At 63.2% G+C, this 111,048-nt stretch carries 112 protein-coding genes and 5 tRNA genes (2 of these 117 only partly in view); 94 read left to right on the top strand and 23 right to left on the bottom strand.

Features of this window, described 5'->3' with window-relative positions; genetic code table 11:
- A protein-coding gene (locus tag ACQ4WR_RS14950) for a hypothetical protein (protein WP_436488151.1) crosses the window boundary here: on the bottom strand, positions 1–585 show its 5' portion. It extends 177 nt beyond the left edge of the window; 585 of the gene's 762 nt are visible here — the first part of the coding sequence; its start codon is at positions 583–585; the stop codon falls past the left edge of the window.
- Between the two features lie 165 nt (positions 586–750).
- On the opposite strand from ACQ4WR_RS14950, the gene ACQ4WR_RS14945 reads away from it, so the two are divergent.
- Entirely contained in the window at positions 751–1,377 is a 627-nt protein-coding gene (locus tag ACQ4WR_RS14945) for a flavin reductase family protein (RefSeq protein ID WP_436488149.1), read from the top strand.
- 9 nt (positions 1,378–1,386) lie between these two features.
- Here the strand turns inward: ACQ4WR_RS14945 and ACQ4WR_RS14940 are convergent, their stop codons facing one another.
- Positions 1,387–2,199 (bottom strand): FadR/GntR family transcriptional regulator, encoded by an 813-nt coding sequence (locus ACQ4WR_RS14940; protein ID WP_102296654.1) that lies wholly within the window; start codon positions 2,197–2,199, stop codon positions 1,387–1,389.
- 189 nt (positions 2,200–2,388) lie between these two features.
- Between ACQ4WR_RS14940 and ACQ4WR_RS14935 the strand changes: the two genes are divergently transcribed.
- Genes ACQ4WR_RS14935 through denD form a run of 6 tightly spaced genes read left to right on the top strand, consistent with a single transcriptional unit; the run spans position 2,389 to position 8,378 of the window.
- Positions 2,389–3,717: an MFS transporter gene (locus tag ACQ4WR_RS14935; RefSeq protein ID WP_436488147.1), complete on the top strand. Its 1,329-nt coding sequence runs from the start codon at positions 2,389–2,391 to the stop codon at positions 3,715–3,717.
- A gap of 14 nt (positions 3,718–3,731) precedes the next feature.
- On the top strand, positions 3,732–4,655 hold the full coding sequence (gene ltnD / locus ACQ4WR_RS14930; protein ID WP_436488145.1) for an L-threonate dehydrogenase: 924 nt from the start codon (positions 3,732–3,734) through the stop codon (positions 4,653–4,655).
- Positions 4,652–5,953, top strand: coding sequence for a 3-oxo-tetronate kinase (otnK, locus tag ACQ4WR_RS14925; protein WP_436488143.1), 1,302 nt, complete (start codon positions 4,652–4,654; stop codon positions 5,951–5,953). Before ltnD ends, otnK begins: the two co-directional genes overlap by 4 nt.
- Entirely contained in the window at positions 5,950–6,594 is a 645-nt protein-coding gene (otnC, locus tag ACQ4WR_RS14920) for a 3-oxo-tetronate 4-phosphate decarboxylase (protein WP_102296662.1), read from the top strand. Before otnK ends, otnC begins: the two co-directional genes overlap by 4 nt.
- An 18-nt stretch (positions 6,595–6,612) precedes the next feature.
- Positions 6,613–7,404, top strand: a complete 792-nt coding sequence (otnI, locus tag ACQ4WR_RS14915; protein ID WP_436488141.1) for a 2-oxo-tetronate isomerase — start codon at positions 6,613–6,615, stop codon at positions 7,402–7,404.
- A 2-nt stretch (positions 7,405–7,406) separates the two neighbouring features.
- A complete protein-coding gene (denD, locus tag ACQ4WR_RS14910) occupies positions 7,407–8,378 on the top strand; it encodes a D-erythronate dehydrogenase (protein ID WP_436488139.1) in 972 nt (323 codons plus the stop codon).
- Between the two features lie 562 nt (positions 8,379–8,940).
- On the opposite strand, the gene uvrB is transcribed toward denD, so the two are convergent.
- On the bottom strand, positions 8,941–11,028 hold the full coding sequence (gene uvrB, locus ACQ4WR_RS14905; RefSeq protein WP_436488137.1) for an excinuclease ABC subunit UvrB: 2,088 nt from the start codon (positions 11,026–11,028) through the stop codon (positions 8,941–8,943).
- Positions 11,029–11,139: 111 nt separating this feature from the next.
- Here uvrB and ACQ4WR_RS14900 point away from each other — a divergent pair, with 111 nt between their 5' ends.
- The 6 genes from ACQ4WR_RS14900 (at position 11,140) to ACQ4WR_RS14875 (ending at position 13,869) form a co-directional block, all read left to right on the top strand.
- Positions 11,140–12,354, top strand: a complete 1,215-nt coding sequence (locus ACQ4WR_RS14900; protein ID WP_436488135.1) for an amino acid aminotransferase — start codon at positions 11,140–11,142, stop codon at positions 12,352–12,354.
- Positions 12,355–12,485: 131 nt separating this feature from the next.
- Positions 12,486–12,561, top strand: a tRNA-Asn gene (locus ACQ4WR_RS14895).
- Positions 12,562–12,694: 133 nt separating this feature from the next.
- A tRNA-Asn gene (locus ACQ4WR_RS14890) sits at positions 12,695–12,770 on the top strand.
- Between the two features lie 124 nt (positions 12,771–12,894).
- Entirely contained in the window at positions 12,895–13,221 is a 327-nt protein-coding gene (locus ACQ4WR_RS14885) for a Dabb family protein (RefSeq protein WP_436488133.1), read from the top strand.
- A gap of 92 nt (positions 13,222–13,313) precedes the next feature.
- A tRNA-Asn gene (locus tag ACQ4WR_RS14880) sits at positions 13,314–13,389 on the top strand.
- Between the two features lie 153 nt (positions 13,390–13,542).
- Positions 13,543–13,869: a hypothetical protein gene (locus tag ACQ4WR_RS14875; protein WP_436488132.1), complete on the top strand. Its 327-nt coding sequence runs from the start codon at positions 13,543–13,545 to the stop codon at positions 13,867–13,869.
- On the opposite strand, the gene ACQ4WR_RS14870 is transcribed toward ACQ4WR_RS14875, so the two are convergent.
- From ACQ4WR_RS14870 to ACQ4WR_RS14860, 3 genes are read right to left on the bottom strand one after another with little or no spacing between them, the layout of a single operon-like run.
- On the bottom strand, positions 13,866–14,879 hold the full coding sequence (locus tag ACQ4WR_RS14870; protein ID WP_436488130.1) for a hypothetical protein: 1,014 nt from the start codon (positions 14,877–14,879) through the stop codon (positions 13,866–13,868). The genes ACQ4WR_RS14875 and ACQ4WR_RS14870 overlap by 4 nt on opposite strands.
- Positions 14,876–15,595 (bottom strand): aspartyl/asparaginyl beta-hydroxylase domain-containing protein, encoded by a 720-nt coding sequence (locus tag ACQ4WR_RS14865; protein WP_436488332.1) that lies wholly within the window; start codon positions 15,593–15,595, stop codon positions 14,876–14,878. Before ACQ4WR_RS14865 ends, ACQ4WR_RS14870 begins: the two co-directional genes overlap by 4 nt.
- A complete protein-coding gene (locus ACQ4WR_RS14860) occupies positions 15,595–16,101 on the bottom strand; it encodes a GNAT family N-acetyltransferase (protein ID WP_102296681.1) in 507 nt (168 codons plus the stop codon). Before ACQ4WR_RS14860 ends, ACQ4WR_RS14865 begins: the two co-directional genes overlap by 1 nt.
- A gap of 142 nt (positions 16,102–16,243) precedes the next feature.
- Here ACQ4WR_RS14860 and ACQ4WR_RS14855 point away from each other — a divergent pair, with 142 nt between their 5' ends.
- The 6 genes from ACQ4WR_RS14855 (at position 16,244) to ACQ4WR_RS14830 (ending at position 23,107) form a co-directional block, all read left to right on the top strand.
- Positions 16,244–17,221, top strand: coding sequence for an SAM-dependent methyltransferase (locus ACQ4WR_RS14855; protein WP_436488129.1), 978 nt, complete (start codon positions 16,244–16,246; stop codon positions 17,219–17,221).
- Between the two features lie 182 nt (positions 17,222–17,403).
- Positions 17,404–18,069: a sugar dehydrogenase complex small subunit gene (locus ACQ4WR_RS14850; RefSeq protein WP_436488128.1), complete on the top strand. Its 666-nt coding sequence runs from the start codon at positions 17,404–17,406 to the stop codon at positions 18,067–18,069.
- On the top strand, positions 18,066–19,724 hold the full coding sequence (locus ACQ4WR_RS14845) for a GMC family oxidoreductase (RefSeq protein ID WP_436488126.1): 1,659 nt from the start codon (positions 18,066–18,068) through the stop codon (positions 19,722–19,724). The genes ACQ4WR_RS14850 and ACQ4WR_RS14845 overlap by 4 nt, the downstream gene beginning before the upstream one ends.
- Complete coding sequence (locus ACQ4WR_RS14840) at positions 19,721–21,199, top strand: c-type cytochrome (RefSeq protein WP_436488124.1); 1,479 nt, start codon at positions 19,721–19,723, stop codon at positions 21,197–21,199. The genes ACQ4WR_RS14845 and ACQ4WR_RS14840 overlap by 4 nt, the downstream gene beginning before the upstream one ends.
- A 113-nt stretch (positions 21,200–21,312) precedes the next feature.
- Positions 21,313–21,729, top strand: a complete 417-nt coding sequence (locus ACQ4WR_RS14835) for a GtrA family protein (RefSeq protein ID WP_102299073.1) — start codon at positions 21,313–21,315, stop codon at positions 21,727–21,729.
- 79 nt (positions 21,730–21,808) lie between these two features.
- The gene (locus tag ACQ4WR_RS14830) at positions 21,809–23,107 is read left to right on the top strand and encodes an NCS2 family permease (protein ID WP_436488122.1); all 1,299 of its coding nucleotides are present in this window, start codon (positions 21,809–21,811) and stop codon (positions 23,105–23,107) included.
- Positions 23,108–23,199: 92 nt separating this feature from the next.
- Here ACQ4WR_RS14830 and ACQ4WR_RS14825 read toward each other — a convergent pair whose 3' ends face one another.
- Positions 23,200–23,907, bottom strand: a complete 708-nt coding sequence (locus tag ACQ4WR_RS14825; RefSeq protein WP_436488121.1) for a GntR family transcriptional regulator — start codon at positions 23,905–23,907, stop codon at positions 23,200–23,202.
- Between the two features lie 410 nt (positions 23,908–24,317).
- Here ACQ4WR_RS14825 and ACQ4WR_RS14820 point away from each other — a divergent pair.
- Positions 24,318–24,393, top strand: a tRNA-Asn gene (locus ACQ4WR_RS14820).
- A gap of 157 nt (positions 24,394–24,550) precedes the next feature.
- Here the strand turns inward: ACQ4WR_RS14820 and ACQ4WR_RS14815 are convergent.
- Positions 24,551–24,940 (bottom strand): hypothetical protein, encoded by a 390-nt coding sequence (locus ACQ4WR_RS14815; protein WP_258003203.1) that lies wholly within the window; start codon positions 24,938–24,940, stop codon positions 24,551–24,553.
- Between the two features lie 335 nt (positions 24,941–25,275).
- On the opposite strand from ACQ4WR_RS14815, the gene ACQ4WR_RS14810 reads away from it, so the two are divergent.
- Together ACQ4WR_RS14810 and ACQ4WR_RS14805 are read left to right on the top strand one after the other, a co-directional pair.
- Positions 25,276–26,067, top strand: coding sequence for an alpha/beta fold hydrolase (locus ACQ4WR_RS14810; protein ID WP_102299066.1), 792 nt, complete (start codon positions 25,276–25,278; stop codon positions 26,065–26,067).
- Entirely contained in the window at positions 26,064–26,441 is a 378-nt protein-coding gene (locus ACQ4WR_RS14805; protein WP_436488118.1) for a VOC family protein, read from the top strand. The genes ACQ4WR_RS14810 and ACQ4WR_RS14805 overlap by 4 nt, the downstream gene beginning before the upstream one ends.
- Positions 26,442–26,460: 19 nt before the next feature.
- On the opposite strand, the gene ACQ4WR_RS14800 is transcribed toward ACQ4WR_RS14805, so the two are convergent.
- Positions 26,461–27,177: a hypothetical protein gene (locus tag ACQ4WR_RS14800; protein WP_436488117.1), complete on the bottom strand. Its 717-nt coding sequence runs from the start codon at positions 27,175–27,177 to the stop codon at positions 26,461–26,463.
- A 126-nt stretch (positions 27,178–27,303) separates the two neighbouring features.
- Here ACQ4WR_RS14800 and ACQ4WR_RS14795 point away from each other — a divergent pair, with 126 nt between their 5' ends.
- From ACQ4WR_RS14795 to ACQ4WR_RS14780, 4 genes are all read left to right on the top strand, one after another.
- On the top strand, positions 27,304–28,143 hold the full coding sequence (locus ACQ4WR_RS14795; RefSeq protein ID WP_102299617.1) for a M15 family metallopeptidase: 840 nt from the start codon (positions 27,304–27,306) through the stop codon (positions 28,141–28,143).
- A gap of 230 nt (positions 28,144–28,373) precedes the next feature.
- Positions 28,374–32,228 carry a type VI secretion system membrane subunit TssM gene (gene tssM, locus ACQ4WR_RS14790; protein ID WP_436488115.1) on the top strand — a complete coding sequence of 1,285 codons (3,855 nt, stop codon included), beginning with the start codon at positions 28,374–28,376 and terminating at the stop codon, positions 32,226–32,228.
- The gene (gene tagF / locus ACQ4WR_RS14785; protein WP_436488113.1) at positions 32,225–33,205 is read left to right on the top strand and encodes a type VI secretion system-associated protein TagF; all 981 of its coding nucleotides are present in this window, start codon (positions 32,225–32,227) and stop codon (positions 33,203–33,205) included. Before tssM ends, tagF begins: the two co-directional genes overlap by 4 nt.
- 9 nt (positions 33,206–33,214) lie before the next feature.
- Entirely contained in the window at positions 33,215–34,003 is a 789-nt protein-coding gene (locus tag ACQ4WR_RS14780; RefSeq protein ID WP_436488111.1) for an OmpA family protein, read from the top strand.
- 21 nt (positions 34,004–34,024) lie between these two features.
- Here the strand turns inward: ACQ4WR_RS14780 and icmH are convergent, their stop codons facing one another.
- The 3 genes from icmH to tssJ all read right to left on the bottom strand — a co-directional run bounded on the left by icmH (position 34,025) and on the right by tssJ (position 36,851).
- Complete coding sequence (gene icmH, locus ACQ4WR_RS14775; protein ID WP_102299321.1) at positions 34,025–34,813, bottom strand: type IVB secretion system protein IcmH/DotU; 789 nt, start codon at positions 34,811–34,813, stop codon at positions 34,025–34,027.
- A complete protein-coding gene (gene tssK / locus ACQ4WR_RS14770; RefSeq protein ID WP_436488109.1) occupies positions 34,810–36,192 on the bottom strand; it encodes a type VI secretion system baseplate subunit TssK in 1,383 nt (460 codons plus the stop codon). The genes icmH and tssK overlap by 4 nt, the downstream gene beginning before the upstream one ends.
- Positions 36,193–36,263: 71 nt before the next feature.
- The gene (gene tssJ / locus ACQ4WR_RS14765) at positions 36,264–36,851 is read right to left on the bottom strand and encodes a type VI secretion system lipoprotein TssJ (protein ID WP_436488107.1); all 588 of its coding nucleotides are present in this window, start codon (positions 36,849–36,851) and stop codon (positions 36,264–36,266) included.
- 277 nt (positions 36,852–37,128) lie between these two features.
- Here tssJ and ACQ4WR_RS14760 point away from each other — a divergent pair, with 277 nt between their 5' ends.
- The 12 genes from ACQ4WR_RS14760 (at position 37,129) to ACQ4WR_RS14705 (ending at position 49,994) form a co-directional block, all read left to right on the top strand.
- Positions 37,129–37,731: a hypothetical protein gene (locus tag ACQ4WR_RS14760; RefSeq protein ID WP_436488106.1), complete on the top strand. Its 603-nt coding sequence runs from the start codon at positions 37,129–37,131 to the stop codon at positions 37,729–37,731.
- Positions 37,732–37,768: 37 nt separating this feature from the next.
- The gene (gene tssB, locus ACQ4WR_RS14755; protein WP_102292488.1) at positions 37,769–38,278 is read left to right on the top strand and encodes a type VI secretion system contractile sheath small subunit; all 510 of its coding nucleotides are present in this window, start codon (positions 37,769–37,771) and stop codon (positions 38,276–38,278) included.
- Position 38,279: 1 nt separating this feature from the next.
- Complete coding sequence (tssC, locus tag ACQ4WR_RS14750) at positions 38,280–39,767, top strand: type VI secretion system contractile sheath large subunit (protein WP_436488104.1); 1,488 nt, start codon at positions 38,280–38,282, stop codon at positions 39,765–39,767.
- Positions 39,768–39,802: 35 nt separating this feature from the next.
- Entirely contained in the window at positions 39,803–40,294 is a 492-nt protein-coding gene (locus ACQ4WR_RS14745; protein ID WP_102292490.1) for an Hcp family type VI secretion system effector, read from the top strand.
- A gap of 67 nt (positions 40,295–40,361) precedes the next feature.
- Positions 40,362–40,853 carry a type VI secretion system baseplate subunit TssE gene (tssE, locus tag ACQ4WR_RS14740; protein ID WP_102292511.1) on the top strand — a complete coding sequence of 164 codons (492 nt, stop codon included), beginning with the start codon at positions 40,362–40,364 and terminating at the stop codon, positions 40,851–40,853.
- The gene (gene tssH / locus ACQ4WR_RS14735) at positions 40,850–43,507 is read left to right on the top strand and encodes a type VI secretion system ATPase TssH (protein WP_436488102.1); all 2,658 of its coding nucleotides are present in this window, start codon (positions 40,850–40,852) and stop codon (positions 43,505–43,507) included. Before tssE ends, tssH begins: the two co-directional genes overlap by 4 nt.
- Positions 43,508–43,528: 21 nt before the next feature.
- Positions 43,529–44,548, top strand: coding sequence for a type VI secretion system protein TssA (gene tssA, locus ACQ4WR_RS14730; protein ID WP_436488100.1), 1,020 nt, complete (start codon positions 43,529–43,531; stop codon positions 44,546–44,548).
- 33 nt (positions 44,549–44,581) lie between these two features.
- Entirely contained in the window at positions 44,582–45,382 is an 801-nt protein-coding gene (locus ACQ4WR_RS14725; RefSeq protein ID WP_436488098.1) for a substrate-binding periplasmic protein, read from the top strand.
- A 22-nt stretch (positions 45,383–45,404) separates the two neighbouring features.
- Positions 45,405–45,917, top strand: a complete 513-nt coding sequence (locus tag ACQ4WR_RS14720; RefSeq protein ID WP_102292494.1) for a lipocalin family protein — start codon at positions 45,405–45,407, stop codon at positions 45,915–45,917.
- A 262-nt stretch (positions 45,918–46,179) separates the two neighbouring features.
- Positions 46,180–47,943 carry a methyl-accepting chemotaxis protein gene (locus tag ACQ4WR_RS14715; protein ID WP_436488096.1) on the top strand — a complete coding sequence of 588 codons (1,764 nt, stop codon included), beginning with the start codon at positions 46,180–46,182 and terminating at the stop codon, positions 47,941–47,943.
- Between the two features lie 105 nt (positions 47,944–48,048).
- Positions 48,049–48,723, top strand: coding sequence for a tRNA-uridine aminocarboxypropyltransferase (locus ACQ4WR_RS14710; protein ID WP_436488094.1), 675 nt, complete (start codon positions 48,049–48,051; stop codon positions 48,721–48,723).
- A gap of 128 nt (positions 48,724–48,851) precedes the next feature.
- Complete coding sequence (locus ACQ4WR_RS14705; protein WP_436488330.1) at positions 48,852–49,994, top strand: PA0069 family radical SAM protein; 1,143 nt, start codon at positions 48,852–48,854, stop codon at positions 49,992–49,994.
- 188 nt (positions 49,995–50,182) lie between these two features.
- On the opposite strand, the gene ACQ4WR_RS14700 is transcribed toward ACQ4WR_RS14705, so the two are convergent.
- A complete protein-coding gene (locus ACQ4WR_RS14700) occupies positions 50,183–50,797 on the bottom strand; it encodes a gamma-glutamylcyclotransferase (RefSeq protein ID WP_436488092.1) in 615 nt (204 codons plus the stop codon).
- A 29-nt stretch (positions 50,798–50,826) separates the two neighbouring features.
- Positions 50,827–51,783: a LysR family transcriptional regulator gene (locus ACQ4WR_RS14695; RefSeq protein WP_436488090.1), complete on the bottom strand. Its 957-nt coding sequence runs from the start codon at positions 51,781–51,783 to the stop codon at positions 50,827–50,829.
- Between the two features lie 126 nt (positions 51,784–51,909).
- On the opposite strand from ACQ4WR_RS14695, the gene ACQ4WR_RS14690 reads away from it, so the two are divergent.
- The 3 genes from ACQ4WR_RS14690 to maiA are packed head-to-tail and all read left to right on the top strand — an operon-like array spanning position 51,910 to position 54,196.
- Positions 51,910–52,443 (top strand): VOC family protein, encoded by a 534-nt coding sequence (locus tag ACQ4WR_RS14690; protein ID WP_102292498.1) that lies wholly within the window; start codon positions 51,910–51,912, stop codon positions 52,441–52,443.
- Between the two features lie 59 nt (positions 52,444–52,502).
- On the top strand, positions 52,503–53,531 hold the full coding sequence (locus ACQ4WR_RS14685) for a fumarylacetoacetate hydrolase family protein (protein ID WP_436488088.1): 1,029 nt from the start codon (positions 52,503–52,505) through the stop codon (positions 53,529–53,531).
- Between the two features lie 14 nt (positions 53,532–53,545).
- Positions 53,546–54,196, top strand: coding sequence for a maleylacetoacetate isomerase (maiA, locus tag ACQ4WR_RS14680; RefSeq protein WP_436488087.1), 651 nt, complete (start codon positions 53,546–53,548; stop codon positions 54,194–54,196).
- A gap of 28 nt (positions 54,197–54,224) precedes the next feature.
- Here the strand turns inward: maiA and ACQ4WR_RS14675 are convergent, their stop codons facing one another.
- Positions 54,225–55,889: a diguanylate cyclase gene (locus tag ACQ4WR_RS14675; protein ID WP_436488085.1), complete on the bottom strand. Its 1,665-nt coding sequence runs from the start codon at positions 55,887–55,889 to the stop codon at positions 54,225–54,227.
- A gap of 351 nt (positions 55,890–56,240) precedes the next feature.
- Between ACQ4WR_RS14675 and ACQ4WR_RS14670 the strand changes: the two genes are divergently transcribed.
- From ACQ4WR_RS14670 to ACQ4WR_RS14615, 12 genes are all read left to right on the top strand, one after another.
- Entirely contained in the window at positions 56,241–57,044 is an 804-nt protein-coding gene (locus ACQ4WR_RS14670; protein ID WP_436488084.1) for a uracil-DNA glycosylase family protein, read from the top strand.
- Positions 57,045–57,082: 38 nt separating this feature from the next.
- Positions 57,083–57,634 (top strand): riboflavin biosynthesis intermediates N-glycosidase, encoded by a 552-nt coding sequence (ybiA, locus tag ACQ4WR_RS14665; RefSeq protein WP_436488082.1) that lies wholly within the window; start codon positions 57,083–57,085, stop codon positions 57,632–57,634.
- 348 nt (positions 57,635–57,982) lie between these two features.
- Positions 57,983–58,459, top strand: coding sequence for a Fe-S cluster assembly transcriptional regulator IscR (gene iscR, locus ACQ4WR_RS14660; RefSeq protein WP_065310626.1), 477 nt, complete (start codon positions 57,983–57,985; stop codon positions 58,457–58,459).
- A 40-nt stretch (positions 58,460–58,499) separates the two neighbouring features.
- Positions 58,500–59,756, top strand: a complete 1,257-nt coding sequence (locus ACQ4WR_RS14655) for an IscS subfamily cysteine desulfurase (protein WP_436488080.1) — start codon at positions 58,500–58,502, stop codon at positions 59,754–59,756.
- A 55-nt stretch (positions 59,757–59,811) separates the two neighbouring features.
- On the top strand, positions 59,812–60,198 hold the full coding sequence (gene iscU / locus ACQ4WR_RS14650; protein WP_034750082.1) for a Fe-S cluster assembly scaffold IscU: 387 nt from the start codon (positions 59,812–59,814) through the stop codon (positions 60,196–60,198).
- 158 nt (positions 60,199–60,356) lie between these two features.
- Positions 60,357–60,677: an iron-sulfur cluster assembly protein IscA gene (gene iscA / locus ACQ4WR_RS14645; RefSeq protein ID WP_034750079.1), complete on the top strand. Its 321-nt coding sequence runs from the start codon at positions 60,357–60,359 to the stop codon at positions 60,675–60,677.
- A 66-nt stretch (positions 60,678–60,743) separates the two neighbouring features.
- Positions 60,744–61,259 carry a Fe-S protein assembly co-chaperone HscB gene (gene hscB, locus ACQ4WR_RS14640; protein WP_436488078.1) on the top strand — a complete coding sequence of 172 codons (516 nt, stop codon included), beginning with the start codon at positions 60,744–60,746 and terminating at the stop codon, positions 61,257–61,259.
- Between the two features lie 108 nt (positions 61,260–61,367).
- Positions 61,368–63,254, top strand: coding sequence for a Fe-S protein assembly chaperone HscA (hscA, locus tag ACQ4WR_RS14635; protein ID WP_436488076.1), 1,887 nt, complete (start codon positions 61,368–61,370; stop codon positions 63,252–63,254).
- Between the two features lie 61 nt (positions 63,255–63,315).
- Positions 63,316–63,657, top strand: coding sequence for an ISC system 2Fe-2S type ferredoxin (fdx, locus tag ACQ4WR_RS14630; protein WP_034750070.1), 342 nt, complete (start codon positions 63,316–63,318; stop codon positions 63,655–63,657).
- 1 nt (position 63,658) lies between these two features.
- Positions 63,659–63,853, top strand: a complete 195-nt coding sequence (gene iscX / locus ACQ4WR_RS14625; protein ID WP_102292506.1) for a Fe-S cluster assembly protein IscX — start codon at positions 63,659–63,661, stop codon at positions 63,851–63,853.
- Positions 63,840–64,757: a class I SAM-dependent methyltransferase gene (locus tag ACQ4WR_RS14620; RefSeq protein WP_436488074.1), complete on the top strand. Its 918-nt coding sequence runs from the start codon at positions 63,840–63,842 to the stop codon at positions 64,755–64,757. Before iscX ends, ACQ4WR_RS14620 begins: the two co-directional genes overlap by 14 nt.
- A gap of 527 nt (positions 64,758–65,284) precedes the next feature.
- Positions 65,285–66,043 carry an rRNA pseudouridine synthase gene (locus ACQ4WR_RS14615; RefSeq protein ID WP_102292508.1) on the top strand — a complete coding sequence of 253 codons (759 nt, stop codon included), beginning with the start codon at positions 65,285–65,287 and terminating at the stop codon, positions 66,041–66,043.
- On the opposite strand, the gene ACQ4WR_RS14610 is transcribed toward ACQ4WR_RS14615, so the two are convergent.
- From ACQ4WR_RS14610 to ACQ4WR_RS14590, 5 genes are all read right to left on the bottom strand, one after another.
- On the bottom strand, positions 66,040–66,468 hold the full coding sequence (locus ACQ4WR_RS14610) for a group III truncated hemoglobin (protein ID WP_436488073.1): 429 nt from the start codon (positions 66,466–66,468) through the stop codon (positions 66,040–66,042). The genes ACQ4WR_RS14615 and ACQ4WR_RS14610 overlap by 4 nt on opposite strands.
- Before the next feature lie 63 nt (positions 66,469–66,531).
- On the bottom strand, positions 66,532–67,068 hold the full coding sequence (locus ACQ4WR_RS14605; RefSeq protein ID WP_436488071.1) for an RDD family protein: 537 nt from the start codon (positions 67,066–67,068) through the stop codon (positions 66,532–66,534).
- On the bottom strand, positions 67,058–67,834 hold the full coding sequence (locus ACQ4WR_RS14600) for a DUF3106 domain-containing protein (RefSeq protein WP_436488069.1): 777 nt from the start codon (positions 67,832–67,834) through the stop codon (positions 67,058–67,060). The genes ACQ4WR_RS14605 and ACQ4WR_RS14600 overlap by 11 nt, the downstream gene beginning before the upstream one ends.
- A gap of 2 nt (positions 67,835–67,836) precedes the next feature.
- A complete protein-coding gene (locus tag ACQ4WR_RS14595; RefSeq protein WP_102295105.1) occupies positions 67,837–68,241 on the bottom strand; it encodes a DUF3619 family protein in 405 nt (134 codons plus the stop codon).
- Complete coding sequence (locus ACQ4WR_RS14590) at positions 68,238–68,807, bottom strand: RNA polymerase sigma factor (protein WP_092795059.1); 570 nt, start codon at positions 68,805–68,807, stop codon at positions 68,238–68,240. Before ACQ4WR_RS14590 ends, ACQ4WR_RS14595 begins: the two co-directional genes overlap by 4 nt.
- A 496-nt stretch (positions 68,808–69,303) precedes the next feature.
- Here ACQ4WR_RS14590 and ACQ4WR_RS14585 point away from each other — a divergent pair, with 496 nt between their 5' ends.
- The 9 genes from ACQ4WR_RS14585 to ACQ4WR_RS14545 all read left to right on the top strand — a co-directional run bounded on the left by ACQ4WR_RS14585 (position 69,304) and on the right by ACQ4WR_RS14545 (position 79,110).
- Positions 69,304–71,031: an acetolactate synthase 3 catalytic subunit gene (locus ACQ4WR_RS14585; RefSeq protein ID WP_436488067.1), complete on the top strand. Its 1,728-nt coding sequence runs from the start codon at positions 69,304–69,306 to the stop codon at positions 71,029–71,031.
- 2 nt (positions 71,032–71,033) lie between these two features.
- A complete protein-coding gene (gene ilvN, locus ACQ4WR_RS14580) occupies positions 71,034–71,525 on the top strand; it encodes an acetolactate synthase small subunit (RefSeq protein ID WP_010399754.1) in 492 nt (163 codons plus the stop codon).
- 75 nt (positions 71,526–71,600) lie between these two features.
- Positions 71,601–72,617, top strand: a complete 1,017-nt coding sequence (gene ilvC, locus ACQ4WR_RS14575) for a ketol-acid reductoisomerase (protein WP_034750044.1) — start codon at positions 71,601–71,603, stop codon at positions 72,615–72,617.
- Positions 72,618–72,733: 116 nt separating this feature from the next.
- Positions 72,734–73,183: a hypothetical protein gene (locus tag ACQ4WR_RS14570; RefSeq protein WP_436488065.1), complete on the top strand. Its 450-nt coding sequence runs from the start codon at positions 72,734–72,736 to the stop codon at positions 73,181–73,183.
- 192 nt (positions 73,184–73,375) lie between these two features.
- Positions 73,376–74,614 carry an MFS transporter gene (locus tag ACQ4WR_RS14565; protein ID WP_180979432.1) on the top strand — a complete coding sequence of 413 codons (1,239 nt, stop codon included), beginning with the start codon at positions 73,376–73,378 and terminating at the stop codon, positions 74,612–74,614.
- A 211-nt stretch (positions 74,615–74,825) separates the two neighbouring features.
- The gene (locus ACQ4WR_RS14560; RefSeq protein WP_102295114.1) at positions 74,826–75,581 is read left to right on the top strand and encodes an SIMPL domain-containing protein; all 756 of its coding nucleotides are present in this window, start codon (positions 74,826–74,828) and stop codon (positions 75,579–75,581) included.
- Positions 75,582–75,753: 172 nt separating this feature from the next.
- Entirely contained in the window at positions 75,754–76,509 is a 756-nt protein-coding gene (locus tag ACQ4WR_RS14555) for an SIMPL domain-containing protein (protein ID WP_102295115.1), read from the top strand.
- Between the two features lie 157 nt (positions 76,510–76,666).
- The gene (gene pssA / locus ACQ4WR_RS14550; protein ID WP_102295117.1) at positions 76,667–77,518 is read left to right on the top strand and encodes a CDP-diacylglycerol--serine O-phosphatidyltransferase; all 852 of its coding nucleotides are present in this window, start codon (positions 76,667–76,669) and stop codon (positions 77,516–77,518) included.
- 47 nt (positions 77,519–77,565) lie between these two features.
- On the top strand, positions 77,566–79,110 hold the full coding sequence (locus tag ACQ4WR_RS14545) for a 2-isopropylmalate synthase (RefSeq protein ID WP_436488062.1): 1,545 nt from the start codon (positions 77,566–77,568) through the stop codon (positions 79,108–79,110).
- 39 nt (positions 79,111–79,149) lie between these two features.
- Here the strand turns inward: ACQ4WR_RS14545 and ACQ4WR_RS14540 are convergent, their stop codons facing one another.
- Positions 79,150–81,192: an Ig-like domain-containing domain gene (locus ACQ4WR_RS14540; protein ID WP_436488060.1), complete on the bottom strand. Its 2,043-nt coding sequence runs from the start codon at positions 81,190–81,192 to the stop codon at positions 79,150–79,152.
- A 129-nt stretch (positions 81,193–81,321) separates the two neighbouring features.
- Positions 81,322–81,819, bottom strand: a complete 498-nt coding sequence (gene bamE / locus ACQ4WR_RS14535; protein WP_436488058.1) for an outer membrane protein assembly factor BamE domain-containing protein — start codon at positions 81,817–81,819, stop codon at positions 81,322–81,324.
- A gap of 185 nt (positions 81,820–82,004) precedes the next feature.
- Here bamE and rpsO point away from each other — a divergent pair, with 185 nt between their 5' ends.
- The 31 genes from rpsO (at position 82,005) to ispF (ending at position 110,287) form a co-directional block, all read left to right on the top strand.
- Positions 82,005–82,274, top strand: a complete 270-nt coding sequence (rpsO, locus tag ACQ4WR_RS14530; RefSeq protein WP_010399743.1) for a 30S ribosomal protein S15 — start codon at positions 82,005–82,007, stop codon at positions 82,272–82,274.
- Between the two features lie 220 nt (positions 82,275–82,494).
- Complete coding sequence (pnp, locus tag ACQ4WR_RS14525) at positions 82,495–84,612, top strand: polyribonucleotide nucleotidyltransferase (RefSeq protein WP_010399742.1); 2,118 nt, start codon at positions 82,495–82,497, stop codon at positions 84,610–84,612.
- A 220-nt stretch (positions 84,613–84,832) separates the two neighbouring features.
- On the top strand, positions 84,833–85,528 hold the full coding sequence (locus tag ACQ4WR_RS14520) for a hypothetical protein (RefSeq protein WP_436488056.1): 696 nt from the start codon (positions 84,833–84,835) through the stop codon (positions 85,526–85,528).
- Positions 85,529–85,537: 9 nt separating this feature from the next.
- Positions 85,538–85,834: a hypothetical protein gene (locus ACQ4WR_RS14515; RefSeq protein WP_436488055.1), complete on the top strand. Its 297-nt coding sequence runs from the start codon at positions 85,538–85,540 to the stop codon at positions 85,832–85,834.
- Between the two features lie 134 nt (positions 85,835–85,968).
- A complete protein-coding gene (locus ACQ4WR_RS14510; protein ID WP_436488053.1) occupies positions 85,969–87,927 on the top strand; it encodes a methyl-accepting chemotaxis protein in 1,959 nt (652 codons plus the stop codon).
- Between the two features lie 153 nt (positions 87,928–88,080).
- Positions 88,081–88,296: a hypothetical protein gene (locus tag ACQ4WR_RS14505; RefSeq protein ID WP_436488051.1), complete on the top strand. Its 216-nt coding sequence runs from the start codon at positions 88,081–88,083 to the stop codon at positions 88,294–88,296.
- Positions 88,297–88,405: 109 nt separating this feature from the next.
- Positions 88,406–89,167: a GIN domain-containing protein gene (locus ACQ4WR_RS14500; RefSeq protein ID WP_436488049.1), complete on the top strand. Its 762-nt coding sequence runs from the start codon at positions 88,406–88,408 to the stop codon at positions 89,165–89,167.
- A 68-nt stretch (positions 89,168–89,235) separates the two neighbouring features.
- A complete protein-coding gene (locus ACQ4WR_RS14495) occupies positions 89,236–89,844 on the top strand; it encodes a tetratricopeptide repeat protein (protein WP_102295130.1) in 609 nt (202 codons plus the stop codon).
- A gap of 73 nt (positions 89,845–89,917) precedes the next feature.
- Positions 89,918–90,898 carry an NAD(P)H-quinone oxidoreductase gene (locus tag ACQ4WR_RS14490; RefSeq protein WP_102295131.1) on the top strand — a complete coding sequence of 327 codons (981 nt, stop codon included), beginning with the start codon at positions 89,918–89,920 and terminating at the stop codon, positions 90,896–90,898.
- A gap of 72 nt (positions 90,899–90,970) precedes the next feature.
- A complete protein-coding gene (gene tpiA, locus ACQ4WR_RS14485; protein WP_102295133.1) occupies positions 90,971–91,720 on the top strand; it encodes a triose-phosphate isomerase in 750 nt (249 codons plus the stop codon).
- Positions 91,721–91,748: 28 nt separating this feature from the next.
- Positions 91,749–92,159, top strand: a complete 411-nt coding sequence (secG, locus tag ACQ4WR_RS14480) for a preprotein translocase subunit SecG (RefSeq protein ID WP_436488046.1) — start codon at positions 91,749–91,751, stop codon at positions 92,157–92,159.
- A gap of 202 nt (positions 92,160–92,361) precedes the next feature.
- Positions 92,362–92,446, top strand: a tRNA-Leu gene (locus tag ACQ4WR_RS14475).
- Between the two features lie 177 nt (positions 92,447–92,623).
- Positions 92,624–92,983, top strand: a complete 360-nt coding sequence (locus ACQ4WR_RS14470; protein WP_071326314.1) for an NADH-quinone oxidoreductase subunit A — start codon at positions 92,624–92,626, stop codon at positions 92,981–92,983.
- Positions 92,984–92,986: 3 nt separating this feature from the next.
- Positions 92,987–93,463 carry a NuoB/complex I 20 kDa subunit family protein gene (locus tag ACQ4WR_RS14465; protein ID WP_010399733.1) on the top strand — a complete coding sequence of 159 codons (477 nt, stop codon included), beginning with the start codon at positions 92,987–92,989 and terminating at the stop codon, positions 93,461–93,463.
- Between the two features lie 17 nt (positions 93,464–93,480).
- Positions 93,481–94,074 carry an NADH-quinone oxidoreductase subunit C gene (locus ACQ4WR_RS14460; RefSeq protein ID WP_102295135.1) on the top strand — a complete coding sequence of 198 codons (594 nt, stop codon included), beginning with the start codon at positions 93,481–93,483 and terminating at the stop codon, positions 94,072–94,074.
- Positions 94,074–95,327 carry an NADH-quinone oxidoreductase subunit D gene (locus ACQ4WR_RS14455; RefSeq protein WP_034749992.1) on the top strand — a complete coding sequence of 418 codons (1,254 nt, stop codon included), beginning with the start codon at positions 94,074–94,076 and terminating at the stop codon, positions 95,325–95,327. The genes ACQ4WR_RS14460 and ACQ4WR_RS14455 overlap by 1 nt, the downstream gene beginning before the upstream one ends.
- A gap of 12 nt (positions 95,328–95,339) precedes the next feature.
- Entirely contained in the window at positions 95,340–95,819 is a 480-nt protein-coding gene (gene nuoE, locus ACQ4WR_RS14450; protein WP_035820520.1) for an NADH-quinone oxidoreductase subunit NuoE, read from the top strand.
- Positions 95,816–97,111, top strand: coding sequence for an NADH-quinone oxidoreductase subunit NuoF (gene nuoF, locus ACQ4WR_RS14445; protein ID WP_010399729.1), 1,296 nt, complete (start codon positions 95,816–95,818; stop codon positions 97,109–97,111). Before nuoE ends, nuoF begins: the two co-directional genes overlap by 4 nt.
- Before the next feature lie 22 nt (positions 97,112–97,133).
- Positions 97,134–99,467, top strand: a complete 2,334-nt coding sequence (gene nuoG, locus ACQ4WR_RS14440) for an NADH-quinone oxidoreductase subunit NuoG (RefSeq protein WP_436488043.1) — start codon at positions 97,134–97,136, stop codon at positions 99,465–99,467.
- Positions 99,467–100,549: an NADH-quinone oxidoreductase subunit NuoH gene (gene nuoH, locus ACQ4WR_RS14435; protein ID WP_436488041.1), complete on the top strand. Its 1,083-nt coding sequence runs from the start codon at positions 99,467–99,469 to the stop codon at positions 100,547–100,549. The genes nuoG and nuoH overlap by 1 nt, the downstream gene beginning before the upstream one ends.
- Before the next feature lie 14 nt (positions 100,550–100,563).
- Complete coding sequence (nuoI, locus tag ACQ4WR_RS14430) at positions 100,564–101,052, top strand: NADH-quinone oxidoreductase subunit NuoI (RefSeq protein WP_010399726.1); 489 nt, start codon at positions 100,564–100,566, stop codon at positions 101,050–101,052.
- Between the two features lie 66 nt (positions 101,053–101,118).
- Entirely contained in the window at positions 101,119–101,751 is a 633-nt protein-coding gene (locus ACQ4WR_RS14425; protein ID WP_102295138.1) for an NADH-quinone oxidoreductase subunit J, read from the top strand.
- Positions 101,748–102,056, top strand: coding sequence for an NADH-quinone oxidoreductase subunit NuoK (gene nuoK / locus ACQ4WR_RS14420; protein ID WP_010399724.1), 309 nt, complete (start codon positions 101,748–101,750; stop codon positions 102,054–102,056). Before ACQ4WR_RS14425 ends, nuoK begins: the two co-directional genes overlap by 4 nt.
- Positions 102,057–102,102: 46 nt before the next feature.
- Positions 102,103–104,196, top strand: coding sequence for an NADH-quinone oxidoreductase subunit L (gene nuoL, locus ACQ4WR_RS14415; protein ID WP_102295139.1), 2,094 nt, complete (start codon positions 102,103–102,105; stop codon positions 104,194–104,196).
- Between the two features lie 29 nt (positions 104,197–104,225).
- Positions 104,226–105,725: an NADH-quinone oxidoreductase subunit M gene (locus ACQ4WR_RS14410; protein ID WP_092795020.1), complete on the top strand. Its 1,500-nt coding sequence runs from the start codon at positions 104,226–104,228 to the stop codon at positions 105,723–105,725.
- A gap of 16 nt (positions 105,726–105,741) precedes the next feature.
- A complete protein-coding gene (gene nuoN, locus ACQ4WR_RS14405) occupies positions 105,742–107,244 on the top strand; it encodes an NADH-quinone oxidoreductase subunit NuoN (RefSeq protein ID WP_436488038.1) in 1,503 nt (500 codons plus the stop codon).
- Between the two features lie 3 nt (positions 107,245–107,247).
- Positions 107,248–107,571 carry a DUF2818 family protein gene (locus ACQ4WR_RS14400; RefSeq protein WP_102295145.1) on the top strand — a complete coding sequence of 108 codons (324 nt, stop codon included), beginning with the start codon at positions 107,248–107,250 and terminating at the stop codon, positions 107,569–107,571.
- A gap of 174 nt (positions 107,572–107,745) precedes the next feature.
- Complete coding sequence (locus ACQ4WR_RS14395; RefSeq protein ID WP_102295147.1) at positions 107,746–108,318, top strand: NUDIX domain-containing protein; 573 nt, start codon at positions 107,746–107,748, stop codon at positions 108,316–108,318.
- Positions 108,319–108,326: 8 nt separating this feature from the next.
- Complete coding sequence (locus ACQ4WR_RS14390; protein ID WP_436488035.1) at positions 108,327–109,022, top strand: hypothetical protein; 696 nt, start codon at positions 108,327–108,329, stop codon at positions 109,020–109,022.
- 12 nt (positions 109,023–109,034) lie between these two features.
- Positions 109,035–109,763 carry a 2-C-methyl-D-erythritol 4-phosphate cytidylyltransferase gene (gene ispD, locus ACQ4WR_RS14385; protein WP_436488033.1) on the top strand — a complete coding sequence of 243 codons (729 nt, stop codon included), beginning with the start codon at positions 109,035–109,037 and terminating at the stop codon, positions 109,761–109,763.
- A gap of 20 nt (positions 109,764–109,783) precedes the next feature.
- Complete coding sequence (ispF, locus tag ACQ4WR_RS14380) at positions 109,784–110,287, top strand: 2-C-methyl-D-erythritol 2,4-cyclodiphosphate synthase (RefSeq protein WP_436488031.1); 504 nt, start codon at positions 109,784–109,786, stop codon at positions 110,285–110,287.
- Positions 110,288–110,419: 132 nt separating this feature from the next.
- Here the strand turns inward: ispF and ACQ4WR_RS14375 are convergent, their stop codons facing one another.
- Positions 110,420–110,581: a hypothetical protein gene (locus ACQ4WR_RS14375; RefSeq protein ID WP_436488029.1), complete on the bottom strand. Its 162-nt coding sequence runs from the start codon at positions 110,579–110,581 to the stop codon at positions 110,420–110,422.
- 445 nt (positions 110,582–111,026) lie between these two features.
- Here ACQ4WR_RS14375 and ACQ4WR_RS14370 point away from each other — a divergent pair, with 445 nt between their 5' ends.
- Positions 111,027–111,048: the 5' end (the start) of a PKD domain-containing protein gene (locus ACQ4WR_RS14370; RefSeq protein ID WP_436488027.1), read on the top strand. The gene runs 1,898 nt beyond the window's last position; only the first 22 of its 1,920 coding nucleotides appear in the window; the start codon lies at positions 111,027–111,029; its stop codon lies off the right edge, out of view.

The raw sequence follows: 111,048 nt of genomic DNA, 5'->3' as shown, positions 1-111,048 counted from the left end.
GCGGGCCGCTTCGAACCACTTCGGCTTGACCGCCGCATGCGCTTGCGCGAAGCCTTTCGCCAGGCGCGTCTGCGCCGTATCGGGCGGCGCCACGAACTCCTGCGGATGCTCGGCGCGCAACTGGCGGTCGATGGCGCCGGCGGCCAGCAAGGCCTGCTGCGCCAGCGACCCGGAGGGTGTCTTTGGCGCGGCAGGCGCCGCTTCGGCCAGCCAGTCAACGTCTGGTGGCTTGGTTTGCGTCGATGCTTGCGCCGATGCCGGCGGCGCGGGGGGCACCGCATCCTTTGGGGGCGACACGTTCGGCGCACTGGCGGGGCGGGCCGGCAGGCGGTGCATGGTGACAGGCGGCGGCGCGCGCCTGATGGGAGGAATGTATTTGCTTGCCGGCGGCAATGCCGGTATCAATTGCAGCCAGACCCGGTCGTCGTGCTCCAGTCCCCTGTGTACCGGCCGCGTTGCGGCCCAGAACAGTGCCAGGTGCAGCACGACAATCGCGGCAATGGTGCGGCCCTGTGGCCGCCGGCCGAGAGAAAAAGCATGCTTTTGTAGTGCAAGGTCGCTGCGCATCTGTTCCACGCTTGCCATGATGAAGGGATCCCAGTATGCAAATTTACAACAGCGCTGTAAACAGCTTTCGGCCAGAGCGCGGATGACGCCACCCTGGGTACCGGAAAGCGCGCCCGTGCGGTGATTTTGGTAAGCTGTCATTCCAGGCGCCCATCCCCGGCGCCGTTTACTTCAGGAATCCGCGTGGCCGAGCCTATCCATTTTTACGAACCTGCGCGGGGCCATGGCTTGCCGCACGATCCCTTCAACGCCATCGTCGGGCCGCGGCCCATCGGCTGGATCGCCACCCGCAGCGGCGGGGGCGTGCTCAACCTGGCGCCGTACAGCTTTTTCAACGCCTTCAATTACACGCCGCCGCTGATCGGTTTTTCCAGCATCGGCCGCAAGGACACCTTGCGCAATATCGAAGAAACAGGCGAATTCGTGTGGAACCTGGCCACGCGTCCGCTGGCCGACGCCATGAACGCCAGTTGCGCGCCGGCGCCGCCCGAGGTCGATGAATTCGCGCTGGCCGGCCTGACGCCGGCCGCTTCGCGCATCGTCAAGGTGCCGAGGGTGGCGGAAAGCCCCGTGTCGTTCGAATGCCGGCGCACGCAGATCATCGAACTGCAGGGCGCGAACGGCGACGGCGTCGGCAGCTGGCTGGTGCTCGGTGAAGTGGTGGGCGTGCATATCGCGCGCCATCTGCTGGTCGAGGGCGTGTATGACACGGCGGCCGCCGCGCCGATATTGCGTGGCGGCGGGCCGGCCGATTATTTCGAGATCGGCCCGGACAGCCTGTTCCACATGCGCCGGCCCGGCTATCCCTGAACCCGCGCGTTATTTCTGCATGATGGGATCGCGTCCCAGGGTGCGCGCCAGCGCGCCGCCGTCGCCGCGCCAGAATTCGCGGTCGGCCAGGCGCACCCGCTCGGCCGCGTGCTGCATGTGTTCCATGGCCGCCTGGCGCGCCAGCTGCGGGTCGCCGGCGGCGATGGCTTGCACGATCTTTTCATGTTCGCGCCGCACCTCGATGGAAAAGTCCGTGCGCCGCGCTTCGTTCGCGCGCGTCACCTTGACGGCCGAGCGGATCGGGTCGGCGAACATGGCGACGAATTTCGGCCAGTAGGGATTGCCCGTCGCTTCGGCGATGCACAGATGCAGGCGCACGTCTTCTTCCACGCCGTCGACGCCCGCCGCCACCGCTTCCTCGATGCGCCGCAGCGCGTGCTCAATGTCGGCCAGCTGGCCCGGCGTGCGGCGCACTGCCGCCAGCGCGGCGATTTCCGCTTCCAGTCCCTGGCGCACTTCGATCAGGTTCAGCAGCGATTGCACCGATTGCTCCGTCAGCGCGTCGCCCCGTTCGCCGGCCTTCGCGCCATCCTGCGCGCAGACGAAGGTGCCGCTGCCCTTGCGCGTGACGAGGATGCCTTCGGCCTGCAGCAGGGCGATGGCTTCGCGCAGCACCGTGCGGCTCACGCCGAAATGTTCGGCCATCGCCTGTTCCGATGGCAGGCGCGTGCCGGCGGCCAGGCCATCGTGCTGGAGCTGCTGGCGCAAGCGGGCCGCTACCCGCGCACCCAGGGTGCCGGTGGTGAAGCTGCCTGCAGCGGGCTCCGGCGCGGGGAGGGTGAAGCTGAACGTGCGGTCCATCGGGTGCATCCTTGCGCTAACGGTTTTCAAATGGCATTACCTGCTTGCCATTATATGGAATATACAGCTTGACACACATAAAACACACACATAATATACATCCATACAAATTTTAGACAAGTTGCCAGCCACCTCCCGTGGACCATAAAAACCCGGCACGGTCGATCCCCCAGCGATCAGGAGACAAGCATGGACGTATCACAAGCATTGCCCGGGCAGCCGGCAGGCGCCGCCGCCAGCCAGAAAATCATCGATGACGCCGTCTACCGCAAGGTGACCTGGCGCATCATCCCCTTCCTCATGCTGTGCTACATCGTCGCTTACCTCGACCGTGTGAACGTGGGCTTCGCCAAGCTGCAGATGCTGGCCGACCTGCAGTTTTCCGAAACTGTGTATGGCCTGGGCGCCGGCGTGTTCTTCCTCGGTTACTTCCTGTTCGAAGTACCCAGCAATGTGATGCTGCATAAAATCGGCGCACGCGTGTGGATCGCCCGCATCATGATCACCTGGGCCATCATCTCGGGCGCCTTCATGTTCGTCACCACGCCGACCATGTTCTACATCATGCGCTTCCTGCTCGGCGTGGCCGAAGCGGGCTTCTTCCCCGGCATCATCCTGTACCTGACCTACTGGTATCCGTCCGAGCGCCGCGCACGCATGGTCTGCACCTTCATGGCGGCCATTCCCGTGGCGGGCCTGATCGGCGGCCCGCTGTCGGGCTGGATCATGGAAACCTTCGCCGGCGTGCATGGCTATGCGGGCTGGCAGTGGATGTTCGTGCTCGAAGCCATCCCCGCCGTGATCATGGGTGTGGCCGTGCTGCTCTACCTCGATAACAGCATCCGCGCCGCCAAGTGGCTGACGGAAGAAGAAAAAGTCATCCTCGAGCAGCGCATCGCCACGGAAGCGAAGGGCAAGGTGTCGCACCCGTCGATCCGCGCCATGTTCGCCGATCCGCGCATCTGGGTCATGGCCCTGATTTATTTCTGCTGCGTGATGGGCCAGTATTCGCTGACGTTCTGGCTGCCCAGCCTGATCAAGGCGGCCGGCGTGACGGGCGTGCTCAATATCGGTTTGTTTACCGCGATTCCCTATTCGTTTGCCGTGGCCACGATGATTTTGCTGGGCCGCAGTTCGGATAAATACCGCGAACGCCGCTGGCACATGGCCATCCCGCTGGTCATCGGCGCCGCCGCCATCGTCTGCAGCGCGCTGGCCGGCGCCCATAACACGGGCTGGGCCATCTTCTTCCTGACGATCGCCGCCGGCGGCATCCTGGCTGCCTCGCCCATGTTCTGGAGCTTGCCGACGGCCTTCCTCGGTGGCGTCTCTGCCGCCGCCGGTATCGCCGCCATCAATTCGGTGGGCAACCTGGCAGGTTTCGCGGCGCCTTACATGATCGGCTCGATCAAGGATTTGACGCAGTCGACCGACATCGCCATCTACCTGCTGGCGGCCATCCTGGTGATCGGCGCCATCATCATCATGCGCGTGCCGGCCAAGCTGGTGAACAAATAAAACTGGAGTAGCAGATGAACGTAGCAATCAAAAAAGTAGGTGTGATCGGCCTGGGTGCCATGGGCATGGGCATCGCCCAATCCCTGCTGCGCAGCGGCTTCGAGGTGCATGCCTGCGACGTGCGTCACGAGACCGTGCAAGCGCTGGCAGACAAGGGCGCCCATGCGGCGCAGTCGCCGGCCGCGCTGGCGGCGCAGGTGCAAGCCTTGCTGATCGTCGTCGTCAACGCACAGCAGACGGAAGCCGTGCTGTTTGGCGAGCAGGGTGCGGCCAGCGCCCTGGCGCCGGGCAGCGTGGTGATTGCCTGCGCCACCGTGGCGCCGGAGTTTGCCGAGGCGCTCGGCACGCGCCTGGCAGGCATGGGGCTGCGCTTCATCGATGCGCCCATTTCCGGCGGCGCGGCCAAGGCGCAAGCCGGCGAGATGTCCGTGATGGCAGCCGGCGCGCCCGAGGCATTCGATGCCTGCGCCGGCATCTTCGACGCCATCTGCGCGAAGTTGTACCGCCTGGGCGAACAGCCGGGGCAGGGCTCGAAAGTCAAGATGATCAACCAGCTGCTGGCCGGGGTGCACATCGCCGCCGCCGCCGAAGCGATGGCGCTGGGCTTGCGCGCCGGCTGCGACCCGGAGGCGCTGTACGAAGTGATTTCAAACAGCGCCGGCAGTTCCTGGATGTTCCAGAACCGGGTGCCGCATATTTTGAAGGGCGACTACACGCCGCTGTCGGCCGTGAATATTTTTGTGAAAGATCTCGGCATCGTGCTCGATTACGCGAAAAAAAGCGTGTTCCCGTTGCCGCTGTCGGCCACGGCGCACCAGATGTTCATGCAGGCGTCGGCAGCAGGTTTTGGCGGCGAGGACGACTCGGCCGTCATCAAGACTTTCCCGGGCATCGACCTGCCGGTGCAAGCATCACTGAATCAAGAGGAACCATCATGACCGTACTACTGGGATGTATCGCCGACGATTTCACGGGTGGCACCGACCTGGCCGGCATGCTGGTCAAGGCCGGCATGCGCACGGTGCAGCTGATCGGCGTGCCGCAAGGTCCGCCGCCGGCCGACGTCGACGCAGTCATCATCGCGCTCAAGTCGCGCACGAATGCACCCGAGGACGCCGTGGCCGAATCGCTGGCGGCCTTGCGCTGGCTGCAGCAGGCCGGATGCAAGCAGTTCTACTTCAAATACTGCTCCACCTTCGACTCCACGCCACGCGGCAATATCGGTCCCGTGGCCGAGGCGCTGATACAGGCGCTGGACACGGATTTCACCATCGCCTGCCCGGCATTCCCCGCCAACGGCCGCACCATTTACAAGGGCAACCTGTTTGTCGGCGACGTGCCACTGGCCGAATCAGGCATGCGCGAGCATCCGCTGACGCCGATGACGGATTCAAACCTGGTGCGCGTGCTGCAGCAGCAGGTGCAAGGCAAGGTGGGCCTGGCCGACTACGGCGTGGTGGAGAAGGGCGCCGCCGCCATCGCCCAGCGCTTCACGGACTTGCGCGGCCAGGGCTGCCATTTCGCCGTCGTCGATGCTGTCTCGAACCGCGACCTGGAAGCCATCGGCGCCGCCTGCGCGGACTTGAAGCTGATCACGGGCGGCTCCGGCATTGCGCTGGGACTGCCGCAGAATTTCCGCCAGCGGGGGCAATTGGCGCCATCGCCCGCCAGCCAGGCGGGACGCCTGCCGCCGCCGACAGGCCTGCGCGCCGTGATCTCGGGCAGCTGCTCGGTGGCCACGCAGCAGCAGGTGGCGCATTTGCGTGAACTGGTCCCTTCGTTCCACGTCGACCCTCTGCAGCTGGCGGCCGGCGGCGAGGTGGTCGACGCCGTGGTGGAGCAGGCGTTGGCCTGGGCTGGCGCACAACTGGCGCAAGGTCCTGTGCTGATCTATGCCACGGCCACGCCGGATGCCGTGCGCGCCGTGCAGGCGCAGCTGGGCGTGGAGCGGGCCGGCGCGCTCGTCGAGGAAACCCTGGCCGCCATCGCGCAAGGCCTGGTGCGCCTGGGCGTGGGACAGTTGATCGTCGCCGGCGGCGAAACCTCGGGTGCGGTGGTGAAAGCGCTGGGCGTGGCGGGCTTGCGCATCGGCCCCGAAATCGACCCTGGCGTGCCGTGGACGCAAGCCTTGCCTGCATTGGGTGACGATGGCGCGGCGCCGCTGGCGCTGGCGCTCAAGTCCGGCAATTTCGGCACGGTCGATTTCTTCAGCAAAGCGTGGCAGGTGCTGGCATGAGCAGCAGCGAATCGCGCCAGCGCGAGCAGATCGTCGACTTCGGCAAGTCGCTGTACGAGCGTGGCCTGACGGCGGGCAGCAGCGGCAACCTGAGCGTGCGCCTGGATGACGGCTGGCTGCTCACGCCGACGAATGCCAGCCTGGGACGGCTCGATCCAGCGCAATTGTCCAAGCTCGATTGGGACGGCAAGCTGATCAGCGGGGCGCCGCCATCAAAAGAGGCGTTCCTGCACCGCGCCATGTACGCGGAGCGGCGCGGCGCGGGCGCCATCGTGCACTTGCACTCGACGCACTCGGCTGCCGTGTCGTGCATGTGCGGCTTGAACCATGACGACTGCATCCCGCCCCTCACGCCCTACTTTGTGATGAAGGTGGGGCGCCTGCCTCTGGTGCCGTATCACCGTCCGGGCGACCCGGCGCTGGCCGGCGCCATCAGCGCCATGGCGCGCAAGCATTCGGCCGTGCTGCTGGCCAATCACGGTCCCGTCGTCTCGGGCAGCAGCCTGGAAGCGGCAGTGTATGCGGCCGAGGAACTGGAAGAGACGGCCAAGCTGTTCCTGCTGCTGCGCGACGTGCCCACGCGCCCGCTCGACGCGGCGCAGATCGCCGACCTGAAACACACATTCAAACTCGACATATAAGAGATCCAGGAGACCCGCATGCCCCGCTTTGCCGCCAATCTGACCATGATGTTCAACGAAGTGCCGTTCCCGCAGCGCTTTGCCGCCGCCGCGCAAGCGGGTTTTAAAGGCGTCGAATTCCTTTTTCCGTATGACCACGCGCCGCAGGAAGTGGCCGGCTGGCTGCGCCAGCACGGTTTGACAAATGTGCTGTTCAACCTGCCGCCGGGCGACTGGGCGGCAGGCGAGCGGGGCATCGCCTCGCTGCCCGGCCGCGAAGAAGAATTTCGGCTTGGGGTGTCGCGCGCCATCGACTATGCGCTGGCGCTGGGCACCCCGCGCGTGCACATGATGGCGGGACTGCTGCCCGTCGGTGCCGACGTCAACCTGCACCGCGCCACCTACCTGGCCAACCTGCAGTACGCAGCCAGGGCCGTGGGCCAGCATGGCATCGAACTCTTGATCGAGCCGATCAACGGCCGCGACATGCCTGGCTACTTCCTTGTCACGCAGGCGCAGGGCCACGCGCTGCGCCTGGAGTCGGGCCAGCCCAACGTCAAGGTGCAGATGGATTTTTATCACGCGCAGATCGTCGAGGGCGATATCGCCATGACGTTCAGGAACAACTTCGATGGCATCGGCCATGTGCAGATCGCCAGCGTCCCGGCGCGCAATGAACCGGACGATGGCGAAGTCAATTACCCATATCTGTACACCCTGCTGGATGAACTGGGCTACGAGGGCTGGATCGGCTGCGAATACCGTCCGCGCGGGCGCACCGAGGATGGCCTGGGCTGGCTGGCCGCATACCACAACAAACAAGGAGCATGAAAATGAAAGTACTGATTACCGGCGGCGCCGGTTTCCTGGGCCAGCGCCTGGCGCGCCAGTTGCTGGCGCAAGGCCAGCTGACGGACAGCCACGGCCAGGTGCAAACGATACGCGAGCTGGTACTGGTCGACGTGGTGGCCGCGCATGACTTCAACGACGCGCGCGTGACAGTCGTCACGGGCGACATCGCCGACGGCGCCTTGATGCGCGCCACCATCGACGCGCAGACCACATCGATCTTCCACCTGGCCGCCATCGTCAGCGGCCAGGCGGAAGCCGATTTCGAGCTGGGCATGCGCATCAACCTGGACGCGTCGCGGCTGCTGCTCGACATCTGCCGTGAACTGGGGCACAAGCCGAAAGTGGTGTTTACCAGTTCCGTGGCCGTCTACGGCGGCAAGCTGCCGGATGTGGTGCAGGATACGACGGCCTTGAACCCGCAGTCGTCGTACGGCGCGCAAAAAGCCATCGGCGAATTGCTGCTCAACGATTACAGCCGGCGCGGCTTTGTCGATGGCCGCGTGCTGCGCCTGCCGACCATCAGCGTGCGCCCGGGCAAACCGAACAAGGCGGCATCTTCGTTCGCCAGCGGCATCATCCGCGAACCGCTGAATGGCGAGGCGGCCGTGTGCCCCGTGTCCACCGATCTGCGTCTGTGGCTGCTGTCGCCGCGCGGCGCCATCGCCTCGCTGATCGCCGGCCACGAACTGGCGGGCGAGGCGTTCGGCGCCAGCCGCACGGTGAACTTGCCGGGCTTGAGCGTGAGCGTGGGCAAGATGATCGCCGCGCTGGAAGCAGTGGCCGGCAGCGAAGTAACAAAGCGCATCAGCTACGCGCCAGACGCCGCCATCGAGCGCATCGTCAAGAGCTGGCCCGGCGCCTGGGATACCAGCCGCGCCGAAGCACTGGGCTTGACGGCCGATGCGGATTTCGCCGCCATCATTCGCGCTTACATGGATGACGTGAAGGCATGAAGCCGCGTAATCCGACACCACCAGCGCCAACAATGTTGTCGGATTACGCTGGCCTGGTGGCCAGCTAATCCGACCTACGCATGGTTTATTTGCCCAGTATCGATGCGACATTGTCGGTGCCGGGTGCACCGAACAGTTGCTGCTTGAGGATGTGCAGCTGGTCGCGCACCTGCGCCGCCCCACGCGGACGACGTGAAGGCATGCAGCCGCGTAGGTCGGATTAGCGGCGGTACGCCGCGTAATCCGACACCATCGCCAGCGCCAACAATGTTGTCGGATTACGCTGGCCTGGTGGCCAGCTAATCCGACCAACGCATGGCGTGGTATTCATTTTCCAAGGATGGACGCCACATTGTCGGTGCCGGGTGCGCCGAACAGCTGCTGCTTGAGGATCTGCAGCTGGTCGCGCACCTGCGCCGCCCCATGCGGATGACGTGAAGGCATGCAGCCACGTAGGTCGGATTAGCGGCAAGGCCGCGTAATCCGACACCATCACCAGCGCCAACAATGTTGTCGGATTACGGCCCGCAGGGCCTAATCCGACCTACGCATGGCGTGGTATTCATTTTCCAAGGATAGACGCCACATTGTCGGTGCCGGGGGCGCCGAACAGCTGCTGCTTGAGGATGTGCAGCTGGTCGCGCACCTGCGCCGCTTTTTCGAACTCCAGGTTCTTGGCGTGGTCGACCATCAGTTTTTCCAGGCGCTTGATTTCCTTGCTGACCTGTTTCTCGCTCATCGATTCGAACTTCGCCGCTTCCTGCGCCACTTGCAGGGTTTCCCGCGCTTCCTGCGGGCTGTAGACGCCGTCGATCATTTCGCGGATCGATTTTTTGACGCCGATCGGGATGATGTTGTTCTCCGTATTGAAGGCGATCTGCTTGGCGCGGCGGCGTTCCGTCTCGTCGATGGCGCGGCGCATGGAGTCCGTGATGCGGTCGCCGTACAAGATCGCCGTGCCGTTCAGGTTACGCGCGGCGCGGCCGATGGTCTGGATCAGGCTGCGCTCGGAACGCAAAAAGCCTTCCTTGTCCGCGTCGAGGATGGCCACCAGCGACACTTCCGGCAAGTCCAGGCCTTCGCGCAGCAAGTTGATCCCCACCAGCACGTCGAAGGTGCCCAGGCGCAGGTCGCGCAGGATTTCCACGCGCTCCACCGTCTCGATATCGCTGTGCAGGTAGCGTACCTTGATGCCGTGGTCGCCCAGGTATTCCGTCAATTGCTCGGACATGCGTTTGGTGAGGGTCGTCACCAGCACGCGCTCGTCCTTCTTGATGCGCTCGACGATTTCCGACATCAGGTCGTCCACCTGGCTGCTGGCCGGGCGCACGATGATCTGCGGGTCGACCAGGCCGGTGGGCCGCACCACCTGCTCGACCACCTGGTCGGAATGCGTCTTTTCGTATTCGGCCGGGGTGGCCGAGACGAACACGGTCTGGCGCATCTTCTGTTCGAATTCCTCGAATTTCAAGGGCCGGTTGTCGAGCGCCGACGGCAGGCGGAAGCCGTAATCGACCAGGTTCGTCTTGCGCGAACGGTCGCCGTTGTACATGGCGCTCAGCTGGCCCGTCAGCACGTGTGACTCGTCGAGGAACATCAGGGCGTCGGGCGGCAGATAGTCGACCAGGGTCGGCGGCGGTTCGCCCGGCAAGGCGCCGGACAGGTGGCGCGAGTAGTTCTCGATGCCTTTCGTAAAACCGATTTCCGCCATCATTTCCAGGTCGAAGCGCGTGCGCTGTTCCAGCCGCTGTTCCTCGATCAGTTTATTTTCCTTGCGGAAAAACTCCAGGCGCTCGCGCAGCTCGTCCTTGATGGTTTCCACGGCGCGCAGCACGGTGGAGCGGGGCGTTACATAGTGCGAACCCGGATACACGGTGAAGCGGGGGATCTTTTGCCGTACGCGGCCCGTCAGCGGGTCGAACAGCTGGATCGATTCGATCTCGTCGTCGAACATTTCCAGGCGCACGGCCAGCTCCGCATGCTCGGCGGGGAAGATGTCGATGGTATCGCCGCGCACGCGGAAGGTGCCGCGGCCGAAATCGACTTCGTTGCGCGTGTACTGCATCTGGATCAGGCGCGCGATGACGTCGCGCTGGGCGACCCTGTCTTTTACACGCAACGTCAAAATCATCTGGTGATATTCGTTCGGGTTACCGATACCGTAGATGGCCGAGACGGTGGCCACGATGATGACGTCGCGCCGTTCCATCAGCGACTTGGTGCACGACAGGCGCATCTGTTCGATATGCTCGTTGATCGACGAGTCCTTTTCGATGAACAGGTCGCGCTGCGGCACGTAGGCTTCCGGCTGGTAGTAGTCGTAGTAGCTGACGAAGTATTCGACCGCATTCTGCGGGAAAAAGTCGCGGAACTCGCTGTACAGCTGCGCCGCCAGGGTCTTGTTCGGGGCGAAAACGATGGCCGGACGGCCCATGCGCGCGATGACGTTGGCCATGGTGTAGGTCTTGCCCGAACCGGTCACGCCCAGCAGGGTCTGGAAGGCCAGGCCATCGGAAATCCCCTCGGATAATTGGGCGATCGCCGTCGGCTGGTCACCGGCCGGAGGGAAGGGCTGGTGCAGCTTGAAGGGGGAGTCCGGGAAAGAGATAATTGCGCTTTCCGCCTCGCTGGCGGTAGATAATTCGGGCATGTGAATCAGACCTTTGTTAGAATAGTGCTCTGCTGGCGGCCCTGGCGTTGTATTTGGGGCGCTGTCTACAACTCCGCTGTGAACCTGCTTCCAATCGAATCCAATCTTATCATGACGAACCCAACTGTTTCTGCCAGTCTGTTTAGCGCCATCGAGATGGCCCCACGCGACCCGATCCTGGGCATCACCGAAGCATTTAACGCGGACCAGAATCCCGCCAAAATCAATCTGGGCGTTGGCGTCTATTATGACGACAACGGCAAGGTGCCTCTGTTAGCTTGCGTACGCAAGGCGGAAGCCATCCTGATCGAACAGGCAGCCCCACGCACCTACTTGCCTATCGAAGGCCTTGCCGCCTACGACAAGGCTGTGCAAGAACTCGTATTTGGCGCCGATAGCGCCGTAATTCAAGAGCGCCGCGCCGTCACCGTGCAAGCCATCGGCGGCACGGGCGCACTGAAGATCGGTGCCGACTTCCTGCAGCGCTTCGCGCCGGGCGCGCAAGTCTACATCAGCGACCCAAGCTGGGAAAACCACCGCGCGCTGTTTGAAAACGCCGGTTTCGTCGTGAATAACTACAGCTACTACGATGCCGCCACCCACGGCGTGAACTTCGACGGCATGCTGGCCAGCCTGAACGCCATGCCAGCCGGCTCAATCGTCGTGCTGCACGCCTGCTGCCACAACCCGACAGGCGCCGACCTGAGCGTGGCCCAGTGGGATCAGATCATCAGCGTGGTGACCTCGCGCGGCCTGGTGCCGTTCCTGGACATGGCGTATCAAGGCTTCGCCAACGGCATCGCCGAAGACGGCGCCGTGGTGCGCCGCTTCGCCGACGCGGGCGGCCCGCTGCTGGTGTCGAACTCGTTCTCGAAATCGTTCTCGCTGTACGGCGAGCGCGTGGGCGCCCTGAGCGTTGTCGCCGCCAGCGCCGACGAAGCGGCCCGTTTGCTGTCGCAATTGAAACGTGTCGTGCGCACCAACTACTCGAACCCGCCAGTACACGGCGGCAAGGTCGTCGCCACCGTGCTGGCCACGCCGGAACTGCGCCAGCTGTGGGAAGAGGAACTGGCCGGCATGCGCGTGCGCATCCGCGAAATGCGCAATGCCTTCGTGGAAAAACTGAAAGCCAAGGCGCCAGGCCACGATTTCGAATTCGTGCGCCAGCAGATCGGCATGTTCTCGTACTCCGGTCTGACCAAGGAGCAGGTGGCGTCGCTGCGCGAGCAATCGATCTACGCCGTCGACACGGGCCGCATCTGCGTGGCAGCATTGAATTCGCGCAATATCGACATCGTGATTGACGCGATCGCCAAAGTGCTTTAAGATCTTGCTTCTTCGGCGCTGCATGCAAGTGCGGCGCTGATGGCGGTAGAAAGTCGGCGATGGCCGTGTTTGGCATGATGGTGTATCAGTCTTGCACATACGGAATAAACGACATATAATATTGCCTCTTTTCCCTGATAGCTCAGTTGGTAGAGCGACGGACTGTTAATCCGCAGGTCCCTGGTTCGAGTCCAGGTCGGGGAGCCAGAATTCGAAAGGCCATGTTGAAAAACGTGGCCTTTTTTGTTTCCTGCCAGCGGTATCGGTGGGAGGCAAGATAAGATTTTCCCTATGGAAATCTAGACAAGTGCAAGTTCGCCCTATATAATACGGCCTCTTTTCCCTGATAGCTCAGTTGGTAGAGCGACGGACTGTTAATCCGCAGGTCCCTGGTTCGAGTCCAGGTCGGGGAGCCAGAATTCGGAAGGCCATGTTGAAAAACATGGCCTTTTTTGTTTTCCACCCCGGCAACAGTGGCCCGCCGGTGTGTTTCGGTGTTTTGCGTTATCCTGAACGCATCCCGATAGGAGAACTCCCGCCATGACCTGTGCCACCGCCTTGCGCCATATCGTCCTGTGTGACTTTCTTGATGAGCTGACTCCTGCCAGGCATGCCGAGCTGGTCTATGAATTTTCGCAGCTGAAACACCGCATTCCCGGCGTGCTGCAATTTGAGTGGGGGCCGAATGTCAGCCCGGAAGGCCTCGACGACGGTTTTACGGATTGCTTTACACTTACCTTCGATGGCGCTGCCGCGCGCGATATCTACCTGACGCATCCGGCGCACCTGGCTTTTGTCGAGCTGCTCAAGCCTTGGCTGGGCAGGGTGCTGGTGTTTGATTATCACCCGCAGGAAACTCCTGGCTGAGCGACGGCGGCATTCATGAGGGAAAAATAATCCACATTTTGCAGGGAAGATCTGGACAGTTGAAAAATTGCCCTATAAAATGCGGCCTCTTTTCCCTGATAGCTCAGTTGGTAGAGCGACGGACTGTTAATCCGCAGGTCCCTGGTTCGAGTCCAGGTCGGGGAGCCAGAACACGCAGTAGCAGAAAGCCCAGCCCTTATCCGGCTGGGCTTTTTGCATTGGCGGCCATGCTGCCCGTGACATTGCGCGCAAATTTGTTCAAAAGCATCTGTCATACTCGCAGGCACGCCCAGTGTCCCTTGCTTGAGTAAGAATTCCCCCATGAAAAATCTCTGCGCCCTGGCGCTGTTGCTGATGGCTGGCACCGCCTACGCGCCACTTGCCGGTGGTCAGGGGCGCCAACCGCCATCGGAAGCGAAAATCCGCCAGCTGATGATCGCCGAGTCGATTGCCGCCTATCCGGGCCGCTGCCCATGCCCCTACAATGCCGCCAGGAATGGCAGCGCCTGCGGCGCGCGCAGTGCGTGGAGCCGGAAGGGCGGTTATGCACCCCTGTGCTATGACCGCGACGTCAGCAATGACATGGTGCGCAAGTGGCGGCAGGATAATGCAGGCGCCGCTGCCGCCGAAGGCGCTGCCGCGCGCTAGCTTGATGCCAGGCGCAAGTCTTCCAGCGCCTGATACCCCGCCTGCAGTTGCGCCGCGATGCCGGGCAAGCCGCTTGCCGTGCGGGGTGGCGTGTCGCCGTGGAATGCCGTGCCGTATTTCGCGTGCACGCCGCCCCGTTCGCGCATCGCTTGCAGCTGCCCGGCTGTCACTGTGATGCGGAGGCGCGGCAGCAGCTGGTCCCATGCCATGTCCGGCAATTGATTGTAGTTAATTAACTGCAGCTGTCCTGCGGCGGCGTGCGGCCGGGCAGCCGCCAACAGGCTGGACAGCACCACGCCCGCATAGCCGTCATGGTCGCCCGGGGCCAGCTGGTGGACGGGCAGCGGCAGCAGGGCAGGGTGCAGCATGCCTGGGATCATCTGCGGTCCCCGCTGGCGCTGGTGCGAGGCGAGCACGGCTTGTGGTTCGCGGTACAGGAACAGGCAGGGCGTGTCGGGAAACGCCTGGCGCAGCAAGGCCAGGTTGTGGATGTGCCAGCAATCGAACTTGATGAAGCAATGCGTCTCCCCGCCCGTGCGGCGCTGGCCCAATGCCAGCATGGCCTGGCGCAGCAGGGCGATGCTGTCGCCGGCGGGCATGTCATCGTGATGCAGGCGCAGCAGCGAGTCGATCACGGGCGGCTCGGACAGCACCACGCACTGCGGCAAGGTTGCCAGCAATTGCGTCAGCAGGGTCGAGCCGCAGCGCGAGACGTGGAAGATGAAGGCGTCGGGCGACAGGCCATCGTCGAAGGTGGCGAGGGCTGCCAGCGGCGTGTGGCAGACGCGGCGCTCCTCGTGGGGCTGGCGCGCCAGGGTGTTGACGAAGAACGGCTCGCTGAACGGCAACTGGCCCAGGTCGCGCCAGCACACGGACACCTCGCCCGTCCGCGCGTCGCGCTGTGCAAAGAGCGGATACCAGCCGCGCATGTCCATGCCCGCCTGCCAGGGTACGACGGCGCCCCTGGCCAGCAAGCCTTCCTGCTGGGTCAGGCCGTGGCCGGCGCTCATGCCGCGCTGCCGGCCAGCGCCGCCAGTTCGCTGGCCAGGGCCTGGCTGGCAGGCAGGGGGGACAGGCGCAGCTGGGCGATGACGGCCTGCACATTGCCATCGTGGATGCCGGGGTCGCCATACTTGTGCGCCGGCTTCGGCACGAAGCCGGCACGCGCGAACAGCGCTGCCAGCCAGCCATTGGTGACGCAGTCGAGCACCAGGTGGATGCGCGGCGCGGCGCTGCGATTGTGCACGGCATGCAGGCAGCTGGCATCCATGTACCAGGCGTGTCCTGCCGTGAAATGCACGGCCTCGCCATCAATGCTGAACAGCACCTGGGGCGAGGTGTGGATGGGGATGTGCAGGCGCGTCAGGCCATCCGTCAGTGACGTGCCCGCATCGCGGTGCGCGTGGATGACGGCGCCCGGTGCCAGGGCCATCAGGCGCGCGGCGCGCGTCTCGCATGCAAAGCTGGCGATCACTTCGCGCAGGTAGGGGCTGCGCGCCAGGTGCGGCGTGGCGGCATAGGCGGCGCCATCGATGGGCATGATGTGGCGCGCATCGCCGCCGGGGGCGCGCAGCGGCAGGCAGCTCCAGCCGTTTTCATAGGCATCGGTATTGAAATGGCTGATCCAGTCGGCGCCGGCGAACTGGCCGCTTTCTTCCTGCAGGCGCGCCACGTCGAAGGACAGGGGCAGCCGCAGCCAGGTGCTGGGCGCGGCGGGCGCCGGCATCAAGGCGCACTCCAGACCAGCTGTTCCTGCACCTCGTCTTGCGCCTGCACGCGAAATCCCAGCTGCAGATACAGCTTGCGCGCGCCCGGATTGTTGCGGTTGACGCCCAGGTGGATCTGCAGCTGTTCCGCATCGGCCAGCGCCTGCAGGCCGCGCAGCACGGCGCCGCCCGCGCCCTGGCCCCGCGCCGCCGGCACGATGGCGATATCGACCAGGCGCAGCAATGCATCCCGGCGCTCGATGACGAGCCTGCCGATGGGCGTGTCGCCATGCTGCAGCACCAGATAGGCGGCGTGTGGAAACGCCTGGCGGTAGCCGTGCGACTGCATGCGCCGCTGCATGGCGATCAGCTGTTCGATCATGGCGGGCGGGGCCGGCATCTGGCGCAAGTCGTCGCGCGTGGAGCTGTACAGTGCGGCGGCAAAGGCCTCGTCGTCGTCGCGCTGCAGCCGCAATGCATACGGGGCGGGCAGGGCGGTGAGGAAGGGAAACGGCAAGGTAGACATTGATGCTCCGGTTGTGCGTGCTTGGTGGATACATGCGGGTGCGCTTGTTTGCTATGCTGCCAATTTTCAAGCGCACTTGCAATCATTTCAAGGAGACAAGCATGAATCGTGTGTCCACGCCAGCGAACCTGCGGAGCCGCGCATGACGCCGGCACAAGCGGAACTGGCCAGCATCGCGCAAGCCTTGAGCGATCCGCGGCGTTCGCTGGAGAGTCTGGTCGGCGAGACGGTGCGCTTGCGCCACCTGGTCGAGCAGCATTCCCGCTTGCCGATGGACCGCCAGGACGGTTTGCGCGATGGCGAAAGTTTCCTGCCCAGCGGCTGGGCCATTTCCCCCGTGCAGGCGGGTTTGTGCGCGCGCGAGCCTTACCGCAGCGCCGCCTTCATCCAGGGGCTGGCGCAGGCCGTACGGCAGCGCCTGCACGCGGCGCGGCCCGTGCGCGTGCTGTATGCGGGCTGCGGTCCGTTCGCCCTGCTGGCCTTGCCGGTGATGGCCGTGCTGGGCGCCCGTCAGGTGCAGTTCGCCATCCTCGACGTGCATGCCGAAACCCTGGCGTATGCGCGCGACCTGATCGGGCAGCTGGGGCTGGACGGCCATGTCAGCGCTGGCATTTGCGCCGACGCGGCCAGCTACCACATCCCCTCGGACGCCTTGCCGGACGTGATCATCAGCGAAACCATGAACACGGCACTGGGCAAGGAGCCGCAGGTGGCCATCCTGCGCAACCTGCACGCGCAGGCGCCTGCGGCGGCGCTGCTGCCGGCGGAAGTGACGGTGCACCTGGGCCTGGAGCGGCGCCAGCCGGGCGAGCCGTGCGCCGACTGGGGCCGCCTGTTCACCCTGGACGCGGACGCGCTGCGTGCCTGGCAGGACGACACGGGCGACAGCCTGCCTGCCGCCCGCATCCGCTTGCCTGACGTGCTGGACGGGGCGCCGCGCCTGTTGACGCGCATCCGCGTGCATGGCGACATCGTGCTGGGCGATTACGACTGCAGCTTGAATCTGCCCCTGGCCCTGCCGGGCAAGCCGCTGCTGGCGGGCGGCAGCGTGCTGGACTTCCGCTACCGCCTGGGCGGCTCGCCAGGCCTGGCGTTCCAGCTGGCCGGCGCGCCGGGCTAAGACGGCATCACAGCGCAACGCTGCGGCCTGCGCTGCGGGCCATACTGTCACGGTAGTAATACTACATTGGCAAACAATTTATTTATGTAGGATAATGACGAGACGAATTGCATTTGTTCAAATGCGATTTAACGCAACCATCCAAGTCAACAAAACAATAAGTCTTGCGGGAGTCTCGTCTCATGAATCATCCAGGCAACGCACCATCTGCAGCATCCGCTTCACCTTCCTCGCTTCCCAGCCTCGGCCGTCGCCACGTCCTGATCGGTCTGGCCGCCTTGCTGGCCCAGGCCGGCTTCTGGAGCAATCCCCTGTCGGCCGCCATGCCGGCGCCGGCCAGTGCACCGGCCAGCGGGCTGGCGCCCGCCACCATGCTGTTCTACACCTTGTCGCAGACGATCACGGGCCACCGCGATCTGTCCGCCGGCACGGCGGCGCGCATTGAGCAAGCCATGCGCAGCAACGTCCCCGGCTTCGCCGAACAGTTGCCACGGCTGGGCGCGCTACTCGTCACGGGCCAGGAAGCCAAGGCCTTGCTGGCGGCCGCCACCGCCGCTGATGCGGGCCTGCGCGAACTGGCGCTGGCCATCGTGGCCGCCTGGTACACGGGCACCGTCACCGGCCATGCGGCGCAAGGCAGCAAATCCATCGTCGTCGCCTATGCGGAAGCGCTGATGTACCGCACGGTGGCTGATGGCCAGGTCGTGCCCACGTACTGCAACTACGGCCCCCTGTGGTGGCTCAAGGCGCCGCCGGCCGTGGGCGTGTCCGCGCCCGTGGCGCCCAAACCCGTGCCCGCACCGGCCACCACCGGCACTCCCGAAACCAAAGGCAAGCAAGCAAAATGAAATCACCCCAATTCAAGAGTAATGGCGACGTCGTCGCCGATGTCGTCATCGTCGGTTCCGGCGTGGTCGGCGCCATGATGGCCGATCAATTGGCCGCGCAAGGCCATTCCGTGATCATGCTGGAAGCGGGCTTGCGCATCGAACGGGGGCAGGCCGTGGAGAACTGGCGCAACATGCCATTCGAGAACCGTGTCGGTTCCGACTTCCAGGGCCTGTATCCGCAGGCGGAAAACGCCCCCGCGCCCCTGTATTTCCCGAAGAATAACTACGTGGAACTGTCCGGCCCCAGCGGCAGCAGTTTCCAGCAGGGCTATCTGCGCACGGTGGGCGGCACCACCTGGCACTGGGCCGCGTCGTGCTGGCGCCATTTGCCGTCCGACATGCGCATGAAAAGCGATTACGGCGTCGGGCGCGACTGGGCCATTTCCTACGCCGAGCTGGAACCCTACTATTGCCGCGCCGAGCAGGAAATGGGCGTGGCCGGCCCCAACGATCCGGCCTTGCAGTCGCCAAGCGAGCGCAGCGCGCCTTACCCGATGGACATGGTGCCCTGGGGCTATGGCGACAAGCGCTTTGCCGAAGTGGTCAACCCGCACGGCTACCGTTCCGTGCCGATTCCGCAAGGCCGCTCGACGCGTCCGTGGCAGGGCCGTCCCACCTGCTGCGGCAACAACAACTGCCAGCCGATCTGCCCCATCGGCGCCATGTACAACGGCATCCACCATGTGGAACGGGCCGAGCTGAAGGGCGCGGGCGTGCTGGCCGAGGCTGTTGTCTACCGCATCGACACGGACCACAACAACCGCGTGACGGCCGTGCACTGGTATGACGCCAGGAAACAGTCGCACATGGCTACCGGCAAGGCGTTCGTGATTGCCTGCAACGGCATCGAGACGCCGCGCCTTTTACTCCTGGCGGCCAACCGGAACAACCCGAACGGCATCGCCAACAGTTCCGACCAGGTGGGCCGCAACATGATGGACCACTCCGGTTTCCACTGTACCTTCCTCGCCAATGAACCGATCTGGACGGGCCGTGGTCCCGCGCAGAGCAGTTGCCTGGTGGGCCCGCGCGACGGCGCCTTCCGCAGCCAGTATTCGGCCAACAAGATGATCCTGAATAACATCACCAGGGTCGGACCGGCCACGCAGCAGTCGCTGAAGCTGGGCCTGGTGGGCAAGGACCTCGACGACGAGATCCGCCGCCGCGCCGCCTTTGGCGTGGACCTGTCGATCAGCCTGGAGCCGCTGCCGGAAGCGCACAACCGCCTGACCCTGAGCAAGACGCGCAAGGACCCGCTGGGCCTGGCCTGCCCGGACATTTATTACGATGTGGGCGACTATGTGCGCAATGGCGCAAAGGCCGCGCATGCCCAGCTCGAGCACATCGGCAAGCTGTTCGGCGCCGTGGAATTCCATATCACCGACAGCCTGAACGCCAACAACCACATCATGGGCGGCGTCATCATGGGCAGCAACCGCGCCGATTCCGTGGTCGACGGCAATTGCCGCGCCCACGACCACGCCAATCTGTGGCTGCCCGGCGGCGGCGCCATGCCCTCGGCCAGCGTGGTCAACACCACCCTCAGCATGGCCGCGCTGGGCCTGCGCGCGGCCGACGACATCGCCCGCACCCTGGCAAGGGAGGCTGCATGATGCGCCATTTGTTACTGAGCCTGACCCTGGCGGCCGGCATGCCGCTGGCCGCGCACGCTGCCGCAGCGGTGCCGCCCGTCACCCTGACGCCGGACCGCCCGGCCGTGCCCGCCGCCGCCAAGCCCGATGCGCGCCTGGAGCGGGGCCGCTACCTGGCCATCGCCGCCGATTGCATGGCCTGCCATACGGCAGCCGGCGGCAAGCCGTATGCAGGCGGCTATGCCATCGATTCGCCGCTGGGCACGATTTACGCGACGAATATCACGCCGTCGAAAAAAGGCGGTATCGGCCACTACAGCGAAGCCGACTTTGCGCGCGCCTTGCGCGAAGGCGTGCGCGCCGATGGCAGCCATCTGTACCCGGCCATGCCCTACACCAGCTATGCGATGCTGACGGACGCGGACGTGGGCGACCTGTATTACTACTTCATGCAGGCCGTCAAACCGGTCGATGAGGCGGCGCGCCAGACGGCCCTGCCATTCCCGTTCAATGTGCGGTTGTCGATGCTGGGCTGGAATACCTTGTTCCTCGACAATAAACGCTTCGTGCCGGATCCGGCGAAGAGCGCGCAGATCAACCGTGGCGCCTACTTGGCCGAAGGCCTCGCGCACTGCAGCGCCTGCCACACGCCGCGCAATATGCTGATGGCGGAAATCGGCAGCCAGACCCTGGCCGGCGCTTCGCTCGGTTCCTGGCATGCACCGAACATCACGTCCGACAAGGTCAGCGGCATTGGCGGGTGGACGGATGCGGAAATCGCCGCTTACCTGAAGACGGGCCACGTGGAAGGCAAGGGGCAGGCGGCGGGCGGCATGGCCGAAGCCATCCAGAACAGCCTGCAGTTTTTGCGCGACGACGACGTGGCCGCCATCGTGGCGTACTTGCGCACGGTGCCGCCCGTGCGCGCGCCGGGGCAGACGAAAGCGGCGTTCAGCCATGGCAGCGCGGCCAGCGAAGAATCGGCATTGCGCGGCATGGCCGGTTCTACCGAGCATCACTCGCTCAACAGCGGCGCCGTGCTGTTTTCCGGCTACTGCGCCAGCTGCCATTCGGCCAGCGGCGCCGGCAGCACGGGGCAGGGCTATCCGGCCCTGTTCCACAATACGGCGACGGGCGGCAATACGCCGGCCAACCTGGTCTCGGCCATTTTGTTCGGCGTCGAGCGCAAGATCGAAGGCGAGGAGCATGAAGCCTTCATGCCGCGTTTCGACCAGCGCTCCTACGTGCAGCCGCTGACGGACGAGCAGATCGCCTCCATCGCCAACTATGTGCTCAAGCAATATGGCAACCCGGACGTGTCCGTCACACCCGCGTACGTGGCGCAGGCGCGCAGCGGCGGCGAAAAGCCCGTGCTGGCCCGTCTGCAGCCGTTCATGCTGCCCGCCGGCGGCGTAGGCATCCTGCTGCTGATCGTGCTGTTTGTGTGGCTGCGCCGGCGTCGCCAGCATCGGGCGCAAGCGGCCCGGCGGACGTGAATCTGAACCCTGGGCGCAACTTGCAGTAAAATGCAGGCTGAAAAATGGTTACGAGCAATCGTAGCCATTTTTTATTCTTGCCTGGCCCGCCATCGCCCATTTGAAAATTGACCATGTCTTCCTCGACCACCTCGCATGCCCTGCATCACCAGTTTCTGCGCTTTGCCGCCGTCGGCGCTTCCGGCACGGCCGTGCAATACAGCGTGCTGTGGAGCGGCGTCGAATGGGCCGGCATCAGCGCCGCCGCTGCTTCCGGCATCGGCTATATCCTCGGTTCCGTCGTCAACTACCTGCTCAATTACTTTTTCACCTTTAAAAGCGACAAGGGCCACGGCGAGGCGGCCGGCAAGTATTTCACCTTGCTGGCCATCGGCTGGTGCATCAACACGGGCCTGATGTGGCTGCTGGTACACCAGCTGGGCTGGTACTACTGGCTGGCGCAGGTGCTGGCGACCGGCATCGGCCTGCTGTGGAATTTCGCCGGCAGCCGCTGGTGGGCGTTCAAGCCGGCCGGCGCCGCGGGCAAATAGCCGCATGGGCAGCAAGCAATAAAAAGAGGCGCACTGGCCACACGCAGGCGCCCGGTTCTACCAAATCAAGGGGTTAATCATGCAGTTCCTGGAACGCTATTTCAAATTGAAGGACAACGGGACCAATGTGCGCACGGAGCTGCTGGCCGGCCTGACCACATTCCTGACGATGGCCTACATCATCTTCGTCAACCCGTCCATCCTGGGCGACGCCGGCATGCCGAAAGACTCCGTCTTTGTCGCCACCTGCCTGGCGGCCGCCATCGGCACCCTGATCATGGGCCTGTACGCGAATTATCCGATCGCGCTGGCGCCGGGCATGGGCCTGAATGCGTATTTCTCGTACACGGTGGTCAAGGGTATGGGCATGAGCTGGGAAGTGGCGCTGGGCGCCGTCTTCATTTCCGGCTGCCTGTTCATCCTGGTGAGCCTGTTCAAGGTGCGCGAGATGATCATCAACAGCATCCCGCCCGCGCTGCGCACGGCCATCACGGTCGGTATCGGCCTGTTCCTGGCGATCATTTCCCTGAAAAGCGCTGGCGTGGTGGTGTCGAATCCCGCCACCATCATCGCCCTGGGCGACCTGCACCAGGCCGCGCCCATCCTCGCCATTTTCGGTTTCTTCATCATCGTCGCGCTGGACCGCCTGAAAGTGCCGGGCGCCATCCTGATCGGCATTCTGGCCATCACCATCGCCAGCTTCTTCTTCGGCGGCAACCAGTTCAACGGCATCGTCTCGGCGCCGCCGGCCATCGAGCCGACCCTGTTCAAGCTCGACATCATGGGCGCGCTGTCGATCGGCATCGTCAACGTGGTGCTGGTGTTCTTTCTGGTCGAACTGTTCGATGCGACGGGCACCCTGATGGGCGTGGCCAACCGCGCCGGCTTGCTGAAAGACGGCAAGATGGAACGCATGAACAAGGCCTTGCTGGCCGACAGCACGGCGATTGCCGCCGGCGCCTGCCTGGGCACGTCCAGCACTACCGCCTTCGTCGAGAGCGCGGCCGGCGTGCAGGCCGGTGGCCGCACGGGCTTGACGGCCGTGGCCGTTGCACTGCTGTTCCTGGGCAGCCTGTTCTTCGCCCCGCTGGCGCACACCGTGCCGCCATATGCGACGGCGCCCGCGCTGCTGTACGTGGCGTGCCTGATGCTGCGCGAGCTGACCTATATCGACTGGGATGACAGCACGGAAAGCATTCCCGCCGCCATCACGGCGCTGATGATGCCATTTACGTACTCGGTGGCCAGCGGCGTGGCCTTCGGCTTCATCACCTATGCCGTATTGAAACTGCTGACGGGCAAGGGCAAGCAGGTGTCCGTGGTGGCCTACATCATCGCCGCCATCTTCCTGTTCAAGTTTATCTACTTGGGTGAGTAGCGTGGGCGAATAGCCGGCTCGCCGGCAAGTGAATTGCTTGAGAAAAAGGCCTCCCGTGCGTCAGCAGGGGAGGCCTTTTTGGCTGGCGCCGTCTACATCAGCAGCGCCGCCACCAGGTCTTTCCTGTCGTCGCCGGCTTTGCCGTCGAAGCGCAAGGCCGCTTCCACGTGCGCCAGGTGTTCCACCATCAAACGTGCCGCCAGGTCGGCGTCGCCGCTGCGCGCCGCGTCGAGAAAGCGGCCGTGTTCGTCGCACGAGCAGGCCGCATCGTGGCCGGACTGGTACAGCATGGTGATCAGCGAGCTGCGCCCCACCAGTTCGCGCACGATGTCGCGCAGCACGGCATTGCCGGCGATGTCGGCCAGCAGCACGTGAAAGTCGCCCAGCAGTTGCGAACGCAGCGGCGTGGCGTGGTTCAGCGCCTGGCGTTCCGCCCTCAGGTGCCGCTCCAGCATCCGGTAGTCGGCCGCCTTGGCCCGCGCGACGAACTCGCGCGCCAGGGCCGCCTCGATGACGCGGCGGGCGGCAAAGATGTCGCGCGCTTCCGCCTCCGTGGGCTGGCTGACGAAGGCGCCCTTGTCGGGCACCATGCGTATCAATTTATCTTTCGACAGGATCAGCAGGGCGGCGCGGATCTTGGTGCGGCTGACGCCATACAGGCGGCACAGGGCTTCCTCGCGCAGCCGGGTGCCGGGCGGCAGCTGGCGCGCCACGATGGCCGCCGCCATATGCTCGGCAATCCCGGCCGAGCTGTCGCCGCTATTGGGCTTTTCCACCGCTGGTGCGCTTGATTCGGTCATGTCAGGTGAGAGCAGTAAGCCAGGAGCGAGGATGGACCTCGCAAGCGCATGCGGGCGGGGCAGGGTGCAGTATGCCCGCGCCGCCAGCATGCCGTTCAGCCTTCCATGCTGCGAAGGCCAGGTTATTCTACTATCTTGCGCCACGCCGCGCAGACGGGCGCTGCCGTTCGATGCGTGCTTGCTCCGTATGGCGTAATGAACGGTTACGTCGGGTTACGCTGCTTGCGCTGCCCCAGGCCTGGGCAGGCGTGGTTCACGCTGCCGGGCACGCTGCCGCAAACCGGATGCGCCGCGCCAAGGCGAGGCAACCCCCGGGTGCCCGGCGCATCGCCGCCGCCAGCCGGTCTGCGGCCGCCCTGCGGATTGCAACTGGACAGGAGAAATGTTGACGTATATAATTCGGCCTCCTTTCCCTGATAGCTCAGTTGGTAGAGCGACGGACTGTTAATCCGCAGGTCCCTGGTTCGAGTCCAGGTCGGGGAGCCAGAACAAGCAGCAGCAAAGGGCCACGTGGCAACACGTGGCCCTTTTTGTTTTCCACACGCGCTTTCCGCACTGTACTTCCTGCCGTCACCGATGACCGATGGCGCTCACCGCGGCGCTGATGGCGTCAGGCCGCAGGCAGGGTGCGGATTGCCCCGCATCAGGGATCGACAAACACGTCGAAGCGCACCTTGAGCGGGCTGCCCCACGAGATATCCACCCACGCCCGGAAGCCGCCGTTGTAGGGGGCGATGTTGTACACGGCCATGCGCGCGGAGCCGATGAAACGGTCCTGCGGAGTCGCGGCATATTCGCTGATGTTGAGCAGCACGCGCGAATTGGCTTTCACGTTGGCATTCGCGAAGTTGACCGAAGGATGCACGCCGTTGGCCGTCCACGTGTAATACGTGGTGAAGGCGGCGGCGCTCAGGTTCAGGTCCTGGGCGGCGGCGCCTTGGGCGCTTTGGCCTTCCTGTTCCATTGGCGCATCGGTTTCTTCCAGTGCCAGGTTGCTGCCGGTTTGGTGTTGTTGTCCCACTTTCATTTCCATGATGTACTCCATATCGATAGTTTGGACGCCGCGCCTGTCGTCGTGCGGCAAGACGCCCTATCTGTTGCGTGACGCCGGTGTCACGTCATGGCTGATAAGGTAGCCGTCGTTTCCATGTGGTTGGAGTGACCCATTCTAGGCGCGCTCCAGGGCCTAAAGTACGGATGGACGCCGGAAATGCACTGCAATCTTGTGCTGGCGCAAACAGCGGACGGGCAGGTCGCAAGGTCGTTTCCAACAAGCTATTTTTCAGGGGCGGCGCGCGTGCCGGGCAGGACAATGGCACAATGGATCCCGCTATCCTGCCCATGCGGAAATCCTTGCGAGCCTGGCCTATGCCGATACTGAACCTGAGCGCCGAAACCGATATCTATTACGAGCTGATCGAGGGTGATCCCGCCAGGCCCTGCCTGGTCTTCCTGCACGAGGGATTGGGCTGCTGCGCGATGTGGAAGGATTTTCCCGCGCAGCTCTGCCAGGCCACCGGCTGCCGTGGCCTGGTGTATGACCGCCTTGGCTATGGCCAGTCGTCGCCGCTGGCGGCGCGGCGCCGGATCCATTACCTGCACGACTATGCGCTGGGCGAGCTGCCGCAGGTGCTGGCCGCGCTGATCCCCGGCCAGGACCATTTTCTTGTCGGCCATTCCGACGGTGGCAGCATCGCTCTCATCTATGCGGCGCAGCAGCCGCCGCGCTTGCGCGGCATCATCACCGAAGCGGCGCATGTGTTCGTGGAAAACGTCACCCTGGACGGCATCCGTACGGCGGACGCGGCCTTCGGTGAGGGCAAGCTGCGCGCGCTGGCGAAATACCATGGCGACAAGACGGCAAGCATCTTCAAGGCCTGGTCCGACACTTGGCTCAGCTATGGCTTCCAGTTCTGGAACATCGAATACCTGCTGCCGTCCATCGAATGCCCGGCCCTGGTGGTGCAGGGTACAGAGGACCAGTACGGCAGCGCGGCTCAAGTCGATAGCATCGTGGCGCGGGCGCTGAACGCCATGCCGGCCATGGTCGAGCAGTGCGGCCACACGCCGCACCAGGAACAGCCGCAAGCGCTGCTGGCGCTGATGGATGGATTTTTAAGGGGGCGCATGGACGCGCCTGTTCAACCGAGGACAACATGATTGATCGCCTGGACCACCTGGTGCTGACGACCCGCGACAAGGCCGCCTGCATCGATTTTTATACGCGCGTGCTGGGCGTGCGGCTGGAAACCTTCGGTGCCGGGCGCCACGCCTTCAGGTTCGGCGCACAAAAAATCAACCTGCACGAGCATGGCAAGGAATTCCTGCCCAAGGCCGCGCTGCCGACGCCCGGTTCGCTCGATCTGTGCTTCATCGCCGCCGTGCCGCTCGATGCCTTTATCGCCCGCCTGGCCAGCCTGGGCGTGGCCATCGAAGAGGGGCCGGTGGCCCGCACGGGCGCCAACTGGCCCATCCGTTCCATCTACCTGCGCGACCCGGACCACAACCTGATCGAAGTGTCCGAGCGCGCCTGAGCGCCAGCGCCGAAGAGCGTCAGTGGCAGGCGGGATCGCTGTCCCAGCGGCCTGAACAGATACGCGAGCGGCACAGCATGGCTTCGATCACGCCCAGCTGCTTGCAGCGCTGCAGCAGGCTGGCCGTTTCCTCTTCTTCCCGGCGCAGCACCACGTCGCGCACGGGCGCCGCTGTGCCGTCCTGGCGCTGCGCGTGCGCCACCATGGCTGTCAGCAAGGCAACGTCGCTGTCGCCTGGCGCCGCTGTCACAGGACGCGATGCCGGCACGCGCGTGGCCGCCTGGCGCGCGGGCGGCGCCTTGCGCGGCGTGGGCGCGGCCGTGGCTGGCGGCGTTGTCGCTACCGGCACGGGCGGGCCCGCGTCGTTGACGATGGTGGCGGCGTGCGGCCTGGCATCTGCCGGCTGGCGGGACGCGGCCGGGGCCGTCGGCAGCGCCGGCGTGGCCGCCGTCTGGCGCGCCACGGCAGGGATGGGCACAGGCGCAGGCTCTGGCGCGCTGGCCGGATCGTAGCCAAAAACGGCCACGCCCAGCGCCGCCAGGCAGGCGCCACCAGCTGCCCAGCGCCACCAGCCAGGGCGCCAGCGCGCCGCCGATATGGCGGGCGCGGCAGCGCCATGTTCAAGCTGTGACAGGATGCGGTTGCCTTCGGCCGGGGCCGTCGCCGTGGCTGGGGCGGCGCTGGCCAGCAGGTTTGGTCCGCGCGGCTGGCCATCGCCGGTGTTTAGTAAAGACAAAATATCACCTCCGAACTGAGTCGAACTTGATGTAAACCGCGCTCATGCGATGCGCGGGCGCCTACGATGGGCGGTACCGCCGTGCAAGCTTTCCGGCCCCCGCCCATTCCCGTCACGGAGCGCCCCATGTTCGTCGCCCTGGTCCTGATGTATTTCCTGCTTGCCTGTTTCGCCTGCTGGCTGCTGCTGTTTCCCGGCGGCCGCGCCATCTTGCTGCACACCATGGTCAACCTGGGCTGGCGTTTGCAGCGGCGGGCGCAGCGCCTGAACCAGGGCGGCGGCGCGCAATGGCAGCGCCTGCAGCGGCACACGGGTTCCGGCCTGGCGCGCGGCTGGCAGTTGCTGCTGCGCCACCGCTGGCTGTCGCTGGCCGGCATGCTGCTGGTCACCGTGCCGCCCGTGCTGGCCTGGCTCTCCAGCGACCGCATCGCCTTGCGCGGCTATGCGGACCGGCAACATGCCATCAACGATCAGGTCAGCGATTTGCTCAAGGGCGAGCAGCTGGTGCCGCCGCCCACCTTGCCGCCACTGCTGTTCTCCACGGCGGAAGTGACGCAGCTGCGTCCGCTGCTGGGCGGCGCCAGCCGCAACTGGCAATTGCTCGACCACGACTACGCGCAACGCTTGCTGCTGGTATTTAAGATCATGAAAGACGTGCATGGCTACGACATGGTCTTGCTGGAAGGCTACCGCAGCCCGGAGCGCCAGAACCAGCTGGCGGCGGCCGGCCCGAACGTGACGAATGCCCGGGCGTTTCAAAGTTATCACCAGTACGGCCTGGCAGCCGATTGTGCATTCATGCTGGACGGAAAACTCATCATTTCTGAAAAAAACGCTTGGGCCATGCGCGGCTACCGTTTATATGGCGTGACGGCCGAATCGGTGGGCCTGCGCTGGGGCGGGCGCTGGACCATGATGGATTTCGGCCACACGGAATTGCCCCAGCGCCATGTGCTGGGAAAGTAAGCGCAGGCAGGGAACACGCGAGCCATTCTAGCGCCGCCGGCGCGCGCTTTTTTCACTGGCAAGCTCATGCTTGCGCCGCATCAACGGCGTGCCGTTCCCCGCCATGCGCCGCCGTTTGATACTTGTCCAATGTCAACAAAGTCCCCCGTCAATGCTGTCACGATGGGCCGCATCCGCGCACCCTGGCGGCGCCGCCATTCCTGCTTTGCCGACCTCACCCTGGGCTCATCATGCTGCGACGAATCTGGCATTTCATTACCGACAGCCGCCATCTGACCATCCTCGGCTTCGTCGCGCTGGCCGTCTTCCTGTACCTGGGTGCCGAGGTGCTGGAAGTGGCGCTGGTGTGGGCCCTGGGCTTGCTGCTGCTGGCCCTGCTGACCTGGCTGGGCATATGGCTGTGGCGCCGGCGCCGCGCGCGCCGCGATGCGCAGGCGCTGGGCCAGGCCATCCTCAACCAGGCCGAGATCGCCGCTTCCGAAGCCGCCTCGGCCGCCCAGCCCCAGCACGGCGAACTCGACGCCGTGCGCACGGGCATGCTGGACGCCATCGACACCATCAAGACGTCCAAGCTGGGCCTCAAATCGGGCGCCGCCGCCCTGTATGAATTGCCGTGGTACATGATCATCGGCAACCCGGCGGCCGGCAAGAGCAGCGCCATCCTGCATTCCGGCCTGCAATTTCCTTTCGCCGACGGCAAGATCGTGCAAGGCGTGGGCGGCACCCGCAACTGCGACTGGTTCTTTACCACCGACGGCATCGTGCTCGACACGGCGGGCCGCTACTCCGTCGTCGACGAGCACCGCGGCGAATGGTTCGGCTTTCTCGACCTGCTGAAAAAATACCGGCGCAAGGCGCCCATCAACGGCATCCTCATCGCCGTCAGCATCGCCGAGCTGGGCGGCGATCCGGATGTCGGCATGCAGCTGGCGCGCAGCCTGCGCAAGCGCGTGCAGGACGTCATCGAGCGCCTGGAAGTGTTCGCACCCCTGTACATCGTGTTCACCAAGGCGGACCTGATCGCCGGCTTCACGGAGTTTTTCGCGGAAGCGGAACGCAGCGAGCGCGAGCGTGTCTGGGGCGCCACCATGCCCTACCAGCGCAAGCTGCCGACGGCCGACCTGCTGAGTTTTTTCGACCAGTGCTTCGACGAGCTGCACGATGGCCTGACGGAACTGAGCCTGGCCAACATGGCGCACCGCCAGCGCAAGACGATGGCGCCCGGCGTATTCACTTTTCCGCTGGAATTTGCCGCCATCAAGCCGGCACTGCGCGCCTTTATTGCCACCCTGTTCGAGGAAAACCCGTTCCAGTTCCAGCCCGTGTTCCGCGGCTTTTATTTTACCAGCGCCCTGCAGGAGGGTGAACCCGTCAGCGCGTCCTCGCAGCAGGTGGCGCGCCGCTTCGACCTGGCCTTCGCGCCCGCGCCGGCCGCGCTGCCCGGCCGCGCGCGCCAGCATGGCTATTTTTTGCTCGACCTGTTCCGCAAGGTGATCTTCGCCGACAAGCACCTGGTGGCCAACTACGCGAGCCGCGCCAAGGTGCGCTTCAAGTACGCGCTGTTCTTCGCCGCCACGGTGACCCTGGGCGCCTGCCTGGGCGGCTGGAGCTGGTCCTACCTGGGCAACCGGCAACTGGTGGCCAATGTCGAGGCGGACATGCACAAGGTGCTGCGGCTGCAGGAGCAGCGCCTGGACCTGCAGTCGCGCCTGGAAGCGCTCGACATCCTGCAGGACCGCATCGAGCAGCTGGAGGCCTACCGCGAACAGCGGCCCTGGTCCTTGCGCATGGGCCTGTACCAGGGCGAACTGCTGGAACGCAAGCTGCGCGAGGAATACTTCGCCGGCGCGCGCCACGTCATGCTGGCCCCCGTGACTGGGGCGCTGGAAGCCTTGCTGACGGAAATGAACGCCAGCGCCGAGCAGCTGCAGCCGACGGCGCGCACGCCGCAGACACCGGCCACGCCACCGGCCGCGGCGTCTGCACCGCGCGCCTTCCAGTACCAGGCAGCCTCGCCGACAAACGTGGAAGACGCCTACAACGCGCTGAAAACGTATCTGATGCTGGCCGATAAAACGCATGCGGAAAGCAGCCACCTGAACGACCAGATGACGCGCTTCTGGCGCGGCTGGCTGGAGACCAACCGGGGCGCCATGCCGCGCGAGCAGATGATACGCAGCGCCGAGCGGCTGCTGACGTTTTACCTGTCGCAGGTCGGCGACCCGTCCTGGCCGCGCATCGAACAGAAGCTGGCGCTGGTCGACCAGGCGCGCGAAAACCTGCGCCGCGTGGTGCGCGGCATGCCGGCCCGCGAGCGCGTGTACGCCGACATCAAGGCGCGCGCCTCGACGCGCTTTCCCGGCATGACGGTGGCGCGCATCGTCGGCGAACAGGATCAGGCCCTGCTGGCGGGCAGCTACGCCATTTCCGGCGCCTACACGCGCCAGGCCTGGGAGAAATTCGTCGAAGGCGCGTTTCGCGACGCCGCCAACCGCGAACTGCAAAGCGCGGACTGGGTGCTGAAAAGCGCGTCCACCGACGACCTGACCCTGGAAGGCAGTCCGGAGCAGATCGAGAAAAACCTGCTGGCCATGTACAAGGCCGACTATGCGCGCGAGTGGCAAAAGTTCGTGCAGGGCGTGGCCGTGGCCGACCTGAAAGGCTTCGAAGGCGCCGTGCAGGCCATGAACCGCCTGGGCGACCCGCAAGCGTCGCCGATCGCCAGGCTGCTGACCACCATCTACGAAGAGACGTCGTGGGACAATCCGGCCCTGCAGAACGCGCAATTGCGCCAGGCCGAGCGGGGCATCATCGCCTGGTTCAAGGAGACGGTGCTGCGCCGCGCGCCGTCGCAGCTGACATCCAATCCTGGCCTGAACGCGCAGATCGACCCGGCCCGCCTGGACAAGCCGATGGGGCCCGTGGGCCGCGAATTTGCCGGCGTGGCCAAGCTGGTTGCGGCCAAGGACAAGGACGCATCGCTGATGCGCGCCTACCTGGAAGCGCTGTCGAAGCTGCGCAGCCGTTTGAACCAGCTGAAGAACCAGGGCGACCCCGGGCCAGGCGCGCGCCAGTTCATGCAGCAGACCCTGGAGGGCAGCGGCTCCGAGCTGGCCGACGCCCTGAAACTGGTCGACGAGCAGATGCTCACGGGGATGAGCGATGCGCAAAAGCAGGCCATCCGCCCGATCCTCGTGCGCCCGCTGATGCAGACCTTTGCCGTCATCGTCGCGCCGGCTGAACTGGAAGTAAACAAGACCTGGTCGGCGCAAGTGTATGAACCGTTCCAGAAATCGCTGGCGCAGAAATATCCGTTTTCTCCGGAGGCGCGCATCGAGGCGAGCAACCTGGAGATTGGCCAGTTCTTCGGCCCCGACGGGCTGGTGGCAAAATTCGTCACCACCGCCATGGGTCCCCTGGTGGTGCGGCGCGGCGACGTGCTGGCGCCGCGCACCTGGGCCGACATGGGCATCAGCCTGTCGCCGCAGGTGGTGACGCGCTTCCCCGGCTGGATCGCGCCGCTGGGGGCCGGCGGCGTGGCGGCCACCTCGGCCGCCGCGCAGACCGTTTTCCAGATCCAGCCTTCGCCGGCGCCCGGCACCCTCGAATACACGGTGGACATCGACGGCCAGCAGCTGCGCTACCGCAATACGCCGGCGCAGTGGACCAACATGGTGCATCCGAGTCCGCAGGGCGCGCCCGGTGCGCGCATCAGCGCCGTCACCTTCGACGGGCGCACGGTGGAACTGTTCAACGAACCGGGCCAGTTTGGCCTGAAGCGCATGATCGATGCGGCGAGCAAGAAGCGCAAGGACGGCGGCGTGTTCGAGCTGCGCTGGACGCGCGGCGATGTCAGCGTGGCGCTGGACCTGAAAATCACCAGCAGCGCCGAGATGACGGGCACGGGCACGAACGCCGCGCCGCAGGAGCAGGGCTTTCGCGGCATGCAGCTGCCCGAGACCATCGTTGGCGCGGCAGGCGCACCTGCCGCACCTGCCGCGCCCACATCCGTACCCGCACCTGCCACCGCACCCGCCATCGCAGCGGCGCCGGCCGTCGCCGCCGCATCCGGGGTGGCGCCATGATGCGCGCGCCGCAGCAGGTGCGCCTGGGCTACTTCGGCAAAATCCCTGCGCGCGGCGATTTCATCAAGGCTTGCGACAACCACGTGCTGGTGCAGCTGCTCGACGAGTGGCTGGCGCATGTCATGGCGGCGCTCACGCGTGAGCCGCGCTGGAAGCTCAATTACGACGCCCTGGCGCCGCTGCGCTTTGCCTTTGTCGGCACGCGCAGCCGGCGCGCCATCGCCGGGCGCCTGGAAGCGAGCAGCGACCAGTCGCAGCGGCGCTTTCCCTTCATGGCCATGGGCGTGCTGGATATCGACGATGCCGGCGCCTTTGTCGCCTGCTGCCCGCTGGTGCTGGCACCGCTGTGGCAGCGGGTGGAGCAGCTGTCGCAGGGCATCGTCGCCAGCGCCGAGCCGGGACCGGCGCTGCTGGCGCTGGCCGGCAACGTGGTGGAAATCGATGCGGACGGCGCCGGCCACGCGGCGCAGCTGGCCGTTTTTTTGCAGGCGCAGACGGTGCACAGCCTGCAGGCGATGCTGGCCACGCCGGCCTTCCCCGTGACGGTGCGCGAACTGCTGCTGGGTCTTGGCCTGCTGCTGCGCCCGGTGCGCCAGAGCGGCCAGCCGCGCCTGGAGAAAAGCCTGGTGCTGCCGCTGCCGCAGGACGCGGCGCAGCGCGCGCTGGTGGCCAGCTTCTGGCTGCACCTGCTGCTGCCCTTTTTGCGCCAGGCCGACTTCGAGCTGGCCCTGTTCTTTGCGCATGTCGACGAGGCACCCGTGCTGGTGATCGGCTTTTGCGGCGCCGACCCGCACGGCCTGCACGCGCTGATCGACCCGCAGGCGGCCAGCGATCGCCTGATCGTCTTCGACCAGCTGGACTGGGTCGAGGGCCAGCTGGGACAGGACGCGGCACTGCGCCAGCTGTCCGCCTGCCTGCAGCAAGGGCAGCTGTCGCTGCGCTCGGCCTGCGCCATGTTTGCCGATACCTTTGCCTGAAGGATTGCCATGAAATATCCGATAGCGTTTTTGCTGCTGCTGCTCGCCGCCGCCCCTGGCCACGCCCAGGTGCAGGCGCAGGCGCCCGCCACGCCCCTGCCGGGACAGATCCTGGTGACGGGCACCCTGGCCGATGAAGCGGCCAAGGCGGCCGTGCTGGCACGCCTGCGCGAACTGTATGGCGCCGAGCGCGTGGTCGACCAGATCGCCATCGGCAACGTGGCCGTGCCGGCCAACTGGCACGCCTATGTGCACAAGCTGATCGCGCCGAACCTGAAGCTCATTTCACGCGGCCAGATCAGCATCGACGGCAATAATGTCAGCGTACGCGGCGAAGTGGCGAACGAGGCGCAGCGCCAGCAGATCGCCAGCGACATCGCCACCAGCCTCAATCCCACCTACATCGTCAACAACGGCTTGCGCGTCAAGGCGGCCGAGGCCGAACAGGGCTTGCTCGATGCGGCGCTGGATAAACGCATCATCGAATTTGACAGCGGCCAGGCCAGCATCACGCCGGCCGGCCTGGCCATCCTCGACGAAATGGCGGCCGTCATGCAAAAGCTCAAGGAGCGCAAGGTGGAAGTGATCGGCCACACGGACAACACGGGCCTGCGCGCCAGCAACGTGGCCCTGAGCCAGGCGCGCGCCGAAGCCGTGCGCGCCTACCTGGCCACGCGGGGCATCAAGCCGGAAGCGGTGCTGACTTCGGGCCAGGGCCCGGACCGTCCCGTGGCCAGCAACGCCACGGCCGACGGCCGCGCGCGCAACCGGCGCATCGAGTTCAGGATCGCGCAGTAGCCAGCCGCGCTTCCTCAATGATCACGGTAGCGTGATGGTCAGGTGCGCCGGCCGCGGTGCCAGCTTCACCAGGTCCGCATACGCGGCCAGCGTCGCTTGCGTGCCGCGCGTCAGGTGCGTTTTCAGGCCCAGGTAGGCGCAGATGGCCAGCAGGGCGAAAAAGCTCGACAGGGCCCACAGCGGCACGTCGCTGCGGCGCTTGTTGACCACCTGGTCGGGGCGTTCGGCGCGCGGCGCGAAGCCACGGCTCTTGCCCTTGATATGGGCGATCTCGTCGCCCAGGCGGCCCGTCAGGTAGCTGAGTTTTTCGCCGCCATCGAGCGCATATTTTCCCTGGAAGCCCAATAAGAGGCACATGTGGAAGACCTGCAGCGCCTGCACGCGCATGGCGCCCTTGCCGCGCAGGGCGTCGAGGCGGTCGAAGAAATGCTCGCCCGCCAGCTGGTCGCCAAAGATCAGCAATTGCAGCGGACGCCGTTCCCACTGCTTGCGCAGGGCGAAGGGCGAGGCCAGGATGATTTCATCGACGGCCGCGCAGAACGCATACTTGGCCGCCTCGATATCGTCGCCGTCGGCGCGGATCTTTTTCGCCTCGCGCTCGAAGTCGTCGAGAAAGGCCGTGATGCGGTCCATGAAGCTTTGCTCGTCGCCAGGCGCCGAGCCGTTCTTCAGCATGAACAGCATGTAGAAGCCTTCGTGCATCAGGTCGAGCAGGGCGCTGCCCGCATGCCGGCTGGCCGTGCCGGCGGGAGCGGGGCCGCGTGGCCCGAGCAGGGAGGGCGCGGCGCGCCGTTCGATGAGCTGGCTCATGCCGTCACCGCGATCAGTTCCAGCTGCAGCTCGCGTATGCCGGTCGGCACGTACACGGCGATCGACTGCGCCTTGAGCATCTGCTGGTACAGCGCGCCGCGGTTGTCGAGCGCAAAATAATAGGTGTCGGGGCGCACGGGGATGGCGGCGGGCACCTGCGGCGCGTGCGACAGTTTCACGCCGGGCATGGCCGAGAGCACGCATTTTTCCACGTCGTCGGGCGCGCCCACCTTGACGCGCAGCGGCACCACTTCCACCAGTTCGATGGCGGGCATGGCGGCGCGGATGGCCAGGTACAGGGTGGTGTGCTGGTCGATCTTGCCCGAATCGAGCTTGCCCAGGTGGTAGGACGGCTTGTCTTCGAGCAGGGCGATGGAAAAATATTTCGACGAGATCACCGTGTCGAGCAGCTCGCGGATGATGCCGTCGATGGCGTCGAAGCAGGCGCCCGGCTGCGCGTGGTCGTAGGCGGGCAGGCTGGCCAGCGTGTAGTGGCGCGAGTAGCTGAGCAGGCCGCCCGCCAGGCCCAGCAGCGCCTCGTACAGGCGTTCCGGGTGCAGGCCGGGGTGGCGCACATAGTGCATCAGGGCGGCGGCGGCCGTGCTGACCGTGTGCAGCAGCCAGAACGAGGAGACGTCGCCCGAGCGGAACTCGATCACGTTGCGGCTAGGTTCACGGTGGTGGCCGTGCAGCGCGCCCACCTTCGCTTGCAGCGCATCGAGCAGCTGTTCCAGCAGGGACTGCAAACGCGGCGCGCCGGCGATGGCCAGGCTGGGCGCCATGAACGATGGCAGCGGCTCGAAGCCGCCCGACACGGTGCGCCGCAGGGTGATCAGCGGCAGGCATTCGTAAGAGCCGCGCGCTTCGCTGTCGGGTATCAGGCGCACGGTTTTTTTCAGGTAGGCCACGTCGGCCACGGCCGATTCCGTAAACAGGTCGGGCGTGGCGCGCATGGCGTGCGCGTAGCGGGAGGACGGCGGCGTGCCGGCGGCCGCCCCGGCCGGCGCGGCCAGCGGCGTGTAGTTCATGCCTTCGCGGTTCAGCACGGGCAGGGCGGCGTAATAGGTCACTTCCTGCAGCGAGGGCGGAAGCGCCGCCAGGTCGACGGGCGGCGGCAGGGCGTCGCTGCCGGGCGTGCCGTCGCCGGGCGCGTCGAACACTTCGCCGTCGAGGAAGATCGCCGACAGCGCCTGCAGGCGCAACGTTCCGGTTTTCAGCGATGCCAGATCCCACGCCATGTGCGCCACGCCCCACAGATACGGATGCAGCGCGCTGGCCGTGTGGTGCAGGCGCGCTTCATGATATTGATCCTGGCGCTGGAAATGCTGCGGCCGCAGGAACAGGCCCTCTCCCCACAAGACTTTCGCTGCCATGCCCATGCTGTTCTCCTTGAGTGTCGCTGTTGGATATTCGTGCTTGCCGCTTGCCGCTTGCCGCTTTCCGCCACCGTCTACTGGCAGCGCAGCGCGGCCAGTGTCGTCATGGCGCCCTGCGCGCCGCCCATGCTCAGGGCGCAGGCGTGCAGGCCGATGGTGATGCCGCCGCGCTCCGCATCGGCGGCGGCAAACGTGGCGCGCCAGCGCTGCGGCGCGGGCGCGCGGAACAGGGCCACCACGCCGATGAAATACGCTTCCTTGCTGACTTTTTCCTGCACCTCGTAGCGCTGCCCGGGCACCAGCAGCACTTCGCGCACTTCCATCAGGTCGGCGCCCAGCGCGGCCTGCTCCCGGCGCGCATCGAGGAAGCTGTCGTAGGGCGCCTGCTCGAAGGCGGCGCTCTGGCGCAATTTGTAGATGCGCGCCACCAGCGCCAGCGGGCGGCCATCCGCGTCGGTATTCAGGCGCTGCGCCGCGTGCAGGCGGATGCTCACCGTGCGCGGCGGTTTTTGCGCGTCGGGCAGCTCGGGCGCCGGCCTGGCCACGCCGGCCATCTGCAGCGCCGCGTTGGCCAGCGAACCGATGGCGCCGCCCGCGCAGCCAGCCAGCGGCAGCAAGGCGACGAGGAGTAGCGGCAGGCGGAACTGAAGGGGGGAGCGCATGGCCTGCCTTCGCAAAAATGACGCGTGGAAAGTAATTGCTACAGTCATTTAATCGCATATGCCATGGCGCTACTTGCGCAGGCGCAAAATCCGTCGGCGATCGGCTTGAAGCCTGTGCCAGATCAGGAAAATGGTGCATGAATTTCGCTGCTGAGTGGAACTTCTTCTTTGCTGATTAATCTCAATCTGGCAAAAAAATTGGCGATCAATAATGGCCTCCACCAAGGCGCCGCCCATCTTTCCCAGCGGTAGCGTCCTCCACGCAAAGGAGTGCCCGATGATGCCAGCCACCACACTGTCCCGAATTGCCTGCCTTGCCAGCGCCTTGCTGCTGACTGCCTGCGCCACCACGGAGCAGGCGGCGCCCAGGAAGTCCGCCGCGCCCACCCTGGCGCAGGTGATGAGCGACGCCGACGCGGCCGCGCGGGCCGGCCAGCACGAGCGGGCCCTGGCCTTGCTCAAGGCTGGCGGCAGCAGCTATCCGGCCGACAAGGCGCCATGGCTGCAGATGGCGCAGATGAAGTTTGACCGCGGCCAGTATGGCGACGCCATCGGCCATGCGCTCGAAGCGCTCGAGCGCGATCCCGACGACAAGGTCGCCAACAGCATCGTCGCCGTCAGCGGCTTGCGCCTGTCGGGCAAGGCGCTGGCCGACCTGTCGCGGCAAAACAACCTGAATGGCTCGCTGCGTTCGGAAGCGCAGGACCTGGCCCGGCTGCTGCGCGCGAGCATCGGCGAGGAAGTGCTGGTGCCGCCGGCCAAACGGCCGCCGGCGGCGGCAAAACGCGCGGCCGGCAGCGCGGCCGGCGCGCCTGGCGCGGCTGCCAAAGGCACGCCGTCACAGGGCAGCACGGCCGATCCTTTCAGCGGCTTGAAGTAAGCCGGCGCCTCCCCTCCCACTTCGCAAAGGAAGCAACATGGCCAAGTCCGACAGTATCCAGAAACGCCTGCAAAAGGTACGCGCGCCGCGCGTGCAGATGACCTACGACGTCGAGATCGGCGACGCGATCGAGAACAAGGAACTGCCCTTCGTGATGGGCGTGCTCGGTGATTTTGGCGGTAACGCCGAGCAGGAAAAGAAGCGTCTGAAGGACCGCAAGTTCGTCTCCATCGACATGGACAATTTCGATGAAGTGCTGGGCAGCGTGGCGCCGGCGGCGCGCTTCGACGTGGCCAACCGCCTCAGCGCCGAAGGCGGCACCTTTCCCGTCGAATTGCATTTCCGCTCGATGGCCGACTTCCGCCCGGAATCGGTGGTGCGCCAGGTCGAACCGCTGCGCAAGCTGCTCGAAGCGCGCACCAAGCTGGCCGATTTGCGCAACAAACTGGCCGGCAACGACAAGCTGGAAGACCTGCTGACGGAGGTGCTCAATAATACCGACAGCCTCGCCGCGCTGTCGCCCATGCACCCCGGCCAGGAGGATTGAGATGAGCGCACAGGCACAACTCAATCCAGGCGCGCCGGTGGCAGGCGCCCAGACGGACTTGCTGGACCAGATCGTCGAGCAGAGCCGGGTCGCCAAGTCCGGCGCCGAGCATGCGCGCGCGCGCGACCTGATCTCGGAACTGGTGACGCAGGTGCTCGATGGCACGGTGCTGGTGTCGCACAGCCTGTCTGCCACGCTCGATGCGCGCGTGGCGGAAATCGACAGCCTAATTTCCGCCCAGCTCAGTGAAGTGATGCACACGGCGCCGTTCCAGCAGCTGGAACAAAGCTGGAGCGGCCTGCATTACCTGGTCGGCAATTCCGACACGGGCACGCGCCTGCAGATCCGCATGTTCAACGCCACCAAGCGCGAACTGGTGAAGGACTTCCAGTCGGCGCTGGAATTTGACCAGAGCAGCATGTTCAAGAAGATCTACGAAGAAGAATTCGGCACCTTCGGCGGCGCGCCGTTTGCCGCGCTGCTGGGCGACTACGCCATTTCGCGCCAGCCGGAAGACATGTATTTCATCGAGCAGATGTCGCACATCGCCGCCGCTGCCCACGCGCCGTTCATCTCCTCGGCGGCACCGGAACTGTTTGGCCTGGAAACCTACGGCGACCTGGGCAAGCCGCGCGACCTGGCGAAGGTGTTCGACACCATCGAATACGCGAAATGGAAAGCCTTCCGCGAGTCCGAGGATGCGCGCTACGTGGGCCTGACCTTGCCGCGTTTTCTCGGGCGCCTGCCGTTCAATCCCGTCGACGGCACCACCGTCGAAGGTTTTAACTTTGTCGAGGAAGTCGATGGCAGCGACCACCAGAAATACCTGTGGTGTAACGCGGCGTATGCCTTCGGTTCCAAGCTGACGCGCGCCTTCGCCGATTTCGGCTGGTGCGCCGCCATTCGCGGCGTGGAGGGCGGCGGCCTGGTGGACGACCTGCCGACGCACACCTTCAAGACGGACGAGGGCGACGTGGCCCTGAAATGCCCGGCCGAAGTGGCGATCACCGACCGCCGCGAGAAGGAGTTGAGCGATCTGGGTTTCATCTCGCTGGTGCACTGCAAGAACACGGCCTACGCCGCCTTCTTCGGCGCGCAGTCGGCGCAGAAAAGCCGCAAGTACAGCAGCGACGCGGCCAATGCCAACGCCGTGCTGTCGTCGCAGCTGCAGTACATCTTCGCCGTCTCGCGCATCGCCCACTACATGAAGGCCATGATGCGCGACAAGATCGGCAGCTTCACGGCCGCCGCCGACGTCGAGGATTTCCTCAACCGCTGGCTGATGACCTACGTGCTGCTCGACGATAACGCCAGCCAGGAACAGAAGGCCCAGTTCCCGCTGCGCGAAGCATCGGTGAAGGTGCATGAAGTGCCGGGCCGGCCGGGCGTGTACCGCGCCGTGTCATTCCTGCGGCCGCATTTCCAGCTCGATGAATTATCCGTTTCGCTCCGACTGGTCGCGGAGTTGCCGAAGTCGACCAATTCCTGATCCCCCGGATCATCCCTCAACCACAGGAGCACACCATGGCAATCGATGTATATCTGCACATAGACGGCATCAAGGGCGAGTCCACCGACGACAAGCACAAGGAATGGATCGAGTGCAAATCGGTCAGCTGGAGTGTGGAGCAGCCGAAGTCCGCCACCGCCTCCACGGGCGGCGGCCACACGGCCGAACGCTGCGAACACAAGGACATCGTCATCTCGAAACTGGCCGACCTGTCCTCGCCGGTGCTGCTGCAGACCTGCTCGGCCGGCAAGACCATCCCCAAGGCGCGCTTCGAGTTCATGCGCGCCGACGGCCAGGGCGAGCGCGTCAAGTATTTCGAGATCGAGATCGAGAATGTGCTGATCGGCGCGGTCACGCCCAACGTGGAGGAGGGCGACATCCTCGGCGAGCATGTCGGCTTCAAGTTCTCGAAAGTCAAATGGAAGTACACGCAGCAAAAAGTGACGGGCGGCGCCGGCGGCAATACCTCGGGCGGCTGGGACCTGGCGGCCAACCGCGTGGCCTGATCCACCCTTGCGCGGCGCGCGGCGGACAGTCTCCGGCGCGCGCCGCGCCGACTTGTCGGGAGCCTGCATGGATACCTATGTACCGGGCCTGTTCGATCGCCTGATGGGCGATGCCGGCGGCGCACATGGCGCGGGCGGCGCCGGCGGTGTGGTGGCGCACCTGTCGCTGGAACAGCTGAAGGACGCGGTGGCGCGCGACCTCGAGGAATTGCTGAATACGCGCATGGCCCTGCCTGCGGGCGCGCTGGACGCCTACCCGGAATGCGCGGCCTCGATCGTCAATTATGGCCTGATCGACTTTGCCGGCATGTGCCTGTCGAGCAGCGATGACCGTGCGCGCATCTGCGCCGCGCTGAAAGCGGCCATCGAACGCCACGAGCCGCGCCTGCGCCATGTGCGCGCGCGCCTGGAACGCGAGGCGGGCGGCATCAACCGGGTCGGCTTCGTCATCAGCGGCACCCTGGTGGTGCGGTGCGGCGGCGAGGCGGTCAACTTTGACGCCGTGCTGCAGCCGTCGTCGCTGCGCTATTCGATCAACCGCAAGGGAGCCGCCGCATGAGCAATAACCTGAAAACCTTGATTGGCAAACTGAATGACACGGCGCGCACGGCCGCCACGCGCGCCGCCGGCATCTGCGTGGGCCTGGGCCAGTATGAAGTCGATATCGAACACCTGTTTTTGGCCCTGCTGGAGCAGGAGCGCAGCGATTTCGTCACCATCGCGCGGCGTAGCGAAATCAGCCTGACGGCGCTGGAAGCGGACTTGCGCCGCGAGATTGGCGGCTTCAAGACGGGCAGCGCGCGTACGCCCGTGTTTTCTCCCCACTTGCCGCTGCTGTTCGAGCACGCCTGGCTGATCGCCTCGCTGGCTGCCGGGCCGGCCGGTGCGGCCCGCCCGGCCAGCATTCGCAGCCGGCACTTGCTGCTGGCGCTGCTGACGGAGCCGGAACTGGCGCAGCTCGCGTATCGCGGCTCGAAACTGTTCGCGCGCTTCAGCGTGGAGCAATTGAAACACCATCCCGACAAATTGACGGCCGGTTCCCTGGAAGAGGACAGCGCGGCGGCGCCGCCGCTCGCCGAAACAGCCGCCGACCCGGTGACGGCCCTGGCGACGAAAACCCCGGCGCTCGACCAGTTCACCACCGACCTGACGCAGCTGGCGCGCGACGGCAAGCTCGATCCCGTGATCGGCCGCGAGGCGGAGATTCGCCAGGCCGTCGACATCCTGCTGCGCCGGCGCCAGAACAATCCGATCCTGACGGGCGAGGCGGGCGTGGGCAAGACGGCCGTGGTGGAGGGACTGGCCTTGCGCATCGCCGCCGGTGACGTGCCCGAGGTGCTGCAGGGCGCGCACATCCACACGCTCGACATGGGCTTGCTGCAGGCCGGCGCCAGCGTGAAGGGCGAGTTTGAAAGCCGTCTGAAAAACGTCATCGACGAGGTGGCGAAAAGCCCGCACCCGATCATCCTCTTCATCGACGAGGCGCACACCATGATCGGCGCCGGCGGCCAGGCGGGGCAGAACGATGCGGCCAACCTGCTCAAGCCGGCGCTGGCGCGCGGCGCCCTGCGCACCATCGCCGCCACCACCTGGAGCGAATACAAGAAATACTTCGAGAAGGATGCGGCGCTGGCGCGGCGCTTCCAGGTCGTGAAGGTGGAAGAACCGAGCGAGGAGATCGCCTGCGCCATGCTGCGCGCCATGGCGCCATTGATGGAGCGGCATTTCGGCATCCGCGTGCGCGACGCTGCCATCGTCGATGCCGTGCGCCTGTCGCACCGCTATATCAGCGGGCGCCAGCTGCCCGACAAGGCCATCAGCGTGCTCGATACGGCGTGCGCCAAGGTGGCGCTGGGGCAGAGCGCCACGCCGGCGCAGCTGGAAAACGCGCATCGCCAGCACGAGCGCAGGGGCGCGGAAATTGCCGCCCTGGAGCGCGAGGCGGCCGATGGCGAAGTGGCCGGCAAGGCGGGTGTGGCGCGGCTGGCGCAGCTGCGTCGCGAACATGACAGCGGCCAGGCGGCGATCGCCTCGCTGGCGCAGCGCTGGGAACGCGAAAAGGCGCTGGTGGCGCAGATCGGCGCCTTGCGTGCGCAGCTGCGCGACGAGCGGCCGGGCGAAGGCGGCGCGGCGCGCCTGCTGGCGCTGAAGGAAGAACTGGCGGCGCTGCAGGGCGAAGCGCCACTGGCGCCGCTGGAAGTCGATGCGCAGGTGGTGGCGGGCATCGTCGCCGGCTGGACCGGCATCCCGCTGGGGAAAATGGTCAAGGACGACATCCGCAGCGTGCTGGCGCTGGATTCGGCGCTGCGCGAACGGGTGCTGGGGCAGGATCACGTCATCGATGCGGTGGCGCAGCGCGTGCGCACGGCGCGCGCCAGCCTGGATGACCCCAACAAGCCGCAGGCCGTGTTCCTGTTCACGGGGCCATCGGGCACCGGCAAGACGGAAACGGCGCTGGCGCTGGCCGAACTGCTGTACGGCGGCGAGCGCAAGCTCATCACCCTGAACATGAGCGAGTACCAGGAGGCGCACAGCGTGGCCGGCCTGAAAGGTTCGCCGCCCGGCTATGTTGGCTATGGCGAGGGCGGCGTGCTGACGGAGGCCGTGCGGCGCCAGCCCTACAGCGTGGTGCTGCTCGACGAAGCGGAAAAAGCCCATCCCGATGTGCTGGAACTGTTCTTCCAGGTGTTCGACAAGGGCGTGCTCGATGATGCGGAAGGGCGCGAAGTCGATTTCCGCAACACCATCATCATCGCCACCTCGAATCTGGGGTCGGCCGCCATGATGGCCGCCTGCCTGAACCGCACAGCGGAAGAACTGCCCACGCCGGCCGCGCTGGAAGCACTGGTGCGCCCGCAACTGGTGGCACATTTCAAGCCGGCCCTGCTGGGGCGCCTGCAGGTGCTGCCGTTCTATCCTTTGACCGATACGGTGCTGGCCGAGATCATCCAGTTGAGGCTGGCGCGCATCGGCGCGCGCATCGCGCGCAACCACCAGGCGCAGTTCAGCCACGACGCGGCGCTGGTCGAGGCGGTGCTGGCGCGCTGCACCGAGGTCGATTCGGGCGCGCGCAATGTCGATCAGATCCTCAATGGCAGCGTGCTGCCGGCGATTGCAGAAGCGGTGCTGGCGCGCATGGCCGATGGCGAGCCGGTGGCGTCCATCCGTGTCGGCGCCAGCAAGCAGGGGCAGTTCAAATACACCATTAAATAAACCCATCCGCCGGAGAGCGCCATGTTCAATCTGGAGCAGTTGCTGCACCCCGTCAGCGCCGTCAGCCCGTGCGGCGATGACATCACCTTCAGCCAGGAGCTCGACGCCATCGCGCGGGCGCGCCTGCACGACGACCCGAGCCTGGACCAGGGCGAGTGGGTGACTGTGCTCAAGGAGGCGGACTGGCCGTTCGTGGCAACGCGCTGCGAACAGCTGATCGCCTCGCACAGCAAGGACTTGCGCGTGGCCGTATGGCTGGCCGAGGCGCATGCCAAGACGCGGCACTTCCGTGGCCTGGGCGATGGCTATGCGCTGCTGGCCGGCCTGTGCGAGCGCTATTGGGAAGGCTTGTATCCGGCGGCCGACGAGGGCGACCATGAACAGCGCATCGGCAACCTGTTCTGGCTGCTGTCGCGCACACCGCAGCTGCTGCGCGAGATCCCGCTGACCGATGGCGCCGATGGCCAGTTCGCGCTGCAGGATTTCGATGCGGCGCGCCAGCGCGCGGCGAATGCCGTGGCGCCCGAGCAGGGCTGGGGCGATGCGCATGGCGAGGAGGGCGCCAGCCTGGCACAGATGGAGACGGCGCGGCAGAAGACTCCGCGCGCCTTTTCCGATGCCCTGCTGGCCGATGCGCAGTATTGCATGCAGTCGCTGCTGGCGTTCGAACGCAGCGTCGACGCGCGCTTCGGCGCCGACGGCCCCAGCTTTCGCGCCGCCCGCGAAGCGCTGGAAAGCGCCATCCACTTCATCGCCCCGCTGGCGCCCGGCGCCGATTTTGCGACCGCGTTGCCCGGCGCGTCGCCAGGCGCCGGCAGCGGCGGCGCCATCGTGCAGCGCCAGCAGGCACTGGCCCAGCTGCGCCAGGTGGCCGATTTCTTTCGCCGCACGGAGCCGCACAGCCCTGTAGCCTACCTTGCTGACAGGGCTGCCAGCTGGGGCGAACTGCCCTTGCACCTGTGGCTGCGCGCCGTCGTCAAGGACCAGGGCACCCTGGCGCAGCTCGACGAAATGCTGGGCACGGGCAGCACGAACGGCTGACGCGATGGGCGCCTTCCATGCTACCCTGCCAGCATGTTCAGAACGCTCCTTGTCCCTGCCGCGCTATGCCTGTCCCTCGCCGTCAGTGGCCTGGCGCAGGCGGCGCAGCCGGTCGTACTGTATGGCGACGACGACTATCCGCCGTACTCGTATGTCGAGAACGGCCAGCTGAAAGGCATCTATACGGAAATCGTGCGCGCAGCGGCGCTGGCCATGCCGCAGTACCAGGTGCAGCTGCGCCCCGTGCCCTGGAAGCGCGGCGTGGTGATGCTGCAGACGGGTGAAGCGTTCGCCCTGTATCCGCCGTATTCCTGGCGCAGCGAGCGGCCGTACGTGCGCTATTCCGTGCCGCTGCTGATGGAGCAGCTGGTGGTGTTCTGCAATCAGGACGTGCTGGCCAGACGCAGCCTGCAGCACTGGCCCGCCGATTATGGCGGCTTGCACATCGGCGTGAACGCCGGTTTTCTGCTGGGTGATGCGGGCCTGATGCAAGACCTGCAAACGCGCAAAATCGTGCTCGATCCTGCCAAGGGCACGCGCACGAATTTGCTCAAGCTGATGCGCGGGCGTATCGATTGCTATGTCAGCGACCGCCTGTCGGCCCAGTGGGAACTGCAGCGTATCGCCGGCGACAGCCGCGCCGGCACGCCGCGCCAAGCGATCCACGAGACGGCGCAGCTGGCCAGCCAGCAGGGGCACGTGGGTTTTACCGTGCGCCAGCCGGCACAGTATCCGTACCGTGATGATTTCATCGCGCAGTTCAATGCAGCCATCGCGCGCATGCAGCACAATGGCGCGATCCGGCGAATCGTCGAGCGGGCGCTGCCACCCTGAACTATGACTTTTGGAGAGAACGATGAAGAAACTGCTATTGCTGTGCATGGTGCTGCTGGCCGGCTGCGTGGGCCGGCCCGACAATATCGTGCCCGTGACGAATTTCGATACCACCCGATATCTGGGCAAATGGTATGAGATCGCACGCCTCGACCATTCCTTCGAACGGGGACTGAGCCATGTGACGGCCGACTACAGCCTGCGCCAGGATGGCGGTCTGAAAGTGCTCAACCGCGGCTACAAGGATGCGGACGCGGCATGGAAGGATGCCGAGGGCAAGGCGTATTTCGTCGACAAGAAAGATGTGGGCTATCTGAAAGTGTCGTTTTTCGGCCCCTTCTATGGTTCCTACATCATCTTCGACCTGGATCAGCAGGACTACAGTTACTCGCTGATCAGCGGGCCCGACAAATCCTACTTGTGGTTGCTGTCGCGCACGCCGACGATGGATCCCGCCGTGCAGCAGCGCCTGATCGACAAGGCCCAGGGCCTGGGTTTTGATACGTCAAAATTGATCTATGTGAAACAAAACTGAGTTTTTCCCCGTGCCGCCCGCTCGTGGCGGCACCTTGCCTTCTGCTTGTTGCTTTTCTGCATGTTATTTCTTGCAATGCCCTCCTGATTCACTCACAATCAGCACCAAGGTAGTGCATATGCGGCGCCGTGGACGCCGGGTATGCCTGCACCCTGCGGCCCCACTTTCACGATTGCCAGTCGGTAAATGCTTGCTATAGTGAATGGTAGCAACGCCAGCCCAGCGGCAACCGTGCAGTGTTCTTTTAGATAGGAAACTCGCAATGAAAAACCTCAAGATTGGCGTGCGTCTCGGTGGCGGTTTTGCCGCCGTATTGCTGCTGCTGACGTCCTTGACCGTGGTGGGCATCGTGCAGATGCAAAGTGCCAGCAAGGAAACCGATGCCCTCGTCAACGTCAAGGTGCGCAACGAGCGCCTGATCGGCGAGTGGACCAAGGTCATCGAGGTGAACGCGGCGCGCACGGCGGCCGCCTGGAAGGTCAGCGATCCCGCGCATCAAAAACAATTCGAGACGGAAATGGCGGCCTCGTCCGCACGCGCCACGGAAATCCAGAACGATATCGGCAAGAGTCAGCTGAATGCGGAAGAGCAGGCCCTGTACCAGGAAGTGCTGAGCACGCGCAAAGCCTATACCGAGGTGCGCAAGAATGTCTTCAAGGCCAAGAACGCGGGCGACCTGGAACTGGGCACGCGCCTGTATGAAGGCGACATGGCCGTCAAGCGCGACATCTACCTGGCGTCGCTGAAAAAGCTGGAAGTGCTGGAAGCCAAATTGCTCAACGATACCGCCGCGCAAATCCGTTCGCGCTACGAAAATGGCCGCTTGCTGCTGATCTCGCTGGGCGTGGCCGCCATCCTGCTGGGCATTGCCTGCGCCTACTGGATCACCCGTTCGATCACGCGGCCCATCACGCGCGCCGTCGAGGTGGCTGAAGCCGTTTCCGCAGGCGACCTGACCAGCCATATCGTCGTCGAAAGCCGCGATGAAACGGGGCAATTGATGCATGCGCTGAAAAACATGAACGACAAGCTGGTGAGTATCGTCGGCCAGGTGCGCGCCGGTACCGATTCCATCAGCACGGCGTCAAGTGAAATCGCCGCCGGCAACCTGGACTTGTCGTCGCGCACGGAACAGCAGGCCAGCTCTCTGGAAGAGACCGCTTCTTCCATGGAAGAACTGACCTCCACCGTCAAACTCAATGCCGACAATGCGCGCAGCGCCAACCAGCTGGCCATCGACGCTTCGCAAATCGCCAGCAAGGGCGGCGCCGTGGTGTCCGAAGTGGTCAGCACCATGGGCTCGATCAACGATTCCTCGCGCAAGATCGTCGACATCATCAGCGTCATCGACGCCATCGCCTTCCAGACGAATATCCTGGCCTTGAACGCGGCCGTCGAAGCGGCCCGTGCTGGCGAGCAGGGCAGGGGCTTTGCCGTGGTGGCATCCGAGGTGCGCAACCTGGCGCAGCGGTCCAGCCAGGCGGCCAAGGAAATCAAGGGCTTGATCGACGATTCCGTGCAAAAGGTCGAGGCCGGTTCGCAACTGGTGGACAAGGCGGGCCGCACCATGGATGAAATCGTGCAAAGCATCAGCCACGTGACGCAGATCATGAATCAGATCACGGACGCCAGCGACGAGCAGCGCACGGGCATCGAACAAGTCAACCAGGCCATCGGCCAGATGGACCAGGTGACGCAGCAAAACGCGGCCTTGGTGGAAGAGGCCGCCGCCGCGGCGGAATCGATGCAGGAGCAAGCGGCCAAGCTGGCCGACGTGGTGGGCTTGTTCAAGCTGGATGCCACGCAGCAATATGTGTCGGCAGGCGTGGCGAACCGCCCGGCCGCAGCCAGGCCTGCAGCAGCCAAACCCGTCGCGCGGCGTGCCGTGACCGCTACTGCGGGCATCGCCACTTCCGCCGCCCGCACGGGCAGTGGCGCTGCCAAGGCAGTCAAAGCGGACACCTTGCGCCCCGCCAGCCCACGCGCGCCGGTCGCTTCGGGCGCCGATGAATGGGAAGAGTTCTAAGCGCGGCGCAGCGCGCGGCTCGGCGTTTCCCCACGCCGGACAACCCGCAGGCATGGCGCGGGCGCTACAATCGCGGCTTGAAGAACACCGCGAACGCGCTCCGCCATGACTACCCGCAGTACCATTGATCCCTCCCAGACCGGCGCCGCCCATCCAGCGGCAACCGTCAAGCGCACGCGCTGCCCCGTCTGCCTGCGCGCAACAGCCAGCTGCATCTGCCGCTGGATTTCCGCCATCCCCCACACGGTCGAGGTGCTGATCCTGCAGCATCCGCTGGAAGTCCACAATGCCAAGGGCAGCGCACGCTTGCTGCACCTGAGCCTGCCCAACAGCCGCATGCTGACGGGCGAACAGTTCGCCCCGGCCATTCTTGCCGCACTGCTGGCGGACAAGCACAATGTGCTGCTGTACCCGGATACGCCGGGCGACCGTTCGCTGGGCATCGCGCCGCCGCCCGCGCTCGACCCGGCCATCCTGCTCGATCCTGCGCAGCTGCGCCTGGTGGTACTGGACGGCACCTGGCGCAAGAGCCGCAAGATGCTGTACCTGAACCCGCAGTTGCAGCAATTGCCACGCCTGCCATTGCGCGACACGCCCGCCTCCCATTACCTGATCCGCAAGGCGCATGCGCCCGACCAGTTATCGACCCTGGAAGCGACTTGCTATGCCCTGATGCAGTTGGAGCAGGACGTGCCGCGTTTCGTTCCGCTGATCGCGGCGTTTGACGGTTTTGTCGCGCAGCAGTTGAGTTATGTCATGCCGCACGGTGAAAAAGCTTGAAATAGCACCATGGCAGCCCTTGATCTTGGCCGAACAGCGGCATAGTATACTGTACGTATATACAGTTGATGGGGCCGTTCATGAAAGCAATCATTCCGGAACACGATGACAGCTTTGCCGGGCAAGTGATGCTGCCGCCGCAATCGCTGAAAGCTGGCAAGGGACGCGGCGCCGTATCGAACCTGCAAGGCCGCTACGAGGTGCACGCGCGTGCCGGCTTCGATGACGGCTGGAGCGTGGCGGGGAACGACGAGGCGGAGGGGGAAGGCGGCGCGCCAGCCTGGAAGACGCAGGTCAGCGATGAGCAGGCACGCACCATCCTCACGCGCAACGCCTCGCCCGACTTGCCATTCAACGTATCCTTGAATCCGTATCGGGGCTGCGAGCATGGCTGCATTTATTGCTTTGCGCGTCCCACGCACAGCTATCTGGGCCTGTCGCCCGGGCTCGACTTTGAAAGCCGCATCTATGCCAAGGTGAATGCGCCTGAACTGTTGCGGCGCGAGCTGGCCAAGCCATCCTATGTGCCGGAACCGATCGCGCTCGGCGTCAATACGGATGCGTATCAGCCGTGCGAGCGCGAACGGCAACTGACGCGGCGCGTGCTTGAAGTGCTGAGCGAGTGCGACCATCCGGTGGCGCTGATCACGAAATCGTCGCTGATCGAGCGCGACATCGATTTGCTGGCGCCCATGGCGGCCAGGCGCCTGGCTGCCGTGGCCGTCACCGTCACCACGCTCGATCCCGCCATCGCGCGCACCCTGGAGCCACGCGCCGCCGCCCCGGCGCGGCGCTTGCGCACCATCCGCACCTTGACGGAGGCGGGCATTCCCGTGGGCGTGAGTATCGCGCCCATCATCCCCTTCGTCACCGAGCCGGAAATCGAACAGCTGCTCGAAGCCGTGCGCGACGCGGGCGCCATCCACGCCCATTACGTGGTGCTGCGCCTGCCATGGGAAGTGAGCCCGCTGTTCCAGCAGTGGCTGGAAGCGCACTTCCCGGAGCGGGCCCAGCGCGTGATGAACCGGGTGCGGGAAATGCGCGGTGGCAAGGATTACGACAGCGCGTTCGGCACGCGCATGCAGGGCGAAGGCGTCTGGGCTGACCTCATCCGTCAGCGCTTTGAAAAAGCCGTGCATCGGCTGGGCCTGCACGGCAAGGGCGGCCGCTTCAAGCAGCTCGATTGCACCCAGTTCCGCCGGCCGCTGGTGGTGCCGCCGCTGGGCAACAAGGCGAAAGGGGGCAATGCCGGGCAGCTGGACTTGTTTTAGAACGTGCGGCGCTGCCGTTGCCGGAAGCCAGGCGTGCCGCCGTGCCATGCGCAGGGGCAACGCTGTGAAGAGGGCGCGGCTGGGGGCACGTGCCGGTGGCGCGCGTCTGCTGTGCTGCGTGCTGCGCTGTCTGCTATCCAGTCCGCTGCGCTGTCTGCTATGTCGTCAGCTGCGCTGGCGCGGAAGGCTCAGGGCGTCGGGTCCGTGGCTGGCGTTTCCCTGAGCTGCGCCAGATGCTGTTCGATGGCGAAGACGTGCGGGTCGGTCTTGCCCAGTTCGCGTAGCGCGCTGGCCAGGTGCAGCAGGTAGTCGCTGTTCGGGCCACTGGGGCCGCTTGACCGGGCGATCTGGCGCGCGATATCGAATTCGGACGCGGCGCCCAGAAAGGCCGCGTTTTCCTCGTTGGCGATGTACACCAGGCCTTCGACCTTGCTGCCGTCGTCGAAGGTGATGTCGGTGGCCAGGCGCAGATAGCCGTTCTTTTCGCGGTGGTCGAGGTGGGCAAAGACTTCCGGCGTGATCAGGTAGGCCATGCCGTCGCACACGGCGCCCGCCTGCGGCACGAGGGTGACGACCCGGCCTGGCGCCAGCGGCGTGCCGCGGTGGTCGTGTGACCCTTGCCAGAAGCGCCGCGTCCAGCCTTCGATGCTGGCGGGACGGCGCTCGATGTAGGGAAAGTCCGCCTTGTAGATCAGCGAACCGTAGCCGAACAGCCAGACCTGTTCGTGGCCGTCGAATTTGTTCATGCGCTGGTTGATGGCGATGGTGGCGGCGTCGATGGACGACAGGTCAGGCTGGGTCATGGCGTAAGCGGTAAGGGGACGATGCTGGATTATAAGGCGCTGCCCGCCGCGCTGCCCGCCGGCGCTGCGTCGCGCGCGCCGCCCACATTCCACTCGTGCGTCTCGACGAACTGGAACAGGAAGGCCATGAAGCTTTCGGCCGCCGGCGACAGCGAGCGGCCCGTCTTGGTGTAGACGAAAAAGCGCCGCGTCAGTTCCGGCTCGTGCAGGGTGCGCATCTGCAGTTTATACAGCTTGACCATCGGTTCCGCATACGGCAGGCAGGCCGTGATGCCCAGGTTGGCGCTGACCATGGCCAGCGCCGTCGTCATGAAGGTCACTTCATTGTAGGGATTGAGCGACAGGTCGCGGAAAGAGCCATGCATGTCGCGCAGCAGGCGTTCCGTGAACTGGCCCTGCAGGGAAATGAACGGGTAGTCGGCCACGTCGGCCCAGGTGACGCGTTCTTTCTGCTGCAGCGGGTGCCGCTCGGGGAAGACCAGCACGAAGGGCATCTCGAACAGCACCTGCGCGGCGATTTCCGCCGTCGGATCGCGCTCCGGGCCGATGCCGAAATCGACTTCGCCGCTGAAGACGCGCGCCGGGACATTCTCCACGGGACAGTCGACCAGGCGCAGCTGCACTTCCGGGTGCGCCTGGCGATAGGCGGCGATCACTTCCGGCAGCAGGGTGCAGGCCATCATCTGCGGCGCGGCGATGCGCACCATGCCCGTTTTCAGTGCCTTGCGCTGGGCGATGCCGGCCATGGCGCCATCGAGATCCTCTATCATCTTTTCAAACAGCGGATACAGTTCGCGGCCGATTTCCGACAGCTGCGTCTTGCGCGTGCTGCGCTCGACCACGCGCACCCCCAGCACGCTTTCCAGTTCCTTGATCAAGCCGCTCAAGGCGGACTGCGTCACGTGCAGGTATTCGGCGGCCAGGGTAAAACTGCCGGTCTTGGCCAGCGCCACGAAGGCGCGCATCTGTCGCAAGCTGGGACTCATAAGATTATCCGATAAATCGATGGATAAAAATTGTTTGTATGATAGCTGTAACTCGATTCTAATGGTGAAAAGCTGAAAAATACGCCAGCCATCGCGCCCCGGGCGCATCCATCGGAGACAAACATCATGAAAATCAAGCAAATCCACCATGTCGCCTACCGCTGCATCGACGCGAAGAAAACCGTCGAGTGGTACGTCAAGCATTTGAACATGAATTTCGTCCTCGCCATCGCCGAAGACCTGGTGCCATCGACCAAGGCGCCGGACCCGTACATGCATGTCTTCCTCGACGCGGGCCAGGGCAATGTGCTGGCCTTCTTCGAGCTGCCGACGCAGCCGCCGATGGACCGCGACCGCAATACCCCGGCCTGGGTGCAGCACCTGGCGCTGGAAGTGGCCAGCATGGACGAACTGCTGGCCGCCAAGGAGCGCCTGGTCGCCGGCGGCATCGAGGTGCTCGGTCCCGTGAACCACGCCATCTTCCAGTCGATCTATTTCTTTGACCCGAACGGCCACCGCCTGGAGCTGGCGGCCAACGTGGGCACGCCCGAGATGATGGCCAAACTGGACGCCGTCAAATGGGAAATGCTGGAAGAATGGTCGCAGACGCGCCGCGCGCCGAAGCACGCCGCCTGGATGCATGCGCCGGCCGAGGCCTGAGCCGCAGCGCGCATCCCCACGCTGACGCCACTTCAAACAACCATCGAACAAGGAATACCATGAAACTCGCCACCCTGAAAAACGGCAGCCGTGACGGCGCCCTGATCCTCGTCAGCCGCGACCTGCGCCAGTGCCTCGCCGTCGCCGAGATCGCGCCCACCCTGCAGGCGGCGCTCGACGACTGGGACAGCATCGCGCCCAGGCTGGAAATCGCCTACGCGGCCCTGAACGCAGGCACGGCGGCCGGCGCCCAGCCATTTGCCGCCAGCCTGTGCCACGCGCCGCTGCCGCGCGCCTACCAGTGGGCCGACGGTTCGGCCTACATCAACCACGTGGAACTGGTGCGCAAGGCGCGCAACGCGGAAGTGCCGGCCTCGTTCTACACGGATCCGCTGATGTACCAGGGCGGTTCGGACAGCTTCATTGGCCCGCGCGACCCGATCTTCGCCCTGTCGGAAGAGTGGGGCATCGACCTGGAAGCGGAAGTGGCCGTCGTCACGGGCGACGTCGCCATGGGTGCCAGCGTGGTCGACGCGGCGAACGCCATCCGCCTGGTCATGCTGGTCAACGACGTCTCCTTGCGCAACCTGATCCCGGGCGAACTGGCGAAAGGTTTTGGTTTCTTCCAGTCGAAGGCGGCCAGCGCGTTTTCGCCCGTCGCCGTCACGCCCGATGAACTGGGTGCCGACTGGGCAGACAGCAAGCTGCACCTGCCATTGCTGGTGGACCTGAACGACAAACCCTTCGGCAAGCCGAATGCGGGCGAAGACATGACATTCAATTTTGCCCAGCTGGTTGCCCACGCGGCGAAGACGCGCGAACTGGGCGCCGGCAGCATCGTCGGTTCCGGCACCGTGTCGAACAAGCAGGGCAATCTGTTCGGATCGAGCATCGAGAACGGCGGCGTCGGTTACTGCTGCCTGGCCGAGGTGCGCATGTACGAAACCATCGAGCACGGCGCGCCAAAGACGGCCTACCTGAAGTTCGGCGACACGGTGCGCATCGAGATGCGCGACGCGGCCGGCGCCAGCATCTTCGGCAGCATCGAGCAGACGGTGGCCCCGTACGCTGGCGCCACGCGCGCCTGAGGGGAGGGCGCCCCATGAAGCTGTACACCTATTTTCGCAGTTCGGCCGCCTACCGCGTGCGCATTGCCCTGAACCTGAAAGGCATTGCCTACGACAGCATCCCCGTGCATTTGCTGCAGGACGGCGGCCAGCAGCTGCTGCCGGCCTACCGCGCCGTCAATCCGTCGGCGCTGGTGCCGGCGCTCGACGACGAGGGCGCCATCCTGACGCAGTCGCTGGCCATGCTGGAATACCTGGAAGAGACGCGCCCCGGCGTGCCGCTGCTGCCGCCCGATGCGCTCGGGCGGGCAAGAGTGCGCGCGCTGGCGCTGGCGATCGCCTGCGACGCCCATCCGCTGACGAACCTGCGCGTCCTGAAATACCTGAAGAACACGCTGGGCCTGTCGGAAGAGGCCAAGCAGGAGTGGTACCGCCACTGGATGGCCGAAGGGCTGGCGGCGTTTGAGGCGCTGCTGGCGCAGGGCGACCCGGAGGGCACGCGGCTGTTCTGCCACGGCGACGGCCCGACGCTGGCCGACTGTTGCCTGGTGCCGCAAGTGTTCAATGCGCAGCGCTTCGCCATCGATCTCGCGCCTTATCCGCGCGTGGCGCGCATTCACGCGCATTGCGCCAGCTTGCCGGCGTTTGCCGCCGCGCATCCGTCGCGGCAGCCTGACGCGGAATAAGACATCAGGAGGGCGGCAGCAGGGTGCTTCAGGCCCACTCCACCCGGTCGCGCCCGGCGTGCTTGGCGCGGTACAGGGCCTGGTCGGCGCGGATCAGCAGGTCGGTCAGGCTGTCCGGTTCCCGCCGGGCTGGCGCCGTGGCTTGCGGCGCACTCGACGTCACGCCGATGCTGATGGTCAGATTGACCAGCTGGCCGTCATCGCACTCCACCCGCAGGTGGGCCGCCGCGATGCGCAGGCGCTCGGCCACTTCCAGCGCCACCGGCAGCGTCGTTTCCGGCATCAGCAGCACGAATTCCTCGCCGCCGAAGCGCGCCGCCGTATCCATGCCGCGCGTGACGCTGCGCAGGACCTGTGCCACGGCGACGATGGCGCGGTCGCCCGCGTCGTGGCCATGGCGGTCATTGATGCGCTTGAAGTGGTCGATGTCGATCATCAGCAGCGACAGCGTGTGGCCGAAGCGCTGCGCGCGTTCCAGCTCCTCGCCCAGGCGCAGGGTCATCATGCGGCGGTTGCCCAGCCCTGTCAGCGGGTCCGTCGTGGCTTGCTGCTCCAGGCGCGAATTGGCCACCAGCAGTTCCAAGGTACGCTGCAGGACCCGCTCCTCGAGCAGCGTGCGTTCCTCATGCAGGGTTGCCAGGGTGGCGCGGCGGCTGCGCTGCGCCAGCATCAGCGCCGTGATCAGCGCCGCCTGCAGCACGATCAGCGACAGCCCGGCGATGATCTGCCAGTGGTATTGCGCCCACAGCCCCTGCGGCCGGTTCAGGATGCGCGCCTCGGGCGGCAGCTGGCGCAAGCCGAAGCGCCGTATGGCGGCATCGTCGAAGATATACGCCTGCATGCCATTGGCGTCCGGCGCGCGGCCCTGCAGGATGCGCGCGATGGTGCGCCCGACTTTTTCTCCGCTGATCACATAGCCGCCCACCACGCCGGGCAGTATCAGCGATTCGACGCTGGTGAAAATGGGCACGGCGCTGCGCGAGGCCAGGTCGCGCGCCACGTCGGGCGGCGTGGTGCGCTCGCCCAGCACGTCGCGGTAGACGGGCAGCAGGTAGATGGCGCTGCCGCTGCCCAGCGCTTCGGTGCGGCGCCGCAGTTCTTCCTGGCTCAGGTGATCCCAGAAGTCGACCCGCAGGCGGCCCTGGTAGGGCGCGCTGGCGCTGCGCAGGGCGGCGATCCACGCCTGGCCGCGCGCGCTGCCATCGCCGACGATGGCGATATGGCGCAGCGCCGGCAGCACTTGCAGCATGACGGCGATGGCCTTGGGAAAATCGTGGCGCACATCGAGATTGACGCCGTCGCCGGGCGCCCAGTCCTGCCGTCCCTGGTTGACATAGTAGCGCGGCACGCCGGGAAACAGCTTCGGGTGCTGGCTGAGGAACTGCGCCGCCAGGTAGTTTTCCGTGATGATGGCGTCGAGGTGCACCATCCTGTACTTGGTTTGCAGGTAGGTCTCCAGCCCGGCCACGGCGGGCTGCTCGCCCACGCGCACAGAATCGAGCCGTTCTTCAAAGATGCCGGGCGCGGCGCTCCAGTTCTGGTTCGCCAGTTCCGCGCTGATGCCCCTGCGGATCAGCGTTTGCCACAGCGACGAGGCATCGCTGCCCAGCGAATACAGCACCAGCACCTGCCTCGGCGCCGGGTGCGCTGTTTCGGGCGCCGTCGCCGCTTGCGCGTGGACGGGAAGCGGCATGGCGCAGCCTAGCCATAGGAGCAGGCCCAGCCAGAGCCGGCGTGGCGTATCGCGCAATCGTGTCAGGTAGTGGTCATGCATGTGAAAGGCAGTTTGTTTAGAACTTGCCCGGACGCAATGAGCGTAGGTGGATTGGAGAATCCGGTAAGCACTATTTCTTGATATGGCTCAAGTTCCAAGGAAACCAGTCTAGCATTGACGGGCGCTATTGGCGCATATGCATTGTAATTTTTGATAGTGTTGTTGCTATTGCGGTATTGCTGTTGAGTATGGCAACTGTGTGGTTTCAACAATGCTGGCAGGCCCGTAGCTTGCATCCGTGCGCTACAATTTGCCTTTGCGCAATTCACCATGCCTTCCATGACCGCCAGTTCCCTGTCCGTTCCGACCATTCCTGCCAGCATCACCGATGCCCTGTCCCTGGCGCACGCTTCCTGGCGGCCCAGTTTGCTGCGCGGCCTGCACGCCGTGATGGCGGCCGACCCTGCTTATTTGCCGGCGCTGGCCGCCAATGATTACCTGCCCACGCAAGGCAGGCTGTTTGCCGCTTTTGCCTTGCCGCTGGCGCAGGTGCGCCACGTGCTGGTGGGCGAGGGGCCGTATCCGCGCGCCGAGAGCGCCACGGGCGTGTGTTTCATGGATGGCGCCGTCGGCAGCCTGTGGTCGGCCACGGGCCTGTCGAAACCCGTCAACCGCGCCACGTCGCTGCGCAACTTCATGAAGATGCTGCTGGTGGCCGATGGCCAGCTGCAGGGCGGCGATACGTCCGGTGCCGCGATGGCGCCCGTGGCGGCGGCCGCGCAGCAGGCCGGCAGCGGCGTCATCCAGACCTTGCCCGAGCTGCAGCGCAAGATGACGGAGCAGGGTTTCCTGCTGCTCAACGCGGCGCTGGTGTTCCGTGCCCACGTGCCGCCCGTGCAGGATGCGCGCGGCTGGCTGCCCTTCCTGCAGGTAGTGCTGGAAGCGCTGGCGCGGCAGGGTGGCGCGACCTTGCCGCAACTGGTGCTGTGGGGCAAGATTGCCGAGCTGGTCAAGCGCCTGCCGGTGGCGGCAATGCTGCCGCAGGTGACGGCCGAACATCCGTATAATCTGTCCTTTATTGGCAATCGCGACATGCAGGCCCTGTTTGGCCCGATGCAGCTGTTGCGTGCTTGAGAGTGAATTGGCGCCTGTCTGGCGGAAGTCCGGGGAATATGCAAATTAGCAATACTGAAGAATTGAAGGCGTGGATAGCGGCGGGCGGCGTGCCCGACTATCTGTATTTCTGGGGCCATACGCCGGCCCAGCCGCAAGTGGCCGACAAAAGCTGTTTCAGCCAGTGGTTTCCGTCGCCGTTCAGCCTGGCTGGCGTGACGTATGCCACGGCAGAGCACTACATGATGGCGCAAAAGGCCGCCCTGTTCGGCGACACCGCCGTGCAGGCGCGCATCGTGGCGGCAGAGCGGCCGTCGGAAGTCAAGAAACTGGGGCGCGAGGTGGCCAACTTTGACGCCAAGGTGTGGGAGGCGGCGCGCGTCGGCATCGTCTTCGATGGCAACTTCGCCAAGTTCTCGCAAAAACCCGCGCTGCGCAAGTTTCTGCTGGGCACGGGCGAGCGCGTCATCGTCGAAGCCAGTCCCGTCGACCGCATCTGGGGCGTGGGCCTGGCGTCGGATAATCCGCGCATCGCCGATCCTGCCACCTGGGACGGCTTGAACCTGCTGGGCTTTGAACTGATGAAGGTGCGCACCGCCCTGCGGGGATGATCGCGCCCGACCAAACCTGCTGCGCGTCGGCATAGGTGGCCTGCGATGCTCACCGGCGCGGCGGCGCCGTACCAAGTACGGTTGCGCTTCTCGGCCACCTCTCCCTCCCGCTCGCGGCGGTTTTGTCAGGTGCCGTGAGGCCGGCGATTTTCCGATTGTTGTTTTCCAGATGCCGCCGCGCCTGGCGCGGCCGGCCATGCCCCTGCCAGCCCTGTGGTCATCGAGGGGCGCTCTGACAAACCCCGCCGAATTTGTTATACTTGACTAAATCATTCAACTACTCAGGGTTTGAGGAGTTGAAAAACCGCAATATTTTAAACCAGTTATTGAACAGTTGACCGAGGATGTATGCGTCTGACTACAAAAGGCCGTTTTGCCGTGACAGCGATGATCGATCTTGCCCTGCGCCAGGGCAAGGGTCCGGTCACCCTGTCCGGCATCAGCCAGCGCCAGTCGATTTCCCTGTCCTACCTGGAACAGCTGTTCGGCAAGCTGCGCCGGCATGAGATCGTCGAATCGATCCGTGGTCCCGGTGGCGGCTACAGCCTGGCGCGCCGTGCGGACAAGGTGACGGTGGCCGACATCATCATCGCCGTCGACGAACCGCTCGACGCCACGCAGTGCGGCGGCAAGGAACATTGCCATGGCGCCGACGCGGCCACGGGTGCGCGCTGCATGACGCATGAATTGTGGTCCACACTCAACGAAAAAATGGTCGATTATCTGGATTCTGTGTCCTTGCAGGACCTGGTCGACCAGCAGAGACAAAAGAATGCCGAGCAAAGCGTGATGGTGATGCACCGTAACCACGCGGCCCTCGGTTGATAATGACAAAAATACCAGTTGCTGATTGCAGGAGTTATTGATGAACGCCCCAGAAAAAAACGTAGGCCAAATGCACTTTGAAACCGCACCGCATTTCCCGATCTACATGGATTACTCGGCTACCACGCCGATCGATCCACGCGTCGCCGACAAGATGATTCCTTACCTGCGCGAGCAGTTCGGCAATCCGGCATCGCGCAGCCACATGTATGGCTGGACGGCGGAAAAAGCCGTGGAAGAGGCACGCGGCCACGTGGCGGCCCTGGTGAACGCCGATCCGCGCGAAATCATCTGGACTTCCGGCGCGACGGAAAGCAACAACCTGGCCATCAAGGGCGCGGCGCAGTTCTACAAGACCAAGGGCAAGCACATCATCACCGTCAAGACCGAGCACAAATCGGTGCTCGACACGGTGCGCGAACTGGAACGCATCGGCTTTGAAGCGACGTATCTGGAACCGCAGGACAACGGCCTGATCACCGTCGAGCAGCTGGCCGCGGCCGTGCGCCCGGACACCATCCTCGTGTCGGTCATGCTGGTGAACAACGAAATCGGCGTGATCCAGCCGATCGACGAGATCGGCGTATTCTGCCGCTCGAAAGGCATCATCTTCCATTGCGACGCCGCGCAAGCGACGGGCAAGGTCGTCATCGACCTGCAAAAGACCAAGGTCGACCTGATGACCTTCACGGCGCACAAAACCTACGGCCCGAAAGGCGTGGGCGCGCTGTACGTGTGCCGCAAGCCGCGCGTGCGCCTGGAAGCGCAGATGCACGGTGGCGGCCATGAGCGCGGCCTGCGCTCTGGCACCCTGCCAACGCACCAGATCGTCGGCATGGGCGAAGCGTTCCGCATCGCCAAGGAAGAAATGGACAGCGAAATCGGCCGCATCCTGGCCTTGCGCGACCGCCTGGCCAAGGGCCTGCAAGAGATCGAAGAAGTTTATATCAACGGCGACATGGACCACCGCGTGCCGCACAACCTGAACGTGAGTTTCAACTACGTCGAAGGCGAGTCGCTGATCATGGCGATCAAGGATATCGCCGTGTCGTCCGGTTCGGCCTGCACCTCGGCCAGCCTGGAACCATCGTACGTGCTGCGCGCCCTTGGCCGCAGCGACGAACTGGCGCACAGCTCGATCCGCTTCACCATCGGCCGCTTCTCGACCGAGGAAGACATCGACTTCGCCGTCAACCTGCTGAAATCGAAAGTACACAAGCTGCGCGAACTGTCGCCGCTGTGGGACATGTTTAAAGATGGTATTGACATCAATTCCATCCAATGGGCTGCCCACTAACCAACACCGTGGCCCCTGCCAATGGGGCCGGCAAGAATATTAAAGGAGCATCAAAATGGCTTACTCGGACAAAGTACTCGATCACTACGAAAACCCGCGCAACGTGGGCGCTTTCGACAAGGGTGATGAAACCATCGGCACCGGCATGGTCGGCGCGCCCGCCTGCGGCGACGTGATGAAACTGCAGATCAAGGTCGGCGCCGATGGCCTGATCGAAGATGCGAAATTCAAGACCTACGGCTGCGGTTCGGCCATCGCGTCGAGCTCGCTGGTGACCGAATGGGTCAAGGGCAAGACCCTGGACCAGGCGCTGGCCATCAAAAATACGCAGATCGCCGAAGAACTGGCGCTGCCGCCAGTGAAGATCCACTGCTCCATCCTGGCGGAAGACGCCATCAAGGCAGCGGTGCTGGATTACCAGACCCGTCATCCGGCAGCGTAAGAGCGCCTGAGAAAACGCCCATGGCGGCGTTGCATTGCCTTGTCGTACTAGTCGTACTGCCTTCGGCAATGCGCCTTGCCCTGAACGTTTTTCAGGCACTCTAGAATTTGTTGGATTTTGATACCTGTTCCCATGTGGGAGCAGGAGCGGAGAAATACATGATCACACTGACCGAAAAAGCGGCAAAGCACATCAACCGCTATATCGAACGGCGCGGCAAGGGCATGGGCCTGCGCTTCGGCGTGCGTACCACGGGCTGCTCTGGCCTGGCTTACAAGCTCGAATATGTCGATGAAGCGGCGGCCGAAGACAGCGTCTTCGAATCGCATGGCGTGAAGGTCTTCGTCGACCCGAAAAGCCTGCCGTACATCGATGGCACGGAACTCGATTTCGCGCGCGAAGGCTTGAACGAAGGCTTCAAGTTCCACAATCCGAACGAAAAGGACGCCTGCGGCTGCGGCGAGTCTTTCAGGATTTAAATAGCTGGCAAGACCCCGGTCGGTGCGCTGTACCCATCGATTGCGGTACAGCGACCACCGACAATTATGCAAAACCACTTCGAATTATTCCAGTTGCCGGCGCAATTCGCGCTCGACATGAGCGCGCTCGACGCTGCCTACCGCGATGTGCAGGGCAAGGTCCACCCGGACCGTTTCATCAATGCCAGCAGCGCCGAAAAAAGGGTGGCCATGCAATGGGCCACGCGCGCCAATGAAGCCTACCAGACCCTGAAAAGCCCGCAAAAGCGCGCCCAATACCTGTGCGAAATCAATGGCGTCGACCTGCAGACGGAATCGAACACGGCCATGCCCGTGAGCTTCCTGATGCAGCAGATGGAGTGGCGCGAAGAGCTGGGCGATGCCCGTGCCGGCAAGGATGCCGACGCGCTCGACGCGCTGGACCGCCAGCTGCGCGCCGAACGCAAGGCCTTGCTGGCCCAGGTGGGTGCGCAGCTCGACGCTGCCGACTATGTCAATGCCGCGCAAAGCGTGCGCGCCCTGATGTTCCTCGACAAGTTCGGCGAGGAAGTCCGTTTTGCCTATGAGGCGATCGAAGCCTGATCTCCGGATAGCTTGACCGGCGTGCCAAGCGCCAGTCTGGCGCGCGTCTTATAATGCGCAACAGGCATCAGCTGCATCACGCAAAAAATTAATCGAGGCACGAATACAATGGCACTTCTGCAAATTTCCGAACCAGGCATGTCGACCGCGCCGCACCAGCACCGCCTGGCCGTCGGCATCGATCTGGGCACCACCAATTCCCTGGTCGCCACCGTCCGCAACAGCATCCCCGAGGTGCTCAACGATGAAGACGGGCGCTCCTTGCTGCCGTCCGTCGTGCGCTACCTGCCGAACGGCCACGCCAACATCGGCTACAAGGCCCTGGCCGCGCAAACCACCGATCCGAAGAACACCATCGTTTCCGTCAAGCGCTTCATGGGCCGCGGCCTGGCCGACATCGCTTACGCGGAAAACCTGCCTTATGATTTCCAGGATACGCCTGGCATGGTGCAGCTGAAAACCGTGGCCGGCGTGAAAAGCCCCGTCGAAGTGTCGGCGCAAATCCTCGCCACCTTGCGCCAGCGCGCGGAAGATTCCCTCGGCGACGACCTGGTCGGCGCCGTCATCACCGTGCCCGCCTACTTCGACGACGCGCAGCGCCAGGCAACGAAAGATGCGGCGCAGCTGGCCGGCATCAACGTGCTGCGCCTGCTGAGCGAGCCGACGGCCGCCGCCATCGCCTACGGCCTCGATAACGCGTCCGAAGGCGTGTACGCCGTGTACGACCTCGGTGGCGGCACCTTCGACATCTCGATTTTGAAACTCAGCAAGGGCGTGTTTGAAGTGCTGTCCACGGGTGGCGATTCGGCCCTCGGTGGCGACGATTTCGACCGCCGCCTGTTCTGCTGGATCAGCGAGCACGCCAAGCTGGCGCCGCTGTCCGACGAAGACACGGCGATCCTGCTGGTGAAGGCGCGCGAAATCAAGGAACTGCTGTCGACCAAGTCCGAAACGACGATCGACGCCGTGCTGAACTCGGGCGAAGAGATCCACCTGCGCATCACGGCCGAGGAATTCGTCAAGATGACGCAGCACCTGGTCGCCAAGACCATGAACGCCATCAAGAAGGCGCTGCGCGACGCCAACGTGGATGCGGACGATGTCGACGGCGTGGTGATGGTGGGCGGCGCCACGCGCATGCCGCATGTGCAGCGCGCCGTCAGCGAATTTTTCCACACGACGCCGCACGCGAATATCGACCCCGATAAAGTGGTGGCGCTGGGCGCGGCCATCCAGGCCAATCTGCTGGCCGGCAACCGCGCCGCCGGCGACGACTGGCTGCTGCTGGACGTGATCCCGCTGTCGCTGGGTATCGAAACCATGGGCGGCCTGGTGGAAAAGATCATCCCGCGCAATTCGACCATTCCCTGCGCCAGAGCCCAGGAATTCACGACCTTCAAGGATGGCCAGACGGCGCTGGCCGTGCACGTGCTGCAGGGCGAGCGCGAACTGGTGAGCGACTGTCGTTCGCTGGCGCGTTTTGAATTGCGCGGCATTCCACCGATGGTGGCGGGCGCCGCGCGCATCCGCATCACCTACCAGGTCGATGCGGACGGCTTGCTGTCGGTCTCGGCGCGCGAGCTGCGCTCGGGCGTGGAAGCGTCGATCAGCGTCAAGCCGGCCTACGGCCTGGGCGACGATGACATCGCCCGCATGCTGCAGGATTCCTACACCTCGGCCGATGTCGACATGGTGGCGCGCGCGCTGCGCGAAGAGCAGGTGGAAGCGGAACGCATCCTGCTGGCCACGCAGTCGGCGCTGGATGAAGACGGCGGCTTGCTCGACGCGGATGAGCGCGTTGTTGTCGATGGCTTGATGCAGCGCGTGCGCGACGCCATCGCCCAATCGCAGAGCGGCGCCATCGATCACCAGGCCTTGAAGCTGGCGATTGAAGCGCTGGCCGACGGCACCGAGGATTTCGCCTCGCGCCGCATGGACCGCAGCGTGCGCACTGCCTTGACGGGCAAATCCCTGGACCAGGTCGTACAAGACTAATTGAACAGCGCGCCGCCGAAACTGCGGCCGCGCTCCGAATGACAGACTGAAAGAAGAAACCATGCCACAAATCGTTATCCTGCCGCACGCCAAGCTTTGCCCGGACGGCGCCGTCATCGAAGCACCGGCCGGCAAGTCCATCTGCGACATCCTGCTGGAAAACGACATCGACATCGAGCACGCCTGCGAAAAATCGTGCGCCTGCACCACCTGCCACGTGCTGGTACGCGAAGGCATCGAGTCCCTGAACGAAGCGACGGAACTGGAAGAAGACATGCTGGACAAGGCCTGGGGCCTGGAAGCCGTGTCGCGCCTGTCGTGCCAGTCCATCGTGGCCGAGGCGGACCTCGTCGTCGAGATTCCGAAATACACGATCAACCAGGTCAGCGAAGGCAGCCACTAAGATGAAATGGTCCGATATCACCGCGATCGCCGAAGCGCTGTTCGACACGCATCCGGACATCGATCCCCTGACCGTGCGCTTCACCGACCTGCATAACTGGGTGGTGGCGCTGGACGGCTTCGACGATGACCATACGCGCGGCGGCGAAAAAGTGCTTGAAGCGATACAGATGGCGTGGATCGATGAAGCGCGCTAAGGGCGCGGCAACCGCCGCCACCGCAGTCGCCGTGCCGAAGGACATCATCACGGCCGCCAGCAACATGCCCGAGATCAAGGATGGCCAGTCGGTTGCCTTGCTGCAGGAATTGCACATCCTGACGCGCGACGGCAAGATGAACCAGGACAGCCGCCGCAAGCTCAAGCAGGTGTACCACCTGACGCAGTTCATCGAGCCGCTGCTGCGCGAAGTGCAGCTGGACCATCCCGGTGTCTCGCTGGTTGACCACGGCGCCGGCAAGTCGTATCTGGGCTTCATCCTGTACGACCTGTTCTTCAAGAACGGCAACGACGGTTCGCACATCTACGGCATCGAGACGCGCGAAGAGCTGGTGCAGCGTTCGCAGGAATTGGCGCAGAAGTTCAAGTTCCCCGGCATGTCGTTCCTGCCGCTGTCCGTGGCCGAATCGACGGAGTCAAACTTGCTGCCCCAGCAGATCGACATCGTCACGGCCCTGCACGCTTGCAACACGGCCACCGATGACGCGATCCACTTCGCCCTGAAGAAAAAGGCGAAGTTCATGGTGCTGGTGCCATGCTGCCAGGCCGAAGTGGCGTCCGTGCTGAAAAAGAACAAGGGCAAGAGCCTGGGCAAGAATGTGCTGACGGAACTGTGGCGCCACCCGCTGCACACGCGCGAATTCGGCAGCCAGATCACCAACGTGCTGCGCTGTTTGCAACTGGAAGCGCACGGCTACCAGGTCAGCGTGACGGAACTGGTGGGCTGGGAGCATTCGATGAAGAATGAACTGATCATCGCCAGCTACAAGAACCTGCCGCGCCAGCGTCCGACCGAGCGCCTGCAGGAAGTGCTGCAGACATTGGGCCTGGAAGAGATGGGCCACCGTTTCTTTGCCGAAGAGTTGGCCAAGGCGACAGCCTGACTTGTCGGATGACGCGTTCCGCCAATCCAGGCTACCAAACCCGCCACGGCCGCGTAGGTCGGATTAGCGCGACAGCGCGTAATCCGACAAACACCAGCAACAGCCAGCAGGTCACGTAGGTCTGATTGTTGGATTACGCGTTCCGCTAATCCAACCTACCAAACCCGCCACGGCCGCGCAGGTCGGGCAGGTCGCGTAGGTCGGATTAGCGCGACAGCGCGTAATCCGACAATCACCGGGTAATCAGCAACAACGGCAACAAGCCGCGTAGGTCTGATTGTTGGATTACGCGTTCCGCTAATCCAACCTACCAAACCCGCCACGGCAGCGCAGGCCGCGCAGGTCGCGTAGGTCGGATTAGCGCGACAGCGCGTAATCCGACAAACACCAGCAACGGCAAGCGGGTCGCGTAGGTCTGATTAGCGCACGAACGCGTAATCCGACCAACACCCGCGCAATCAACAAGAGGGAGGAGCCGGTCGGTTACAATACCGCCTTTCTCCTCCTCTTGCTTTTTGCGCATCCCCATGACCACACCACACGAAATGCCCACCGTCCGCCTGGCCAAGCGCCTGTCTGAAGACGTGCCCTGTTCGCGCCGCGAGGCCGAGCTGTATATCGAGGGCGGCTGGGTCACTGTCGATGGCGTGCTGGTGGAAGAGGCCGGTGCGCGCGTGGCGGATAACCAGGAGGTGGTACTGTTGCCGAACGCCACGCTGGATGAGATGCCGCCCGTGACGATTTTGCTGCACAAGCCGGCAGGCATCAATGGCGGTGTCGGCAGCGAAGGCAAGCCAGCCCTCGGCTGCCTGCGTCCCGAAGAGATCTTCACGCCCGACAATGTGGCGCCCAGTTCCGTCACGCGCTTCCTCAAGCGTCATCTGATCGGCCTGACCATCACCAATCCGCTGGAAACCATGGCCTCCGGCCTGCTGGTATTTACGCAGGATTTCCGCGTGGCCCGCAAGCTGGTCGATGAAGCGAAAACGGTGGAGCAGGAATTCATCGTGGAAGTATCGGGCGACATCGCGGAAAATGGCCTGGCGCTGCTGAACCACGGCTTGCCCTTCAATGGCAAGCCTTTGCCGCCGATCAAGGTCAGCTGGCAGAATGAAACGCGCCTGCGTTTTGCACTGAAAAACGTGCAGCCGGGCCAGATCGCCCACATGTGCAAGATGGTGGGCCTGGACGTCGTCGGCATGAAGCGCCTGCGCATCGGCCGCATTTCCATGGGCGCCATGCCCGTGGGACAATGGCGTTATCTGCAGGGCTACGAACGTTTCTAAATTTGCGGCGCCGTGATGGCATGGCTTTCCGCAAAGCTTTTCCATAGCCGTTCGGCGATATTCAGGGCGATGGTGTCGGCTTTCTCTTGCAGGGCCGCATTACCCATGCTTTCCGTGGTGGTGAAGAACAGGGTCAGCCAGCGGCGGAACATGCAGGGCGTCAAGTGGTCCATTTGCGCGTGCTGTGCCAGCGGCTTGCCGTGGTAGCGCATGGTGCCGCGCAGCAAACCTGACCAGAAATCGACCAGCGTGGCCAGGTGGGCGTCCCAGTCCTTGACCTCGGCGGCAAAGATGGGGCCCAGCATGGCGTCGTCGCGCGCGGCCGCATAGAAGGTGTGGACCAGATGCCTGACGTCGTCTTCGCTGCAGACTTCCGCGCGGTATTTGGCGAAACGTGTGTGGGGGAGGGGGGCTGTATTATTCATGGCACGCCATGATCGCAGAGCCCCCGTGGCGCTTCAATGACCCAGGTCAAGCCGCATAAAAACTCAGGCGGCGACTTTCTTTGGTTTCTTGGCGGGCACCGGCAATTGCACGATCTGCGTGCCCAGCAATTTATCGTGCAGGAACTGGCCATTGCCCGTGAACAGGGCCGTGGCCGACCACGCTAGGATGCCCACGCCGATGGCGCCCAGGGCCGCCCAGTGCTGCAGGTCGAACAGATAGGCCACCAGCAGGGCCGGCAGCAGCCACATCCAGGCCAGCACGTAGCGGTAGGCGGCCACGCGCAGCGGCACGTGGGCATGGCCCGGCAGCACCACTTGCAAGCGCCACGTCTTCATGGCCAGGGTCTGTCCTTCACGGCTCCATTGGTGGATGAAATACGCGCCCATGACGAGGAAGGCCAGGCACTGGCGCATGTGTTCCGTCAGCGGCGTGTGCGCGCCTTGCACGATCAATTCAAATACCAGGAAAGGCAGGAACAGCACGGCCAGGGCCAGCAGCGACTCGTACACCATGGAAATCAGGCGGCGCTTGATCGTGGGATGGGTGGTGAGGCTGGTGGCGGGTGTGCTATTTGGCATTGGCGGGCAGTGGGGCAGGAGTCGTGGGTGGCGTGACGGGCACGGTGGTGGCCGGGGCGGCTGCGGCAGGGTCGGCCGCCGCTGGCGCCGTCAACGTGGCAGGCGGCAAGGCGGAGGCAGGGGCGGCCAGCGGCGCGGCGGGGGCGTTCAGCGCTGGCGTGGCCGGCGCCATGCTCACGGCCGGCTTGCTGGTGTTGGAGTTGATTGCCGGCACCTTGCCCAGCGGTTTTTTGGGTTCCAGTTCGGTGGCCAGTTTTTTCTTTTGTTCTTCCGGCAACTGCTGGTATTGCTCCCACTGCGCGGTTTTTTGACCTGGGTCAATCTTCTTCGTGCGCGTGTAGTTTTCGCGCACCAGGCGCCGCTGTTCCGGCGTCAGCTTGATCCATTCGCGCATGCGCTCATGCACGCGGGCTTGCTCGTCCGGCGTCATGGAGGCGAAGCGGCTGGCGATTTCCAGCCATTTCTGCTTGCGCAAGGCTTCCAGCTTGTTCCATTCGCCCGCCAGCGGCTGCAATGCCGCCTGCTGTGCGCGCGACAGCTTGTTCCAGGAAGGATTGTCGCCGGCCTTGGGCGTGCCGCCCTTGCCCGCCGTGCGGGGCGAACCGGGTTTGGCGGCCGGGGCTGGTGCGACGGCCGCCGCAGGCGCTGCCGCCACGGGGGCGGCGGGCGCGGCATGCTCGCCCATCCAGGCGGCGCCGGCCAGGGCGCAGACGCCCAGGCCGATGCCGGCGGCGAGCCAGCCAGTGCGTTTGCTGATGCGTGCCATGCTTATTGCTCGCGTTTCGTCAGGTAGGCGTTGAAGCCATGGTCCATATAGGCGGACAGCGGCAATTCGTCGGACAGCACGGCGGCATCGATTTCTGCCAGTTCGGCAATATGTTGTTCCTGCTCAAACTGATAAATGCCCACCATGCCGCCGACCAGCAGCAGCAGCGGGATGATGACGCTCATGCGGCCCAGCCATGACAGCGGTTCGACCAGCAAATGGCTGGCGATGCCGGCCAAGACGTCCTTGCGCACGGCGACGGCGGCCGGCGCATCGGCTTTCTTGCGCGACAGGGCCAGCTTGCGTGCCGCTGCCAGGCGGTCGGTGGTCGAGGCGGGCAGGTCGTCGAGTTTTTCGTTCAGTGCATGGCGCACTTTGTAAGCGAAATTGAGATCGTCGGTGTTCATAATTTTATTCCCTTGGCTTTCAGCGATTCGGCGAGCGTGTGGGTAGCTCTGGAGCAATGTGTTTTCACGCTACCTTCGGAGCAACCCATCGCCTCCGCTGTTTCAGCCACATCCATGTCCTGCCAATAACGCATGAGGAACGCTTCGCGTTGACGTGCAGGCAGTTTTTGTACCTCTTCATCAATCAAATCAAGGATTTGCGCGCGTTCGACCTGATCGGCCGAAGATTCTGCGGCGCTGCTGCCCTGTTCGGCTTCATACGTGTCCAATAGTTCAAAATCGTCATGCTCGTCGCCGGAAGATTTCATGCCGGAAAACAGGCTGACCCAGGTGTTGCGGACTTTTTCTCTGCGGAAATAGTCCAGTATGGTGTTCTGCAAAATACGCTGGAACAACATCGGCAGTTCGGCGGCCGGCTTGTCGCCGTATTTCTCGGCCAGCTTGATCATCGCATCCTGCACGATATCGAGCGCCGATTCATCCTTGCGGACCGCGTAGGCGGCCTGCTTGAAAGCGCGCCGCTCGACATTTTCTAGAAAGTCGGATAATTCTTTGTCTGTTGCCATGCGGTATGGGGCGAGCTAGCGGCTGCGTGTGCTGTGGGCGAAAGGGAGGCGGGACTGCATTTTGTAAACTGAGGCATGCTAGCAAAAAATGTGCGTTTCCGCATGGTTTTTGCACCTTGCATGAGCAAAAAGGCATTTCCGCTGACATTTTCCTTGACCATAATGGTGCGACGCGATAACGTATGGGACGCTTTGAACACCCCAAAGCTGTATGGTCAGGTCGCGACCGGCACACAACGCCATCCGCGGCAAGACGCGCTTTCATTTGTAGGCAGTTTGTTCTAACCCGCGCCACAAGCGCGAGCGGTTCGTTCAGGCGCCACAGAAACTCCGGCCAAACGAGTTGCGTTAAGCGTTGTTTTGTAAGGTATCTATGGGTGCCCAAAGAAATGCCGTGACCGCATGAAAAGGGAAGCAGGAGCACTGTCGCGCACAGCGAACTTCGTCAGGAAAGAACATCCGATCAATCTCCAATGGACCTTGAAAGGAATGTTTCATGAATACCGAAGCAACAGGACCCATGACCGGCGCAGAAATTGTCGTGCGCTGTCTGGCTGAAGAGGGCGTCGAGCACGTCTTTGGATATCCGGGCGGAGCCGTACTCTACATCTACGACGCCATCTTCCAGCAAAACAAATTCCAGCATATCCTGGTACGCCACGAGCAGGCCGCGATCCACGCCGCCGATGCCTATTCGCGCAGCTCGAACAAAGTCGGTGTCGCCATCGTCACGTCCGGTCCGGGCGTCACGAATGCCGTCACGGGCCTGTCGACCGCCTATATGGACTCGATTCCCATGGTGGTGATCTCCGGCCAGGTGCCGAGCCACGCCATCGGCCAGGATGCGTTCCAGGAATGCGATACCGTGGGCATCACGCGCCCCGTCGTCAAGCACAACTTCCTCGTCAAGGACGTCAAGGACCTGGCAGCGACGATCAAGAAAGCCTTCTTTATCGCCCGCACTGGCCGTCCCGGCCCCGTGCTGGTGGATATCCCGAAGGATATCAGCATGCACAAATGCCATTTCGACTACCCGAAGGAAGTCGAGATGCGTTCCTACCGTCCCGTGGACAAGGGCCATTCGGGCCAGATCCGCAAGGCCGTGCAATTGCTGCTGCAAGCCGAACGCCCGATGATCTACACGGGCGGCGGCGTGATCCTGGCGAATGCCTCGGCCGAGCTGAACAAGCTGGTCGACCGCCTGGGTTTCCCTTGCACCAACACCTTGATGGGCCTGGGCGCCTACCGCGCATCGAGCGAGCAGTTTGTCGGCATGCCCGGCATGCACGGCACCTACGAAGCGAACATGGCGATGCAGAACTGCGACGTGCTGATCGCCATCGGCGCGCGTTTCGATGACCGCGTGATCGGCAACCCGAAACACTTCGCCTCGCATCCGCGCAAGATCATCCACGTGGACATCGATCCATCGTCGATTTCCAAGCGCGTGAAGGTCGATATTCCCATCGTCGGCAACGTCAAGGATGTGCTGATCGAGTTCCTCGCGCAGCTCGACGCGGCCGAAGCCAAGCCGAACGTCAATGCATTGAGCAACTGGTGGAAGCAGATCGCCGAATGGCGCGGCCGCGAATGCCTGAAATACCCGACCTCCGACCTGGTCATCAAGCCGCAATCGGTGGTCGAGAAAGTCTTCCAGATCACCAAGGGCGATGCCTTCATCACGTCCGACGTGGGCCAGCACCAGATGTGGGCGGCGCAGTACTACCGCTTCGACAAGCCGCGCCGCTGGATCAATTCCGGCGGCCTGGGCACCATGGGGGTCGGCTTGCCGTACGCCATGGGCGTGCAGATGGCCAACCCGGACGCCACCGTTGCCTGCATCACGGGCGAAGGCTCGATCCAGATGTGCATCCAGGAGCTCGCCACGTGCAAGCAGTATCACCTGACGCCGAAGATCATCATGCTCAACAACCGTTTCCTCGGCATGGTGCGCCAGTGGCAGGAAATTGATTACGGCTCGCGCTATTCCGAGTCGTACATGGATTCGCTGCCGGACTTTGAAAAGCTGGCCGAAGCATATGGCCACGTGGGCATGAAAATTGAAAAACCGGGCGACGTCGACGGCGCCCTGAAAGAGGCGTTTGGCATGAAAGACAGGCTGGTATTCATGAACTTCATTACCGACCAGTCCGAAAACGTGTGGCCAATGGTGAAAGCCGGCAAGGGCCTGTCCGAAATGATGCTCGGCTCGGAGGATCTCTGATCATGCGCCATATTATTTCTGTCTTGCTGGAAAACGAAGCGGGTGCCCTGTCGCGCGTGGTGGGCCTGTTCTCGGCACGCGGCTACAACATCGAAACATTGACCGTGGCGCCGACGGAAGATTCGACCCTGTCGCGCATGACCATCGTCACCAGCGGCTCGGACGACATCATCGAGCAGATCACCAAGCACTTGAACCGCCTCATCGAGGTGGTCAAGGTGGTGGACCTGACCGAAGGCCAGCATATCGAACGCGAGTTGATGCTGATCAAGGTCCGTGCCGTGGGCAAGGAGCGCGAGGAAATGAAGCGCACCGCCGATATCTTCCGTGGCCGCATCATCGATGTCACCGAAAAGACGTACACGATCGAGCTGACGGGCAACAAGGTCAAGCTGGACGCGTTCATCGATTCGATCGACCGCGCCGCCATCCTGGAAACCGTCCGCACGGGCGGTTCCGGCATCGGCCGCGGCGAACGCATCCTCAAAGTATAAAAATATAAGCAGCATTACGCGGCCCCGGCGCCGCATTTAAAACAACAACGCATCATCAAATATATAGGAAATACCATGAAAGTTTTTTACGACAAAGACGCTGACCTCTCCTTGATCAAAGGCAAAAACGTGGCCATCATCGGCTATGGTTCGCAAGGCCATGCTCACGCGCAAAACCTGAACGATTCGGGCGTCAACGTCACCGTCGGCCTGCGCAAGGGCGGCGCTTCCTGGACCAAGGTCGAGCAAGCGGGCCTGAAAGTGGCGGAAGTCAACGACGCCGTGAAAGCGGCCGACGTCATCATGATCTTGCTGCCGGATGAAAACATCGCCCAGGTCTACAACGAAAACATCGCGCCGTTCGCCAAGCAAGGCGCCGTGCTGGCCTTCGCCCACGGCTTCAACGTGCATTACGGCCAAGTCGTGCCACGCGCCGACCTGGACGTGATCATGGTCGCACCGAAAGCGCCAGGCCACACCGTGCGCGCCACCTACACCCAGGGTGGCGGCGTGCCGCACCTGATCGCCGTGTACCAGGACAAATCGGGCATCGCCCGCGATATCGCCCTGTCGTACGCCTCGGCCAACGGCGGCGGCCGTGCCGGCATCATCGAAACGAACTTCCGCGAAGAAACCGAAACGGACTTGTTCGGCGAACAGGCCGTGCTGTGCGGCGGCGCCGTGGAACTGATCAAGGCCGGCTTCGAAACCCTGACGGAAGCGGGCTACGCGCCTGAAATGGCTTACTTCGAGTGCTTGCACGAACTGAAGCTGATCGTCGACCTGATCTATGAAGGCGGCATCGCCAACATGAACTACTCGATCTCGAACAACGCCGAATACGGCGAATACGTGACCGGCCCTAAAGTCGTGACATCGGCCACCAAGGATGCGATGCGTCAATGCCTGAAAGACATCCAGACGGGCGAATACGCGAAGAGCTTCATCCTGGAAAACAAGGCAGGCGCACCGACCCTGATCTCGCGCCGCCGTTTGACGTCCGAGCACCAGATCGAAGAAGTGGGCGCGAAACTGCGCGCCATGATGCCTTGGATCGCCAAGAACAAGATGGTCGACCAGTCGAAGAACTAAGCATTTTTTGCTGATTCACCATGAAAAGCCGGCGCAAGCCGGCTTTTTTTACGCCTCGCCTGGCAGGCAGGCAACATCCGTTACAATCGAGGCCAGTCCACCATACCGTCAGCGCCATGCTTGTTTTTTCTAAAGTTTTTGTCGGCAATCTCCATGTGCTCAAGCGCCCCTTCGCCGTCACCGTCAGCTGCTGGTTTCTGATTTTCGGCTCCCTGTCAGCGCTGGTGTCGGCCTGCCTTGGCCGCAACGATTCCGCCAGGCTGGCCGGGATGGCGGACGGCGTGATTCCCGCCGAGGTGCAATACGCGATTATGATCTTCAGCATGGGCATTACCCTGGTGGCAGCGCTGGCCATGCTGCAAAGGCTGCGTGGCGCGCGCACCGTATATCTGGTGTGGGGCGTGATCGATACTGCGATCTGCCTGGCGAGCGTGCCGCTGAAGATGAACGTGCTGCCTGGCACGCTCATGTTCGCCGTCATCTGCGCCTTCCTGTACAGCCCGAAATCGAATGCCTGGTTTTCGCCACGCAAGGCGGCCAATGATGCCCGCATGACGCCAGCGTGAGCGCGCTGTTTTGGCGCGCACGCTTTTCGCCCGCCTCCTGTCTTTTCATCTTCCTATATAATCCCGCCCTTCCTTTGCAGTTTCCTGTGGACTGCATCTGTTTCGGTATCTGCCGACCGCAACGCGCATCACCGCTTTCGTAGCACGCCAGGCGCTGGCTTACCAGCTGCCTGCGCAATCTGAAGGACCCCTATGACTGACCGCACCACCACCGCAGTACCCATGCCGGGCACTGCCGAATCTTCCGTTGCCGAACGGCTTCCCGTACTGGCCTTGCTGGCCCTGGCGATGACGGCGTTTCTCGCCCTATTATCGGAAACCTTGCCGGCCGGACTGCTGCCGCAGATTGCCCGCGACCTGAATATTTCCGAAGTCATGACGGGCCAGCTGGTCACCGTCTATGCCATCGGTTCCATCCTGACGGCGATCCCGCTGACGGCCCTGACGAGCGGCTGGCGCCGGCGCAATGTCTTGCTGCTGGCCATCATCGGCTTCTTGATCTTCAACACGGCGACGGCCCTGGCGCCCAACTATATGGTTGCCCTGGCCTCGCGCTTCGTCACCGGCATGGCGGCCGGCCTGGCCTGGGGCTTGATGGCCGGCTATGCGCGCCGCATGGTCAGTGTCGAGCAGCAGGGCAGGGCGATGGCCATTGCCATGATCGGCACGCCGCTGGCCCTGTCCTTGGGCGTGCCGCTGGGCACCTTGATGGGGGGCGTGCTGGGCTGGCGCAGCATCTTCGGCATCATGTCCGGCCTGGCCGTGGTGCTGGTCGCGTGGGTATTGCTGGCCGTGCCTGATTATCCGGGGCAAAAGAATGGCGAACGCCTGAGCATCCGGCAAGTGTTCATGACGCCGGGCGTGCGGCCGATCCTGTTTGTCATCGTTGCGTGGATGCTGGCGCATAATATTTTATATACCTATATCGCGCCGTTCCTGGCGCCGTCCGGCTTGCGTCCGCGCGTCGACCTGGTGCTGCTCGTGTACGGCGTGGGCTCGCTGGCCGGCATCTGGCTGGTCAGCCAGCTGATCGACCGCTGGCTGCGTACCCTGGTGCTGGGCTGCATTGCCGCCTTTGCCGTGGTGGTGGTCGTGCTGGGACTGGCGATGGACTCTCCCATCGTCATCTATGTCAGCATGGCCATCTGGGGCATCACCTTCGGCGGCGCCGGCACCTTGCTGCAGACGGCGTCGGCCGACGCGGCCGGCGACGGCATGGATGTGGCGCAGGCGATGGTGGCGACGATCTGGAACGTGGCCATCGCGGGCGGCGGCCTGGCGGGCGGCATGCTGCTCGACGGTTATGGCGCGGCGTCGTTCCCGTGGGCCATGCTGGCCTTGCTGCTGGTGGCCTTGACCATCGCCTGGCGCGCGCGCCGCTACAGCTTCAAGCCGGGCCGGCGCAGCGGCGGCGTGGTGGCGGGACATTGATATCATCGTCATATAAAATAACGTTGTTATTAAAATGTGAGCAGATGTGACTGGCAAGCGCATTTTGTGACGATTTGTTAATTTGCGCCACGGGAAGTTTCGAGGCGTTAGAATCTACACAGTTTGACAAGTTTCTCAAGTGAAATGGGACAGTGCATTGCACCGTCCGTTCCTGATTGTCAGCCACTAATTAACCACCTAGGAGTACCCCATGACCGTGATGAAATCCGTCCTTGTTGCTGCCGCAGCCACCGTTGCCCTGAGCGCACAAGCCCAATCCTTGCCGACCAACGGCACCCTGGTGGTTGTACCCGCATTTGGCGAAGTCAAACATGTTAACGACCAGGTCGTTGCGACCCTGGCTGTCGAAGAGCAGGACAAGGACAAGGCGGCCGCAGCGTCGCGTGTCAACCAGAAGATGAACAAGGGTATCGCCATCGTCAAGCAGGCCGATCCGTCGGCGGCACTGAAATCGTATGGCTACTACACCTACCCCGTGTATCCGGAAGAGCGTCCGTTGCCGGCCGGCGCCGTGGCCAAGCCGCGCCTGCCGACGGCCTGGCGTGTCGGCCAGTACCTGGAAGTGACAACGGCCAACCTGGCTGGCCTGCCAAAAACCGTGTCGGCGGCGCAAGGCGTGCTGACCCTGAACGGCCTGAATTTCGGCCTGAAGCCGGAAACCATCCGCTTGCTGGACGACCAGCGCATCGCCGCCACGTATAAAAACCTCAACGAGCGCGTGGCCGCCATCGCCAAGGCCATGGGACGCAATGTGTCGGACGCCGTGCTCGACACCGTTGACTTTGAAGGTTCGGGCAATTACGCCACTGAAAACCGTCCGGCCGCCGCACCGATGATGATGCGCAGCGCCAAGATGAGCGAAGACAGCGCCGTTGCCGAACCAAGTTTTGAACCAGGCGAAACCACGCTTGACATGCGTGTCGTCGGCAAGGTCAAGTTCAAGTAAGTGCGCCGTATTGCGTGTTGTATTGCTCCCGCGCGCCGCTCCCTGCGGCCGCGGCAGCGCGGTGCCATGTACATTGCGACATAGCAACTCTTTCCGCGCTAGAATGTCTTAGTAAAAAGCCATGGTGCAGTCCTGTGCCATGCGCCGCCTGTAAATTCCCTAGGAGAAATGAATGACCGTCATGAAATCGATGCTGGCAGTTGCCGCCGCTACCGTTGTCCTGTCCGCCCAGGCGCAAAGCCTGCCTGCTTCCGGCACCCTCGTGGTGGTGCCTGCCAATGGCGAAGTGGTGCATGCGAATGACCAGGTCACCGTCACCCTGGCCATCGAAGAGCAGGACAAGGACAAGGCCGCGGCCGCGTCGCGCGTGAACCAGAAAATGAACCAGGGCGTGGCCATCGTCAAGAAGGCCGATCCGCAAGCCGTGCTGAAAACCCAGGGCTACTATACGTATGCCGTGTACCCGGAAACGGGGCCTTTGCCGGCCGGTGCCGTCGCCAAGCCTAGAGTGCCGACGGGCTGGCGCGTTGGTCAGTATCTGCAGGTGACGACGACCAACTTGGCCGCCTTGCCGAAAACCGTGTCGGCGGCGCAAGGCGTGCTGACCCTGAACCGCCTGAATTTCGGCCTGGCGCCGGCCACCGTGCGCAAGCTCGATGACCAGCGTATCGCTGCCGCCTACAAGAACCTCAACGAGCGCGTGGCCGCCATCGCTGGCGCCATGGGCCGCAATGTCAATGATGCGGTGATCGATACCATCGATTTCGAAGGTTCGGGCAACTACGCGCAGCGCGTCAACGTGACGGGAGCGCGCAACATGAGCGCCGATGCCGTGGCGTATGGCGGCAACCAGGTGGCCGAACCGAGCTTCGAAGCGGGCGAAACCACCCTGAACATGGGTCTGGTGGCCAAGGTCAAGTTCAAATAGGCCTTGAACAGGCGTCAATATTGCCAGCTTGATGCCGCCGCGCTTTTCTTTGGCGGTGGCTCCTCTATAATGGCAACATCGGCAGGCGCATGGTGTAGTCGCCATGCGCCTGCCTTCTGGCACCGAATCCCCGGCAGTACACAAGATATGGAACAACATGGCAAACTTCCCCCGTCGTAGAGGCAAGAACGGCACTCCCGCAGCATCCAAAGCTTCCCGCTTCAGCAAATTCGTGCGCCAGCCGGTGGCCGATGGCGCGGGCAAGAAAACCTTGCGCCGCCGCGGCATCTATCTGTTGCCGAATGCCTTCACGACGGCAGCCCTGTTTTGCGGCTTTTACGCCATCGTCATGGCCATGAACCAGAAATTCGAACACGCGGCCTGGGCCATTTTCATTGCCATGATCCTCGACGGCCTCGATGGCCGCATCGCGCGCCTGACAAATACCCAGAGCGAATTCGGTGCCCAGTACGACAGCCTGTCCGACATGGTCTCGTTTGGCGCCGCGCCGGCGCTGGTGATCTACGAATGGTCGCTGCGCGGCATGGGCAAGCTGGGCTGGCTGGCCGCCTTCGTCTACTGCGCCGGCGCGGCCTTGCGCCTGGCCCGCTTCAACACGAATATCCAGGTGGTCGACAAGCGCTTCTTCCAGGGCTTGCCCAGCCCGGCGGCGGCGGCCATGGTGGCCGGTTTCATCCTGCTCATGAATGACCTGGAATTCGCCGGCAACCAGCTGGCCTGGGTCTCGTGGACGATCGCCCTGTTCGCCGGCCTGACCATGGTCACCAACGTGCCGTTCTACAGCTTCAAGGATGTGAACTTCCGCAAGTCCGTGCCCTTCATCGTCGTATTCCTGCTGGCACTGTTCTTCGCCCTGATTTCCATCGACCCGCCGAAAGTGCTGTTCCCGATTTTCGTTGCCTATGGCTTGTCCGGCTATGCCGTGTTCTTCTGGCGCATGGCGAAAGGCAAGCCGGTCAGCATCATCCAGACGGACCCGGAGCACTGACGACACCCTGGGCCGGTAGCCACTTCTTTCCATAGCGAGGAGCAGCCATGACTAGCAATAACCGGCTCATCATTTTTGACACCACCCTGCGCGACGGCGAGCAATCGCCGGGCGCTTCCATGACGCGCGAAGAAAAACTGCGCATCGCCAAGCAGCTCGAGCGCATGAAGGTCGATGTGATCGAAGCGGGCTTCGCCGCCGCCTCGCAGGGCGACTTCGAGTCGATCCGCGCGATTGCCGGCGCCGTGCGCGAATCGACCATCTGCTCGCTGTCGCGCGCCAACGACCGCGACATCGCCCGCGCCGCCGAAGCGCTGGCACCCGCCGAACGCAAGCGCATCCACACTTTTATCGCCACGTCGCCCCTGCACATGCAGATGAAGCTGCGCATGACGCCCGAGCAAGTGCTTACGCAGGCGCAAAATGCCGTGCGCTACGCGCGCCAGTTCACTGACGACATCGAATTCAGCCCCGAAGACGGCAGCCGCTCCGACGAAGATTTCCTTTGCCGTGTGCTGGAAGCCGTGATCGCCGAGGGCGCCACCACCATCAATTTTCCCGACACGGTGGGCTACGCTGTGCCCGAAATCTTCGGCGCGACCATCAAGCGCTTGCGCGAACGCATCCCGAATGCGGACAAGGCTGTCTGGTCCGTGCATTGCCATAACGACCTGGGCCTGGCGGTGGCCAATTCACTGGCCGGCGCCATGATCGGCGGCGCGCGGCAGATCGAGTGCACCATCAATGGCCTGGGCGAACGGGCCGGCAACACGGCGCTGGAAGAGGTGGTGATGGCGCTGCGCACGCGCGCCGCGTATTACAACCTGACGGTGGGCATCGACACGACGCAGATCGTGGCGGCGTCCAAAATGGTGTCGCAAATCACGGGCTTTGCCGTGCAGCCGAACAAGGCGGTCGTCGGCGCAAACGCTTTTGCGCACGCGTCCGGCATCCACCAGGATGGCATCTTGAAGGCGCGCGAGACGTATGAAATCATGCGCGCCGAAGACGTGGGCTGGACGGCCAACAAGATCGTGCTGGGCAAATTGTCGGGCCGCAATGCCTTCAAGCAGCGCCTGCAGGAGCTGGGCATCGCGCTGGAATCGGAAACGGAAGTCAACGCCGCCTTTATCCGCTTCAAGGAACTGGCGGACCGGAAATCCGAGATTTTTGACGAAGACATCATGGCCCTCGTCAGCGAGGAGCAGCAGGCGCAGGTGAGTGAGCACTACCGTTTCATTTCATTGGCGCAGCAGTCGACCACGGGCGCCGTGCCCCGGGCCCGCGTGGAATTCATCGCCGGCGGTGAGCAGCTGAGCTGTGAAGGGCAGGGCGACGGCCCAGTCGACGCCACGGTCAACGCCATCGAAAGCGCGGCCGCCAGCGGCGCGGAGCTGGTCCTGTTTTCCGTCAATGCCATCAGCACGGGCACGCAGTCGCAAGGCGAAGTGACCATGCGCTTGTCGCGCGACGGACGCATCGTCAACGGCGTGGGTGCCGACCCGGACATCATTGTCGCGTCGGCCAAGGCGTATTTGTCGGCACTCAATAAACTGCATGCGAAAGATGAGCGTATCGACCCGCAGCCGTAGATGCGCCGTGCCCGCGGCGCCTCCTGCCTGTGCGCCGGCTTACTTGCGCACAGGCATGTCGCTGCGGTAGCGGATCGATGCCTGCGTGACGATGCCGTTGCAGTTGTCGTCATAATCAATGGCGGCGCGCGCCAGCCTGCCATCGCCATCAAGCGCGAAATCGAGTACGCGGACCGTGCCTGTATTCTCGCCGAAGCAGCCTACCTTGGCCGTGCCCTGGGCGCCACTGGTGTTGCCTGCGCCGTAAGTGAATGTCAGCCCCGGCTGCCAGGTGAGACCAGGAATGGCGAGCAGGAAGACGTTGATGCGCGTAGGGGACAGCAACTGCAAGGCGTTTGTATTGGCCACGTAGAGCGTGTTCGGTGCGAACTCGGTGCGGGCCGTGCTGTCGATCTCAAATTCGCCGTTACCGGTGCGTGAACTGTAGGCCAAGGCTTGGGAAAGGTCGCTCAGCACGTCTATGCTGATCTGCCGGCTGTCCGTTTCGCCTGCGGCATTCGTTGCATCGAGCGCCATCACCGCGATACCCCTTGATGGAGCCGGGCTCGAGACCGTGACGCGGGCGGCGTTGGGATTGTCCATCGTCAAGGCCGGCCCCGACACCTGCCGCCAGCGCGTGCCGCTGACGGGGGCTCCGTTGGCCGACGAAGCGCCGGCGTCCAGCGTCAGCGTTCCCGCTGGGCCCAGCAACAAGGGCGCCATGCCGCCGGTGCCGATGGCGGCGTGTATGCTTTGGACCACGTTCACGGTCACCCTTGGGGTGAACAAGGCATTGCCGGCCGTATCGCGCACGAGTGCATTCGTCTTCGCGTTGAGGCTCACCTCATAGGTGGCGCCTGCCTTGAGTTGGCTCAATGGCGTGACGGTAATGATGGCGCCGTTGTAGCTGATTTTCGCTTCTATGGTGCCAGCATCGGCGCTTTTCCCTTGAAAAAGGGCGTCGGTCACGGAGGTGGTGTCGAGCGGCCGGGAATAAGCCCACGACAAGCTCCCGCTCGGTGCCATGGCGCTGACGTCTGGCGACACCAGCAGCTTGAAATCGGTAGCCAGGACAGGTTTGATTTCGTAATAGTCCAGATTGGCTTTATTGCCTGGAAGCCAGTTGCCGCTGCTCCAGAGAAGTCCCACATCCAGGCTATCCTGCGCGCGGATCACCGTGTCGCCAAGCAGTGAATCCAACTGATTGCGATTGTTTGCATTGACACGCAGGCTGGCCCTGCTGTTGTTTGCGCCGCTCAGCAGCAGTTCGCCCGCATCGGGATAGCTGTCGAACCACGAGCTCAGTGGAGCGCGCGTAGTGACATCGAGGCTGCCTCCCAGAAGGTTGCTTGCCAGGTGGAGGCGGATGCTGGTGGCCGTGCGCGCGGTATCGAGCCGCAATTCATGCTGCACATCGAGCCCTGTAATGGTGTCTTTCTTGCTGGTGGTGGCATCGGAAAATGCCATGACGAACGGCTGCGTGTCGGAGTAAACATGCAGCAGCCTGGAGAGGACTCCACTGGTGTAGTCGAAGCGTACGCTGCCAATGATATCCTGGCGTGGCGTTTCCGTACGGTCGCCGAAACCTGGCATGAAGCTGATGACGCCAGCCATTTGCTGCTGTGCCACCGGTGTGGTGAAGGCGATGTTCATGGTGCCGTCGAGCACGCCGTCGAGTTCCTTGACGCGGCAGTTTGCATACGTCACGCTCAGCTTGTCGCCAGCGCTGACGCGGCCATTGCCGTCCGCATCAATGAAGGCGGCACTCTGACTGCCGCCGTTGCCGCAGGTCCGGGAGGCGGTAGTGCTGGTATTGATGCGTGTTGTCCAGTCGACCGCCATTTGCGCCACGGCCAATGGCGTGGCGCCGTAGGCCAGTGCAAGTGTGGGTGCCGAGTCGGCATTGATTGCGGTCAGCAAGAGCGGCGTATCCGCGCTGCCTGCCGGTGGTGGTGTCACGGGTGGCGTGACGGGAACGGTGTTGCCGCCACTGCCGCCGCCACCGCCGCATGCGCTCAGCATGGAGGTCAATACCAGGATTGCGGGGATGACGGGGCAATAGAAACGACTGAACCGGTGGACTTTGTGCGGGTGTTGGGGCATCTGCTTCCTTGCTAGTGGTGGGCGAGCGGCCAAGCATGTCAGTTTGGCCATTTTTTTCGCCTGACTTTACAGGCTAATGCCGTGCAAAAACTCACACATTGTCACGAGCACACAAGTGATGCCCCTTTGTTACCAGAAGAAGCGCCGCTCTTCCTTGGCGGGATCGGGCCCGTTCATCATCATGCGCACGATGCCATCGTGGTCGAAGTGCACATGCATCATGGAATCCCACACGCCCGACTCCTTGTAGCGGTAGGACCAGACATGCAGTTTCGGCAGCGCCAGATAGGATTTTTCCGTCGGCCGGCCCAGGGTGTGCAGCACGTCCTGCTGGGTCGACACGCCGACCTTGATCCTGGCGAAGCCTGGCGTGTCGAGCACTTGCTCGTAGGAAATGAGCTTGTCGTCGGGGCCGAAGCGGGCCATGTAGGTGTACTGGCCATATGGGCCCGTGGCGTATTCAAGCTCGGGACCGGTGGGCAGCTGGTAGATTGCCGTCGGCCGGCCCAGGCGCGCTTCCACGGCGGCGCGCGGTTCGCCCGGCTGGGGCGGCGGGGCGTTCCAGCTGGCGCAGCCAGCCAGCGCGGCAAATAGCAGCGGCGTTGCTAATTTGAACAGTTTTTTCATGTTTGACCTCCTGAAATGCAGGAAAAACCTATCATGCACCGAGAAAAGCCCGCACGGCAGGATACAGGCGGGCTTTTTTCCGATATACTTGCGCGTCTGGTTTGTAGCTAGGGCCAGTATTTTAATAATCGTAGTTCACGGTGGATAGGGTTCAGACTCTGTGCACCGCATGTGAAAGGTTTATCATGACAGTAGAAAACATCAACAAAGCCGCTATCATCGCGGACAACGCACGTGGTCAAAACGACACCGGCTCCCCTGAAGTGCAAGTTGCACTGCTGACAGCTCGCATCAACGAACTGAACGGCCACTTCAAAGCCCACTCTAAAGATCACCACTCCCGCCGCGGCCTGATCATGATGGTCAACCGTCGTAAGAGCCTGTTGTCCTACCTGAAGGCTAAAGACGCTACCCGTTATCGCGACCTGATCGCTAAACTTGGTCTGCGCAAGTAATTTTTGCCGTACAAGGTTTATACAGAAATGCCTGCGCCAGTTCGCTGACGCGGGCATTTTGTCATTTGAAATCCGGATTTTTGTCGGCAAGTGCAGTATTCTCTACCGATGTCATGTTTTAAAAGTAAAGTAGTAAAGGCGGCAACGGTGTTTCCGCCGCCTGTGGTGAGGTGAACGACAGCCCCTGAAAATCTGTCGGCAATTAGAAAAGGGATACCCCATGTTTAACAAAGTTACGAAAACCTTCCAGTACGGTCAACACCAAGTGACCCTGGAAACCGGCGAAATCGCACGTCAGGCATCCGGCGCAGTGCTGGTGTCGATCGAAGATACCGTCGTTCTGGCAACGGTAGTGGCACGCAAAGATGCCAAGCCAGGCCAGGATTTCTTCCCTTTGACGGTTGATTATGTCGAGAAAACCTATGCTGCCGGTAAAATCCCGGGCGGTTTTTTCAAGCGCGAAGGCCGTCCTTCCGAAAAAGAAACACTGACGTCGCGTCTGATCGACCGTCCTATCCGTCCGCTGTTCCCGGAAGGCTACCTGAATGAAGTGCAAGTCATCATTCACGTGTTGTCGGTCAACCCTGAAATCGATCCGGACATCGCCGCCATGATCGGCGCATCGGCCGCCCTGTGCGTATCGGGCGTGCCTTTCAACGGTCCGATCGGCGCCGCGCGCGTCGGTTACGCCAACGGCCAGTACATCCTGAACCCGACCGTCCAGCAACTGAAAACGTCGGAAATGGACCTGGTTGTCGCCGGTACCGAAACGGCCGTGCTGATGGTTGAATCGGAAGCGAAACAGCTGTCCGAAGAAATCATGCTGGGCGCCGTGGTCTTCGGCCACGACCAGATGAAAGTCGTCATCGACGCGATTCACGACCTGGTGCGTGACGGCGGCAAGCCGGAAGTGGAATGGGCGCCTGCGCCGAAAAACGAAGCACTGATCGCCCGCGTCGCGCATTTCGCCAACGCCAAGATCAATGACGCGTATCAAACCAAGGACAAGCAGGAACGTACGGCCAAGCTGAAAGCAGCGACGTCGGAAGTCATCGCCGACCTGTCGGCTGAAGCGGCTGCCGCTGGCGGCGCGTCCATCGACAGCGCTGAAGTGAACAACATCCTGTTCGACATCGAAGCGAAAATCGTGCGTACGCAAATCCTGGACGGCGAGCCACGCATCGACGGCCGCGACACGCGCACCGTGCGTCCGATCTCGATCCGCACCAGCGTGCTGCCACGCACCCACGGTTCGGCCCTGTTCACGCGCGGCGAAACGCAGGCGCTGGTCGTGGCAACGTTGGGCACCGCCCGCGACAGCCAGAAGATCGATGCGCTGATGGGCGAGTTCACCGATTCGTTCATGCTGCATTACAACATGCCTCCGTTCGCCACCGGCGAAACGGGCCGCGTGGGTACGCCGAAACGCCGCGAAATCGGTCACGGCCGTCTGGCCAAGCGCGCGCTGATCGCCGCCCTGCCGGCAGCTGAAGAGTTCAGCTACTCGGTGCGCCTGGTATCGGAAATCACGGAATCGAACGGTTCCTCGTCGATGGCATCGGTGTGCGGCGGCTGCCTGGCGCTGATGGACGCCGGCGTGCCGATGAAAGAACACGTGGCCGGTATCGCCATGGGCCTGATCAAGGAAGGCGGCAAGTTTGCCGTGCTGTCCGACATCCTGGGCGACGAAGATCACCTGGGCGACATGGACTTCAAGGTAGCCGGTACCCGCAACGGTATCACGGCACTGCAGATGGACATCAAGATCATGGGCATCACCAAGGAAATCATGCAAGTGGCACTGGCGCAAGCCAAGGAAGGCCGCGAGCACATCCTGGGCGAAATGCAAAAAGCCATGCCGCACGTCAAAACCGAACTGTCCGATTTCGCACCGCGTCTGATCACCATCAAGATCAACCCGGAAAAAATCCGTGACGTGATCGGCAAGGGCGGCGCCGTGATCCGCGCGCTGACCGAAGAGACGGGCACCCAGATCGACATCAGCGACGAAGGCGTGGTCACCATCGCTTCCGTCGACGCTGCTGCCGGCCAGGAAGCCAAGCGCCGTATCGAAGAACTGACCGCTTCCGTCGAAGTGGGCAAGACCTACGAAGGCACCGTGCTGAAACTGCTGGACTTCGGCGCCATCGTGCAAGTCATGCCAGGCAAGGACGGCCTGCTGCACATTTCGCAGATCGCCAACGAGCGCGTCAACGCCGTGGCCGACTACCTGAAAGAAGGCCAGCTGGTCCGCGTGAAAGTGCTGGAAACGGACGACCGCGGCCGTCTGAAGCTGTCGATGAAAGCTGCTGAAGGCAACGAAGCGCCAGCCGCTTAAGCTTCTTAGTCTGACTGCGGCCCCGGCCGCATGATCAAAACCGCCAGCGCGCAAGCCCTGGCGGTTTTTTTACGCCTGGTTTTTGCACCTTGTTTGCGCTGCATCGCAAGCGTGTGGCGGCTTGTGCATCGGCCTTGATCCAGCGCGTATCGGCCGCCGCCGCGCCTTGTAGATTCGGGAGGGGATAAGTCCCTGAACCAGTCTTCCAAGGAGATGCTGCATGTACACACTATGCCGGCTGGCCGCCGTCTTGCTGTTTGCCGTCTCGCCCGCTGCCTGGGCGCAGATGGACGGCGCGCCCACGCCCGTGCCGCTGCCGATACCGCTGGCCGCGGCCAGCACGGCCATGCCCGCGCAAGACATCGACGCCTTGCGCGCCGTACATGCGCGCGAAATCAATGACCTCAGCACTTTCAAGACGGTCGGTCTGCAGCGGGAAGTCATCGACCCGTATCTGGAAAGCGCGCCTGGCCAGCAATTCCTGCGCGAGCTGCGCGCCGCAGACCCGGCCGCTTCCGCCGATACCGTGTATGCGCGGGCCGTCGAACAGCTCGCTTCCGGCAGCACCTTGCCGGAGCAGCAGCCAATGGCGGCCGCGCTGGTGAAAATCGTGCCGCACGGCCAGAGCGTGTCGCCGTATTCGCCGTATTTCACCACCAGCGCGCAATTGCAGCAGGCATCCAGCCGCTGCCCCACCCTGGCCGACTGTTTCGGCCTGCCCTTGAAGAGCGAGGCGCCGCTGTATGATGTGTATCAGATCATGCCCAAGGGCACCGTCAACGTGTTCGTCAGCCAGGTGGCGCCGACCCAGGAGTTGGGCGGCCTGGTGCGGCGCCGTGGCGGCGCCCAGCAATATTTATTGCCAAACCGCAGCCTGTGGTCGGCGCCCGTGCTGGTTGGCACCATCAAGAATTGAGGAGGGGACATGGACCAGCAGCAATTGCAAGCCTGTGCCGCCGAACTGCAGCAAGTGCTGGCGCGCCTGGCGCCAGCCGACATGGAAGTGGCCGACCTGCGCAGCGCGCTCGAGCCGCTGCTGGCCCTGGCGGGCAGCGGCGCCCTGAGCGCGCCGCTGCCGTGGGGCGATATTCCAGGCGGGCGCTATTTCACAGAAGGCGGCCTGCGCCGGTACGCCGAGCTGGAGCAGGCGTTTGCGCGCTTTCGCATCGAGCTCACGGGTGGCGAATCGCCGGCCTTGCGCAAGCTGCGCGGCGATGTCTGATCCATAATTGTTTATGACCGCACGGTATCAATTGTTGTTTATGGGTAATTGATAGTCGGTATTGCTTGACGACAAAATCTTATTCCCTGACCATGGCGCATCCCTCCCGATTTTCTTTTTTTATTGGATGCACCATGTTGTCCTCCCTTAAGGCGCGGCTGATCGCCATCGCCGTTTCCATCGTCGTGCTGGCCATGCTGGCCGTCGCCATCGCCAACTTCTTTACTACCCGCTCAAGCACCCTGGCAGCGCTCGACACGCAGATGCTGCAGCTTTCGCACAGCCATGCGCAAGCCATTGCCGAATGGCTGCGTTCCAAGCAAGCCGTCGTCGCTTCGCTCAAGCAGGGCGCCACGGGCGCCGATCCCTTGCCGGCCCTCAAGGCGGCCGAGCAGGCGGGAACCTTCGACATGGCGTATGTCGGCTTTGCCGACAAGCACGCCGTATTTTCGCAGGAGCGCCAGCGCGCGGCCGATTACGATCCCACGGCGCGGCCCTGGTACAAGCGGGCCTCCGAAGTGGGCGGCCCCATCATCACGGCGCCCTACATCGGCGCCAGTACGGGCAAGCTGGTGGTGACGTTTGCCGAGCCGCTGGGCGGCAAGGGCAGCGTGACGGGCGTGCTGGCGGCCGACGTGATGATGGATGCGGTGGTGCAAAACGTCGCCTCGATCAAGCCGACGGCATCGAGCTACGCCTTCCTCGTCGATGGCGGCGGCAAGATCATCGCCCACCCGGATGGCAAGCTGACCCTGAAGCCGCTGGCCGAACTGGATCCGGGCCTGAGCGCACAGGCGCTGGCCGATATCGAAAAGAGCGGCGAAGGCGCCAGCATCCGTCTCGGCGGCCGCGACGGTATCTTGCACGTGAGTAAAGTGCCAGGCAGCGACTGGCTGCTGGCCACCGTGCTGGACCGCGCGGAAGCGACGCAGGCGCTCACGTCCATGCTGCGTGCCTCGGCCCTGACGGCCTTGCTGGTGCTGGTGCTGGCCGCGACGGCATTGAGCGCGCTGGTGGCGCGCGCCCTGCGCCGCCTGGGCCTGGTGCGCGACGCCATGGAAGCCATTGCCACTGGTGACGGCGACCTGACGAGCCGCCTCGACGCGGATGGGTCGGACGAGCTGGCGCAGATCGCCAAGGCTTTCAACTTGTTCGTTGAAAAGATCGCCACCGTGCTGGTGCAGATCCGCAGCATCAGCACCCTGGTGCGCAGCGAATCGGCCGACATTGCCGCCGGCAATGCCGACCTGTCCTCGCGCACGGAAGCGCAGGCGGGCGCGCTGGAAGAGACAGCGAGTTCCATGGATGAGCTGACCTCGACCGTGAAACAGAATGCGGAAAACGCGCATGCGGCCAATGAGCTGGCCGTCTCCGCTTCGGCCGTGGCGGCCAAGGGCGGCCAGGTGGTGCAGCAGGTGGTCGGCACCATGGCCGGCATCCAGGAAAGCTCGCGCAAGATCGTCGACATCATCGGCGTGATCGACGGCATCGCTTTCCAGACGAATATCCTGGCCTTGAACGCGGCCGTCGAGGCGGCGCGCGCGGGCGAGCAGGGCAGGGGCTTTGCCGTGGTGGCGTCCGAAGTGCGCAACCTGGCGCAGCGCTCGAGCCAGGCGGCCAAGGAAATCAAGGAACTGATCGGCGACTCGGTGGAAAAAGTCGATGCCGGCGGCCGCCTCGTCAATGAAGCGGGCCAGACCATGGATCAGGTGGTGGCGTCGGTACAGCAATTGACGACCATCATGAGCGAAATCACCGTGGCCAGCCGCGAACAGAGTGCCGGCATCGGCGAGATCAATACGGCCGTCACGCACATGGATACCATGACGCAGCAGAACGCTGCCCTGGTCGAGCAGGCGGCCGCCGCCGCGGAAAGCCTGCAGGAGCAAGCCGTGGACCTGGCGCAAGCCGTCGGCATGTTCCGCCTGGGCGATACGCCTGCGGCAGCGCCGGCATCCGCTCCGGTGGCGCGCCTGAAGGCGAAGCCAGCCGCTCCTGCGCCGCGCGCGCCGGCCCGCGCGCTGTCTCCTGCCAGGCCGGTGAGCGCAGTCAAGGCGGCCAAGTCCGGCGCCGACGAGTGGGAAGAGTTTTAAGCAGTCTCTGCTGGGAAATGCACGTCTATCCGCGTTTTTGTCAGGCCAGCCTGCCAAAAGCGCAGTTCGTCGCAATCGGCGTGCCGGCCGGGCGCGGTATGGCTATAGTCACACCATACCGCAAGCCCACTGCCAGACACCGAGGAGAACAAGATGAACATCGCTAAAAACATGGAAGTCATTGCCGTCGCCGCCGCCATCCTGATCGGCGCCAGCTGCTACGCCATCGCCCCTGCCGCGCCAGCCCTGCAGGTGGCCAGCTCCACCGCCACCCTGGCCGCGCCCGCAGGCAAGGCCGCCATGTCCATGCACGTGGTGCAAGTCAAGGCCAAGCGCCTGAGCGCCGCCGAAAAAGCCCGTTTTGCATAATTGATTGTCAGCCATTTTCCACGCTGCTAGAGTGGCAAGGCGTGATGCAATGCAGGCGTCCCCGGCGGGCGCCCTGACAGATAAAAACAAGATATCGAGGATGTAATACATGAAAAAGACACTGCAACTGGCGCTGCTGTTCCTGGCGACACTGGGCCTGCTGCGCGCGGCGTCCGCCGAGACCCGCTTGCTGGAAATGCGCACCATCGACGCGCGCGTGGTGCGCGTCAAGCTCGACGGCGTGATGGAAGTGCGCATCCGCCAGGGCAATGTGCCTTCGCTGAGCATCACGGCCGACAAGCGCTATATCGCCGATGTCAGCACGGCGCAAAGCGGCGACACCCTGCATATCGAAACGGAAGTGCGCGGTTTCAAGATCGGTCCCTCGTCGATCCGCGCCGACCTGGTCCTGCCCAGCCTGCGCGAGCTCAGCTCCGAAGGCTTTGGCAGCACGGACATCACGGGCTTTACGGGCGAGGAACTGACCCTGTCGCTGGAAGGCGCGGGCAGCATCAAGGTGGTCGGCGACTACCGCAAGCTGTATGCCAGCCTGGGCGGCGTGGGCAGCATGCAGATATGGGTCGGCAACAATGAAAAGGCCGAGCTCGACCTGCAGGGTGCCGGTTCCGTCGTGCTCGGTGGCCGGGGGCGCGTGCTGAAAGCCAGCCTGGGCGGCCTGGGCAGCCTGAATGCGAAGCAATTCGAAGCCGATGCCGTGAACCTGGAATTGAGCGGCCTGGGCAATGCCCTGGTCAATGCCCATACGAACGCCAAGCTGAACCTGAGTGGGCTCGGTTCCGTGGTGGTGTACGGCAAGCCGGCCAATCGTGATGTCAGCGTCGAGGGCCTGGGCAAAGTAAGCTGGAAGTAAGGATATAAGAGGCTCCTGCCGTGGGCAGGATCAGAAAAGAAAAAGCAGTCAGACCACATCCCATTCCGATGAAAAAACTGATCATTACATTACTCATGCTGTGCGCCATACAGCTACCCGCGCGGGCGGGCTTCGTCGAAGGCGCCAGCGCCTACAACAACAAGAATTACGCCCTGGCCTACAAGGAAATCCTGCCCCTTGCCAAGACTGGTAATGCCGATGCCCAGCACCTGCTGGGCTTGATGTATTACATGGGGCGGGGCTTGCCGCAGGATTACAAGCAAGCCATGTTCTGGCACCGCAAGGCGGCCGAGCAGGGCAAGGCCGACGCCCAGTATGTGGTGGGCGCCATGTATTACACGGGCAATTCCGTGCTGCAAGACCACAAGCAGGCCGTGGTCTGGTTCCGCAAGGCGGCCGAGCAAAACCATGCGGAAGCGCAGCAGGTGCTGGGCCTGATGTACCGCTACCACATGGGTGGCGTGCAGCAGGACAACGTCATCGCCTACATGCTGTGGAACCTGGCGGCGGCCAACGGCAATGCGAACGCGGCCGACCAGCGCGCCGCCGTGGTGCGCAAGATGACGCATGAGCAGGTCGAGGAAGGCCAGGCCCTGTCGGCCAAGTGGAAGCCGGGCACGCCCTTGCCGCGCCAGTCGAAAACCGGCGCTGGCTAGTCAGGGGAGGGGTGGACTGCAAGGCGCGGCGGCTTGGCGTACAATCGCCGTTTTACCTTCAAAGAGTCCACCCATGCGCGCAGTTGCCATCAGCCAGCCAGGTCCCGCCGACGTTTTGCAGATCACCGAGCGTCCCGTTCCCGCCTTCAAGACGGGCGAGCTGCTGATCAAGGTGCACGCGGCGGGCATCAACCGCCCTGACGTGCTGCAGCGCCTGGGCAAGTATGCGCCGCCAGCCGGCGCGTCCGACTTGCCGGGCCTGGAAGTGGCGGGCGAAATCGTCGATGGCGATTTTGCCAACACCGAATTCAGGAAGGGCGACCTGGTCTGCGCGCTGGTGCAGGGTGGCGGCTATGCCGAATACTGCGCCGCGCCCGCCGGCCAGTGCCTGCCCCTGCCCAAGGGCTTGACGGCGCTGGAAGGCGCATCCCTGCCGGAAAACTTCTTTACCGTCTGGAGCAATGTCTTCGACCGCTGCGCGCTGGCCGACGGCGAAACGTTGTTGGTGCAGGGCGGCACGTCCGGCATCGGCGTGACGGCCATTCAACTGGCGGCCGCGCTCGGTCATCGCGTGTTCGCCACGGCGGGCAGCGACGAGAAGGCGCGCGCCTGCGAGGCGCTGGGCGCCGAACGGGGCATCAATTACCGCACGGAAGATTTTGTTGCTGTCGTCAAGCAGCTGACCGATGGCAAGGGTGTCGATGTCATCCTCGACATGGTCGGCGGCGACTACCTGCCGCGCGAGATCGATTGCCTGGCCGACGATGGCCGCATCGGCCTGATCGCCGTGCAGGGCGGCACCAGGGCGGAGCTGGACCTGGGCACCTTGCTGCGCCGCCGCCTGACGGTGACGGGTTCCACCTTGCGTCCCCGCTCCATCGCTTTCAAGGCGGCCATCGCGAATCACCTGCGCACGACCGTCTGGCCGCTGATCGAGGCAGGCAAGGTCAAGCCCGTGATCTATCAAACTTTCCCTCTGGAAAAAGCCAGTGAGGCGCATGCCTTGATGGAAGCGAGCACGCACGTGGGCAAGATCATGTTGCAAGTTGCCTGAAACGGGGCACTGCCTGTTTGACCGGCATCGGTGCTGGAGTTAGAATGACGGGTTATTAGAATTTAGGCTACTATGCGTCGCAAACTCGTCGTCGGAAATTGGAAAATGAACGGCAGTCGCACCTCGAACGCGGTGTTATTGTCTGAAATAGTTGCTGGCTTGAGCGCCTCGGGCGCCGCCAGCGCCGTCTGTGTGCCCGCGCCATACCTGGCGCAGTGCCAGGCGCAATTGGCAGGCACGGCCCTGGCATGGGGCGCGCAGGATGTTTCCGCCCACGCCGGCGGCGCCTACACGGGAGAAATCTCGACCGCCATGCTGCAGGATTTCGGCTGCAGCTATGTGGTGATCGGGCATTCCGAGCGCCGCGCCTACCATGGCGAGAACGATGCGCACGTGGCGGCCAAGACGGTTGCGGCGCTGGCGGCCGGCATCACGCCGATCGTCTGCATCGGCGAGACCCTGGCGCAGCGCGAAGCGGGCCAGACCGACGCGGTGGTGGCGCAGCAGCTGGGCGTCGTGCTGGCCGCGATCAGCGCCGACGACGTGGCCAAGCTGGTGCTGGCCTATGAGCCGGTCTGGGCCATCGGCACGGGCAAGACGGCCACGCCGCAGATGGCACAGGATGTGCATCAGGTGCTGCGCGGCCAGTTGGCAGCAAAGAATGCGGTAGCGGCGGCCGGCGTGCAAATCCTGTACGGCGGCAGCATGAAGCCAGAGAACGCAAAAGAATTGATGGCGATGCCGGATATCGATGGCGGTCTGATCGGCGGAGCGGCATTGAAGGCGGCGGATTTCCTGGCAATTATTCACGCCGCTGATTGAATTAATTTAAACTAAGAATGGAATTGCAATGAACATGATGTTCAATCTGGTAGTGGTAGTACAGGTTATCTCGGCTTTGTCGATTATCGCGCTGGTGTTGCTGCAGCACGGCAAGGGCGCCGACATGGGCGCCGCCTTCGGTTCGGGCGCATCGGGCAGCCTGTTTGGTGCGACGGGTTCGTCGAACTTCATGTCCAAGTCGACCGGCGTTGCCGCCGCGATCTTCTTCGGCGCCACGCTGGCCCTGTCGCTGATGGCCAATCAGCGCGCCACCACGGTGGGCGGCGGCGTGATGGATAAAGTTGTCAAGCCAGTGCCGGTGACCGGCGCGGGCGCGATCCCGACGACGGTACCTGCAGCCCCTGCGGCACCAGCGGCCAGCACTCCGGCTGCGGCGGCACCAGTTGCCAGCACCCCGGCCGGCGCGATTCCGAAGTAATTCGATAGTCGCTGAGTAGTAACTCGATACCTCATCGAGAGTAATTCTCATTACGGGCAGATTATTGCTCAATGTTTTGGCAGCGCGGCAGGAAAAAATCGTGGCGCGCTGGAAGATGTAAAAATTTATCGTTTTTATCTGTGTTTTGATGCATTTGTGCATTAACTTTAGCGCCAAAGCAGAGTAGAATACGGGCCTTACCGCCGACGTGGTGAAATTGGTAGACACGCTATCTTGAGGGGGTAGTGGCGAAAGCTGTACGAGTTCGAGTCTCGTCGTCGGCACCAGAAATCAGAAGCCAGCAACGGCGCACGAGCCATGGCTCGTACAAAGTTGCTGGCTTTTTTTACGAGGATGTGTCGTTCGATCCTGGTCTTAGCTTTGATTGGGGTCGTGCGTTAGATACGCTGCAAATGATCGCAGTGTCCTCATTTAACCGATCGTTCAATATAAGCTCATCAATCGTGAACCTCGAAAATTACTTCCCCGTCCTGCTGTTTATTCTTGTCGGCCTCGGTGTCGGCATCGCGCCCCAGCTCCTGGGGCGCCTGTTAGGTCCTAACAAGCCTGACGCAGCAAAACTCTCCCCGTACGAATGTGGCTTTGAAGCATTCGAAGACGCGCGCATGAAATTTGATGTGCGCTACTATCTGGTCGCAATCCTGTTTATTTTGTTCGATCTGGAAACGGCATTCTTCTTCCCGTGGGGCGTTGCAATGCGCGACCTGGGTTGGGCCGGTTTCGTCACGATGATGGTGTTCATCGCTGAATTCGTGGTCGGATTTTGGTACATTTGGAAGAAAGGTGCCCTTGACTGGGAATAAGCCATGGCTATTGAAGGCGTATTAAGCGAAGGTTTCATCACCACCTCGGCCGACAAGCTGATCAACTGGGCGCGCACCGGGTCTATGTTCCCGATGACGTTCGGTCTGGCCTGCTGTGCGGTCGAAATGATGCATGTGGGCGCAGCCCGCTACGATATGGACCGTTTCGGCGTCGTGTTTCGTCCGTCGCCGCGTCAGTCCGACGTCATGATCGTTGCCGGTACCCTGTGCAACAAGATGGCGCCGGCCCTGCGCAAGGTCTACGACCAGATGGCGGAGCCACGCTGGGTCATCTCCATGGGTTCCTGCGCCAATGGCGGCGGGTACTACCATTACTCCTACTCTGTGGTGCGCGGCTGCGACCGCATCGTGCCCGTCGACGTGTATGTGCCTGGCTGTCCTCCGACGGCTGAAGCCCTGCTGTACGGCATCATGCAGTTGCAGAACAAGATCAAGCGTACCAGCACGATCGCACGCTAACCGGGCCGCTTCAGATTATGACAACACATTTAGAAGTACTGCAAAACGCCCTCGGCACTGCCCTGGGCGAACGCGTTAGCACCACGGTTACCCTGGGCGAAGTCACCTTGCTGGTCAAGGCGGAAGACTACCTGGGCGTGATGCAGACCCTGCGCGACGATCCGGCCCTGCACTTCGAGCAATTGATCGATCTGTGCGGCGTCGATTACTCGACCTATGGCGATGGCAGCTGGGATGGCCTGCGTTACGCGGCCGTTTCGCACTTGCTGTCGGTCAAGCACAACTGGCGCGTGCGCGTGCGCGTGTTCGCACCGGACGACGACATGCCGCTGCTGCCTTCCGTGGTGGGTATCTGGCGCGCCGTCAACTGGTACGAGCGCGAAGCATTCGACCTGCTGGGCATCCTCTTCGAAGGCCACAACGACTTGCGCCGCCTGCTGACCGACTACGGTTTCATCGGCCATCCGTTCCGCAAGGATTTCCCCGTCTCCGGCTATGTCGAGATGCGCTACGATCCGGAACAAAAGCGCGTGATTTACCAGCCCGTGACGATCGAGCCGCGGGAAAACGTGCCGCGCGTGATCCGCGAAGAACATTACGGGATGAAATAATGGCTGAGATTAAGAACTACACCCTGAACTTTGGGCCACAGCATCCGGCCGCGCACGGTGTGCTGCGCCTGGTGCTGGAGATGGATGGCGAAGTCATCCAGCGTGCCGACCCGCATATCGGCCTGCTGCACCGCGCCACCGAAAAGCTGGCCGAACAGAAGACCTATCTGCAATCCGTGCCGTACATGGACCGTCTCGACTATGTGTCGATGATGTGCAATGAGCACGCGTACGTGATGGCCATCGAAAAGATGCTGGGCCTGGAAGTGCCGCTGCGCGCGCAATACATCCGCGTCATGTTCGACGAGATGACGCGTATCCTGAACCACCTGATGTGGCTCGGCACCCACGCGCTGGACGTTGGCGCCATGGGCCCGTTCCTGTATTGCTTCCGCGACCGCGAAGACTTGTTCGACGCCTACGAGGCAGTGTCGGGCGCGCGCATGCACGCGGCCTACTACCGTCCGGGCGGCGTGTACCGCGACCTGCCGGACGCGATGCCGCAGCACAAGGCGTCGATCATCCGCAACGCCAAGGCCATCGGCAAGCTGAACGAAAACCGCCAGGGTTCGCTGCTGGACTTCATCGAAGACTTCGCGCGCCGTTTCCCGAATTCGGTGGACGAGTACGAAACGCTGTTGACCGATAATCGAATCTGGAAGCAACGGACCGTCGGCATCGGCGTGGTCTCGCCGGAAGATGCGCTGGCCATGGGCTTTACGGGCGCCATGCTGCGCGGCTCCGGCGTGCAGTGGGACTTGCGCAAGAAACAGCCGTACGAAGTGTACGACCTGATGGACTTCGACATTCCTATCGGCACCAACGGCGATTGCTACGACCGCTACCTGGTCCGCGTGGAAGAGCTGCGCCAGTCGAACCGCATCATCAAGCAATGCGTGGAGTGGCTGCGCAACAATGAAGGTCCTGTCATGACCAGCAACCGCAAGGTGGCGCCTCCGGGCCGTGTCGACATGAAGACCAACATGGAATCCTTGATTCACCACTTCAAGCTGTTTACCGAAGGTTTCCACGTGCCGCCAGGCGAGGCCTACAGCGCCGTGGAGCACCCGAAGGGCGAGTTCGGCGTGTACCTGGTGTCCGATGGCGCCAACAAGCCGTACCGCATGAAACTGCGCGCACCGGACTACGCCCACTTGCAGTCGCTCGACGAGATGGCGCGTGGGCACATGCTTGCCGACGCCGTGACCATCATCGGTACGCAAGATATCGTGTTCGGCAGTATTGACCGCTAAGAGGCAAAAAGTATGTTGTTATCAGAGCAATGCTATAAGAAAATTGACCGTGAGTTGGCCAAGTACCCGGCCGACCAGCGTCAATCCGCCGTCATGGCCGCGCTGGCGCATGCCCAGGATGAACTGGGCTGGCTGGCACCGGAAACCATGAAGGAACTGGCCGATTACATCGGCATGCCGGCGATTGCCGTGCAGGAAGTTGCCACGTTCTACAATATGTACAACGTGAAGCCCGTGGGCAAGCACAAGATCACCGTGTGCACAAACTTGCCATGCGCCCTGTCGGGCGGCGTGCGCGCTGCAGAGTACCTGAAGCAGAAGCTGGGTATCGATTTCCGCGAAACCACCGCTGACGGCCAGTTCACCCTGGTTGAAGGCGAGTGCATGGGTGCCTGCGGCGATGCGCCTGTCTTGCTGGTCAGCAATAAAACCATGTGCAGCTGGATGTCGAACGAGAAGATCGACGCCATGCTGGAGGAACTCAAGAAATGACGTCACTCCACAACCGCCATATCGATCCATTGATCCTGAAGGATCTGGATGGCAAGAACTGGCATTTGCAAGATTATGTGAACCGCGGCGGCTATAGCGCCCTGCGGCGTATCCTGGAAGAGAAAATCACGCCGGAACAGATCATCGCCGACCTCAAGGCTTCGTCCTTGCGCGGCCGTGGCGGCGCGGGTTTCCCTACCGGCCTGAAGTGGAGCTTCATGCCGCGCCAGTTCCCGGGTCAAAAATACCTCGTCTGCAATACAGATGAAGGCGAGCCGGGTACTTTCAAGGACCGTGACATCATTCGTTACAATCCCCATGCGCTGATCGAAGGCATGGCCATTGGCGCGTACGCCATGGGCATCACCGTAGGTTACAACTACATCCACGGCGAGATCTTCCAGGAATACCTGCGTTTCGAAGAAGCGCTGGAAGAGGCGCGCGCCGCCGGCTTCCTGGGCGACAAGATCATGGGCAGCGAATTCTCGTTCCAGTTGCATGCGCACCATGGTTATGGCGCCTACATCTGCGGCGAAGAAACGGCCCTGCTGGAGTCGCTGGAAGGCAAGAAAGGCCAGCCGCGCTTCAAGCCGCCTTTCCCTGCCTCGTTTGGCCTGTACGGCAAGCCGACGACGATCAATAACACGGAAACCTTCGCGGCCGTGCCATTCGTGCTGAACATCGGTCCAGAGAAATACCTGGCGATGGGCAAGCCGAACAACGGCGGTTCGAAGATCTTCTCGATCTCGGGCGACGTGGAAAAACCGGGCAACTATGAAGTGCCGCTCGGCACCCCGTTTGCGACCCTGCTGGAACTGGCAGGCGGCATGCGCGGTGGCAAAAAGATCAAGGCCGTGATCCCTGGCGGTTCGTCCGCTCCGGTGATCCGCGGCGACATCATGATGCAGACCGACCTGGACTACGACTCGATCGCGAAAGCCGGTTCGATGCTGGGTTCGGGCGCCGTCATCGTGATGGACGAAACACGCTGCATGGTAAAGGCGCTGGAACGCCTGTCCTACTTCTACTTTGAAGAATCGTGCGGCCAGTGTACGCCTTGCCGTGAAGGCACAGGCTGGATGTACCGCATGGTGCACCGCATCGAGCAGGGGCAGGGTCGTCCAGACGACCTGGACATGCTCAACTCGATCGCCGACAACATCCAGGGTCGCACTATTTGCGCGCTGGGCGATGCGGCTGCCATGCCGGTACGGGCCTTCATTAAGAATTTCCGTGAAGAATTTGAATATCATATCGAGCACAAGCATTGCTTAGTGCCCGCATATATCTAAGCTGCGTCAGGTAACGATCACCATGGTTGAAATCGAAATAGACGGCAAAAAAGTCGAAGTCCCTGCTGGTAGCATGGTGATGGACGCCGCCAACAAATTGGGAACCTACATTCCGCACTTCTGCTATCACAAGAAATTGTCGATCGCAGCGAACTGCCGCATGTGCCTGGTCGAAGTGGAAAAGGCCCCCAAGCCTTTGCCCGCTTGCGCGACCCCGGTCAGTGCCGGCATGATCGTGCGTTCCGCCAGCGATAAAGCTGTGCAGGCGCAAAAGTCGGTCATGGAATTCTTGCTGATTAACCACCCGCTCGACTGCCCGATCTGCGATCAGGGCGGCGAGTGCCAGTTGCAAGACTTGGCAGTGGGCTACGGCAAGAGCGAATCGCGCTACAAGGAAGACAAGCGCGTTGTGACGCCGAAGGAAGCCGGTCCGCTGGTGTCCATGCAGGAAATGTCGCGCTGCATCCAGTGCACCCGCTGCGTACGCTTTGGCCAGGAAGTGGCCGGCGTGATGGAGTTGGGCATGATCGGCCGTGGCGAACACTCGGAAATCGTGTCCTTCGTCGGCCAGTCGGTCGACTCCGAACTGTCGGGCAACATGATCGACCTGTGCCCGGTCGGCGCACTGACCTCGAAGCCGTTCCGCTACAGCGCCCGTACGTGGGAACTGTCGCGCCGCAAATCGGTCAGCCCGCATGACGGCCTCGGCTCGAACCTGATCGTGCAAGTGAAAGCTGGCAAGGTCAAGCGCGTGCTGCCGCTGGAAAACGAAGCCGTCAACGAATGCTGGATCTCGGACAAGGACCGTTTCTCGTATGAAGCGCTGGACAGTGCCGAACGCCTGACCTCGCCGATGCTGAAACAGGGCAACGAGTGGAAAGAAGTCGATTGGCAGACGGCGCTGGAATACGTGGCGCACGGCCTGAAAAACATCAAGCACGAACATGGCGCCGACGCCATCGCCGCGCTGGCAACGCCGCACTCGACCGTTGAAGAGCTGGTCCTGCTGCAAAAGGTCGCGCACGGTCTCGGTTCCGAGAACGTCGACTTCCGCCTGCGCCAGACGGACTTCGCGCTGGACGCGAACGTCAAGCCATGGCTGGGCATGCCGATCAACGAATTTGGCCAGATCAAGCGCGCCTTCGTCATCGGCTCGTTCCTGCGCAAGGATCACCCATTGCTGGCCACGCGTTTGCGCGCGTCCGTCAAGGGCGGCGCCAAGCTGTCGATCCTGCACGCCTCCGACGATGATCAGCTGATCACCATCGCCAACAAGATGATCGTTGCGCCAAGTGACTGGCTGGCAGCCTTGTCGGAAGTGGTCGCCGCTGTTGCCAAAGCCAAAGAAATCGCCGCGCCAGCCGGTTTTGAAGCGGTTGCCGCTTCGGACGTGGCAGTGGCCATCGCCGCCAGCCTGATGGCCGGCGACCACGGCGCCGTGCTGCTGGGTAACGCGGCAACGCAACACCCGCAAGCGTCGCAACTGCATGCTGCCGCGCAATGGATCGCCGAACAGACGGGCGCCACCCTGGGCTACCTGACGGAAGCGGCCAACACGGTTGGCGCGCACCTGGTCGCCAAGCCGCGCGCGAACGTGCAAGCTGCGTTTGCCGTACCGAAAAAAGCCTACGTGCTGCTGCACGCCGAGCCGGAACTCGATGCTGCCAATCCACAAGCGGCCCGCGCCGCCCTGGACAAGGCCGAGATGGTCGTGGCGATGTCGGCCTTCAAGCATGGCATGGACTACGCCGATGTCTTGCTGCCGATCGCCCCGTTCGCTGAAACCTCGGGCACCTTCGTCAACTGCGAAGGCCGCGCGCAAAGCTTCAACGGCACCGTGAAACCGCTGGCGGAAACCCGTCCAGCCTGGAAAGTGCTGCGCGTCCTGGGCAACATCCTGGGCCTGGCCGGTTTCGACTACGACACCTCCGAAGCGATCCGCGACGAAGCGTTTGGTGCCGGCGTGACCGACCTGTCGGCACAGCTGAACAACATCGCCAAGAACGCGCCGGAAGCGGCAAGCTACGCACCGGCTTCGCCTGCGCTGCAACGCATCGCCGACGTGCCGATCTACTTCGCCGACGCGCTGGTACGCCGCTCCGAACCGTTGCAACGCACGGTCGATGGCGCCACGCCGCAAGCCCACCTGTCCGCCGAACTGGCTGGCAAGCTGGGCATCAAGGCGGGCGACAAGGTCAAAGTGGCGCAAGGCTCCGGCAGCGCCATCCTGGTGGCGGCCATTCACGCCGGCCTGCCAGCCAATGTGGTCAAGGTGTCGGCGGCGCATGCCTCGACGGCTGGCCTGGGCGGCATGTTCGGTGACATCACAGTTGAAACAGCAGAGGGGAAAATCTGATGGCTCTGCCTGAATTTGTAAACGTCATCAACGCCGGCGGCCAAGAACTGCTGGGCGGCAGCTGGCCTTTCTTCTGGACCCTGATCAAGATCCTGTGCGTGCTGTTGCCGCTGATGGGCCTGGTTGCTTACGCCACCTTGTGGGAGCGCAAGCTGATCGGCTGGATCCAGATCCGCGTCGGTCCGAACCGCGTGGGCCCGTTGGGCTTGCTGCAGCCGATCGCCGATGCGCTGAAACTCTTGTTCAAAGAGATCATCATCCCGTCCAAGGCCGCCAAGGGCCTGTTCGTGATCGGCCCGATCATGACCATCATGCCGGCCCTGGCCGCCTGGTCGGTCGTGCCTTTCGGTCCGGAAGCCGTATTGGCCAACGTCAATGCGGGCTTGCTGCTGCTGTTGGCGATTACCTCGATGGAAGTCTACGGCATCATCATCGCCGGCTGGGCTTCGAACTCGAAGTACTCGTTCATGGGCGCCATGCGTGCGTCGGCACAGATGATTTCGTATGAAATCCCGATGGGCTTCGTGATGGTCATCGTGCTGATGGTCTCGGGCAGCCTGAACTTCATCGACATCGTCGGCGGCCAGCAAATCGGCTACTTCGCCGAAAAAGGCGTGAACTTCATGTCGTGGAACTGGCTGCCGCTGCTGCCGATGTTCGTCATCTACCTGGTGTCGGGCCTGGCTGAAGCCAACCGCCACCCGTTCGACGTCGTCGAAGGCGAGTCGGAAATCGTTGCCGGCCACATGGTCGAGTACTCGGGCATGGCCTACGCCATGTTCATGCTGGCCGAATACGCCAACATGATCCTGATCGGCGCGCTGGCTTCGATCATGTTCCTCGGTGGCTGGTCCGCACCATTTGCTTTCCTGGAGTTCTGGGGTGGTTTCGGCGGCTTCTTCTGGCTGTTCGCGAAAACCTTCTTCATCGTCTCGGTGTTCATCTGGGTACGCGGTACGTTCCCACGCTACCGTTATGACCAGATCATGCGCCTCGGCTGGAAAGTGTTTATCCCGTTGACGCTGGTCTACCTGGTCTTCGTCGCTGCCTGGATGCAGACATCCTGGAATATTTGGAAGTAAGAGAGTGCATACGAATGGATAAGGTAAAAGATTTCTTCAGCAGCCTCTTGTTAGGCGAGCTGATCAAGGGCATGGCGCTGACAGGCAAGTACATGTTTTCGCGCAAGATCACGGTGCAATTCCCGGAAGAGAAGACACCGATCTCGCCGCGTTTCCGTGGCTTGCACGCGCTGCGCCGCTACCCGAACGGCGAGGAACGTTGCATCGCCTGCAAACTGTGCGAAGCGGTTTGCCCGGCGATGGCCATCACGATCGAATCGGAACAGCGTGACGACGGTTCGCGCCGCACCACGCGTTACGATATTGATTTGACCAAGTGCATCTTCTGCGGTTTCTGCGAAGAGTCCTGCCCGGTCGATTCGATCGTCGAGACGCAAATCCTGGAATACCACGGCGAGAAACGCGGGGATTTGTATTACACGAAAGAGATGTTGCTGGCCGTAGGCGATCGTTATGAAAATGACATCGCCGCTGCGCGCGCCGCCGACGCACCTTATCGCTGATGGATGCGCCGCAGCTGAGAGGCTGCGGCGCGCCCCTCGTTCATCTGTACGTCTATTGGGTTTTTTATGGACTTTAAAACAATTTTGTTTTACGCCTTCGCGCTGATCTTGATTCTGGCAGCGACGCGCGTCATCACGGCCCGTAATCCGGTCCACGCAGTGCTGTTTCTGGTACTGTCCTTCTTCTCCGCGGCCGGCATCTGGATGCTGCTGCAAGCTGAATTCCTGGCCATCGTGCTGGTATTGGTGTATGTCGGCGCCGTGATGGTGCTGTTCCTCTTCGTGGTCATGATGCTCGATATCAATATCGACCGCATGCGCGAAGGCTTCTGGGGCTATCTGCCGTTGTCCGTGACGGTGGGCGTGATCATCGTGCTGGAAATGGCCGCGGTCCTGTGGCACGGTTTCCGTAACTTTGCGCCAAGCATCGCGCCGGTGAACGTCAACCTGGGCGGCACCAAGGAACTGGGCATGCTGATCTACACGAAATACGTGTTCGCCTTCGAGATCGCCGCCGTCGTGCTGCTGGTGGCCATCGTTGCCGCCGTTGCACTGACCCTGCGCAAACGCAAGGACACCAAGCATTTCGCTCCAGGCGATGCCGTGCGCGTCAAGCGCAACGACCGCCTGAAGATCATCAAGATGGACGCGGTTGTCGAGCGTCCTGCGGCTGAGCCGGAAGTTAAGGAGGCACCATGACATTATCGCTCACACATTTTCTGGTCCTGGGCGCGATCCTGTTCGCAATCTCGATCGTCGGTATTTTCCTGAACCGCAAGAACATCATCGTATTGCTGATGGCAATCGAATTGATGCTGCTGGCGGTGAATATGAATTTCATCGCGTTCTCCCATTTCATGGGCGACGCGGCCGGTCAGATCTTCGTTTTCTTCATCCTGACGGTTGCCGCCGCTGAGTCGGCTATCGGTCTGGCTATTCTGGTGGTGATGTTCCGTAATCTGGATACCATCAACGTCGAAGACCTGGACAGCCTCAAAGGCTGATGTTTTTCAGACTCGATCTCTCGAATAATAACGATTAAGGTTCATCATGGCGGGGCAACTCCTCAACCCTAACCTCCTTCTTGCCGTACCGCTGGCGCCGCTGGCCGGTGCCGCGATTGCAGGTTTGCTTGGCACCCAGTTCCTGGGTAATTTGGTCGGACGCAAGACGTCGCATACCGCGACGATCCTGGGCGTTCTGATTGCACTCATCCTGTCCGTCCACACGCTGCTGGCCGTACTCGATGGCGCGACGTTCAACGGCACCATCTATAACTGGATGACGATCGGCACCCTGAAGATGGAAGTGGGCTTCCAGATCGATTCGCTGTCGGCGATGATGATGTGCGTGGTCACCTTCGTGTCCCTGATGGTGCACATCTACACGATCGGCTACATGAAGGACGACGAAGGCTACAACCGCTTCTTCGCCTACATCTCGCTGTTCACGTTCTCGATGCTGATGCTGGTCATGGCCAACAACTTCCTGCAACTGTTCTTCGGTTGGGAAGCCGTGGGCCTGGTCTCTTACCTGCTGATCGGTTTCTGGTACCAGCGTCCGACGGCCATCGTGGCCAACATGAAGGCGTTCCTCGTCAACCGCGTGGGCGACTTCGGCTTCATCCTGGGCATTGGCCTGCTGCTGGCCTATGCCGGCACCATGAACTACCAGGAAGTGTTCGCCAAGAAAGACGAACTGGCACTGTTGAGCCTGCCTGGTACCGACTGGGCCCTGCTGACCGTGGCCTGCATCTGCCTGTTCATCGGCGCGATGGGCAAGTCGGCGCAGTTCCCGCTGCACGTGTGGCTGCCTGACTCGATGGAAGGTCCTACCCCGATCTCGGCACTGATCCACGCCGCGACGATGGTGACGGCCGGTATCTTCATGGTCTCGCGCATGTCGCCGCTGTTCGAACTGTCCGACACGGCACTGTCCTTCATCCTGGTGATCGGTTCCATCACGGCACTGTTCATGGGCTTCCTGGGCATCATCCAGAACGACATCAAGCGCGTCGTCGCCTACTCGACCCTGTCGCAGCTGGGCTACATGACCGTGGCGCTCGGTTCGTCCGCCTACTCGGTGGCCGTGTTCCACCTGATGACGCACGCATTCTTCAAGGCACTGCTGTTCCTGGGCGCCGGTTCCGTCATCATCGGCATGCACCACGATCAAGATATCCGCAACATGGGTGGCCTGCGCAAGTACATGCCTATCACCTGGATCACTTCCCTGATCGGTTCGCTGGCCCTGATCGGCACGCCGCTGTTCTCCGGTTTCTACTCGAAAGACAGCATCATCGAAGCCGTCGAAGCAACGCACATCTGGGGCGCTGGCTTTGCCCAGTTCGCCGTGCTGGCTGGCGTGTTCGTCACTGCCTTCTACTCGTTCCGCATGTACTTCCTCGTCTTCCATGGCAAGGAACGTTTCGGCCAGCCACACGCGCACGGCCACGACGACCATCACGCGCCTGCGGCCAAGCATGATGCCCACGCGCATGACGACCATCACGAAGAGGAAGAGGACGACCACGCGCACCACGGTCTGGAACCTGGCCAGAAGCCGCACGAGTCCCCATTCGTCGTCTGGTTCCCGCTGGTGATGCTGGCGATTCCTTCGCTGATCATCGGCTACCTGACGATCGGCCCGATGCTGCATGGCGATTTCTTCAAGGGCGTGATCTTCGTCGGCGAAAACCATCCAGCAATGGAAGAGTTGTCGCATGAATTCCACGGCGCAATGGCGATGGCGATCCACGGCCTGTCGACGGCACCGTTCTGGCTGGCATTGTCCGGCGTGGTGGCAGCCTACTACTGCTACATGGTCAACCCGCGCGTACCGGCCTGGTTCTTTGCCAAGTTCCACGCGATCCACACCCTGCTGGACAACAAGTACTACATGGACAAGTTCAATGAAGTCGTGTTCGCCGGCGGTGCCCGCTTGCTGGGTAATGGCCTGTGGAACTTCGGTGACAAGAAGCTGATCGATGGCCTGCTGGTCAACGGTAGCGCCAAGGTCGTCGCCTGGCTGTCCTCGCTGTCGCGAGTGCTGCAGACCGGCTACATCTATCACTATGCATTCGTGATGATCCTGGGCGTGCTGGGCTTCCTGATCTATTTCCTGCCATTCTGGCCCGCTAAGTAAGCTGACCTGATAAAAGAATACTGAGAACCATGATGCAGTCTACGATTTCTACACTACCTCCTTACCTGAGTCTGTCGATCTGGGTGCCGATCATTTGCGGCGTCCTGGTCCTGGCTCTCGGCCGTGACAGCAAAGCGGGCTTTACCCGCTGGCTGTCGCTGGCTGGCGCGGTGCTCAGCATGCTGTGCACCTTGCCGCTGATCCAGCATTTCGACAACGCCGCACACGGCATGCAATTCGTCGAAAAAGCACCGTGGATTGAAACCTTCAATATCTGGTACTCGCTGGGTATCGACGGCCTGTCGCTGTGGTTCGTGCCACTGACGGCCTTCATCACCGTCATCGTCGTCATTTCGGCGTGGCAAGTGATCGAGAAGCGCATCGCCCAGTACATGGGATCGTTTTTGATCCTGTCGGGCCTGATGATCGGCGTGTTCTGCGCGCTGGACGGCTTGCTGTTCTACTTCTTCTTTGAAGCAACCCTGATCCCGATGTTCATCATCATCGGTATCTGGGGCGGTTCGAACCGCGTGTACGCGTCGTTCAAGTTCTTCCTGTACACCTTCTTCGGTTCGCTGCTGACTCTGGTTGCCATCATCTACCTGCGCAATGTGTCGGGCACCTTCGACATCCTGGCCTGGCATGCGTTCAAGCTGACGATGAACGAGCAGATCTTCATCTTCCTGGCCTTCCTGATGGCGTTTGCCGTCAAAGTGCCGATGTTCCCGGTCCACACGTGGCTGCCGGACGTCCACGTGGAAGCGCCAACGGGTGGCTCCGCCGTGCTGGCCGCCATCATGCTGAAACTGGGCGCCTACGGCTTCCTGCGTTTCTCGCTGCCGATCACGCCGGACGCCAGCCACTACCTGTCGGGCTTCATGATCACCCTGTCGCTGATCGCGGTGATCTACATCGGTCTGGTTGCCTTGGTGCAAACGGACATGAAAAAACTGGTCGCCTATTCGTCGATCGCGCACATGGGCTTTGTCACCCTCGGCTTCTTCATGTTCAACGACATCTCGGTGCAGGGCGGTATCGTGCAGATGGTCTCGCACGGCTTCATCTCCGGCGCGATGTTCCTGTGCATCGGCGTGCTGTATGACCGCATGCATACCCGCAACATCGCCGACTACGGCGGCGTCGTGAACCGCATGCCGAAATTTGCCGCCTTCTTCGTGCTGTTCTCGATGGCCAACTGCGGCTTGCCAGCGACCTCCGGCTTCGTCGGCGAGTTCATGGTGATCCTGGGCGCGGTGAAATACAACTTCTGGATTGGTCTGCTGGCTGCAACGGCACTGATCTGGGGCGCGGCGTACTCGCTGTGGATGGCCAAGCGCGTGGTGTTCGGCAAGATCAAGAACAAGCATGTGGCTGAACTGACCGATATCAACAAACGTGAATTCTTCATGCTTGCTGTACTGGCCATCGCCGTGCTCGTAATGGGTCTGTACCCAGCCCCGTTCACCGACACGATGCAAACTTCGGTTGCTGACCTGCTGCAGCATGTCGCCACCAGCAAGTTGCCTTAAATAGAAGACCGATAACATGACTAATGCACCTAATCTGGTACCGCTGTACGCGGAAATCTTTCTGCTGATCGCCACGTCGGCGCTCTTGCTGATCGATATGTTCTTGCCTGCGGCGAAGCGCACGATTACCTATGCGCTGTCCTTGCTGACCCTGGCCGGCTGCGCCTTGCTGACCGTGGGCGACTTCAACGCGGGCACCACCGTCTACACGTTCCACAATATGTTCGTGTCGGACCCGATGTCGCAGCTGCTGAAACTGTTCTCGTACGGCGCCGTGGCGCTGACCCTGATCTACTCGCGTGCCTACGCTACCGACCGCAACATGCTGTCGGGTAACCTGGGCGGCGAGTTCTACGTGCTGGCCCTGTTTGCACTGCTGGGCCAGATGATCATGATCTCGGCCAACAACTTCCTGATCATCTACCTGGGTCTGGAACTGATGTCGCTGTCGCTGTACGCGCTGATCGCCCTGCGCCGTGACAATGCCAAGGCCACGGAAGCGGCCATGAAATACTTCATCCTGGGCGCACTGGCTTCCGGTTTCATGTTGTACGGTATCTCGATGCTGTACGGCGCGTCCGGCACCCTGGACCTGGGCGAACTGCGCGTGGCGCTGGAAAACGGCAAGACCAACGGTACCATCATGGTCTTCGGCCTGGTCTTCCTGGTTGCCGGCCTGGCCTTCAAACTGGGCGTCGTGCCATTCCACATGTGGGTGCCTGACGTGTATCAGGGTTCGCCAACGGCCGTGACCCTGCTGCTGGGCGGCGCGCCGAAACTGGCCGCGTTTGCCATCACCCTGCGTTTGCTGGGCGAGGGCTTGCTGCCGATGGCGCATGACTGGCAGCAGATGCTGCTGGTACTGGCCGTGATGTCGCTGGCTATCGGTAACTTTACCGCGATCGCGCAAACCAACCTGAAGCGTATGCTCGCGTATTCGACCATTGCGCAAATGGGCTTCGTTCTGCTGGGTCTGCTGTCGGGCACCGTTGACGCGCCGAACAACACCCTGAACGCGGCTGGCGCAGCCACCGCCTACGGCGCCTCGATGTACTATGTCATCACCTATGTGTTCACCACCCTGGGTACCTTCGGCGTGATCATGTTGTTGGCACGTAACGGTTTCGAAGCGGAAGAACTGGCCGATTTCAAGGGCCTGGGCAAACGCAGCCCGATCTTCGCGCTGGTCATGACCCTGTTCATGTTCTCGCTGGCCGGCGTGCCGCCGCTGATGGGCTTCATGGCCAAGTACTCGGTGCTGGCCTCCGTGCTGGCCACGGGCCAGCTGTGGCTGACCATCGCTGCCGTGCTGTTCTCGCTGATCGGCGCCTTCTACTACCTGCGCGTCGTGAAAATGATGTGGTTCGACGAGCCGACCGACAGCAATGCGCTGGTCGTGCATGGCGACATGCGCGTGGTGCTGGCCCTGAACGGCGTGTTTGTCCTGGCGCTGGGCGTGATGCCGAACAGCATCCTGGCGGCCTGCGCTTCGGCCATCAGCAAGACCCTGGCGTCCTGACCGATGGATGTCACCGTCTCCAGCTGGCTGGTGATCGCCCTGGGCATCCTGGGCGCCAACCTGCCTTTCTTTAACGAGAAACTGTTTGCCGCCGTGCCTTTGAAAAAGGCCGCACCAGCGGAGCAGGGCTGGCGCAAGCCGCTGGCACTGCGCCTGCTGGAGATGGTGGTGCTGTACTTCGTCGTCGGCGCCGTGGCGTTCGCGCTCGAAGCGCGCATCGGCAACGGCTTCCCGCAGACGTGGGAGTTCTATGCCATCACCGGCTGCCTGTTCCTGGTGCTGGCTTTCCCGGGGTTTGTGAGCCGTTATTTACGCAAACGCCGCTAGAACGCTGATCAAACCTGCTGCGCGTCGCGCTTTGCGGCCTGTGATGCTCACTGTGCTACAGCACAGCTCCGCTTCTCAGCCACAAATCACTGCCGCTCGCGACGGTTTTGTCAGTGTTCCTACCCTCCGAAAGCGGCGCCTCTGGCGCCGTTTTTTATTGAATAAAGGAATTCCATGGATACCCAAGCCACTGATACGCAATTGATTGAAACCAAGGTGGACGGCGAGATCGTCTACGAGGGTGGCTTCCTGCGCGTGCAGCGCGACCGGGTGACGCTGCCGGACGGCAAGATCACGGCGCGCGAATTCATTTTGCATCCGGGTGCCGTCGTCATCCTGCCGCTGCTCGACGATGGTACGGTGCTGATGGAGCGCCAATACCGCTATCCGCTGGAGCGGGTCTTCATCGAATTCCCCGCTGGCAAGATCGACGCGGGCGAAGCGCACCTGGCCTGCGCCCAGCGCGAGCTGCTGGAAGAGACAGGCTACACGGCAACAAGCTGGCAATTCGTCTCCACCATCCATAACGCCATCGCCTATTCGGACGAGCACCTGGAGCTGTACCTGGCGCGCGGCCTGGTGGCGGGCGAGCGCCGTCTCGACGACGGTGAATTCCTGGAAACGTTCACGGCCACCGTGCCGCAGCTGCTGGACTGGGTCAGGGATGGCACCATCACGGACGTGAAAACCGTGATCGGCATTTTCTGGCTCGACAAGATCACCAGCGGCGCCTGGCAGCCGGCCTGATTCCATCCATGCGCACGGCCATCTTCCTGTTGCTGGCGGCTGCCGCCTGCGGTGCGCAGGCGCAGACGCGCACGCCGTTCCAGGTGCGCTGCGAAGACAGCATCAGCAAGACGGTGTCCGTGCTGACGGCGCAGCAGAACGGCTACAGCATCGACACGCATCTGCCGTACAAGGCGCTGACGGTAATGAAAGGCATGGCGCGCGCCAACACCTGGGTGCTGGGCCTGACGAAGACGGATTCGCAGGTGCAGATCGGCCTGGCCGGTCCCATGCTGCAGGACCCCGCCAGCGGCTACGAATGCGTGGCGCCGCAAATCACCGTCAAGATTACCTACGCGCCCGTGGTGATCTATATCGGACGCGAGTTCGCTCCCGGCAGCTGCGCGTATGATGAGATACTGGCGCATGAGCTGCGGCACATGAAAACCTATATGGAGCATTTGCCCAAGGTGGAAAAGACCGTGCGCGCCGCGCTGGCCAGGCGCTTCGAGGCGCGCCCCCTGTATGCGCCGCGCGGCACGGCCAAGGCGGCGCTGGCGCGCGAGATCGACACGGGCTGGTTGCCCTACATCAAGGCGGAGATGCGCAAGGTGGAAACCTTGCAGGCGGCCATCGATTCTCCGCAGGAATATGCGCGCCTGGGCAAGGCCTGCAAGGGCGACATCCAGAACATCCTGGCGGGCAAGGCAGCGCCCGCCAACTAGACAAGGAATGGCATGACAGTAGCAGTACCGAATAGCGTCCGTTACTTTGCGCTGATCCCCGCCGCCGGCGTGGGCGCACGCATGCAAGCGGGCAGTCCCAAGCAATATTTACCCATCGCCGGCAAGCCCATGCTGCGCCACGCGCTCGACGCCTTTATGGCCAGCCCCCTGATCGCGCACACGTATGTCGTCGTCAGCGCCGATGATGGCGTGATCGACTCGGTGGTGCAGGAGCACGGCGCAGGGTCTGGCGTATCGGTGCTGCGCTGCGGCGGCGCCACGCGCATGGAAACGATCTTGAACGCCCTGCAAGCCTTGCACGGCAGCCTGCAGGCGCACGACCAGGTGCTGGTGCACGACGCGGCGCGGCCCGGCCTGACGCCGGCGCTGATCGAAAAACTCATTACCGAAGTGGGCGACCATCCGGCCGGCGGCTTGCTGGCCTTGCCCGTGGTCGATACCGTCAAGCGGGCGGGGCAGGGCACGGGTGCCGCCACCATGTCGGCGCAGACAGTGCCGCGCGACGGCCTGTGGCTGGCGCAGACGCCGCAAATGTTCAGCTATGCCTTGTTGCACAAGGCCTTGTCCGAAGCGCCCGATCCGCAGGCGATTACCGACGACGCCAGCGCCGTCGAAGCGCTGGGCCTGGCGCCCAGACTCGTCGAGGGCCACCCGCGCAACCTGAAGGTGACCCTGCCGCGTGACATCCACACGGCCGAAATGTATTTGGCCCATCCTTGAATCCTGAACCGAAAGAGCGCATGACGATCACCAACACTCCCGACCTCCCATTTCGCATCGGCCAGGGCTATGACTGCCACGCCCTCGTGGAAAACCGCGACCTGATCATCGGCGGCGTGAAGATTCCGCATCACCTGGGCTTGCTCGGCCATTCCGACGCCGACGTGCTGCTGCACGCCATCACGGACGCCATTTTCGGCGCCGCCGCGCTGGGCGACATCGGCCGCCATTTCCCCGACACGGACGCGCAATTCAAGGGCGCCGATTCGCGCACCCTGCTGCGCGAAGCCGTGCGCCGCGTGCAGGCGACGGGCTACGTGATCGGCAACATCGACGCCACCATCATCGCCCAGCGCCCGAAGATGGCGCCGCACATCGCCGCCATGTGCGCCAACGTGGCCGCAGACCTGGGCGTGAGTGTGGGTCACGTCAACATCAAGGCCAAGACGAATGAAAAGCTGGGCTATCTGGGGCGTGAAGAGGGTATTGCGGCGGAAGCCGTGGCCTTGCTGCTGCGGGCTTGAACCGGGCAGGCATCAGCAGTGTGTCGGGCTTACGCGGCGCGCCGCCGCTAATTCGCCGTAACAGGCTTATTGCTGTCATCAACAATATGTCGGATTACGCACGGCTGTGCCGTGCTCATCCGACCTAGGCGCTCAATGCGCGCCCTGGTAGGTCGGATTAGCGCAAAGCGCGTAATCCGACATCAGCATCAGCATCAGCATCACCATCACCATCACCATCACCATCACCATCACCATCACCATCACCATCACCATCACCATCACCATCACCATCACCGCCGCACGCTCAGGCACGGCACGGACGGCAATCCCGGGCCATTGTCTTGCAGGCGCAGCGCGCCACCGTGCATTTGCGCTGCGGCATGGTGGCGCGGCGGACTTGGCCAGCGCCAGCAGGCTGGCCAGGGTGCCGGATCAATCTGCTACAGCGCCAGCCCGGCGCTTACGCCAGCCTTTGCATAGCATCAAAGTGTAATGTCAGGGCCGGTGGCGCTTCAAAAAAACGTTTCCCACGTGATCTTTTGTGAAAATTAAATATTATTTACGTGATAATATCCGTTCGGCAATTTTTTTGGACGCGACAAGACGTCATTTATAACCACGGGAAGTACTGAGAGAACGGATTCATATGAAGTGTTGTACGCAAGGACCAGTCGTGCGCTGGCTGGGTGCAAGCCTGTTGGCCATGTCGATGCTGGCTGGTTGTGGCGGAGGCGGGAGCGATAGTCCCGCGCCGCCGGTGGCCGTAGCACCGCAGCCGG

The sequence above is a fragment of the Janthinobacterium amylolyticum genome (assembly GCF_051380655.1).
Lineage (GTDB): Bacteria > Pseudomonadota > Gammaproteobacteria > Burkholderiales > Burkholderiaceae_D > Janthinobacterium.
The sequence above is the reverse complement of the archived record's forward strand: the minus strand, read 5'-3'. Positions and strand labels throughout refer to the sequence as shown.

Coding starts and splice junctions, on each gene's coding strand:
- ACQ4WR_RS14940 (WP_102296654.1), bottom strand. CDS start 2,199: ATGGACCGCACGTTCAGCTTCACCCTCCCCGCGCCGGAGCCCGCTGCA.
- ACQ4WR_RS14935 (WP_436488147.1), top strand. CDS start 2,389: ATGGACGTATCACAAGCATTGCCCGGGCAGCCGGCAGGCGCCGCCGCC.
- ltnD (WP_436488145.1), top strand. CDS start 3,732: ATGAACGTAGCAATCAAAAAAGTAGGTGTGATCGGCCTGGGTGCCATG.
- otnK (WP_436488143.1), top strand. CDS start 4,652: ATGACCGTACTACTGGGATGTATCGCCGACGATTTCACGGGTGGCACC.
- otnC (WP_102296662.1), top strand. CDS start 5,950: ATGAGCAGCAGCGAATCGCGCCAGCGCGAGCAGATCGTCGACTTCGGC.
- otnI (WP_436488141.1), top strand. CDS start 6,613: ATGCCCCGCTTTGCCGCCAATCTGACCATGATGTTCAACGAAGTGCCG.
- denD (WP_436488139.1), top strand. CDS start 7,407: ATGAAAGTACTGATTACCGGCGGCGCCGGTTTCCTGGGCCAGCGCCTG.
- uvrB (WP_436488137.1), bottom strand. CDS start 11,028: ATGCCCGAATTATCTACCGCCAGCGAGGCGGAAAGCGCAATTATCTCT.
- ACQ4WR_RS14900 (WP_436488135.1), top strand. CDS start 11,140: ATGACGAACCCAACTGTTTCTGCCAGTCTGTTTAGCGCCATCGAGATG.
- ACQ4WR_RS14885 (WP_436488133.1), top strand. CDS start 12,895: ATGACCTGTGCCACCGCCTTGCGCCATATCGTCCTGTGTGACTTTCTT.
- ACQ4WR_RS14875 (WP_436488132.1), top strand. CDS start 13,543: ATGAAAAATCTCTGCGCCCTGGCGCTGTTGCTGATGGCTGGCACCGCC.
- ACQ4WR_RS14870 (WP_436488130.1), bottom strand. CDS start 14,879: ATGAGCGCCGGCCACGGCCTGACCCAGCAGGAAGGCTTGCTGGCCAGG.
- ACQ4WR_RS14865 (WP_436488332.1), bottom strand. CDS start 15,595: ATGCCGGCGCCCGCCGCGCCCAGCACCTGGCTGCGGCTGCCCCTGTCC.
- ACQ4WR_RS14860 (WP_102296681.1), bottom strand. CDS start 16,101: ATGTCTACCTTGCCGTTTCCCTTCCTCACCGCCCTGCCCGCCCCGTAT.
- ACQ4WR_RS14855 (WP_436488129.1), top strand. CDS start 16,244: ATGACGCCGGCACAAGCGGAACTGGCCAGCATCGCGCAAGCCTTGAGC.
- ACQ4WR_RS14850 (WP_436488128.1), top strand. CDS start 17,404: ATGAATCATCCAGGCAACGCACCATCTGCAGCATCCGCTTCACCTTCC.
- ACQ4WR_RS14845 (WP_436488126.1), top strand. CDS start 18,066: ATGAAATCACCCCAATTCAAGAGTAATGGCGACGTCGTCGCCGATGTC.
- ACQ4WR_RS14840 (WP_436488124.1), top strand. CDS start 19,721: ATGATGCGCCATTTGTTACTGAGCCTGACCCTGGCGGCCGGCATGCCG.
- ACQ4WR_RS14835 (WP_102299073.1), top strand. CDS start 21,313: ATGTCTTCCTCGACCACCTCGCATGCCCTGCATCACCAGTTTCTGCGC.
- ACQ4WR_RS14830 (WP_436488122.1), top strand. CDS start 21,809: ATGCAGTTCCTGGAACGCTATTTCAAATTGAAGGACAACGGGACCAAT.
- ACQ4WR_RS14825 (WP_436488121.1), bottom strand. CDS start 23,907: ATGACCGAATCAAGCGCACCAGCGGTGGAAAAGCCCAATAGCGGCGAC.
- ACQ4WR_RS14815 (WP_258003203.1), bottom strand. CDS start 24,940: ATGGAAATGAAAGTGGGACAACAACACCAAACCGGCAGCAACCTGGCA.
- ACQ4WR_RS14810 (WP_102299066.1), top strand. CDS start 25,276: ATGCCGATACTGAACCTGAGCGCCGAAACCGATATCTATTACGAGCTG.
- ACQ4WR_RS14805 (WP_436488118.1), top strand. CDS start 26,064: ATGATTGATCGCCTGGACCACCTGGTGCTGACGACCCGCGACAAGGCC.
- ACQ4WR_RS14795 (WP_102299617.1), top strand. CDS start 27,304: ATGTTCGTCGCCCTGGTCCTGATGTATTTCCTGCTTGCCTGTTTCGCC.
- tssM (WP_436488115.1), top strand. CDS start 28,374: ATGCTGCGACGAATCTGGCATTTCATTACCGACAGCCGCCATCTGACC.
- tagF (WP_436488113.1), top strand. CDS start 32,225: ATGATGCGCGCGCCGCAGCAGGTGCGCCTGGGCTACTTCGGCAAAATC.
- ACQ4WR_RS14780 (WP_436488111.1), top strand. CDS start 33,215: ATGAAATATCCGATAGCGTTTTTGCTGCTGCTGCTCGCCGCCGCCCCT.
- icmH (WP_102299321.1), bottom strand. CDS start 34,813: ATGAGCCAGCTCATCGAACGGCGCGCCGCGCCCTCCCTGCTCGGGCCA.
- tssK (WP_436488109.1), bottom strand. CDS start 36,192: ATGGGCATGGCAGCGAAAGTCTTGTGGGGAGAGGGCCTGTTCCTGCGG.
- tssJ (WP_436488107.1), bottom strand. CDS start 36,851: ATGCGCTCCCCCCTTCAGTTCCGCCTGCCGCTACTCCTCGTCGCCTTG.
- ACQ4WR_RS14760 (WP_436488106.1), top strand. CDS start 37,129: ATGATGCCAGCCACCACACTGTCCCGAATTGCCTGCCTTGCCAGCGCC.
- tssB (WP_102292488.1), top strand. CDS start 37,769: ATGGCCAAGTCCGACAGTATCCAGAAACGCCTGCAAAAGGTACGCGCG.
- tssC (WP_436488104.1), top strand. CDS start 38,280: ATGAGCGCACAGGCACAACTCAATCCAGGCGCGCCGGTGGCAGGCGCC.
- ACQ4WR_RS14745 (WP_102292490.1), top strand. CDS start 39,803: ATGGCAATCGATGTATATCTGCACATAGACGGCATCAAGGGCGAGTCC.
- tssE (WP_102292511.1), top strand. CDS start 40,362: ATGGATACCTATGTACCGGGCCTGTTCGATCGCCTGATGGGCGATGCC.
- tssH (WP_436488102.1), top strand. CDS start 40,850: ATGAGCAATAACCTGAAAACCTTGATTGGCAAACTGAATGACACGGCG.
- tssA (WP_436488100.1), top strand. CDS start 43,529: ATGTTCAATCTGGAGCAGTTGCTGCACCCCGTCAGCGCCGTCAGCCCG.
- ACQ4WR_RS14725 (WP_436488098.1), top strand. CDS start 44,582: ATGTTCAGAACGCTCCTTGTCCCTGCCGCGCTATGCCTGTCCCTCGCC.
- ACQ4WR_RS14720 (WP_102292494.1), top strand. CDS start 45,405: ATGAAGAAACTGCTATTGCTGTGCATGGTGCTGCTGGCCGGCTGCGTG.
- ACQ4WR_RS14715 (WP_436488096.1), top strand. CDS start 46,180: ATGAAAAACCTCAAGATTGGCGTGCGTCTCGGTGGCGGTTTTGCCGCC.
- ACQ4WR_RS14710 (WP_436488094.1), top strand. CDS start 48,049: ATGACTACCCGCAGTACCATTGATCCCTCCCAGACCGGCGCCGCCCAT.
- ACQ4WR_RS14705 (WP_436488330.1), top strand. CDS start 48,852: ATGCTGCCGCCGCAATCGCTGAAAGCTGGCAAGGGACGCGGCGCCGTA.
- ACQ4WR_RS14700 (WP_436488092.1), bottom strand. CDS start 50,797: ATGACCCAGCCTGACCTGTCGTCCATCGACGCCGCCACCATCGCCATC.
- ACQ4WR_RS14695 (WP_436488090.1), bottom strand. CDS start 51,783: ATGAGTCCCAGCTTGCGACAGATGCGCGCCTTCGTGGCGCTGGCCAAG.
- ACQ4WR_RS14690 (WP_102292498.1), top strand. CDS start 51,910: ATGAAAATCAAGCAAATCCACCATGTCGCCTACCGCTGCATCGACGCG.
- ACQ4WR_RS14685 (WP_436488088.1), top strand. CDS start 52,503: ATGAAACTCGCCACCCTGAAAAACGGCAGCCGTGACGGCGCCCTGATC.
- maiA (WP_436488087.1), top strand. CDS start 53,546: ATGAAGCTGTACACCTATTTTCGCAGTTCGGCCGCCTACCGCGTGCGC.
- ACQ4WR_RS14675 (WP_436488085.1), bottom strand. CDS start 55,889: ATGCCGCTTCCCGTCCACGCGCAAGCGGCGACGGCGCCCGAAACAGCG.
- ACQ4WR_RS14670 (WP_436488084.1), top strand. CDS start 56,241: ATGCCTTCCATGACCGCCAGTTCCCTGTCCGTTCCGACCATTCCTGCC.
- ybiA (WP_436488082.1), top strand. CDS start 57,083: ATGCAAATTAGCAATACTGAAGAATTGAAGGCGTGGATAGCGGCGGGC.
- iscR (WP_065310626.1), top strand. CDS start 57,983: ATGCGTCTGACTACAAAAGGCCGTTTTGCCGTGACAGCGATGATCGAT.
- ACQ4WR_RS14655 (WP_436488080.1), top strand. CDS start 58,500: ATGAACGCCCCAGAAAAAAACGTAGGCCAAATGCACTTTGAAACCGCA.
- iscU (WP_034750082.1), top strand. CDS start 59,812: ATGGCTTACTCGGACAAAGTACTCGATCACTACGAAAACCCGCGCAAC.
- iscA (WP_034750079.1), top strand. CDS start 60,357: ATGATCACACTGACCGAAAAAGCGGCAAAGCACATCAACCGCTATATC.
- hscB (WP_436488078.1), top strand. CDS start 60,744: ATGCAAAACCACTTCGAATTATTCCAGTTGCCGGCGCAATTCGCGCTC.
- hscA (WP_436488076.1), top strand. CDS start 61,368: ATGGCACTTCTGCAAATTTCCGAACCAGGCATGTCGACCGCGCCGCAC.
- fdx (WP_034750070.1), top strand. CDS start 63,316: ATGCCACAAATCGTTATCCTGCCGCACGCCAAGCTTTGCCCGGACGGC.
- iscX (WP_102292506.1), top strand. CDS start 63,659: ATGAAATGGTCCGATATCACCGCGATCGCCGAAGCGCTGTTCGACACG.
- ACQ4WR_RS14620 (WP_436488074.1), top strand. CDS start 63,840: ATGAAGCGCGCTAAGGGCGCGGCAACCGCCGCCACCGCAGTCGCCGTG.
- ACQ4WR_RS14615 (WP_102292508.1), top strand. CDS start 65,285: ATGACCACACCACACGAAATGCCCACCGTCCGCCTGGCCAAGCGCCTG.
- ACQ4WR_RS14610 (WP_436488073.1), bottom strand. CDS start 66,468: ATGAATAATACAGCCCCCCTCCCCCACACACGTTTCGCCAAATACCGC.
- ACQ4WR_RS14605 (WP_436488071.1), bottom strand. CDS start 67,068: ATGCCAAATAGCACACCCGCCACCAGCCTCACCACCCATCCCACGATC.
- ACQ4WR_RS14600 (WP_436488069.1), bottom strand. CDS start 67,834: ATGGCACGCATCAGCAAACGCACTGGCTGGCTCGCCGCCGGCATCGGC.
- ACQ4WR_RS14595 (WP_102295105.1), bottom strand. CDS start 68,241: ATGAACACCGACGATCTCAATTTCGCTTACAAAGTGCGCCATGCACTG.
- ACQ4WR_RS14590 (WP_092795059.1), bottom strand. CDS start 68,807: ATGGCAACAGACAAAGAATTATCCGACTTTCTAGAAAATGTCGAGCGG.
- ACQ4WR_RS14585 (WP_436488067.1), top strand. CDS start 69,304: ATGAATACCGAAGCAACAGGACCCATGACCGGCGCAGAAATTGTCGTG.
- ilvN (WP_010399754.1), top strand. CDS start 71,034: ATGCGCCATATTATTTCTGTCTTGCTGGAAAACGAAGCGGGTGCCCTG.
- ilvC (WP_034750044.1), top strand. CDS start 71,601: ATGAAAGTTTTTTACGACAAAGACGCTGACCTCTCCTTGATCAAAGGC.
- ACQ4WR_RS14570 (WP_436488065.1), top strand. CDS start 72,734: ATGCTTGTTTTTTCTAAAGTTTTTGTCGGCAATCTCCATGTGCTCAAG.
- ACQ4WR_RS14565 (WP_180979432.1), top strand. CDS start 73,376: ATGACTGACCGCACCACCACCGCAGTACCCATGCCGGGCACTGCCGAA.
- ACQ4WR_RS14560 (WP_102295114.1), top strand. CDS start 74,826: ATGACCGTGATGAAATCCGTCCTTGTTGCTGCCGCAGCCACCGTTGCC.
- ACQ4WR_RS14555 (WP_102295115.1), top strand. CDS start 75,754: ATGACCGTCATGAAATCGATGCTGGCAGTTGCCGCCGCTACCGTTGTC.
- pssA (WP_102295117.1), top strand. CDS start 76,667: ATGGCAAACTTCCCCCGTCGTAGAGGCAAGAACGGCACTCCCGCAGCA.
- ACQ4WR_RS14545 (WP_436488062.1), top strand. CDS start 77,566: ATGACTAGCAATAACCGGCTCATCATTTTTGACACCACCCTGCGCGAC.
- ACQ4WR_RS14540 (WP_436488060.1), bottom strand. CDS start 81,192: ATGCCCCAACACCCGCACAAAGTCCACCGGTTCAGTCGTTTCTATTGC.
- bamE (WP_436488058.1), bottom strand. CDS start 81,819: ATGAAAAAACTGTTCAAATTAGCAACGCCGCTGCTATTTGCCGCGCTG.
- rpsO (WP_010399743.1), top strand. CDS start 82,005: ATGACAGTAGAAAACATCAACAAAGCCGCTATCATCGCGGACAACGCA.
- pnp (WP_010399742.1), top strand. CDS start 82,495: ATGTTTAACAAAGTTACGAAAACCTTCCAGTACGGTCAACACCAAGTG.
- ACQ4WR_RS14520 (WP_436488056.1), top strand. CDS start 84,833: ATGTACACACTATGCCGGCTGGCCGCCGTCTTGCTGTTTGCCGTCTCG.
- ACQ4WR_RS14515 (WP_436488055.1), top strand. CDS start 85,538: ATGGACCAGCAGCAATTGCAAGCCTGTGCCGCCGAACTGCAGCAAGTG.
- ACQ4WR_RS14510 (WP_436488053.1), top strand. CDS start 85,969: ATGTTGTCCTCCCTTAAGGCGCGGCTGATCGCCATCGCCGTTTCCATC.
- ACQ4WR_RS14505 (WP_436488051.1), top strand. CDS start 88,081: ATGAACATCGCTAAAAACATGGAAGTCATTGCCGTCGCCGCCGCCATC.
- ACQ4WR_RS14500 (WP_436488049.1), top strand. CDS start 88,406: ATGAAAAAGACACTGCAACTGGCGCTGCTGTTCCTGGCGACACTGGGC.
- ACQ4WR_RS14495 (WP_102295130.1), top strand. CDS start 89,236: ATGAAAAAACTGATCATTACATTACTCATGCTGTGCGCCATACAGCTA.
- ACQ4WR_RS14490 (WP_102295131.1), top strand. CDS start 89,918: ATGCGCGCAGTTGCCATCAGCCAGCCAGGTCCCGCCGACGTTTTGCAG.
- tpiA (WP_102295133.1), top strand. CDS start 90,971: ATGCGTCGCAAACTCGTCGTCGGAAATTGGAAAATGAACGGCAGTCGC.
- secG (WP_436488046.1), top strand. CDS start 91,749: ATGAACATGATGTTCAATCTGGTAGTGGTAGTACAGGTTATCTCGGCT.
- ACQ4WR_RS14465 (WP_010399733.1), top strand. CDS start 92,987: ATGGCTATTGAAGGCGTATTAAGCGAAGGTTTCATCACCACCTCGGCC.
- ACQ4WR_RS14460 (WP_102295135.1), top strand. CDS start 93,481: ATGACAACACATTTAGAAGTACTGCAAAACGCCCTCGGCACTGCCCTG.
- ACQ4WR_RS14455 (WP_034749992.1), top strand. CDS start 94,074: ATGGCTGAGATTAAGAACTACACCCTGAACTTTGGGCCACAGCATCCG.
- nuoE (WP_035820520.1), top strand. CDS start 95,340: ATGTTGTTATCAGAGCAATGCTATAAGAAAATTGACCGTGAGTTGGCC.
- nuoF (WP_010399729.1), top strand. CDS start 95,816: ATGACGTCACTCCACAACCGCCATATCGATCCATTGATCCTGAAGGAT.
- nuoG (WP_436488043.1), top strand. CDS start 97,134: ATGGTTGAAATCGAAATAGACGGCAAAAAAGTCGAAGTCCCTGCTGGT.
- nuoH (WP_436488041.1), top strand. CDS start 99,467: ATGGCTCTGCCTGAATTTGTAAACGTCATCAACGCCGGCGGCCAAGAA.
- nuoI (WP_010399726.1), top strand. CDS start 100,564: ATGGATAAGGTAAAAGATTTCTTCAGCAGCCTCTTGTTAGGCGAGCTG.
- ACQ4WR_RS14425 (WP_102295138.1), top strand. CDS start 101,119: ATGGACTTTAAAACAATTTTGTTTTACGCCTTCGCGCTGATCTTGATT.
- nuoK (WP_010399724.1), top strand. CDS start 101,748: ATGACATTATCGCTCACACATTTTCTGGTCCTGGGCGCGATCCTGTTC.
- nuoL (WP_102295139.1), top strand. CDS start 102,103: ATGGCGGGGCAACTCCTCAACCCTAACCTCCTTCTTGCCGTACCGCTG.
- ACQ4WR_RS14410 (WP_092795020.1), top strand. CDS start 104,226: ATGATGCAGTCTACGATTTCTACACTACCTCCTTACCTGAGTCTGTCG.
- nuoN (WP_436488038.1), top strand. CDS start 105,742: ATGACTAATGCACCTAATCTGGTACCGCTGTACGCGGAAATCTTTCTG.
- ACQ4WR_RS14400 (WP_102295145.1), top strand. CDS start 107,248: ATGGATGTCACCGTCTCCAGCTGGCTGGTGATCGCCCTGGGCATCCTG.
- ACQ4WR_RS14395 (WP_102295147.1), top strand. CDS start 107,746: ATGGATACCCAAGCCACTGATACGCAATTGATTGAAACCAAGGTGGAC.
- ACQ4WR_RS14390 (WP_436488035.1), top strand. CDS start 108,327: ATGCGCACGGCCATCTTCCTGTTGCTGGCGGCTGCCGCCTGCGGTGCG.
- ispD (WP_436488033.1), top strand. CDS start 109,035: ATGACAGTAGCAGTACCGAATAGCGTCCGTTACTTTGCGCTGATCCCC.
- ispF (WP_436488031.1), top strand. CDS start 109,784: ATGACGATCACCAACACTCCCGACCTCCCATTTCGCATCGGCCAGGGC.